This window comes from Pengzhenrongella phosphoraccumulans (assembly GCF_045689905.1).
Taxonomy (GTDB): Bacteria; Actinomycetota; Actinomycetes; order Actinomycetales; family Cellulomonadaceae; genus Pengzhenrongella; species Pengzhenrongella phosphoraccumulans.
Genome location: NZ_CP144210.1, coordinates 2341873 through 2455154, shown reverse-complemented (window position 1 = coordinate 2455154; position 113282 = coordinate 2341873). Strand labels below are relative to the sequence as shown.

Genomic DNA, 113282 nt, shown 5'->3' with positions numbered 1-113282 from the left:
GGATCCCCGGGACGATCAGACCGATCCCGGCGCCCGCACCCGCGGCGGCCGCGAGCGTTGCCGTCGCACCCACCCAGCCGGCGAGCGGCAGGGCCGCGACGGCCGACCCGATCGCCAGCGCGACGGCGCCGGTCACGACGAGCGGAATGCCACCCGTCGTGCGCCCCGCGGCGACCCAGCCGGCGACGGACGCGGCGACGATCACGCCGGCGACGACGCCGGAGACGGACTCGACGAGCCGCTCGCGCCCGTCGCGCCGGGCCAGCTCGTTGACGAACGCGAGCACGATCGCCAGCGCGATCAGCAGCGGCAGGTCCCGCAGGAACGGCTCACCCAGGGTCAGGGCCACGGCCACGACAGAACCGATCCCGCCGACGCCGATCACGATCGACGGGCCCAGTCGCACGGGCAGGTTCAGCAGGGACGGCCAGCCGACGGAGAACGCCACGATGAGCACCAGGGCGAGCGCGATCAGCGGCAGCTCACCGAGGTAGGCAGTGACCGCCAGGAGGGTGGCGACGGCGGCCGTCGAGACCGCGCGGGTCGAGACGTCCATCAGCAGTCCACCGTCCGGATCCGGATGCGGTGAACCCGGGGCAGGGGAAAGGGGAGGGTGCCGAGCACACCGGAGAGTGTCGCAGATTCCACGGCGCGGCCGTGTCGGGGCGCCGCTCGCGCTAAACTGAGCCGCTTAGCACTCCGAGGGGGACCCCTGGTGGCAGATCTGCTGCTTCTCACGGCCACGGCGGGCGGGTCAGCGCAGGTGCTTCCAGCCCTGGGTCTGCTGTCCCACCGCATCCGCGTACTGCCCATCGAGCCGTCGGCGCTCGTGGACGCACCCGATTCCGACATCGTGCTCCTCGACGCGCGCCGCGACCTCGTCGCCGCGCGCACGACCTGCCGTCTGCTGCGCGCCACGGGCCTGGACGTCCCGCTCGTGCTGGTGCTCACCGAGGGTGGGCTGACGGTCGTCAAGGCTGACTGGGGCGTCGATGATCTCCTGCTCGAGACGGCGTCCCCGGCCGAGGTCGAGGCCCGGTTCCGGCTCGCCATGGAGCGCTCCGCCAGCGCCGGGTTCGAGAGCGGTCCCCAGGAGATCTCCGCCGGCGAGCTCACGATCGACGCGGGCGGCTACAGCGCACGCGTGCGCGGCCGGCCGCTGGACCTGACCTACAAAGAGTTCGAGCTCATCAAGTACCTCGTGCAGCACCCGGGGCGCGTGTTCACGCGCGCCCAGCTGCTGCAGGAGGTCTGGGGCTACGACTACTACGGCGGCACCCGGACCGTCGACGTCCACGTCCGGCGCCTGCGCGCCAAGCTCGGTTCCGAGCACGACCAGCTCATCGGCACCGTGCGCAACGTGGGCTACCGGTTCGACCCGCCGAAAGAGCGCCACGAGCCGACGCTCGAGTCCGTCTCGGGCGGCGCCGGCCTCGGCGCGGTCTCCTGATATTCGGGGGCGGGGCCCTCCACCCGGTAGGTTCGCCCGCGTGAACGTCGACTCGAGCGCCGTGCTGCTGGCTGGGCCCTGGCGTCACCAGTTCGTGCCCGCCAACGCCGCGCGCTTCCATGTGGCGATGGCGGGGCCGGACGACCGCGAGGCCCCGCTGGTCGTGCTGCTGCATGGTTTCCCCCAGTTCTGGTGGGCCTGGCGCCACCAGATCGAGGCCCTGGCCGACGCCGGCTACCGGGTCGCGGCGATGGACATGCGCGGCTCGGGCGCGTCCGACAAGCCTCCGCAGGGTTACGACGTGCCGACCCTGACCCGCGACGTCGCCGGGCTGATCCGGTCCCTCGGGGCCGACCGTGCGATCGTCGTCGGGCACGGGATCGGCGGTGCGGTCGCGTGGTCGATGCCGGCCCTGCAGCCGGGCGTGACCCAGGCGATCGCTGCCCTGTCCATGCCGCACCCGTTGCACGTGCACGCCCGTTTCGGCGGCAGCCTGCGCCCGGCGACCGCGCGCCACCTTGCGTTCTTCCAGCTGCCCTACCTGCCGGAAAGAGCGCTGACGCGGTCCGACCTGGTCGCGCGCGTCCTGCGCGAGTGGGGCGCGCCGGGATGGCTCGATGCCGAGACCCTCGGCACCTACCGCGCCGCGGCCCGCGTCCCGTTCGCGGCGCACAGCGCGATGGAGCAGATGCGGTGGCTCGTGCGTTCGACGCCGCGCCTGGACGGACGCCGGTACCTGGCGGCGATGCGGGCTCCGACGGACATCCCCACCCTGCAGCTGCACGGCGAGGAGGACCGCTGCCTGTCGGCCGGTCGCGTCGCGCTGCGGGCGGGCGAGTCGAACCTCGTCGGTTCCCAGCACCGGTTCCAGCTGGTGGCCGGGGCGGGACACTTCTTGCCCGAGGAGGCCCCGGTGCGGGTGACGGCGATCCTGCGCTCCTGGCTCGCCGAGGTCGCGCCGGTCACCTCGAGCCTGTGACCCCGGGGTCGGTCACGACTCCTTGATCATCGCCGCAGCTCGCACGGGATCACTCTCGCCGATGCCGGCGGACGGGCAGTCCCGGGCGATCGGGCACGCCCCGCACGCCGGGTTGCGCGCGAAGCAGGTGCGCCGGCCGTGGAAGATCAGCCGGTGCGACAGCAGGGTCCACTCCCGGCGCTCGATGAGGTCGGCCAGGTCGCGCTCGACCTTGATCGGGTCGTCGTCGGCCGTGAGCTCGAGCCGGCGCGCGAGGCGACCGACGTGGGTGTCCACGGTGATGCCGGGGATGCCGAACGCGTTGCCGAGGACCACGTTGGCCGTCTTGCGCCCGACCCCCGGAAGAGTCACGAGGTCGGCGAGCCTGCGGGGCACCTCACCGTCGAACCGCTCGGTCAGCGCGCGCCCGATCCCGAGCAGCGACTCGGACTTCGCCCGGAAGAATCCTGTCGAACGGATGAGGTCCTCGAGCTCGGCGCGGTCGGCGCCGGCGTAGCTGATCGCGTCGGGGTAGCGGGCGAAAAGTTCGGGCGTCACGAGGTTGACGCGCTTGTCAGTGCACTGCGCGGACAGCACCGTGGCGACGAGCAGCTCGAGCGGTGAGGTGAAGTCCAGCTCGCAGTGGGCATCGGGATAACGCAGTCCGAGCTCGCGATTGATGCGGCGCGCGCGCCGAACCAGGGCAAGGTGGGATTCGGGGTCTTTGCCGGTTCGTGCCACGCCGGGCAGCCTACGTCCCGCTGCTCCCCTTGGGTGACCATCGGGTGATCGCGCAGGCCATGACTCAAGTCGATGCACGTCAGGACCGAATAACCGGTAGTAGCGACAGCTCGTGCGCTGTCGCCCATCGCGGCATTTCTCTGACGGAGGACCCAGTGCGCCGATTCACCCAGACTGCGGCTTCGGCCCGGTCTGATGTGCGCTCATCTCGCTGGGCTCTCCGCCTCGAGCGGACCCGGATCCAGCACTGGCGACGACTGGTGCGCGCGCGCATCGACCTCGCGGTCGCGTCCGCGGTGCTGCCCGATCCCCTCGGCCAGGACGCCGCCGGGGTGCTGCCGATCGACATCGAACGCGACCTGCCCGACGACGTCGAGCTCGCGAACGCCGTGCTCGATGGCCTCCCCGAGCGCGAGCTGGACCGGCTCGGAGAGCTGCGCGCCCTGGACCGCCGGCTCGCGAGCTACGAGTCGACGGTCAGCGAGGCGCTCGTCGGCGCGACCGCCGAGTACATTCGCCAGCTCGTCGTCGACCCTGCCGCGTGCCTGGAGGGCCACCGCGAAAACTGGTGACGGTCGCGATGGGGCAGACTGTCAGCCGGATGTGACGGCAGGCGACGGTGAGGACAGACGTGGACGACGACATTGTGCTCTCGGCCCCTCTGTTTGCCGACATGGATCGAGACCAGACGCGGGTGCTGCAGGCGTCGTTGACGCCGCTCGACGCCGCCCGCGGCGAGGTCCTCTTCCACGAAGGTGAGCGCGGGGATCGGCTCTATGTGATCGAGCGCGGGAAGATCAAGCTCGGGCGACGATCGAACGACGGACGCGAGAACCTGCTCGCGGTGCTCGGCCCCGGCGAGATGTTCGGCGAGCTCTCGCTGTTCGACCCGGGCCCGCGGACCGCGACCGCCACCGTGGTGGCGGACGCTCGGGTGCAGGAGCTCGGCCACCAGGACCTGGTCGCGTGGCTGCAGACGAACCCCACCGTCGCCAAGCACCTGCTCCAGGCGCTCGCCCGACGGCTCCGACGCACCAACGAGGCGCTGGCCGACCTGGTGTTCTCCGACGTGCCCGGGCGCGTGGCCAAGGCGCTGCTCGACCTGTCGACGCGATTCGGTGAGCCGGTCGACGACGGCCTGCGCGTCGCGCACGACCTGACCCAGGAGGAGCTCGCACAGCTCGTCGGCGCGAGCCGCGAGACGGTCAACAAGGCCCTGGCCGACTTCGCCGCCCGCGGCTGGGTCCGCCGAGAAGGCCGCGCGGTAGTCCTGCTAGACGTAGACCGCCTGGAACGCCGAGCCAGGTAACCCGCCCCCCTCCCCTCCCCTCCCCCACCCCCGAGAACGCCCCGCGAACTCGGAGGTTTGCGCCGAACTCGTACACCCAGGTGTCCTAGTTCGAGGTAAACCTCCGAGTTCGCGGGGCGTTTGTTCGCCCGACCCCAGGGGAGGGATCGGGGGTGGTTGTCCACAGGGGGCTGCGGGCGGTGGGTGGCGGGGCGCCGGCGGGCCAGGGTCGGGAGGCATGGGGACCTCCGCATCGCTTCCTGACCGGTTGTCCGGCGACTCTCCCGTGCCGGAGCCTCCGCCTCCCCTCGCGTCGGCGGGCGACCTCGCGCGGCTGGTGCTCGCCCGGGACGTCGAGCCCGCCGCCCTGCGCGACGACGTCCTGGCCGGCCGGCTCCGGCGCACTCGTCGCGGCGCCTACCACCCGGTCGAGCCGAGCGCGGGGGCGGCGATCGACCGCCAGCGGGAGGCCCGACGGCGGATCGCCGCGCTCGCCGCCCAGCTCACGACGCCGATGTGGTTCAGCCACGAGTCAGCGGCGCTGATCTGGGACCTCGCCGTCGTGCGACTGTCCGGCCGGACCGATCTCACGCAGCTGTACCCGCAGAACGGTCGGACCGACCGCGACGTCCGGCGGCACTGCGCCGCACTGCCGACGGCCGACCGGACCCGACGTGGCGGCCTGCCCGTCACCAGCCTCGAGCGGACGGTGCTCGACTGCGCGATGGCGCTGCCCCTCGATCGCGGGCTCGTGATCGCCGACTCGGCGCTGCACGGCGGGCTCGACCTGGACCGGCTGGTCGACCGGCTCGGGCCGCTCACCGGGCACCGCGGCGTGCGCCGGGCCCGGACCGTCCTCGCGCTCACCGACGCGCGTGCCGAGTCGCCGGGCGAGACTCTCGTGCGCTTCGTCGTCGTGCAGGCGGGACTGCCGCGACCCGAGCTGCAGATCGAGGTCCCGACGGCGACCGGGACGTACCGGATCGACCTCGGCTGGACCGAGCGAAAGCTGGGGATCGAGTTCGACGGCTTCGTGAAGTACTCGAGCCGAGACGGCGGGACGGCCGCCGAGACGGTCTTCGCGGAGAAGCGGCGGCAGGACGCGCTGGAGGAGGCGGGCTGGAAGATCCTGCGGATCACCTGGTCCGACCTGACAGACCCGGAACACCTCACGGCAAGAATCCGCCGCCACCTCACCTCCCGCCACCACACAGCCCGCGAACTCGGAGGTTTCCTCTGAACTAGGACACCCGGGTGTCCTAGTTCGAGGCAAACCTCCGAGTTCGCGGGCCAGGGGTGGGTAAGGGGTCAGTGGAGTTCTACGAGGAGCTCTATCTCTACCGGGGAGTTCAACGGGAGGACGGCCACGCCTACCGCGCTGCGGGCGTGGATGCCGGCGGGGCCGAAGATCTCGCCCAGAAGGTCGCTCGCGCCGTTGACCACCTTGGGCTGGCCGGTGAATGTCGGGTCGCTCGCGACGTAGCCGGTGACCTTGACGATGCGCGAGATCTTGTCGAGATCGCCGATGAGGTCGCCGATGGCGGCCAGCGCGTTCAGCGTCGCGGTCCGGGCGTAGCCGGCAGCGGCTGCGGGCGCAACGAGCCCGTCGCCGTCGCCCACCTTGCCCGCCTCGGCCAGCGCCCCGTCGACGAAGGGCAGCTGGCCCGAGGTGTACACGTACTTCCCCGACTGCACGGCCGGGACGTAGGTCGCCACCGGTGCCGCGACGGCAGGAAGGGTCAGCCCGAGCTCAGCGAGCCGGGCTGCCACCACGCCCATCAGGCGTTCTTCGCGCGCTTGAGGTAGGCGACCAGGCCGGAGTCCGGTCCCTGGATCACCTGGACGAGCTCCCAGCCGTCGGCGCCCCACTGATCGAGGATCGCCTTGGTCGCGTGAATGATGAGCGGAACGGTTGCGTACTCCCATGTGGCTGCCATGGGCAGCAGCCTAAGTCCCGCCGACTGCCTGACGGGAGCTTCGACTACTTCACGGGATCCGCCGGCTCTCCCGCCACGATCAGCAGGTCGTACCACGACTCGATCTCCGGACGACGTCGCAGCAGCGCTCGCCGTTCCCGTTCCGTCATACCGCCCCACACGCCGAACTCGACGCGGTTGTCCAGCGCGTCCGACAGACACTCGAGCCGGACCTTGCACCCCATGCAGACTGCCCGTGCGGAACGCTGCGCAGCCCCCTGCACGAACAACTCGTCTGGCGCGAGATTCAGGCACGCACCGCTAGCTGTCCAATTTTTGTCCTGCAACATTGCACGCACATTGGCCCCCTATGCCCCGTGAACACCTTAGGATGCGCCACGATCGGCCCTGGACGCTAGTCCTACTCATATATTGGTACGCCGATTGGGCGACACGTCCGGTTTGCCCGGGGCGAACGGCGCCATCAACCGCCGGTCGGTGAGCCGAGGTCCTCCCGTACTCTAAGGACCATGGCTTACCCTGCCCGTGCCCGTGGCCGCCAGGTCAATCTGGTCCAAGCGCTCGCTCTCCTCCTCGCCTTCCTCCTCATCGCCGGACTCGGCGGTGTGCTTACGGCCGGCCTGATGATGCCCGCCGTGGCGGGGGCGAGCGTGCTCGCGGAGGCGACCACCAACGTCTTCACCGACCTGCCCACGGAGCTCGCGGAGCAGCCGCTGTCGGAGAAGTCCACGGTGCTGGCCAACGACGGCACCACGGTGCTGGCGACGTTCTACGCCGAGAACCGGATCGTGGTCCCGCTCGACAAGATCGCGCCCATCATGCAGACCGCGGTCATCGCGATCGAGGACAAGCGCTTCTACGAGCACGGCGGCGTCGACCCGACCGGGATCGTGCGCGCCGCGGCCAAGTCCGCGTTCACGAACGCGAACGAGGGCGCGTCCACGCTGACGCAGCAGTACGTGAAGAACGTCCTCATCGAGGCCGCCGCGCGCGAAACCGACCCCGTGGCCAAGGCCGCGGGGATCGCCGCCGCCCGCGTCGCGACGGGCAACGCGGGTCTCAACCGCAAGCTCCGTGAGGCGAAGCTCGCCATCGCGATCGAGACGAAGTACACCAAGGACGAGATCCTCGGCCGCTACCTCAACATCGCGCAGTTCGGTGTCTCGGTGTACGGCGTCGAAGCCGCGGCGCAGTACTACTTCAGCAAGCCCGCCTCGGACCTGAACTACCTCGAGGCTGCCACGCTCGCCGGCGTCACGCAGAGCCCCACCAAGTGGGACCCGGTCCAGAACCCGGCGGACTCCACGACCCGACGCAACACCGTGCTGTACGTCATGAAGCAGCAGAAGAAGATCAGCCAGGCCGAGTACGACGCCGGGATCGCCACCCCGCTCACCAGCGTGGCCGACGGCGGCTATCTCAACGTCCAGGCCACCGGCCGCGGGTGCATGGCGGCCAACCCGATCGCCGGCTCCGGGTACTTCTGCGACTACGTCACCAAGGTGATCCTCCAGAACCCCGCCTTCGGCGACGACGCGACGAAGCGCGAACAGCGGCTCTTGCGCGGTGGCCTGACGATCACCACGACGCTCGACCCGCGCATGCAGCAGATCGCCGACGACCAGGTCAAGGCGGGCATCCCCGTGGACGACCCGTCCGGGGTCGCCTCGGCGATCTCCGTGGTCGAACCGGGCACCGGCAAGATCGTGTCGATGGCCCAGAACCGGACCTACAACCCCACCACGACCGGTGGCCCGCGCGAGACCTCGGTCAACTACAACACCGACAGCGCCTACGGATCCTCGGGCGGTTTCGCGCCCGGCTCGACGTTCAAGCCGTTCACGCTCGTCGAGTGGCTCAAGGAGGGGCACAGCCTCAACGAGGTCATCGACGCGAAGCTGCGCCCGTACAAGTTGACCGAGTTCAACGCCCCGTGCACCAATCTCGGGAACGAGCTCTACAAGTTCGGAAACGCTGAGGGATCTGGCGGCACCATGAGCGTGCTCGACGCGACGAAGAACTCGGTCAACTCCGGGTACATCAAGATGGCCAGCGAGGTGAACCTCTGCTCGGTCTTCGACGGCGCCAAGTCGCTCGGCATCCACATGCCGAACGGCAAGGACTACCCCGTCCGCGCCGCCAACGTCATCGGGAGCGACCCGGTCGCGCCACTCAGCATGGCCGCCGCGTTCGCCGCTTTCGCCGCGAACGGGATGTACTGCGAGCCGATCGCGATCACCAAGGTCGTCGACACGACCGGCGTCGAGATCCCCGTGCCGTCGAGCAACTGCCGCCAGGCGCTCGAGCCTCGGATCGCCGCGGCGATGAACTTCGCCCTGAGCCACGTGTTCGAGGGCACCGGCAAGGACGTGGGCGCGCTCGACCGGCCCGCAGCAGGCAAGACCGGGACGACGTCGCGGAACGAATACACCTGGTTCGTCGGCTACACCCCGCAGCTCGCGACCGCCGTGTGGGTCGGCTACTCCGAGGGGTTCACCCCGGTGCAGTTCACAACGATCAACGGCAAGTACTACAAGTACGTCTACGGCTCCTCTGTCGCCGGCCCGACCTGGAAGCGGTTCATGAATGCGGCGAGCGAGGGCATGCCTATCGTGCCGTTCGGTGCGGCCGGCACGAACGAGATCGACGGTGTCAAGGTCGGCGTGCCGAACGTCGTCGGCAAGTCCGAGGCAGACGCCCGAGCGATCCTGAAGAACGCGGGCTTCAACGTGTCGACCGCGCCGGATCAGGTCCCCTCGACCGCTCCGGCCGGCAGCGTGGCCACGACCTCCCCCGCGTCGGGGGCACGGGTGGCCAAGGGTTCGTTCGTGGCGCTCACGCTCTCGAACGGTCAGCCGCCCGCTCCGGCCGCGCCCGTGGTCGACCCCGCGGCGCCGGGTGGCGGCGGTAACAACAACGGCGGGGGCAACAACGGCGGCGGCAACAACGGCGGCGGCAAGGGCAAGGGCTGACCGCCCCGATGCCGCCCCGTCTCCTGACCGCCGCCGGCACCCTCGCCGCGGCCGGTGCCGCCGCGCTCGCGTGGGCGAGCCTCGTCGAGGTGCGCTGGTACGCCCTGCGGGAGGTCACCGTCCCGGTGCTGCCGCCAGGGCAGGACCCGCTGCGGGTGCTGCACGTGTCCGACCTGCATCTCGTACCGTCCCAGCACCGCAAGATCGACTGGATCCGCGACCTCGCCAGCTGGCGCCCTGACCTCGTCATCGACACCGGCGACAACATGGCCCACCCCGACGCGCTCGGGCCGCTCCTGCACGCCCTGGAGCCCCTCCTGGACACGCCCGGGGCGTTCGTCATGGGCTCGAACGACTACTACGCGCCCTCGGGCAAGAACCCGGCTCGGTATCTCCTGCCCGACGCGCGCAGCGACCGCCTCCCGGCCGGCAAGCTCCCGGCGAGCGAGCTGGCCGTCGAGCTGACCGCCGCCGGCTGGCGGGACCTCGACAACCGCCGCGACACCCTGACCGCGGGCGGACGCCGGCTCGCCCTGGTGGGCGTCGACGACCCGCACCTCGATCGCGACGTCTTCCCTGAGCCCGATGGCGACCTGCCCGACGGCGATTCGCCGTCGGGCATCGATCTGCGCCTGGGCGTGACGCACGCGCCCTACCGGCGCATCCTCGACGAGATGCAGTCCGACGGCGCCGACCTGATCCTCGCCGGGCACACGCACGGCGGACAGCTCGCGGTGCCGTTCTACGGCGCGCTGGTCACGAACTGCGACCTGGACACCGGCCGGGCCAAGGGCCTGCACGGCTGGCCGGGCGCGCGTCCGGACGCTCCCGACGGCGCCCGATCGACCTGGCTGCACGTGTCCGCGGGCCTCGGAACCTCGCCGTACGCACCGGTCCGGTTCGCGTGTCGACCCGAGGCGACGCTCCTCACGCTCGTCGCGCGCTGAGCCAAAACCAGCGCGCGTTTCCTAGCATCCCCTCCAGTCGGCTATCCTTACGGCGCTTCATCGGGGTGTGGCGCAGCTTGGTAGCGCGCCTCGTTCGGGACGAGGAGGTCGTGGGTTCGAATCCCGCCACCCCGACGAGCGGAAAGGCCTCTGGCCAGCGGAAACGCTGAGCCAGAGGCCTTTTCTCATTGTCGGGGCCCGTCACGCGCCCCGTGTTCTGCGCCAGTGGGTTACACGATGCCCTGCGCGAGCATCGTGTCGGCGACCCGCTGGAACCCCGCGATGTTGGCGCCGAGGACGTAATTCGCCGGATCGCCGTACTCGGCGGCCGTGGCCGCGCACCGGTCGTGGATGGACACCATGATCGTGGCCAGCCGCGCCTCGGTGTACTCGAAGGTCCACGAGTCGCGCGAGGCGTTCTGCTGCATCTCCAGGGCCGAGGTCGCCACGCCGCCCGCGTTGGCGGCCTTGCCCGGGGCGAAGAGCACCCCGGACTCCTGCAGGAGCGCGACGGCGTCCGGGGTGGTGGGCATGTTCGCGCCCTCGACGACAGCGACCACCCCGCCGTGCAGGAGGGACTTGGCGTCCTCCTCGGTGAGCTCGTTCTGCGTGGCGCACGGCAGCGCGACGTCGACCGGCACGTCCCAGATGCGGCCGTCCGTGACCAGCTCCGCGCGCGGCCGCCGGTCGACGTAGTCGGCCACCCGGCCCCGCCGGACCTCCTTGATGTCCTTGAGGAGGTCGAGATCCACCCCGTCCTCGTCGACCACGTAGCCGGAGGAGTCCGAGAAGGTCACGACCCGGGCGCCGAGCGCCTGCGCCTTCTCGATCGCGTAGATCGCCACGTTCCCCGCGCCGGACACCGCGACCCGCCGCCCGTCGAGCGACTCGCCCCGGGTCTTGAGCATCTCCTGGGCGAAGAGCACGGCGCCGTAGCCGGTGGCCTCGGTCCGCACCAGCGACCCGCCCCAGGTGAGGCCCTTGCCGGTCAGGACGGCGGACTCGTACCGGTTGGTGATCCGCTTGTACTGGCCGAAGAGGTAGCCGATCTCCCGGCCGCCGACCCCGATGTCGCCGGCGGGGACGTCGGTGTACTCCCCGATGTGGCGGTACAGCTCGGTCATGAACGCCTGGCAGAAGCGCATCACCTCGCCGTCGGAGCGACCGTGCGGGTCGAAGTCGGATCCGCCCTTGCCGCCACCGATCGGCATGCCGGTGAGGGCGTTCTTGAAGACCTGCTCGAAGCCGAGGAACTTGATGATCCCGAGGTTCACCGACGAGTGGAACCGCAGCCCGCCCTTGAACGGTCCAAGCGCGGAGTTGTACTCGACGCGGAAGCCGCGGTTGATCCGGACCTGCCCGGCGTCGTCCACCCAGGGCACCCGGAAGATGATCTGCCGCTCGGGCTCGCAGAGCCGCTCCAGCACGGCGGCGTCCGCATAGCGGGGGTTCTTGCGCAGCACCGGGCCGAGGCTGTCGAACACTTCACGGACCGCCTGGTGAAACTCCACCTCGCCGGGGTTGCGGCGAAGGACCTGCGCGAAGGTCCCTTCCAGCGCGGTGTCCATGGGTGCTCCTTGGTCGCCATTCGGGTCTCCGCCGCGGATCGCGCGGTGCGGTGCCCTGCACGACGGCCGGAGGCGGCCAGTGTGCCACCGGCCGTGCGGGGCCCCTGGCCGTTGCCCGCAGGGGCGCACGTACGCTCGGACGTATGCCGACCCCCGACTTCGTCCTTCAGCTGCGCACCCTCGTCGGCACCGAGCTGCTGTGGATGCCGGGGGTCAGCGCCGTCGTCGTGCACGAGGACGGCCGCCTGCTGCTGGGGCGCCGCTCCGACAACGGGCTGTGGGCCGTGGTCAGCGGGATCCTCGAGCCCGGTGAGCAGCCCGCGCGCGCCGCGGTGCGCGAGGTGCTCGAGGAGACCGGGGTCGTCGCCGTCGTCGAGGGCCTGGCGTCCGTCTCGTCGGACACCGAGACGGTGCTGTACGAGAACGGCGACCGCGCGCAGTACCTCGACCTCACGTTCCTGTGCCGCGCGGTGGGTGGCGACCCGTGGGTGGGCGACGACGAGTCGACCGCCGTCGGCTGGTTCGCTCCCGACGCCCTGCCCGCCCCGCTGGCGCCGTCGTCCCGCACGCGCATCGACCAGGCGCTGGCCTACCGGGAGAACCCCGAGAAGGGCGCCTGGTTCGCTCGCTGAGGGCGGGCGGGCGCTGAACCGGGCTAGGGGCGGCTCATCGCCGGGATCAGGAGCTCGGCGATCTGGACCGCGTTGAGCGCGGCGCCCTTGCGGAGGTTGTCGTTCGTCACGAACAGGGCGAGGCCGCGCCCGTCGGGCACCCCGGGGTCCTGCCGCAGCCGACCGACGAAGCTCGGGTCCGCACCGGCGGCCTGCTGCGGGGTGGGCACGTCCGACAGCTCGACGCCCGGCGCCCCGGCCAGCAGCTCGAGCGCCCGTTCGACGGACAGCGGCCGGGCGAACTCCGCGTTGATCGACAGCGAGTGCCCGGTGAACACCGGCACGCGCACGCAGGTGCCCGAGACCAGCAGCCCCGGCAGGTCGAGGATCTTGCGGCTCTCGTCGCGGAGCTTCTTCTCCTCGTCGGTCTCGAACAGCCCGTCGTCGACCAGGTTGCCGGCCAGCGGCACCACGTTGAACGCGATCGGCGCGACGTACTTGACGGGCGCCGGGAAGGTGAGCGCTCCGCCGTCGTGCACGAGGGCCTCGAGGGGGACGCCGCCGGCGACCACCGCGCGCACCTGGTCGGCGAGCTCCGCGGCGCCCGCGAGCCCGCTGCCCGACACGGCCTGGTAGGTGCTGACGATGAGCCGGGTCAGCCCGGCCTCGTCGTGCAGCACCTTGAGGACCGGCATCGCGGCCATCGTGGTGCAGTTCGGGTTGGCGATGATGCCCTTGCGCGGCGCGCGGGCCGCGTCGGGGTTGACCTCGGCGACGACGAGCGGGACGTCGGGGTCCATGCGCCACGCGGAGGAGTTGTCGATCACGACGACGCCCGCGGCCGCGAACCGCGGTGCCTGCACCTTCGACGTCGCGCCGCCGGCGGAGAACAGCGCGATGTCCAGCCCGGTCGGGTCCGCGAGCGCGGCGTCCTCGACGACGACGTCCGTCCCCTTCCAGGGCAGCGTCGTGCCCGCCGAACGGGCCGAGGCGAAGAACCGGATGGACTCGACGGGGAAGTCGCGCTCGGCGAGCAGAGCGCGCATGACGGCGCCGACCTGCCCGGTCGCGCCGACGACGCCGATCCGCAGGCCGCTCATCGTCCGGTCCCGCCGTACACGACGGCCTCGGTCTGGGAGTCGTCCAGGTCGAACGCTTGGTGCACCGCTCGCACCGCGTGGTCGAGGTGGTCGGCCCGGGTGACCACGGAGATCCGGATCTCGGAGGTCGAGATCATCTCGATGTTGACGCCCGCCGCGCTCAGCGCCGAGAACAGCTTGGCGGAGACGCCGGGGTGCGAGCGCATGCCCGCGCCGATCAGCGAGATCTTGCCGATGGTGTCGTCGTACTGCAGCGAGTCGTAGCCGATCTCGGCCTGCGCGGCCTTGAGCGCGCCGATGGCGAGCTTGCCGTCGGTGGCGGGCAGCGTGAAGGAGATGTCCGTCAGCCCCGTGGCGGCGGCCGAGACGTTCTGCACGATCATGTCGATGTTGACCTCGGCGCCGGCGACGACCTCGAAGATCCGGGCGGCCTTGCCGGGGACGTCGGGCACGCCGACGACCGTGATCTTGGCCTCGCTACGGTCGTGCGCGACACCCGAGATGATCGGCTCTTCCATGGGTACGTCTCCCTCGATCTCGTCCGTGACCAGTGTTCCCTCGAGCCCGGAGAACGAGGAGCGCACGCGCACCGGCACCCCGTAGCGCCGCGCGTACTCGACGCACCGCAGGCCGAGCACCTTGGCGCCGCTCGCGGCCATCTCCATCATCTCGTCGTAGCTGATCCGCTCGATCCGCCGCGCGTTCGGCACGATGCGCGGATCTGCCGTGAAGACGCCGTCGACGTCGGTGTAGATCTCGCAGATGTTCGCCTTCAGGGCGGCCGCGAGCGCGACGGCGGTCGTGTCCGAGCCCCCTCGCCCCAGCGTCGTGACGTCGTTGGTGTACTGCGTGACGCCCTGGAACCCGGCGACGATCGCGACCGCGCCGGCGTCGAGCGTCGCGCGGATGCGGCTCGGCGTGACGTCGATGATGCGCGCCTTGCCGTGGGTCGTGTCGGTGATGACGCCCGCCTGCTGGCCCGTGAACGACTGCGCCTCGACGCCGAGGTTGGCGATCGCCATCGCGAGCAGCGACATCGAGATGCGCTCCCCCGCGGTGAGCAGGATGTCCATCTCGCGCGACGGCGGCAGCGGCGTCACCATCTTGGCGAGCTCGATCAGCTCGTCCGTGGTGTCCCCCATCGCCGAGACGACGACGACGACGTCGTTGCCCGCGCGTTTGGCCTCCGCGATCCGCTTGGCGACGCGTTTGATCGCGGACGCGTCGGCGACGGACGAACCGCCGTACTTCTGCACGATCAGGGCCACGGGACGAGCTCCAGGTTCATCGGTCGGACGGGCTCGACGATTCTAGGACCGTCCACCCTTCGGACGTCGGTCCGCTCATATCGCGGACGGCGGACGGGGACGGGGTCGGGGTCAGGGTCAGGGTCGGGGCGGCCTCAGGCGAACAGGCTCCACCCGAGCCGGACGATCAGCGCGCCGACCACCACCACGAAGATGACCCGGACGAACCCGCTGCCGCGCGCGACCGCCATCCGGGCCCCGAGGTACGCCCCGGCGATGTTCGCCACGCCGACCACCAACCCGAGCTTCCAGACCGTGGCGCCCTGCAGGCTGAAGACGATCAGCGCACCGAGGTTGGTCGCGGTGTTGACGATCTTCGCGTTCGCCGACGCCTCGAGGAACGCGTAGCCGAGCACCGCCACGAGCGCGATCACGAGGAAGGTCCCGGTGCCCGGGCCCAGCAGGCCGTCGTAGAACCCGATCGCGGTGCCGAGCGCGAGCGCGGCGACCAGGTGCCGCCGGCCCGTCCAGCGCAGGTCGGTGGCGCGCCCGACGCTCGGCCGGGCGACCGTGTAGACCGCGACCAGGATCAGCGCGACGAGGATCACCGGCCGGAACACCCCGGGCGGCAGCGCGCTGGCCAGGCCCGCGCCGCCCGCTGCGCCACCGAGCGCGGCGAGCGCCATCGGCCCCGCGGTCCGCAGGTCGGGCTGCACCCGCCGGTAGTACGTCACCGCGCTCACCGAGGTGCCCATGATCCCGGCGAGCTTGTTGGTCGCGAGCGCTGCGACCGGGCTCATCCCCGGCACGAGCAGCAGCGCGGGGAGCTGGATCAGCCCGCCCCCGCCGACGACGGCGTCGACCCAGCCCGCGAGGAAGCCCGCGAGCACGAGCAGCAGGACCGTGCCCGTGGCGAGCTCCAGGCCGCCGGCCGTCACGCGGCGGTCGGGGTCGCGGGGCGTGGGGGCACGGCGCTGGTCTACCACGCGGGGGCCCCCGGACGGGCGAGGCGGTTAACGGTCGGGACCTGCGCACCCCTAGGTTCGGGGCATGTCGATCACCGGCGACGACGCCGCCCCCGCTTCGCGCGATCTCGACGCCCCGCCGGCCATCTCGACCGTCCCCGGCCTGTCCGCGCAAGGGGTGCACCGCGCGTTCGGTGCGGTCCGCGCGCTCGACGGCGTCGACCTCGAGGCCCGCGCCGGTGCCGTCACGGCGCTCGTGGGCCCGAACGGCTCAGGCAAGACGACGCTGCTGCTCATCCTCGCGGGGCTGCTCGTGCCCGACGCCGGCCAGGTGCGCGTGGGCGGCTTCGACCCCGTGACCCAGGGCCAGGCCGCGCGGGCCCGCACGGGCTGGATGCCGGACGCGTTCGGCACGTGGGACTCGCTGACCGCGCGCGAGGTCCTGCTCACGTTCGCTGCCGCCTACCTGCTGCCGCGGGAGCGCGCCGCCGCCCGCGCGACCGAGCTGCTCGAGACCGTGCACCTCACCGAGTTCGCCGACCGGCCCGCCAGCGTGCTCTCGCGCGGGCAGAAGCAGCGCCTCGGGCTGGCCCGCGCCCTGGTGCACGACCCCGACGTGCTGCTGCTCGACGAGCCCGCCAGCGGCCTGGACCCGCGCTCGCGCGTCGACCTGCGGATCCTGCTGCGGCTGCTCGCCTCGCAGGGCAAGGCCGTGCTCGTCTCCAGCCACGTGCTCACCGAGCTCGACGAGATGGCCGACGACGCGGTCTTCCTCTCGCGCGGCCGGACCGTCTCGGCCGGGAAGGTCGCCACCGCACAGGCGGCGCTGCGCACCTGGCGGCTGCGCTCGCTCTCGCTCCCCACCCTGCTCACATGGCTCGGCGCCGTCGGCGCGACCTGGCTGCCCGACGACGACGCCGTCGTGCGCGGACCTGGGCTGACGAGCGCCGGACCGCCCGGCGGCCCGACCCCAGGCGGTGACGGCACCGACGTCGACCGGCCCGGCGGCGTGCTGCTCCAGGTGGACGGCGAGGTCGGTGCGGCCTCGCTGCTGCGTGACGCGATCGCCGCGGGCGTGCCCGTGACCTCGCTCGCGCCCGCCGGCGGCGCGCTCGAGCAGGCGTACCTGGCGCTCGAGGAGGAACGACGATGAGCACCGACGTGACCCTGGACCCGGCCGCCGCAACCCCGGCACCCGACCCGACACCGTCGCGCCCGGGCGGCCAGCGCGGGACGTGGGCACTGTCGTGGCACGGCGTGCGGACCGTCGCCGTGCTCGACCTGCGCCAGCGGGTCCGGTCGACCCGGTGGATCGTCGCGCTCGCGGTGTGGTTCGTCGTCGTGGGCGCGATCACCTGGCTGACGTGGGTGGCGGCGAACCGTGCGTTCGGCCTGAGCCCCACGGTGTCCAGCGCCGCGGTGTCCGGCACCGCCGAGCTGCAGTCGGATCCGGTCGTGGCCGCGGCCGCGTCGGCGGGGCCGACGATCTTCGGCCTCATCGTGTTCTTCGTGCTCTTCCTCGGGCTGCTGGTCTCCCCCACGCTCAGCGCGACGTCGATCAACGGCGACCGCGCGGCCGGGACGCTCGCGACGCTCCAGGTCACGCTGCTGACGCCGGCCGAGATCGCCGTGGGCAAGCTGCTCGCGGCCTGGACCGCCGCCCTGGCGTTCCTCGGCACGAGCGTGCCGTTTCTCGTGCTGGCGCTCTTTGCCGGCGGGACCCCGGTCCTCTCGGTGGTCGTGTGCCTGCTGGTGCTCGCGATCCTGCTGGCCGTCGTGTGCGCGATCGGGCTCGGGTTCTCCGCGCTCATCGCCCGTCCGTCCGGCTCGGCGGTGCTCACCTACCTGTCGGTCGCGTCGCTGACCGTGCTGAGCCCGATCGTCTTCGGATTGACCTTCCCCGCGATCTCGTCCAACGACCAGGTGCGCGTGTGGAGCGTGCCGGCGGACTTCAACTGGGAGGCCGGCGTCGCACCCACGTGCGAGTGGACCACCGAGACCCAGCAGCAGTGGCACACCGAACGCACCTGGTGGCTGCTGGCCATCAACCCGTTCGTCATCGTGGCCGACGCCGCCCCGGAGGCCCGCGGTGACGCGGCCACCTACAGCTTCGACCCGCTCGGCGGGATTCGTATGGCCGTCCGCGAGGCGCGGACCGGGCCGTCCGGCGAGGTGGACTACTGCAGCGGGAACTACCCCGGCGTGGACGGCTGGGAAGCTTCGCCGTTGTCCCCGGTGGCGGAGCGCCAGCCCGACCGGAGCGTCGTGTGGCCGTGGGGCCTGGCGGCGAACCTGCTCCTCGGCGGGGCCGGACTGGCGATCGCCGTTCGCCGCCTCACGATCCCGCAGCGCACCCTGCCGCGCGGCACCCGCGTGGCGTGACGACAGCCTGAGGTCGGCGCGACGCGGGCTTCATCTCGGCCACTCCGTCCCCCTTGCATGCAGCGGTGGAGAGGCTCAACGTAGGGCTCTAGTGGCAATCAATGAACCACCCCCAGGTCGTCCCCGCGAATGCGAATCCACAGATTTCGGTGTGCTTTTCTTTGTCCACACCTCCTGCCCGACGACGCGGCGGGGAATGTCAGTGCCCCCGGTTAGTGTGGGTTGCATCGGAAATGGTGAGAGTTCACCGGTTCTGAGGCAGCAGGAGTATTCCCGACGAGCGGCGACGGGGGGTGTGAGATGACCTTTGAAGAGGACGAGCGCGCGCCGTCGCAGCCACCCACGCCCACGCCCACGCGGCCAGCCTCGTTGTCGTTGGCGGATCGAGCGGCGGTGATCCGCGCGCAGGTGGACGCGTTAGCCGAGGTGGAACCGCGGGATCTGGACGGGGCGGGCGCGTTGGAGTTGTTCGACGTGGTGTTTGAGCTGTCGGACCGGATGCAGGCCATCGCCACCCGCGCGCTGCCCGTGGTCGAGTGCGAGGTGCCGTGGAACGCCAGCGGTGCGCGCACGTTCCCGACCTGGTTGGCGCGGCGTGCGCACCTGACCTATGCGAAGGCCAAGCGGATGACTCGCCTGGCTCACGCGTTGCGCGATGAGCTGCCGTTGACTGCCGCGGCGGTGGTCACCGGGGGTGAGGGGCGAGTGAGCGTGGAGCAGGCCGAGATCCTGACCACCGCCGCCGCGACCAGCGAGGTGCGCCGTCAGGTATTGGCGGACCCGGACGCGCCGGTGGGGGAACGGTTCCTGCTGGACCAGGCCGCGCAGGTCAGCGCCGACACGCTGCGCATGCTCGCCCGCCGGTGGGCCGCGGCCGCGGACCCGGAAGCGGACGAGCGCGGGTACACCGGCGCCACCGAGCGGGAGTTCTTCGACGTGTCCGCCACCACCGGGGGGTGCCACCTGTCCGGGTTCCTCACCACCGAGCACGGCCAAGGGCTCCTGGTCGCGTTGCAAGCCGTGCAAGGCGTCCCGGCCGCCGGGGATGACCGCACCGCGTCGCAGCGGCGCGCGGGTGCCCTGTCGGACCTGGCCCGACTCACGTTGGACCAGGGCCTGACCGGCAAAGGCTCCTCGGTACGACCGCACATCAGCGTGCTGGTGGACTACCCGACCCTGATCGCCATGACCACCCGCGCCGGAGTGACCCACCTGCTCGACCCGTCCCTGCACCCCACCGACTGCGACCAGGTGGACCCGGCCCTGCTGTTCCCGCCACCCGCACCAGGCGGACTGCTCGACCAAGGACTACTGAACCCCGCGGTGCTCAACCCCGCGGCGCATGACCCGGCAGCGGGCAGCGGCTCACCCCTGGTCCCGCAGGTACTGCGCCCGGCAGTGTTCGAGGACGGGCAGCTGGTCCCGCGCGTCGTGCTGGACCGACTGTTGTGTGATGCGGAGATCAGCCGGTTCATGTTCAGCCCGGACTCACAGCTCATCAATATCGGCCGCGCCAAACGCACCTTCACCGGCCAATTACGCCGCGCGATCATCGCCCGGGACAAACATTGTCAATACCCCGGTTGCACCGCGCCGCCGCGCATGTGTGAATGCCACCACTCCATCCAATGGTTCCGTGACCACGGTGACACCGATGCCACCACGGGTGTGTTGTTGTGCTGGCACCACCACGACCACACCCACGACCACGGCATCGAGATCACCTGGACACCGGCCGGCTGGCAATTCACCGACCGCCACGGCACCGTCATCCGCCGCTGACCCGACGCGCCACGGGGCTGCGCAGTTGACCTGACACACTGCGGACCTCACAACTTCGTGAAGCCCCAACCACGAGCGGCTGTCGTTCGCCGGACTGCCGCGCGCCAGGCTGAATAGGGTCCCCCCATGACTGCCACCGCGTCGTCCACGCCCCCGTCGTCCACGCCCCCGTTGTCCGACGAACAGGTCATCGCCAAGTTCACGCGAATCACTTTCGCGTTCTGCGGCTCGCTCGGGTTGATCCTGATTCTCGGGGTGACAGTCCTCAGCCCCCACAGCTCCATCGGTATGCCGGGCGTGCTGGTCGGAGTCGCACTCGGCCTCGGTTCCTGGTTCGGTTCTCGATGGATCACGAGCTTCGGGATCTCCAGGATTGCGCGCACCAACCCCACTGATCTGGCAGGAGCCGTCGGTACGGCCGCGTTCATGGGCATAGGCATGGCCGACGCCCCGGCACTCATCGGACTTGTCCTCGCGACCGGCGACGGTGCGGACGTCGGCCCGATCGTGATCGGGATACCGATCGCGATCCTGGCGGTGATCGTCAACGCCTCTGGCCCGGGCGCCGTGCGTCGGCACCTGCACCGGCTGCGGGCGTGAGCGACGGCTCAGTCGGCCCGCGGGCCGGCGCGGGACCGAGCGCAGGCTCGGCCGGCTAGGCCTGGAGCGCGTCGTACTCCGCTTCGGCGGCGACGTCATCGTCCACATCGAGGCGTAGGTGACCGAGCAGCACCTGCAGCACGCGCAGGACGCTCGAGGCGCGCTCGCCCCAGCCGGACAGGTAGGAGAACTGCCACCACCACAGCGACTCCAGGACCTGGCCCTCTTCGTAGTGCTGCAGCCCCTGCGCGACAGCGCCCACAATCGAGACCAGGTCGCCGGACAGCGCGCACGTCTCCACCTCGTCGCCCAGCAGCGGGTCGACGACATTGGCGTACTCGTCCAGGCCGTCGAGCACGTTCGCGAGCGCGATCCGCAGCGCATCGACGTCGGGCTCAGGACCGATGTCCGGCTCGAAACGCTCGGGCGGGACGACGTCGAGCATCGCGCCCAGGCGCGCGCCGGCCGCCAGAAGGTCGGACACGGCCAGGAGGAGGAGCGGGATCCCGGCGTCAGGGTTCGCGCCGGAGGCCACCTCGGTGATCGTGGACAGGAAGCCGCGGCTCTCCTCGGCCATGGCCCGGGCGACGGAGAGCAGGTCGGCGGCCTCGGCGGCCACCGCCGGATCAACTGCGCCCGGCGTGCCGGGCTCGCTGGTGCTGGTGGATGTTGCGCCGCTCGCGTGCGCCGGGACGTCAGGCATTGATCCGTCGCCTCCCTTCGAAGGCGCGGCCGAGGGTGACCTCGTCCGCATATTCCAGGTCCCCGCCGACCGGCAGGCCCGAGGCGAGACGGCTGACCGTCAGGCCGAGCGGCACGAGCATGCGTGCCAGGTAGGTCGAGGTTGCTTCACCCTCGACGTTCGGGTCGGTCGCGAGGATGACCTCGGTGACCTCGCCGTTAGCGAGCCGCGTGAGCAGCTCCTTGATCCGCAGATCGTCCGGGCCGACGCCCGCGATCGGGTTGATGGCGCCGCCGAGCACGTGGTACCGGCCGCGGAACTCGCGTGTGCGCTCGACCGCGACGACGTCCTTGGGCTCCTCGACGACGCAGATCACGTTGGCGGAGCGGCGCGGGTCGCGGCAGATGCGGCAGGTCTCCTCCTGCGTGACGTTGCCGCAGATGTCGCAGAACCGCACCCGGGCCTTGACCTCGGTCAGCGCGTCGACCAGCCGGCGTACGTCCGTGGGGTCGGCCGAGAGCAGGTGGAACGCGATGCGTTGCGCACTCTTGGGACCGACGCCGGGCAACCGCCCGAGCTCGTCGATCAAGTCCTGAACCGCTCCCTCGTACACCCCATCAGCCTACGGGACCGGACCCACGCGCCCAGCCCCCGACGCCTCGAAAGACTCTGCGGATCAGGCGCGTCGGGTCCGCCGCGTTCAGGTCAGAAGCCGTCGCCGACCTGCTCGTCGATCACCGTGCCGCCGAGCATCTGCGCGACCAGACGCGGGCCGGTGAGGTGCGAGGTCGAGATGTCCTCGTCGTCGGGCTGCGGGGAGTCCTCGACGGCGGCCGGCGCCGCCGCGGCCGCGCGGATCGCCTCCGCGTGCGCGTGTGCCCCGGCCTCGCGCGCACTGCTGGCCCGGTGCTCGTCGCGCGGGGGCTCGACATGCTCGAGATCCTCGGGCGGTTCGACGTCCGACCACGACGCCTCCGCGCGAGCGCGGTCGGCCACTTGCGCAGCATCCGTGCGCCTCCCGGGCGTCGGGTCGACCGTCGCCGGGCCTGCCGACGACGTCGATCCCGCGGGCGAACCGGCAGCGGTCTCGGCGAGCACGCCCTCGACGCGGACGTCGAAGCCGAGCGTCTCGCGCACCGCGCGCTGCACCATCTCGGCGTGCACGCCGGACCGGAAGGCGGTCGCCAGCCCGGGCACCGTGAACGTGAGCTTGAGGGTCGTCGACGTCAGCTCGCCCACCTGCGCGTTCTGGCTCACGAGCGCCCAGGTCGCCTTGCGCAGCCGGTTGAGCGTGGCCAGGACCTCGGCCCACCGCCGCCGCAGCACCTCGGTCTCCATCCCGCCGACAGCCGGCGACGCGGGGGTGGCCGCCCGAACGGCGCGTGCAGGCTCGGGTGCGCGCGACACGGGCTCGTTCGTGTGCACCGCCGGCCCGTTGACGTCCGCGACCGGTGCGGGCGTGGTGGTGCGAGCGGGCTCGTGGACCTGCTCGTGACTAGGCGCCGCGACGTGAGGCGGCGTTGGCGTCATGGTCTGCGTCGGCGCGGTGGTCTGCGTCGGCGCGGTGGTCTGCGTCGGCGCGGTGGCCCGCGTCGGGACCGGGTCGGACGCCGGCGCCACCTGGACCGATTCCCGCACTGGCGGGGCGACCACCGGCGCGGGGGCGGACACAGAAGCGGACACAGAAGCAGCGGGAGCAGTGCGCTCGGCGCGCTCGAGGCGGTCGAGGCGGGCGGCGTAGCCGGCGGCGGCGTCGTCGGCCGCGGGCAGGAGCAGTCGGGCGATCAGCAGCTCAAGGTGCAGCCGGGGCGAGGTCGCGCCGGTCATCTCGCTGAGCGCCGCGTTGACGAGGTCGGCCGCCCGCGACAGCTCGGCGGCGCCGAGGTGGTCCGCCTGCGCGCGCATGAGCGCGAACTGGTCGGCCGGCACGTCCCGCAGCGCGGCCCGGGCCGCGTCCCCGGACGCGGCGATGACGATGAGGTCCCGCAGCCGTTCGAGCAGGTCCTCGACGAACCGGCGGGGCTCGTGCCCGGTCGAGATCACGCGATCGACCACCCGGAACGCGCTGCCGCCGTCGTGCGCGGAGATCGCGCCGACGACGTCGTCGAGCAGGGCCGCGTGGGTGTACCCGAGCAGGGCCACCGCGCGCTCGTAGTCGATCCCGGCCTCGTCCGCGCCGGCGACCAGCTGGTCGAGTACCGACAGCGAGTCGCGCACCGACCCGGCGCCCGCGCGCACGACCAGGGGCAGGACCCCGGCGCCGACGTGCGCGCCCTCGGCGGTGCACAGCTGCTCGAGGTAGCCGGTGAGGATGTCCGGCGGCACGAGCCGGAACGGGTAGTGGTGCGTGCGCGAGCGGATGGTCCCGATCACCTTGTCGGGTTCCGTCGTGGCGAAGATGAACATCACGTGCTCGGGCGGCTCCTCGACGATCTTGAGCAGCGCGTTGAACCCCTGCGGCGTGACCATGTGGGCCTCGTCGAGGATGAAGATCTTGAACCGGTCACGCGCCGGCGCGAAGGTCGCCCGCTCGCGCAGGTCGCGGGCGTCGTCGACGCCGCCGTGGCTCGCCGCGTCGATCTCGACGACGTCGAGCGACCCCGGGCCGCCGCGCGCGAGCTCGCGGCACGACGCGCACACGCCACACGGCACGTCCGTCGGGCCCTCGGCGCAGTTCAGGCAGCGCGCCAGGATCCGGGCCGACGTCGTCTTGCCGCAGCCCCGCGGGCCGCTGAACAGATACGCGTGGTTGATGCGGCCCGTGCGCAGCGCCTGCATGAGCGGCTCAGTGACGTGCTCCTGCCCGATCACCTCCGCGAAGTTCTCGGGCCGGTAGCGGCGGTACAGAGCAGTAGTCACGTGACGGATTCTAGGCGTCGACCCCGACACCGCAGGTGCTCCGGGTCAGCCTGCGCGAACCACCGTCTCGGCCAGCACCTCACGCAGCAACGGGCGCGACGTCTCGGTCGCTGCGAAGACCAGGGCCGCCCCGCCCACCAGGCACCCGACGAGCAGCAGCAGGCCGCCCGGTGACTGCAGCACCGCCGCGCCGAGCAGCGGGAAGAATATCAGGACGGCGGCGACCGCGGATCCCACCGACACCACGAGCATCGGCCCGATCACCTCGCGCCGCCGCACCGCGTCGAAGAGCTCGACGGGCACCCCCGCGAGGTGGGCCAGCGCGTACTCGCGCCGTCGGTCGAGCACCGAGGCCGCCTGCGCGATCCCGGCCGACGCCGCGGCCACCACGAAGGTGATCACCAGGGTCAGCACCGCGCCGCGGGACAGGTCGGCGACCAGCAGCACGATGTCGGGGTCGCCCTGCGGATCGGACGCCGCGAACGTCGGGATGATCGAGAGCGAGCCGGCCACGAACCCCGCGAGCCCGAGCCCGCCGACGACCCGCCACGCCGCGCGGGGATCGTCGATCAGCCGACGCGCCGCCAGCATCCGCGCGGGCGTCGACGCCCCGCGCAGCGCGAGGCGGCCGAGCAGCCCGAGCACCCACGGCCCGACCACGTTCATCGCGGCGAAGGCGACCGCGAAGCACCCCAGGAAGAAGGCGATCGCCGCCGGACCGAAGGCGGACAGGAACGTGCTGACGACCATGAACACACCGAGCGCCACCAGGGCGACGACCAGTCGGACGGCCTTGAGCCGACCCGGCGTGGCCCGGTTCGCGACCCCGAGCGGGGAGACGACGACGCGCCGCAGCGACACCGCACCGCTCACCGCGGCGAGGAGCGGGACGGCGACCAGCGAAGCCAGCAGGATCGGCCAGCCGACCCAGAGCTCGCCGACGGTGAACGGGTCCGCCTGGAACGTGATGCGGGTCCACACCGGCAGCAGCGCCACGTACCCGAGCGCGCCCGCTACGGCTCCGAGCAGCCCCTGCCAGGACGTCTCGAGCACGGTGAGCACGACGACCTCCCGCGGGGTGACCCCGAGCAGCCGCAGCGTGGCCAGCCGGGCGTCGCGCCGCGCGACCCCCAGCCGGGCGGCCCCGCCGCCGAGGGTCACGAGCGGCACGACCAGCAGGATCAGGGCGGCCCACGCGAAGATCACGTAGTCCGGGCCCATGGTGCGTAGGTACGCCGTCGTCGGGTGCTCGGCGCGGCCCAGGAAGCCGAGCAGCCCGCCGATGACGCTGAGGGTGAGCGCGGTCGACACGGCGAAGGCCGTCACGGCGAGGGCGGTCGTGAGCCGTTGGTCGCGGCCGCCGGCCCGGCGCAACCACGGGGCCAGGGCGCGCACGGCGATCATCGGGAGCCCGCGCCCACGATGAAGCCGTCCCGGACCTCGACCCGGCGGTCGCACCAGGCGGCGACCTCGGCGTCATGCGTGACGACGACGAGCGAGGCACCCGCCATCCGTGTGGTCTCCGTCAGGATGCGCATCACGTCGTGGCCGGTGGCCTGGTCGAGCGAACCGGTCGGCTCGTCCGCGAACACCACGTCCGGCCCGGTGATGAGGGCACGCGCGACGGCGACCCGCTGCGCCTGGCCGCCGGACATCTCACCGGGTCGCCGCTCCTCCATGCCTTCGAGGCCGAGCGAGGCGAGCCACCGACGGGCCAGCGCAGTCGCCTCGCGCCGGGAGGCGCCGAGCAGCATCACGGGCAGGGCGACGTTCTCGACCGCCGGGAGCTCGGCGAGCAGTTGACCGAACTGGAACACGAACCCGAAGTGCTCGCGGCGCAGCAGCGACCGTTCGCGCTCGCTGAGCGAGGTCACGTCACGTCCGCGGAGCGTCACGCTGCCGGCATCGGGCGGCAGGATGCCGGCCAGGCAGTGCAGCAGCGTCGACTTGCCGGACCCCGAGGGCCCCATCACGGCGATCGACTCACCGTCGGCGAGGTCGACATCCACGCCCGCGAGCGCCGTCGTCGGCCCGAAGTGCTTGACGAGGCCGCGCGCGCACAGGCGCGGCACGGTCGTGGGGTTCAACGGGCGGTCAGCGGACGAGGTGCGCGGGATCATGCCTCCAGCGTCGGCCAGGTCAGTGTGCCGGCACATCGGGCCCCGGGCCCGGGGGCTCCCCGCACCACCGGGCCCCTGGGGGGAGAGCCCACCAGCCCAGGGGGTGACGGCGCCCGGCGCTACCCGACCGCGAGCATGCCCGCGAGGAGCGCGACCAGTCCGAACCCGAGCAGCCCGAGCGCCCGTTGCACGCCCGCACCCGCACCTACCCCCCGGCGCGCGCCGGCACGCGCCCATCTGCCGAGCAGCCCCCCCGCCCCGGCGAGCGCGAGCTGCCAGGTCAGGGACGCGAGCCCGACGCCGACGACGAAGGCGACGGCACCGGTCGCCGTCGGCCACCGGGACGCGAGGCCGGCCGCGAGCGCGACGAAGGCGAGCGCCGTCAGCGGGTTGACCGCGGTGAGGGCGACGAAGCGGACGAACGTCGCCGCGGGCCGCGCCGCCCCGAGCGCCTCCCCCGGCCCGACGCCGACCGGCGCCGCGCGCAGCGTGCGGACGATCCCCGCGACTGCCACCGCTCCGAGCACCGCGGCACCGACCGCACGCACCACCACCTCGTGGCCCCCGAGCGCGCTCGAGACCCCGGCCCCGCCGAGCACCGCGAGCGTCGCGTAGGCGGTGTCGATCACCGCGACCCCGGCCGCCCCGGCGGCGGCGGACCGCCCGCCGCGCGTCATCCCCTCGTGCAGCAGCAGCACCCCGATCGCCCCGAGCGGCATCGCGACGGCGAGGCCCGCCGCCAGCCCGCTGAGCAGCGCAGCGCCCGGCACGAGCTCAGGCTCGAACACGAGCACGAGCACGAGCGAGCGGGGTTCGGAAGGTGGGCACCCGGTCACTGTCGCGGTCCCGGGCATCCCGCGGGGGCAACTCCCGCGTGAACCACCGCCATCGGTGCGATGATCGCGGCGTGGACCCGATCGACAGCGAGATCCTCCGTGAGCTGACCGCAGATGCGCGGTTGCCGTTCCGCGAGCTCGGCGCGCGGGTCGGCCTGTCCGCGAACGCGGCCGCCGCGCGGGTACGCCGCCTGCAGGAGTCCGGCCGGATCCGCGGGTTCACGATCCTCACGGGTCCGGGCGGCGACCTGGCGGACCCCGGGATCCGCCCTGGTCTCGAGGTGTTCATCGACGTGCGACTGCAGCCCGAGGTCACCTACGAGCACTTCGCCGCGTCCCGCGCCTCGGGTGCCTTCCCCGAGATCCTCGACGCGGTGCACCTGACCGGCGCGTACGACTACCTGGTGCACGCCGTCGTGCCCGACGCCGCCGCGCTCGACCGGTTGGTGCGCCGGCTCAAGCGCGAGGCCGGGGTGGCGCAGTCGCTCACGCGCCTCGCGATGCGCACGCCGCCACCGCCGACCAGCTAGCGCGATCCGCCATGAACCCGGCCGGGGGCAAGAACGAGGGCAAGAAAAGGACCCCCCGCACACCCGTCAGAGCTCACATACCCTTGCTGCCTTCCGGCCCTGGGGGAGTTCAGCGAGATGACGCCGCACGAGGGGTCCCCCCAACCCTAACGCAGCCACCGGGGGCACCGGACGCGCTCGCGGCATGCAAAGCCGACGCACAGGAAACAGCCAGGGTCACCCCAGGCACCGCCGCCAGAGTTACTGCCATGGCCCCCACGAAGACACTCAACCGCCCGGTCGCAGCCGTAGGCAGAGCCCGGATCACCCGCTTGCGGGCACCGGTGCGACGACGCTGGTGGGCCGACGGCGTCGGCGCATTCGTCTGGGCGACCACCTTGGTGGTCGTCGCTCTGTGGATCTCCAACGGAGCCGTCCAGGATCTCCTGGGCGGCTTCGGCTCCGCCATGACGTCCTTCGGTCGCCTGCTCGGGCTGGTCAGCTCGAACATGCTGCTGCTCCAGGTGCTCGCGATGGCCCGCATCCCGTGGGCCGAACGGTCCCTGGGCCAGGACAAGATCACCCGCTGGCACCGGCTGCTCGGGTTCACGTCCGTGAACCTCATGCTCGCGCACCTCGTCGCGACCACGATCGGCTACGCGTCCCTGGCTCGCACCGGCTTCCTCGCCCAGCTGTGGTCGCTCGTGACGACCGCGCCCGGCATGCTGCTCGCCACCGCGGGCACCGCACTCTTCGTGCTCATCGCCGCCACGTCCATCAAGGCCGCCCGACGCCGCGTGAAGTACGAGTCCTGGCACCTGTTGCACCTGTACGCCTACCTCGGCGCCGGGCTCGCCCTGCCGCACCAGCTGTGGACGGGCAAGGACTTCCTCGCCTCCCCCATGGCCACGGCGTACTGGTGGGGCCTGTACGGCGTCGCGCTCGCCGCCGTCCTGATCTTCCGCGTCGCGGCCCCGCTGCGCACCACGCTGGCGCAGCAGCTCAAGGTCAGCCACATCGTGACCGAGGCCCCCGGCGTCATCTCCCTCTATGTCACCGGCCCGCGCCTGGCCCGGATGGCCGTGTCCGCCGGCCAGTTCTTCGTGTGGCGGTTCCGCACCGGGGCCGGCTGGACCCGCGGCCACCCGCTGTCGCTCTCGGCGGCCCCGAACTCCGGCTCGCTGCGGATCACCCTGTCGGTCCGCGGGGACGACGGCGCCCGGCTCGCGGCCATCAAACCCGGCACCAAGGTCATGGTCGAGGGCCCCTACGGCCGGCTCACCCCCGACATGGCCACCAAGCGCGGCCTGGTCGTCATCGGCTCCGGCCTGGGCATCACCCCGCTGATCGCCCTCCTGCAGGACGCCGTCTCGAGCGGCAAGACGAAGTACCGGCCGGCCACATTCGTCCGCCGGGCGAGCAGCGCCGACAACCAGCCGCTCCAGGCCGACATCGACCGCCTGGTCGCCAGCGGCGGGGTCAAGCTCCTCGACCTCGTCGGGCCGCGATCCCGGGTCGGAACGTCCTGGCTCCCCCAGCACCTGGGCCACGTGCCCGGCCCGAAGGCCATCAAGCTGCTCGTCCCCGACCTGGCCGACTGCGACGTGTACCTGTGCGGCACCGGGCCGTGGATGGATGCCGTCACCGCTGATCTGCGCGCCGCCGGAGTTCCGGACGACTCGCTCCACATCGAACGATTTGATTGGTAGGCCGCGACCCATGCGCCGCATCCTCATCGCCATCGGCACCACCCTGACGGGTCTGGTGCTCCTGTTCTCCTTCCCCACGAGCCTCAACCGGATCGCGTCCGCCAACGCCATCGGCGCGGCGGCCGGTACGTCGGCGGCCGCCTCGAGCGGGACCGCCACGGCGGACGCGGCAGCCGCCAAGGCCTCCGCCGACGCCGCAGCAGCCACGGCAGCATCGGACGCCGCCGCCGCCAAGGCCTCAGCTGACGCCGGCGCGGCCACCGCCGCTGCCGATGCCGCAGCCGCCAAGGCCGCTGCCGATGCCGCAGCGGCCGCGACCGCAGCGGCCAACGCGGCGGCCGCGGCAGCGGCAGCGGCTCCGGTCACCTACGACGGCGCCGTCGCCTCGACCCGCTACGGCAACGTCCAGGTGCGCATCACCGTCAGCGGCGGCGCGGTCTCGGCCGTCCAGGCGATCGCGTTCCCGAGCAACGACGGCCAGAGCCGCCAGATCAGCAACTACGCCGTGCCGGTCCTCAACCAGTCGGCGACCGCCGCGAAGTCCGCGAAGATCGCGATGGTCTCCGGGGCGACGTACACGAGCACCGGCTATCTCCAGTCGCTGCAGAGCGCGCTCGACCAGGCGAAGCTGTGACCGCCGTGACGGCGTCCGGCGGCGCGGGAGTCATCGAGCCCGCCGGGGCCGACCACGACCGCCATCGGGCCTGGGTCGAGCAGATCATGGGCATGCCGATCAGCGTGCACGTGCGTGGCGCCGGGGCCCGGGGATCGGAGGCCGCCGAGGCCGCCGCGAAGCTCTTTGCCGACCTGCGCGAGGTGGACCGGATCTTCAGCACCTACAAGGACGACTCCGAGATCAGCCGGCTGGGCCGCGGCGAGCTCACCCTCGAGCAGTGCGACCCGGCCGTGCGCGAGGTGCACCGCCTGTGCGAGGTCGCCCGCGAGCGCACCGACGGCTATGTCGACGCGTGGGCCGTGCCCGGCCACCCCGGCCGGTTCGACCCGACGGTGCTGGTCAAGAGCTGGGCCGTGGCCCGCGCCGCGCGGCACTTCGAGCAGGTGCCCGCGCTCGCGCTGGCCGTGGGCGCCGGCGGCGACATCCTCGTGACACCCGGCGACGAGCCGGACCCGTGGATCATCGGCATCCAGGACCCGAACGACCGCGGCGCCGCCATCGCCACCGTTCCCGTGCACGACGGCGGCATCGCCACCTCGGGCCTGGCCGCGCGGGGCGCGCACATCTTCGACCCGCACACCGGCGCCGCCGTGACCGAGGTGGTCTCCGCGACCGTCATCGGACCGTCGCTGATGTGGGCGGACGTGTGGGCCACGGCCGTGGTTGCGCGCGGCGCGGGCGCCATCGACTGGCTGCCCACGCTGCACGGCACGACGGGCCTGCTCGTGCTCGCCGACGGGACCGTGCACCGCTGGCAGAACGCGGAGTAGCCCCGGGCTGGGTTGCGGTCGTACGGCAGACTTCGCCTCCATGAGGATGGATCTGGCCCAGGCGATCGCGCGCGGACCCGTGCCGATCGACGGCGGGCTGTCGAACGAGCTCGAGCGGGCCGGTGCCGACCTGTCGGGCGCCCTGTGGTCCGCGCGGCTGCTGCGCGACGACCCCGAGGCGATCGTCGGCGCGCACGCCGCGTACTTCGAGGCCGGCGCGCGCGTGGCGATCACCGCGAGCTACCAGACCTCGTTCGAGGGCTTCGCCGCGCACGGCATCGGCCCGGACGAGGCCGCGGCACTGATGCGCCGGTCGGTCGAGCTGGCCCGGACGGCGGCGCAGCGCTGCGGGCTCGCCGACGAGGCATGGGTCGCCGCGTCGGTCGGGCCCTACGGCGCCGTGCTCGCGGGCGGCCAGGAGTACACCGGGGCGTACGCGGCCCCCGGCTGGTCCGGCCGGCCGCAGGGCGGGCTCACCGTCGCGGAGCTGCGCGCCTTCCACCGCCCCCGGATCGAGGCGCTGCTCGCGGCCTCCCCCGACCTGCTGGCCCTCGAGACGATCCCCGCCGCGGCCGAGGCGGAGGCGCTCCTGCTCGAGGTGGCCGACGTCGGCGTGCCCGCGTGGCTCTCCCTGACCACCGTCACCGCCCCGGACGGCTCGGTACGGACCCGCCTCGGCGAGGACGCCGCGGACGTCTTCGCCATGGCCGCCGACGTCGACGCGGTGATCGCGGTCGGCCTGAACTGCACGGACCCGGCCGGCGCCGCGGCCGCGGTCCGGGTCGCCGCACAGGCCTCGGGCAAGCCCGTGGTCGTGTACCCGAACTCGGGCGGCACGTGGCTCGCCGCGGAGCGCCGCTGGGTCGGCTCGCCACGGTTCTCCCCCGACGTCGTCGAGTCGTGGGTGGACCTCGGGGCTCGGCTGATCGGCGGCTGCTGCCAGGTCGGGCGCGAGGAGATCGCCCAGATCGCCATCGTGCTCGATCAGATGGGCTTTCGGCACGGCGTGCGGGTGCTGGAGTGCGCTCCCGGGAAGCCGCTGGCGAGCAGGGGTGATTGCGAGCAGCTGATCGGCGACGCGTTCGGGGCGCGCGCCGAGCTGGTCGTGATCGGGGTGGATCGCCTCGACCCGCGGTTCTTCGACCTCAGCACCGGGGTGGCCGGAGAGGTCCTGCAGACGCTGGTCAACTACCGGCTGCGGGTCGTCGTCGTCGGCCAGGTGCCCGGGCGGGCGAGCGCCGCGCTGCAGGACTTCATCCGGGAGTCCAACCGCGGACGCCAGGTGTGGTTCGTGGCGGACCTCGCCGCGCTCGACGCGCGGCTCGCGGCCGAGGCGACCTCCTAGCTCGCGGGTCGCCAGCCCGGTCCGCGGTGCGCGAGCCACCACTGGCCGACGTGGTGGAACTGCCGCACATGGGTGGCTACCCCGAACCCGTACCACGACGTTCCTGCGCGGAGCGTGATCGGTCGGCCCTGGGCGGGGACGAGCTGGATCACCCAGGCGCCGCCGAACCGCTGCGTGCTCACGACCCCCTGCAGGTCGGACCACGCGATGGTCTGCCGACGGAAGCTGCGCACGATCGCGGCCTCAGGCGTCAGATCGACGCCGAACGTGCTCAGCAGGGCCGCCTCGGCGGTGAGCAGGCCGCCGAGCACGAGCTGGAAGACGGGCAGCCCGGCCACCGGGCCAACAGGTTCGAGGAAGATTCCGGACCAGGCGGCCAGCGCAAGCCAGAGGACACCCGCGAGAAGAAGCGGCAGCCAGTCCCGGCGCGGGGTCCGGAGGCGGACGGTGGCCGGCCCCGTCTGAGTCGTGGTCATCGCGGGCGGGTCCTCTCGACGAGGTCGCGGCTCGCGTGCCGCGACACACCGGCCATCGTGGCGCACCCTGGGCCGCGCGGTGGGCGTTCCCACGCGCGAATCCCCTGCGTCGCGCGAAGCCACCAGGGGTGTGGGGGACTTTGTGCTCCTGAGACCTGGCTCCGCGGCCGCCTAGCGTGGGAGGTGAGGTCCAAACCGGGGAGGTCCAGATGACAGCAACTGCACCCACGCGCCCGACCATTGCCGCCCGTCGTCTGGGCTACACCGTGTCGGTCGGGATCAACGCGGTGCTGCTCTATGCGGCCGATGTGTGGCCGGGCTGGGATGCGCTGCCGTTCCTCACGAGCGACACCGAGCTGGTGATCGGGCTGGTCAACGCCTCGATCATCGTCAACCTCGCCGCGAACGTGGTGTACATCCTGCGGGATCCGCCCTGGTTGCGTGCGCTCGGCGACGTCCTCACGCTCTCGGTCGGTCTGGTGGCGATGGCGCAGATCTGGCTGGTGTTCCCGTTCGACTTCGGCGGGAGCACGTTCGACTGGACCCTCGTCGCGCGCATCCTGCTGGGCGTCGGGATCGTCGGCAGCGTGATCGGCATCCTGGCCGCGATGGTCTCGTTCGTGAAGGCCCTGTCCGCGCGCTCGGCCTGACGGATCAGCGCACCGCGTCGCCGGACTGCCAGCCAGGCCCGGCCAGGCGCCGCGCGACCAGGACGACGTCGTGCACGGTGTGGTCGTCGCCGTCGGCAGTGGCGACCGTGCGGCCACGGGACTCGTCGGCCACCACGTCCCACAGCGAGGGGTCCAGCACGTCCGCCACCTGCGCGGCGGTGAATCCCAGGTCGGAGTCCGACCACCTCCCGACGCCCGCGTGGGCGTCGCTCGGGTGGTGGCCGACGACGAGCAGGGTCCCGCCCGGCGCCACCGCCGCGGCCAGCCGTGCGTGCAGGGCCACGCGCTGCGCGGAGGGCAGGTGCATGAACTGCGCCGTCACGAGGTCGTAGGAGCCGAGGTCCGGCGCCGATCCCCCGACCAGGTCCGCCTGGAGCCACGTGATCCGGCCCGCCACGTCCGGGCCCGCCTGAGCCGCGTGATCCTGGGCGCGACCCAACGCGGTCATCGAGATGTCGACCGCGGTGACCCGCCAGCCGCGCTGCGCGAGCCAGACGGCGTCGGCCCCCTCACCGCAGCCCACCTCCAGCGCGCTGCCCGGCACGAGGTCGGCCGCCTCGGTGACCAGCTGCGGGTTCGGCCGGCCGCTCCACGCCGCGGTCCTCGAGCGGTACATGGCGTCCCAGAACTCGGCGTCCACGACGGTCTCGCCCGAGTGCGCGGCGCGCGCGCCGCGGTCCCAGTCGTCCTCACCGTGGGCGTTCGCGTGGTTCGCGTGGTCCCCTTTTTGGTCGTGCTGCCCGCCGAGCGGGTCCGTCGTGTGCTCCGCAGCCGTCACGGTGACCACCTCCGACAGAACTGTGCGGTATCGACCGGGCCCGCGGCAACTCCTGTTGCCGATTCAGCAAAAGGACGGGCCTGGCGCGAGCTGACCAGCCCCTCGTGACCGCGATGCTCGGCTGCTCGCGCTGGGCGGTGTGCAAAGTCCCGCCGCGAGCCTGTACCCTCGACCGGCCGGGAGGATTCGCCTAGTGGCCTATGGCGCACGCTTGGAAAGCGTGTTGGGTGAAAGCCCTCGGGGGTTCGAATCCCCCATCCTCCGCGTTGATAAGGGCCCGTGACCTGCTGCGATGCAGGTGACGGGCCCTTCGTCATGTCCGGGTTGGGGCGCGCGGACGGGCGTGGTTGCGGTTCCTTTGTCGCGAAGTGCCGGGTCATCCGCGACCTGAGTGGCGCTCAGGGGTGAAGCGCCTGCCGCCGCTCCCACTGCTCCTTGGTGATCTCGTACCGGTAGCCGCCGAGCTCAGCTCCCTCGACCGCCATCATGTCCTCGGGCGTCGCCAGTTCCTGCGTGACCGCCATCCCGACCTTCTCCATCACGTGCTGCGACGCGAGGTTCAGCGCCATCGTCGCGCCCCACACCACGCGCACGTCGAGGTCGGTGAACGCCATCGTGAGCAAGGCCGCGGACACCTCCGTGGCGTAGCCGCGGCCCCATGCAGCCTGCCGCAGCCGGTACCCGAGCTCGACCTCGTCCAGCGGCCCCTCCCGCTCGGGACGCAGGCAGAACCATCCAACGAACGCGCCGCCCGCGTTTTCGTACGCCGCGAAGAGCCCGCGGGTGCCCGCCCACCGGTCGTAGCCGGCGAGGATGCTCGGCAGGACGAGTTCTCGGACGAACTCCGGCGCGGTCGGCTCGCCACCGGACAGGTAGCGCATGACCGCGGGATCGCTGTCGAGCTCGGTCAACAGGTCGGCGTCGTCGATGCGGAAGCGGCGCAGCGTCACACGTTCGGTCTGCAGGTACGTGTCCATGGCGGGCAGCCTGCCAGCGCAGAGGCTCGGCGGTCGCCCTTATTGCAAGTGCGGTTCTCAGGGGTGCAGGTCGCCCAACCCCGCCTTACGTGGCACAGGCCGACGGCGACGCCGGAACCGTTTGAAGCACGCTCGCGAGGAACGCCCTGGTCCGGTTGTTCAGCCCGGCAACGTGTTGCTCCATGACGAGGTGCGGATCGGGGCGAAGCGGCGTACGAGCCGGAACGACACGGGCGTGATCCGAGCAAGTCAGATCGGCGCAGATATACGTACCCACCGTGTTCATCTCACGGCCAGCGTGGCCTGCCCGCCGTGCGGTGAACAGAGTCACCTCATCGCTGGGGCGCGGCACCCTGCACAACTGGCACATTGCACTCTTGCGCCGTGAGGATGCGGTCTCCGCGGCCCGCAGAATGATGCCGACCAACTCATCGTCGAGGAGGTAGACGATGTACCCGCGAAGGGGCGCCTTGGTATCACGCCAACCAAGAAATTCGAGACCCTCCCAGTCCAGGGCTTCGAGGTCGGCGGGCACGACCATGTCACTCACTTCACGGCGCGAACCATTAACGATCGACCTGCGAATTTCTGACGCGGTCACATTCTTCATGCGGAAACTGCACCCACTCGATCGGTCTTCTGCAGAAGCTGGCTCTGCGTGCGACCCCGAGAGACCCTCAGCACGGTGAGACGCTTCCTCCGGGCAAGTCCGTGTCGAGACGCCACAGATGCAACCAGATGCAACCAGCAACACGAAAACTCATTGCACGGCACCGCACTGTCCCCCGTCAACTTCATTGATTCCCACGCACGTCCCCCACGATCACAAATTGCCTCCGAAACCCCGCCGGAGCGGTGCCAGACTGGCCAGGTGTCGATGCCCGAGCACCTCCCGCGACTTGAGAGCGGACCTGTTGTGCTGCGTGACTTCACAGTCCGCGATCTGGCAATGATTCAGGAAGCGTCGACAGACGCACTGATTCCGCTGATCACGTCGGTGCCCACGACGCCGGACACCGAGGCGGCCCAGGCGTTCGTCGATCGCCAGCATGCCCGCGTGCCCGACGGCGACGGCTACTCCTTCGCGGTCGCGGACGCGACCACCGACGAGGCGCTGGGGCAGATCGGACTGTGGCTCTCCGCGATCGAGAGCGGACGGGTGAGCATCGGCTACTGGGTCGCCGCTCGCCACCGTGGCCGCGGAGTTGCACGGCACGCCTTGCAGGCGATCTCCCACTGGGGTTTCACCTTGCCGGGCGTGCACCGCCTCGAGCTGTACGTCGAGCCGTGGAACGAGGCGTCTTGGCGCACGGCCGAGAGCGTCGGGTACCAGCGCGAAGGACTGCTGCGCAGCTGGCAAACCGTGGGTGACCGGCGCCGCGACATGTACATGTACGCACTGGTCCCGAACGCCGGCCGACGGCCCGAACCACCGCCGCGCGAATCCGCCCCATGACGGCAGGAACGGTCGGGTCGGGCCGCGTACAGTGCATGGATGGGACGAAGCGCTGGCCTCCAGGGGTGGAGATCTACGCGCCTTCTTCTTGCCGCCGGGGCCGTCGCTACGGCAACGGGAGCCTTCGGGTTTGAACAAGGCCCGTCCACCAACTTCGCCTGGCTCCTGATCGCGGTAGGGATCGCCCTGGTCGTGGTAACGACCAGCAGGCTCGCGGGTGAAGCCGCCACCGCACAGAGTTGGTCAGCGTTAAGCGTCCGCGTGCGGCCGTCGGCCTCCCCGATTGCGTGCCTGCCGTTCACACCGCGCACGCCGCGTGGCGTCTCCCCTCCGCAGGCCTAGGTCCCTGCGGACGCGGGTGAAGTGAGCCCCGCTCCGTCGTGAATTCCGACGGGCGCGCCACCGACGCGGTGGCTGCCTTTGCAGAACGTGCCGCCGCCCCCCTGAACGACCACGCCGGCCCCACCGGCGGCGTCGAGCAGCGATGACCTGGTCCATGAGGTCACGGCGAACGTCCGGGCTGATGAACATCGCCCACCCCCACACACGCGAGCATTCGCGGGCGCCTGTGCCGCCTGCCTGACCAGAGGGACCGTCACGATGGACTTGTTCAAGATTCTTTACCCGATCGAATGGGTAGTCGCCTGGATCATGTATCTGGCCCACACGGGGCTGACCTGGGTCGGGCTCAACCCCGCCTCCGGCCTGGCCTGGGGCCTGTCGATCCTGGTGCTCGTGATCGTCATCCGCGTCCTGCTGATCCCGCTGTTCTTCAAGCAGATCCGGGCGTCGCGCGGCATGCAGATGCTGGCACCCGAGATGCAGGCGATCCAGAAGAAGTACAAGGGTAAGAGCGACCCGGCTTCTCGCGAGGCGATGAGCCGCGAAACGATGGACCTGTACAAGAAGCACGGGACCAACCCGTTCTCCTCCTGCCTGCCGTTGCTCGCGCAGTCGCCGATCTTCTTCGCGCTGTTCCGGGTGCTCAGCTCACTCGACAACATCGCCGCCGGCACCCAGGCGCCCATCGGCCCGCTCACCCCGCTCGTTGCGGCTCAGGCCGAGCAGTCGACGATCTTCGGGGCCCCGCTCTCCTCGACCTTCATGACCGCGGCGTCCTACGGCGACCCGACAGCCATCCGCATCGTGACGATCGCGCTCATCGTGGCGATGTCGGCGACCACGTTCTTGACCCAGCGTCAGCTCACCATGAAGAACATGCCGGCGTCCGCGCTCCAGGGCCCGGCAGCCCAGCAGCAGAAGGTGCTGCTGTACGTCCTGCCACTCGTGTTTGCCTTCTCTGGCATCCAGTTCCCGATCGGCGTCCTGCTGTACTGGACCACGACGAACGTCTGGGCGATGGGTCAACAGTTCTACGCCATCCGCCGGATGCCGACGCCCGGCTCGCAAGCCGAACGGCAGCTGCACGAGCGCCGGGCACGCAAGGGCCTCATGGACGACCCGGGTACGGGATCCAGCGACACGACCGTGATCGAGGACCCCGCGTAGCAACCGATCCGGCCGCTCCTCGCGGGACGGTCACTCGCACACGGCGGTCGTGTCGGCGCCCGTGAACGGCTCCCGGCCGGCGGTCTTGGTTGACGTCGGCGCCGGCGTGGAGGCGGGTCCGGCGGTGGTGGGTCCGGCGGTGGTGGGTCCGGTGGTGCTCGGGGTGGCCGGGACGGCGGGCACGTCCGGGGTGACGATCGGCAGGTCCTGCACCATGTTCGACCAGATCCCGTCGGACGAGGCTGCCCAAACGACTCGGTTCTTATCGGCGGGGTCGGGACCGTTCGGGATTGTCATGAAGGTGATGTCGCCGCTGCGGACGTTGCGGGTGTTGAAGGCGAGCGAGGCCATCGTCTGGAGCGTGAGACCGGCGTCGGTCGTCATCGAGCTCGTCGCCGCGGACAGGAACGAGATGAGTTCGGGGACGTTGCCCACGTCGTTCTTGGCGAGCGCAGCAGTCATCACTGCGGAGAGCAGGCGTTGCTGGTTGCCGATCCGGGTGAGGTCCGAACCATCGGTTCCCACGACGTGCCGAGCCCTGGCGAACTGCAGCGCCCGGACTCCGTCGAAGTGCTGATACCCCGCAGCGACATCCAGCCCGGTCATCGTGTCGACCATGGGGGTCGCGATACACAGGTCGACGCCACCGATCGCGTCGACCATGTGCTGGAACCCGACCATGTCGACGATCGCGACGTGGTCGAGCGTCAGGCCGGTGTTGGCTTGAACGGTGCTCATGGTGCAGGCGGCGGCGGAGGCCATGTCGCCGCCGAGATCCCACCCGACCGAGAAAGCCGAGTTGAACATGGCCTTCGACCGGGGCTTCGACGTCGACCCGTTCGTCGCGGTGCACGACGGGATGCGCACCATGGAATCGCGAGGAATCGAGACCAGCTCGACGCGACTGCGGTCCGCGGAGATGTGCGCCACGATCGCGGTGTCCGAAGCGAGGCTGGAGTTCGCACCGCCGATGGACGCATTGGCGCCATCTCGCTGGTCGGAGCCGAGCAGGAGAAGGTTCACCGGTGCGCCGAGGTTGGGGTCTGTCGGGTCCGGTTCGCGCGTCACACTCGGCGATGCTTGGGCCACAAGGTCGGTGATGTCGACCCGGTCGACGTTGCCGTCCAAGCGGAGCGCGAGGAACCCCGACGCGCTGAGCCCGAAGGCGAGCACAGCCGTCAGCCCGAGCGCCAGGCCTCGCCGGACCGTGTGCTCGCCGTGAGTGCGCGCGTGCCGCGCCACAGGCGCGCCGGGCGACCGGAACCGGCGAATGAGCACTGCCCCAACCTAGGTGATCGAAGTCAGCTGACGTGGCGAAATGCCGGCGTGAGCGGCCGGAGCGACCACCGGACTGCGGCGCCCGTCACTAGGCTCGCTCGATGGCGACCGCGTTCACCACCGTTGACGACTTTCTTGAGGCGCAGAGCGCCGAGTCGCGCGCGGCGGTCGATGCGCTGCGCGCGATCGTGCTCGCTTCGCATCCGAACGTGACCGAGCACCTCAAGTGGAACTCCCCGAGCTTCGTGGTCGACGGCGTCGATCGCGCCACCATCAACATCGGTCGCGCCGGCGCGATTCGGCTCGTGCTGCACCAGGACACGACGACGGCCGAGCACGCGGGCGCGGCGACCGCATTCACGGGTGACCCCCTGGGCATCCTGACCTGGCACTCGGACATCCGGGCGAGCCTCCTCGTCGGGGGGACCACCGAGATCGCTGCGCGTCGAGAGGAGCTCTCCGCCGTCATCCGCGAGTGGCTGGCCTTCGCGCCGTAGGTCGCGGTGCAGTGGCGATCAGCCCGTCACGGTCCAGCTCGGCGGCGGGGGTCGCCCCGCGGAGAAGCGGTTGGCACGGTCCGCGAGGAGCACGAGATCGGTGTCCTGCACGTGGGTGAACCTGACGCGGACGGGTTCACGGACGCCCTCAAGCGCGACGTAGCCGACGCCGGGGAGGTTCTCGGGGATCTGCTCGCAGCGGACCCCACGATCGTGGGCGCCGGGCCCGAAGACCAGCGCGACCTGCGCTGCATCGGTCATCCGCAGGCCGACGCGGGTGGTGAACAGGTCCCGCAGGTCCGCGATCTCCCGAGGGTCTTGCACCGAACCGATCACCGAGACGCCGGCGGCGCGCCCCTGGGAGAGCAGCAGCGCCAGTGCGGCCGCGATCCGCCGCTTGGCGTCCTTGTCGACGAGGTACGAGGTCAGGCTCGCGAGCTCGTCGATCACCACGACGATCAGGGGCTCGGCGCTGGTGGGGGTGTGCAGGCGGGCGACCCCGCGAAGGACCCGCTGCCGGCGGCGCATGACCTCGACCTGCTCCTCCAGGACCTGGGCGAACTCGGCTTCGTACGCATACCCCGAGCCGGGGTCGCCGTAGACGAAACGCGAGAGCAGCTGCCGCCCGAGCGCGAGCTCCACCCCGCCCTTGGGGTCGAGCGCGACCACCCGCACGAGCCCGGAGCCGATGGCCGGAGCGAGCGCAGCCAGGATCGACCAGATCACCGAGCCCTTGCCAGAGCCGGTCGCACCGACGATGAGCACATGGCCACCCAGCAGCCGGAGCCGGGAGATCGAGCCGTCCTCACCAAGGGCGACCGGGAGCGCGCTCAGGTCGCCGTCGTCGGACAGGTCGAACGGGACCACCTCCTCGACCAAGGGGTCGCGGACCAGCATCCACAGGATCAGGTCGTGCGGGCGCCCCGGCACGGTGCGCACCCGGCAGCCGACGACGCCGAACGTCTGGGCCAAGCCGTCAGACGCCGCGGTCCAGAGCTCGGCTGTCTGCCCGGGCAGCATGCGCACGTTCACCAGGTCGACGTCACCGGCGACGCGGACCCGATCCAGCCGGGGCAGGTAGTGCGCCCCGTCGTGCTGGACCGAGAGCCGACCGGCGAGCATCGCGTCCGACCAGCGGCTGCGATAGATCCGGGCAGCCCGCCAGGCCCCGTGAGCCCGCTGGGGCACTCCTCGAGCGAAGGCCTCCGGCCACCGGACGCGCCAGACCACCAACGCTGCGGCGCCCACGAGCGCGAGAACCCCGACCACGACCCGGACCGACGGGATCCGCCACATCACGACGACGAGAAGCACGAGCCCAGTCAGGGCCCGGTGCCGAATCACGTAGCCCACCCCGGCGGCGACCCGCCCCATCAGCCACACCCCGATGAAGGTCGACATCGACACCTTCGGAGCATTCAGTCGGAGCGGGGAGCCCTTGCCGAGCCGGACCCCGGCCCGGCGGCTCACGCCACCACAGCGCTCGGCGACGGCCGATCGCCGGTCGACCACCGCGCCTGGTGGTGGGTGGTCACAGCGACGTGACCTGCGTCCACACCCAATCCCCGACGTTCGTGAGGGTCGTGTTGAGCAGGGGGCCCGCAGGCGTCGCGCCCAGCACGAGCCCGAAGACCACGCACACCAACGCCACACCGAGCTGCACCTTGTTCGAGTTGATCAACAGCAGCACCGCCACGCCGAGGAAGACTGCCACCACGGCGACGCTCATCGCTCGACCCCCGATCGGGACGGCGGCGCGACGCAGGCCGCGGACCCGCTCGTCAGCCGAACTCGCGTGCCACGGTCAGGCAGAACCTTGATCGCCATGCCAGCCACCTCTTGGTGTCGAAAGACCACGTCCACAGACCCGCCGCGATGCCATGTGGCACGTGCGGGATGGGGCAGAGACTACCGATCCAAGACAGGTGCGTCGGACCTGTCCGCTGGGACGGAGGTCCAAGGGCCCTACCCGGTTGCCTCCGCCCTCGGCGAGGGTCAGAGAGGGGACGGCTTGGGCGGATCGGCGATCTGTTGAGGAGATGAGGGCCATGTCGGCGGAATCGAACGCTCTTTACCCCCGATACCTCGGGGCCGCATTCATCTTTCAGTTCGTCACCAGCCTCACTGCCGGGCTGCTCTCCCGGCCGATCCTGAGCGGGAGCATCTTCGAGGTGATGGACAACATCTCGAACAATCTCACCCAGACGCGGGCCAGCATTCTGCTGTTCCTGCTCACGAGCATCGGCATCATCGCGATGACGTCGCTCCTCTACGTCGTCCTGCGAGATCAGAACCGGGCCGTCGCGCTCGTCGCGTTCGGGATGTGGATGGCCGAGGCTGTGATGCTCTCGGTCAAGACCCTCGGCCTGTACGCCTTGCTCACGCTCAGCGGGGACGTGCAGGCGGGTGACCCCGCCTCGACCTTCGGACCGGTGGGCGCGCTTTCCCTGGGATTCAGCCAGCACGCCGGCGACATCGACATGTTGTTCTTCTGCGTCGGCGCCGTCTTGTGGTACTCGATGCTGTTCCGATCGCAGCTCGTCCCGCGGCCGCTCTCCCTATGGGGCCTGGTGGCGGTCGTCCCGGTCCTGCTCGCCACCGTGCTGCTCGTCTGGAACCGCGACCTCGAGCCCAGCTTGGCGCTGTACGCGCTCTACGTACCCTTCGAGCTCGCCATCGGCCTGTGGCTCCTGCTCAAGGGGGCGAACGTCCCGGCGCCCCACGTCACCTACTCCTCCTCAACGCGCTGACCAGCGCACTCAGCCAGCCGAGGTCGGCGACGCGAGGTTCGACCGAGTCGATCCACGGGTGCACCTGGCAGACGAGCGCCTTGTACGGAGGGCACCGACACGTCACATGGACGTCGCCTGCACCAGGAGCATCACGGGCAGGAACGCGAGCTCGACGTAGCCCAGGACCAGACCCACCGCCGCCATGCCAGAGCCGTCCGCACCCGAGGTCTTGATCTGCGAGTTGGCCATGTGGCCGAAGATCACAGCAAGGGGGGCTGCTCCGATCAGCGCCGTGATCAACGAGGCGATCGCGAGACCGTTCGTCGTGCGGGCAGCCTGACCCACGGAGGCCGCCCACCGGTTCACCGGGGCCGGAGCGCTCTGCAGGCCCGGTTCCACGCCGGAGTTCCCGATCTCTCGCACGCGCTCCTCGAGCGCCTCGACCCGTCTGAGGTCTGCGAGCTCCGGGTACCGCTGCCCCGCGATCGACAGCTTGGCGGCGGCGAGCGCGGTGGCTGCCGCACCCCCGGTGATGCGCGCGGTCCACCGGTGCCCGTCCGACCACCTCGTGACACCCTCGGGGTCGTCGTCACGGCGTTGCCACCCTGCCTCCACAAAAGCCATGTCGCACTACCTCTCGTCACGAACCGGTCACCATGCGCGCCGACGGGAAGCCGCCGTCAGGAGAATGCAATTATCGGCCCGCGCGGACGGTTTTACGGCGAGAATTTGGCGGGCTCACAATCTCCCACTACCCGGAATGTGTGAGAATAGGACGCATGCGCCTTATTCTCGTCCGCCACGGCCAGACCGCCCCCAACATTGACGGGCGGCTCGATACCGATGAGCCCGGGGCCGGGCTGACCGACCTGGGCCGCGTGCAGGCCGCCGCATTGCCCGCCACGCTCGAGGCCGAGCTCATCGACGTGCTCTACGCCTCGACGCTGGTGCGCACGCAGCAGACCGCCGCACCGCTCGCGGCGTCCCGTGGGCTGGAGGTCCGTGTCCGCGGCGCGCTGCGCGAGGTGCGGGCCGGCACGATCGAGATGCGCGGGGACGCGGCCTCCGTCCGGCAGTTCCGTGACGCGGCGTACGCCTGGAGCGCGGGCGACGTCGAGGTCCGCCTCCCCGGTGCCGAGTCGGGCGCCGAGGTCTTCGCCCGGTACGACGGCGTGATCGGGGAGATCGCCGGCTCGGGCGCGGGGACCGCCGTCGTCGTCAGCCATGGCACGGTCATCCGGACCTGGGTGGCGGCGCGGGCGCGCAACGTCACGCCGGACTTCGCGGCCACCAACTCCCTGGCCAACACGGGCGTCGTCGTCCTCGAAGGGAGCCCGCAAGACGGCTGGTCCGCCCTGGCGTGGAACGGACGCGCGCTCGCGGGATCTGCCCGCGACGCGACCGAGACCCGGGACCTCGCACGCTCAGGGCACGTCGCCCCGTAGCAGCGCCCCGCCGCGGGACACCGTCACCAGGTCGAGTCGCCCCGGATCACCACGTCGCTCCCGCCGTCGATGAAGATCACCTGACCGCACAGGTGCGTGTTCTCCTCGCTGACCAACCAGGCCAGGAGGTAGGCGATCACGATGGGATCCTCGAAGCCGTTGAGCGGCATCGGGACGACCCCGCGCATCTGCTCGCGAGCCTCCTCGGTCTCGAGCATCGGCGCGGTCATCGGGGTGAGGACGATTCCCGGCGCGACAGCGTTCAGCGGGATCCCCGCGCCGGCCCACGCGGGCGAGGGTGCGGTGCGACGAATCCACTGCGAGAACGCCTTCTTCGTCGAGCCGTAGATGAGCCCCCCGGTCTCCGGGGACTCGGCCAGGATCGCGGCGCGCGCCAGGGCGCCGGGCTCGTCGTTGCCCGCCATTGCCGCCACCAGTGCGTCGTCGGACGGCATCAGGCTCGCCATCGAGGAGATCCCGACGGCCCGCGGGGCGGGCGCCTTCGCGAGCAGGGGTCGCAGCCCCTCGAGGGTGGAGACCATGCCGAAGAAGTTGACGCCGACCGTGGCTGGGATCGGGGCCGCCAGACCGGCGCACGCGACGACGCCGTCAATTCGCCCATCGCCGCGATCCGCTACGTCGTCGACCAATGCCGCGCGCCCGACGGCGGTCGTGAGGTCGGCTGTGATGTCCGCCTCCCTGAGATCGACGCCGATGACCCGATGACCACGACTGGTCAACAATTCGACAGTTGTTTTTCCAATACCTGAGGCGGATCCGGTCACGACATAGGTGCGCATTGCCGATACCCCCTTGTATTTGACCTGGCAGATCGAGCGTAGGTCGACCCCTCACCGGCAGCAACCGGCGACCTGCGACATTCTGGGCGGCGCCGGATTCAGGATGTGCAACTCGGGGGTTGCGGTCGTCGACCGGTTGTGCGACTCTGTCGTTGTGCAACTCTGTGGTTGCACTAACCGACCGAGAGGAAGAGACCCATGACCATGACTGGACCCCGACCCGCCGTCGTCGACAGCCGCGAGCTCACCGTCACCCGCACGATCACCATCGCGGCACCCCTCGAGAAGGTCTGGTCCGCGATCACCGAGGCCGAACACATCGCCGCGTGGTTCGGCCAGACGGCGGTGCTCGACGAGGTGGCCGTCGGCGCTCGCGGCGTCTTCTCCTTCGAGGGCTACGGCGACTTCCCGGTGCTGATCGAGGAGCTCGACACGCTCCGGACGATCGCCTACCGGTGGAGCAACGACAACGCCCGCGCGGTCGACTCGGAGCAGGTCGACCCGGATCACTCCACCGTATTCCGCTTCACCCTCGAACCGATCGACGGCGGCACCCAGCTCACCGTGGTCGAGTCGGGCTTCGGCACCCTGGCCGACCCGGCCGCCAGCATGGAGAGCAACCGCACCGGCTGGGATGCGGAGCTCGACGAGCTGGTCGCCTACCTCGAGGGTGGCTCGTGACCGCGAGCACTCTCGTTCCGGTGTTCGCCGCACTCGGCGACGAGACCCGGTGGGGCATCCTGGCGGCCCTCGGCGAGGGCGACGCGTCGGCGTCGGCCCTCGCCGGGCGGCTGCCGGTCACCCGCCAGGCCATCGCCAAGCACCTCGCGGTGCTGCAGGAGGTCGGGCTCGTCGAGTCCGTGCGGGTCGGCCGCGAGCTGCGCTTCCGGGTGCTCGGCTCTCAGCTCAGTGCCACGGCACGCAGCCTTGAGCGCATCGGCGCCCAGTGGGAGCAACGCCTGGAGACGATCAAGCGGATCGCGGAGAACCTGTAGGCGCGGCACGCGGTCGACATCGACAACCGACCAGCCAAGCACTGCCGGAACTCCCCTGGCTGAGCAATGATCGGCGCATGCCGACGAGCCCGCTCGACCATCTCGCCCTGCTCATCGACGCCCAGGACGAGTTCCTGGCGACGATCAACGAGGTCGACCCCGCTACGCCCGTGCCGTGGTGCGGGACCTGGCAGGTGGACGACCTCGTCGTGCACCTCGCGAAGATCCACCACTGGGCCGCGGCGCAGGCTCGGAGCACCGACGCGACGCGTCTCGGACGGGGCCCCTTCGTGCAGACGGACCTCTACCGCGAGTGCGCCCGCGAGCTCCGGGACACGCTGACCGAGCTGGGCCCGGACACGGTCGGGTCGACGCTGGTCGGCCAGGGTCCGGCATCGTTCTGGCGGCGCCGGCAGCTGCACGAGACGCTCGTGCACCTCTGGGATCTGCGCACCGCCGGGGGCCGCGGGCTCGAGGTGCCTGCCGCGGTGTGGGCGGACGTCGTCGACGAGGTCGTGACCGTGATGCAGCCGCGTCAGGTGCGGCTGGGCCGGATGCTGCCGCTGCCATCGACCATCGAGCTCACCGCGTCCGACGTCGGGCGCACCTGGCTGCTCGATGCCGCCGTCGCCGGTCCGGCCGTCGCGCAGCTGCGGGCTCCGGCGGAGGTCCTCGCCCTCATCCTGTGGGGCCGCGCGTCGCTGGACCGGTCGGACGTCGAGGTCTCCGGAGACGTGGACCTGCTGCGCACGGCGCTGTCGGAGCCGCTCACTCCCTGACGAAGAACCCGGGGAAGACGCCCGCTCCGACCGTGCCGGTGCGGGCGTCCTCGGCTCGGCTAGCTCACTTCACCTCGCGCGGGAAGGTGAACCAGATGTTGAAGAGCGCCAGGAGCACGCCGAACGCGCCCATCGCGACGGCCCAGACGGCCGCCCAGAGCGGCGCAGCCCCGCCCGTGACGACCTGCGGGAAGCTGCCGGAGAAGTAGACCGCCAGGACCATCGAGATCCCGTTGAAGAACGGCAGGGATCCCTCCTGCAGCACCGGGAACCACTTCATCGAGTAGACGACGGCGGACATCCCGACGAAGAGCGCGAGCATGACGGCGAGGTCGCCGTCGGTCACGAGGCTCGGCAGGAAGTCGAGGTACGGGATCGCGGCCAGGATCAACCCGGTGACGAGGGCGGAGTAGGTGAAGCTCGGCATGATGATCTTGATCGCCGACGGCTTCGCGCCGAGCGTGAAGTACTCCGCCCAGACGATGAACGAGACCCAGACCGCGAAGTTCCACGTGCCGAACCAGAGGGAGAACGGCACGGAGACCAGGACGGTGGTGCCGATCGCCAGCCAGAGCGGGATCGTCTCCTTGAACTGCTTTGTCGCGGGTTCGACGGTGGTAGCGGACATGACTGAGGCCTCTCTGAAGGATCACGGGGTCTTTCGTCCAGCGCGCGGACGCGCGCGGGTATTGCGCCGTCGCGACGTTGCGGCGGACGGGCCAGGACGCGCGGGGCTAGGCCGTGGGGCCAGGCATCGCCCGCCCCGCGCGTCGGGAGGTTCTCTGACCGCGGTGAGGGGTGGTCAGAGGGTGAGCGCCTTGAAGCGGGCGGCCTGGGCCTTGATCGCCAGCTCGGTGGGCAGCCGCTCCATCGACGAGGCGCCGTAGAAGCCGACGATCCCCTCGGTGTGGTCGAGGATGTACTGCGCGTCTTCGGGCTGCGCGATGGGTCCGCCGTGGCAGAGCACGAGGATGTCCGGGTTCACGCGCTTGGCCGCGTCGTGCAGCTCCTGCACCTTGATGGCCGCCTCTTCCAGCGTGATCGCCGTCTGCGCGCCGATGGTGCCGCTCGTCGTCAGGCCCATGTGCGGGACCAGCACGTCGGCGCCGGCCTTGGCCATGGCCGTGGCCTGGTCCGTGTCGAAGGCGTACGGCGTCGTGAGCAGGTCACGCTCGTGGGCGGCGGCGATCATGTCGATCTCAAGGCCGAAGCTCATGCCGGTCTCCTCGAGGTTGGCCCGGAACACCCCGTCGATGAGGCCGACGGTCGGGAAGTTCTGCACCCCGGCGAAGCCCGCACGCTTGAGGTCGTCGAGGAACGGCCCCATGAGGCGGAACGGGTCCGTGCCGTTGACGCCCGCGATGACCGGCGTGTCCTTGACGACGGGGAGAACCTCGTTGCCCATCTCCATCACGATCGCGTTCGCGTCGCCGTAGGCCAGGAGCCCGGCGAGCGAGCCGCGGCCCGCCATCCGGTATCGGCCGGAGTTGTAGATGATGAGCAGGTCGATCCCGCCCGCCTCGGCCGACTTTGCGGAGAGCCCGGTTCCCGCGCCTCCGCCAACGATCGGCCGTCCTGCTGCAACGGTCGCGCGCAGTCGGGCGAGTGCTGTGGTCCTGTCCATGGTCATTCCTTCTCTGTCGTGGTCGTGCCGGTGATGAGTGCGTGCAGGGCGTCCGCCGCGGCGAGGCCGAAGCCGGGGTCGTTGATCCGGCAGTCGAGGTCGATGACCGGGATGCCGGTGCCGTCGAGGCCCTCATGGATCGTCGTGAACAGGGTCGCGTCGGCCACCGCGTCCTCGAAAGGCCCGCCGGCGACGTCGATGCCCGAGACACCCTGGAGCGGGAGGAACACGGCGACCGGTCCGGTCGCGGCGGCGAGCTTGGTAGCGATGGACTTCCCGAGCGTGGCCATCTCCGCTTCGGTCGTCCGCATGAGGGTGACGGTGGGGTTGTGCACCAGGAAGCGTCGCCCGTCGAAGCTCGCGGGGATCGACTCCTTCGGCCCGAAGTTCACCATGTCGAGCGCGCCGACGCTGACGACCTGCGGAAGGCCCATCCGGCCCGCGGCCTCGAGCCGGTGCGGTCCGGCGGTGAGGACGCCGCCGACGAGGTCGTCCGCCAGCTCGGTGGTGGTCAGGTCGAGGATCCCCTTGAGGAAGCCCGCCTCGGCGAGGGCCTCCATCGCCTTGCCGCCCGCGCCCGTGGCGTGGAAGACGAGGACCTCGTAGCCGAGCTCGGTCAGGCGCGCCCGCGCCTCATCCACCGCGGGGGTGGTCAGGCCGAACATCGACGCTCCGATGAGGGGCTTCTCCTCGGCGGCCGGTTCCGCCGCCGCTGCCTCGTACGCCTTGGCCATCGCGGCGATCGCGGCGACGGCGTTGCCGAACACGCGGCGGGAGATCGAGTTGATGCCGGCGACGTCGACGACGGAGTACATGAGGGTCACGTCCGTGACCCCGACGTAGGGCCGCACGTCGCCGGAGGCCATCGTCGAGACGAGAACCTTCGGGGCGCCGACCGGCATGGCCTGCATCGCCTGCGCCGCGACCGAGGACCCTCCCGAGCCGCCGATGGCGAGAAACCCGTGGACACGGCCCTCGTCGATCAGCCGCTTCACCAGGACCGCGCTGCCGCGGGCCATCACGCCCATGCTCGCGCCACGGTCCTTCGCGGCACGCAGCTCCTCGAGATCCTCGCCCGCGGCGGCGGCGACCGCTTCGGGGAGCACATCGGCGATGCCGTGACCGTCAGAGAACACGCCGGCGTCGATCAGGAGCGTCTCGCAGCCCTGCTCGCGGAGCCGGTCCCGCAGCCAGGTGTACTCCTCGCCCTTGGTGTCGAAGGTTCCCAACAGCACCACTGTCGCCATCGAAATCAGCCTCTCTTCTCGGAGCGCGGTCCCCAATGACCGCTGCGTCCTGGCACCAGGATGGGCGTGGCTGCGAACCGCTGCCTATGCCAGTTCGGCGAAAGTGGATCGCGCTCCTGCCGAGGGGCGCCACCTAGCATTGAGGCAGCCCCACCGCCCACGCACTGGAGTAGACCGTGTCCACCCGAGCTGTCGATACAAGCGTCGAGGTCGCGATGCTGTGCCGACTGCTCGGCGACTGGTCGGACACCGCCCGCACGCTCCCCGACGCCCTGGCGATGGCGATCGGCGAGCTCATCAACGCGAGCGCGCTGCGCGACGGGGCGATCCTGCCCTCGCAGCGGGCGCTGGCCGAAGCCCTCGGGGTGTCCCGGGTCACCGTCGCGGAGGCCTACGACCTGCTCGGCGCCGAGGACCTCGTGGCGACCCGGCACGGATCGGGCTCCCGCGTGCGCAGCCGACCCGGAACGGGACTGCTGGGATCGAGCAACACGACCGAGGGGCGCCTGGCCTCGCACGCCGGTCACCAGAACCTCTCCATCGACCTCACCAGCGGCGCGCTCCCCGGGCTCGCCATGGTCGCCGAGACGCTCGCCTCCCTGCGGGCGGAGGACCTCGGCGAGCTCGTCGCCGGGGACGGCTACTACCCGGCGGGGCTCCCCGTGCTGCGCGAGGCGATCGCCGCTCGGTACACCCGGGATGGCTGGCCGACCGATCCCGGCGAGGTCCTCGTGACCGGCGGTGCGCAGCAGGCCGTCTGGCTCATCGCCCACACCTTCGTCTCCTCGGGTGACGAGGTCGTGGTCGAGGATCCGACGTATCGCGGGGCGCTCGAGGCCTTCCGGGCCTGCGGTGCCCAGCTCCTGCCCGTTCCGATGGCGCCGACGGGGCTCGACGTCGCGCACCTTGCCCGGTTGCTGGAGAGCAGGCGCCCGCGACTGCTGTACGTACAGCCCTCTGCGCACAACCCGACCGGGGTCAGCATGCCGCGCGCCGACCGGCTCCGGCTGGCTGAGCTGGTACGGCACCACAACCTGCTGACCGTCGAGGACTCGTGCACGGCGGACGTGCTGCTCGATCGGAGCACCTCGAGGCCGCTCTGGGGCTCCCTGCTTCCCGGCGGCCCCGTGCTCACCGTCGGGACGGCCTCGAAGCTGCTCTGGGGCGGGCTGCGGGTCGGCTGGATCCGCGGGTCGCGCAGCGCCATCGCCCGGCTCACCGAGGCCCGCAAGGCTGTCGACATCGCCGGCCCGGTGCTGGACCAGCTCGTCACGGCCCGGCTGCTGGCCCGCGACGACGAGGCGCTCGACCTGCGTCACGCCCAGCTCACCGCTGCCCTCGACCGGGCCAGCGGCGTCCTTGCGGAAGTGAAGCCACACTGGACCTGGACCCCGCCGAGCGGCGGGACGGGCCTGTGGGTCGACACCGGGACCGACGCCGTCGCCCTCGCCGAGCGCGGACGCCGACAGGGCGTGCGGGTCGTGCCCGGTCCGACGTCGTCCGTGTTCGGCGGCTTCGGCACGCACTTGCGGCTTCCGTACTGGCATCCCGCCGACCAGTTCCGCGAGGGGCTCCTCCGCCTGAAGTGAGTCCCACGGATCGCAGGACCCGTTGCCGTCCGCGGCCCTGCGGCGGCACTATCGCAGCATGACGAAGTTCCTGATCTCGTTCCCGAGCGATGCCATGGTGCTCACGGCTGAGGAGTTCCCGATCGTGGTCGCCGAATCCCACGCCGTGATCGAGGAGGCCAAGGCCGCCGGCGTCTATGTGTTTGGCGGCGGGATCGAGGAGAACGTCGACCCCGTTCTCGTCTCTGCCGACGGGTCGGTGGCCACGGAGATCTATCCAGGTTCCGAGCTCACGGGCGGGTTCACCGTGCTGGAGCTGCCGACGCGCGAGGACGCGATCGCCTGGGCGAGGAAGATCGCGGACGCCTGCCGTTGCTCGCAGGAGCTCCGCGAGTTCGGGTACGACCCAGCGAGCTAGCGCGGAATTCTGTTTGCGTTGGTCCGGCTTGAGATAGACGCTTCGCGCATGCACCTGCGAACGGCCGTGGCCGAAGACTCCGAGCTGCTGGCGAGCCTGGTGGTCGAGGCCGTCAATTGGACCGGGGAGATCCGCATGACCCGCGAGCAGGTCATGGCAGAGCCCGAGCTCAACCACTACGTGACCGGCTGGAAGCGCAAGACGGACTTCGGCTTGGTGGCACTTGCCGACGACGGCGCGCCGCTCGGGGCGATCTGGTGGCGTCTTTTTCCCGACGACGAGCCCGGCTACGGCTTCATCGCCCGCGACGTCCCGGAGCTCAGCATGGCGGTGCTCCCCGGCCGGACGGGAAACGGCGTGGGCACGGCGCTGCTCCGCGAATGCATCGACCGCGCGCGGACGGCCGGCCACTCGGCGTTGTCCCTGAGCGTGGACGACGGCAATGACGTCGCGCGCGCCCTCTACGAGCGACATTACTTCCGGGTCGTCGGCCGAGTCGGGGGATCAGTCACGATGCACCTCGTCCTAGGACAAGAATCGGCCTGAGCCGGCTGCCCGCAAGCCGTCCAGGCGATGAGACCGTATGCCTCCTGGTCAACTTCCACGGCACGCGAGCGGCCTTTGCCAGGGAAATGAATCGCCCCCTCGCAGTCGCTATTCTGCGGTTGAACTCGGCCTGTAGGGCGCGGCAGTCGCCCAGACCAACCGTGGCTTCCAGGGCATCGACAGCACTATTCCTAATGGCCCCTCGTGCGTGTCCTCGCGAACGACGCCGTCCGGCGTCCGCACGCGGTAGGTCGTGGTGCCACGCCCCGTGCCCAGTTCAACGCGGCCGACCGCCGCCGCATCCGCGATCGCTCGCAGAACCTCCACGCTTTCCGCGGTCCGCGGCAGTTCCCATCCAGGTGCATCGCCAAGACCGACAATGATGTCCTCCGCCGAGTGCATCCACCACACACGTACGGCGCCATCGGCTACCGGCACGATATCCGCGCCCTCGACGACGCCCGTGTCCTCGGTGCGCTCGTGCCCGACAGTCGCGACGCCCGCAAGTCGTGCGCTAAGAACGCTGCCGAGGCGACGCAGTTCGGTGGTGATCTCGTCCAAGGGAAGCGGGCGATCCTCCGGTCTCTTCATGGCCCACATCGTGCCGCACACCACTCCACGACCTAGGGCGATCGCCGCTTGTGCGCGTACGAACATATGTGTCCGAATCGATCGAGCGGGAGCCAGGGTCTGGATACGCTCAGGCGGTGCGGATGGTCCAGCCCCGGCAGCCGTGGCAGATCCCCATCCCCGCCGACGCCCTGGTGTGCAGCGCTCTGGCGCACAGTCGTCAGGCGAACCTCGACGCCCCGGGGCCTGCTCTCCGATCGGCCCTCGTCGATCGGATCGTGGCACTTGACGTGGACGGCGACGCCACAGAACGCGCTGGGCGCCTTGACTCCCTGCCGCATGATGCGGGCTGGTCGCGCTGGCAGACGGTCGTCTTCGCCGGAAGGGCCTGGGACGACGACCGAGCGATCGATCTGGCGTTCGCCCTCTGGGATGTCATCGGCGAGGCGACCTACCGCGAGGTGATCCGCGACCAGCACCGTCGCCTCACAGCCGCCGAGCGGTACGCCTGGCCGGGCGTGAGGCGCACGCCCGCGAGCGATGACCCGGACAGCCGGCACGCGCACGTCCGGCCCGTGGCCGTGGGTCGGTGGGCCATCCGCGATCTTCCACGAGCCCTCTTCGCCGATCTGGACACCGGCTCGATGGGTGCGCGGGCGCGGCTGATGGGAGCGGCGCTGATGCTCCTCGGCATTGGTGCGGGAGTCGGAGCGGGAATCGCCGCGCTCCTCGGCCGGTCTGTCGAGACCGGCGTCGTGGTCGGTGTGATCGTCGGAGTCGTCGTGGTCGTCCTCTACCTGTTGTTCGTGCTCAGCCTCATCGCGGGTGCGGGCCTGATGTCGCTGTCCCGGGCCCACATGAAGATCGACCTCGACGAGCAGACCCGGGCACGAGGGAGCGTGACCGTCGCCAGGCTCTGGGTCGGTGCTGCGTTCGCCGGCATCGTCACGGCTTTGGCGGCCGGCACTCTGGCCATGATGTGGTTCCAGGAACGGCCCTACCAAGGCGCCATGGAGCAGACCACCGGAACGGTCTTGTCCTGGGATGACGGCCACCGCTATCGCCTTTTCCAGCTGGAGTACGAAGCGATGGGCACGGTCCGGACTGGCCAGGCGAGCGCCGACCAGCTTGACCTCAGGATCGACACGAAGGTTGGCGACGCCGTCGCACTGGAGTACCCCGTCGGCAACCCGGACCGCATCCGCGGAGCTAGCCGCGCCGCCGAGGGGCGCCAGACGAACACGGTCTTCGCTTGGATCAGCGCCGTCGGCGCGGGCGTCGCGGTCGGCTGCGCGGCGACGGCCATCGTTTTCGACCTCCGCCGATTGCCGGGCTATCGGTGGGTGTCGCCTCCCCCGCCAACGAAGAACTAGCCCACGCATGCAGCAGTCGCCTGCCTCGAGTCCTATCGATCAGCTGCTCGGGACGCAGAATCCGCGGCCGCGCTCATGCCTCGAGTCTTGTCACGGAGCGACCCCTCCTTCAGGGTCCAAACACCCCAGCGTCAGGCTGCGCGGCTCGTCGCCCCAACCGGTCTCGCTGCACAGCCTGTGAGACCAGGTTGCCGAGACTGTGGGTGATCGGCAGGGTCTCAATAGCGGTCCGCAACCACGTGAGGAGCCCCCATGTCCGTGCGCGTCGATCTGAACATCTCGCTCGACGGTTTCGCGACCACGACCGACCAGACCCCCGAGAATCCGATGAGCGAGGACTGGATGCGCCTGGTCGCCGCCTATGCCGCGACCCGCACCGTCCGAGCCCGCGTGTTGCACGACACGACCGGAGAGGGCACGACCGGTGTCGATGACAGGTTCGCGGAGGCGTACTTCGCCCAGGTCGGCGCAGAGATCATGGGTGCCGGCATGTTCGGTCTGCATGCCCACGCGGACGACCCGGACTGGCGCGGCTGGTGGGGCGAAGAGCCGCCGTTCCAGGTCCCGGTGTTCGTGCTCACCCACACTCCCCGTCCGTCGATCGAGATGGCGGGCGGCACGACGTTCCATTTCCTCAGCGCAACCCCCGTCGAGGCGCTCGATCGCGCGCTCGAGGTGGCAGGCGGCCTGGACGTGCGCGTTGGCGGCGGCCCGACCGTCGTGCGCGAGTTCCTCCAGGCCGGGCTCGTGGACCAGTTGCACGTCGCCATCACGCCCATCCTTCTCGGCCGCGGCATCCGGCTCTGGGACGACCTGCGCGGCCTCGAGTCGGGCTACGAGGTGACGGCCGAGGCCGCGCCGAGCGGGACGACGCACCTGACCTTCCGGAGGTGACCGTCGCACGCCCGACGCCTTTGGCAGTCGATGCACGCTGCATCGGAAGTTCGACGCGCGGGTGCGCGGACTAACACTTTGCGGTCGGGGCTGCTCAGTATCGCTGTCGAGTCGTGACGGGAAGTCGGTGTGCCAAGCGCTGCTCAATACTTCAAGAGATTGCCCAGATTTCTTCGGACTCGATCTCGCCAGAACTCGGCGAAAACCATACCCAAGAGGCCGATACGACTCAATCGGAACGAATCGCGCCTGGCTCGTGCTATCAGACACCGGCTTGCTGGAAGGAAACCACGCACCCTCTGCGTTTGGAGTTGTTTGAGGGACAAGACGCTCGCAAATACACGATCCATCGCATTTGCGCCCTTTTGTCTACCGCTTTCGGGCGAGTGAATTCCGGCGCCTGATGATCGGGAAACCAGTACGATATTCCTGATTGCGCCCATCGCGACGAACGAACATCTAGACGGAGGATCCATGTCCGACACCCAAGTGGTGCAGCCCGCGCCTACCCCACAGCCAGCCCCCGCGAAGGCCAGCAACGGGCTTGCTACTGCTGGCTTTGTTCTCGGGCTGCTTGGCTTGCTCGGCTCCTTCATTCCGGTGATTAATGTCGGCGGCATCGTGCTGGGGTCGTCGGCGCGATCCTCGCTGCCGTCGGCCTGACCAAGGCCAAGAAGTCTGGCGCAGGCAAGGGACTCGCCATAGCGGGCATCATTCTCGGCGTGCTTGCGCTGATCATCGGCATCATTGTCAACGTCGCCTTCGCGAACGCAGTCAATGACGCAACGGACACTAGTGTCGAGGCCCCGGCGAAATCGGCCGAAGACACTGCAACGGACACTGCAACGGAAGCTGCAACGGAAGCTGCAACGGTTGACGATGCGGTCGGCACGTCGCGCGACAACCCGGCGCTGCTCGGCTCGGCGATCATTGGCGGCGACTGGACCGTGACGACCAACTCGGTCACAACTGCCGACGCGGACTCGATTGGTCAGGCACCCCAGGCCGGCTCGACGCTGCTAGTGATCAACATCACCGCCACCTACAACGGCACCGACTCGCAGGGAGCAACCGCTTGGGCGAACGTTGACTTCGTCACCGCCGAGGGCACCACAATCGATGGTCTTGGCGGATCTACGTTCTTCATGCCCGACGCCCAGTTCGACTCGCTCACCACCCTCTACGAGGGCGCCTCCGTGACGGGCAACAAGATGATCGAGGTGCCGGCGGACGGCTGGCAGAACGGCGTCCTGGTCGTCTCCCCCGATCTCCTGTCGGATAAGACCTTCGTCGCGGTGCAGTAAGGCCCGCAACCCGACGAGTAATGACCGGCAGCGGCCCTGCGTTCCCTCTGGGAATGCGGGGCCGCATTCCGTTCCGTAGCCACTGGCCGACATGGTGCGGCAAGCGACTCGTGGGCGGCTATCTCGCGATCCATCTACGCTCGGCAGATGGATCGCGAGAACGCTCAGGACTGGCTCAACCGCTACGTCGACGCGTGGCTGTCCTACGACGCGGACGACATCGCGGCACTGTTCAGCGACGATGTCCTCTACCGGTACCACCCGTCCGACGAACCGATCGTCGGCAGGGACGCCGTCGTCGCATCGTGGCGGGGAGAGGGCGACAGTTCCACCCGCGATGCACCGGGCACCTACGGGGCCGAGTACGCCCCCGTCGCAGTCGACGGTGACACCGTCGTGGCGACCGGCACGTCCCGGTACCGCGAACAGCCCGACGGGCCGATCGCGCGCACGTACGACAACTGCTTCGTCCTGCGGTTTGACCGCGACGGCCGCTGCTGCGCGTTCACCGAGTACTACGTGCGGCGCCCCTGACGGCCACACCCGGCACGGCGGCAGCCTTGCGCAGCAGGTGGTGTGTCGCGGTCTCGCCAGCTGCCGAAAAGCCCTCGGACAGGTAGAGCCGACGCGCGTCCTCATTGAGCCGATGGACCTGCAGTAGCGTGGCGACACCGTGCTCGCTGGCCCGTGTGACGGCCCAGCGCAGCGCGATTCTGCCGTAGCCGCGACGTTGGAGCTCGGGCAGGACCTCGAGAAGCTCGAGCCACAATTGACCGTCACGGTCACCGAGGTAGACCGCGCCGACCCTCCGATCGCTGTCCCTGTCGCTGAGAATGAATACGTCATGGTCGTCTACCAGGTGGCCGAAGAAGCCTCGCTGCTGTTCGACTTCCCAGGGGCCGTAGGCCCGCTCCACAAGCTCGCGGTGTGCCTGCTCGTGCAGGTCACACAGCCAGTCGCGGTCGTCGGTTGTGGCAGGACGCACCTGAACGGATTCGGCTGACATGACCTTCATTCTGTTCGGGTTTCTGCCCAGTCGGCGAGAGCCGCGTCGGTGGTGATGTGGTCGACGCCCACCGCCGCGGCGCCCAGGAGCGCACCGTCGTCGCGAAACGCGGCGTCGAGGATCGGCGGCGGCTGACTCCGCCGAAACGTCATCAAGCCGAGGGTGTAGGCGGCGTCGAACTCGTCCGGCGCAGCGGCGCGCAGCGGCACGGCGAGCCCGCCAAGGGTGATGACATCGGGGTCGTGGGCGTTGGTCAGGCCCGCGATCCCCGCGGCGAGCGCGGTCACGACCGAGACGACCGCCCGGCCAGCTCGCGGGTCGAGGCGGGTGCGGCGAAGGATCTCGTGGGCGTAGGCACGCGGGTCGGCGGGCGAGGGCTCGTGGAGGTGACGGGCCAGGGCCCGGCCGTCGACCTCGAGGTCCCAGCACCCTCTCGCCCCGCAGGGGCACTGCAGGGTCCGGTCCCCGAAGGGGACGTGGCCGTACTCACCTCCGGCGCCGCTGCCGCCGGTGAGGGGACGTCCGTCGAGAATCAGTGCACCCCCGATGCCGACCTCGACCGTGAGGTGCAGGGCGGTCCGCGCTCCGGTGGCGGCCCCCGAACGGGTTTCGGCCACCCCGGCGAGCGTGGCGTCATTGCCCAGCAGGAATGTCAGGTCCGTGCCGGCGGTGAGCCCGCTGAGGTCGACAGCGCCCCAGCCGAGGGTGGAGGCCTGCACGAGACGGTCGTCGCGGACGGTTCCGGCCACGGCAAGTGACACCGCCCGCAACCGCCCGGGATGGCGGCGGTTGGCGTCGTCGATCGCTCCCCGAAGGCTGGTGAGCACGTCCTCGGGTTCGCGGCTGTCGTGACGACCGGATCGGAGCTCCTGCAGACTCCCGTCGAGCGTCGCCACGGCGCAGCGCCAGTCCTCGTGTCGCAGCTCGACCGCCAGCACCAGGGGGCCGGCCGGGTCGGGATGCAGGACTGTGCTCGGACGACCGCGTCCCTGCACCGGTGCGGCGATCTCGGCCAGCAGGCGCAGGTTTCGCAGCCGGGTGGTGACGTCGGTGGCTGATCCGCTGCTCAGGTTCAGTCGACGGGCTGCGGCGGCTCGCGTGATCCCGGGCTCGCGGCGCACCAGCTCCAGCATGTCGGCCGCGGTGCTCCAGCGGGCGTTCCGTGCTCGTTCCGGTCGACGACGTGCCATCCTCGAGATCATCCTCCTTATACTCGTGTGACGAGGATACTACCGAGGAGTGGTCGTGGAGCTGAGAGACGTGCGTGCGGTGCTGCTGGACATGGACGGCACCCTGGTGGACTCCGACGCCGCGGTGGACCGCGCCTGGATCACCTGGGCGGGCGAGTACGGGGTCGAACCGGCCGCTGCCCTCGCGATCGCCCCGGGCTGCACCTCGGACCGCACGGTGCGGCGGCTCCTGCCGAACCTGGACGACTCGGCCGTCGCTGTCGCGGCGGCCCGCCAGCTCGAGCTGCAGTACGACGACCTATCCGACGTCACCCCCGCAGCGGGGGCCCACGAGCTGCTGGTCGTCCTCGGGCAGCTCGGCCTGCCCTGGGCTGTCGTCACCAGCGCCGACCTCCGCCTGGCCAACGCGCGCCTCGGCGCCGCGGGCATCACGGCTCCGCTGCTGGTCACGGCCGAGGACATCACGGAGAGCAAACCCGATCCGGAGGGCTACCTGCGGGCGGCCGCACTCCTCGGGATCACGCCGGGATCCTGCCTGGTGGTGGAGGACGCCGAGTCCGGCCTGGCTGCCGGCCGCGCCGCCGGCGCGATGACCGCCGCCCTCAAGCACCTCACCGGAGACCTGTGCCTGGACGACCTGGGTCAGCTGACGGAGCTTTTGATCGGGGCCGTTTCCAGGACCTCGTGAGCCGATGCCAGAGCGCCTTCAATCCGAACCGGCCGGAAACGGCGCGAGCGCCAGCCGCTCAGAGCCCGAGCTCGACCCGGTTCCGGCCCGCACGCTTGGCCCGGTAGAGGGCCGCGTCCGCTCGGGCGAGCAGGGCGTCCACGCCGTCGCCGTCGTCATGGAGCGTCAGCCCGATGCTGATCGTGATCACGCCGCCGGGGATGAGATCGTCCCACCCGCACGACGCGACGGCGGCCCGGATGCGCTCGCACGCCTCCATGCCCGTGGCGGCGTCGACCCCGTCGAGCAGCACGGCGAACTCCTCGCCCCCGTAGCGCGCGGTGAAGTCGCTCGTGCGCACCACCTCGTCCAGCACCGAGGCGAGCCGGGTCAGCACCCGGTCGCCCGCCTGGTGCGACCACCGGTCGTTCACCCGCTTGAAGTGGTCGATGTCGATGAGCGCGCACCCGAAGCGGCGGGGGTGCGCGGCGGACCAGGCCGCGAGGGCGGTGTCGAGGGATCGACGGTTGGCGATCCCGGTCAGGGCGTCGTGGGTGGACTCGTGCTCGAGGCGCGAGATGTTCCGCTCGAGGGCGGCAGCCCGCAGGATCGCAGCCTCCGCGGCGTGCTGGGCCCGTTCGAGGTCCATCCGTGAGCTGAGCAGGATGGCGCGTCGCTCGGCGAGGGCCTCGCCGCGGGAGACGGTGAAGTCGAATACCTCGTGCAACGTGCACAGCGCGGCCGAGGTCTCGCCGCGGCCCTCGTGCGCCTCGACCAGCAGGCGCAGCAGCTCGATCCGCTCGCCCGGCCGGGTCAGCCCGTCGCAGAGGTCGAGGCCGTCGCACAGCTCGAGGACGGCGGCGTCGAACTGGCTCGTGTTGACCAGCCATCGGCTGCGCACGACCCGGTACGCGAGCTCCTGGCGCACCATCGGGAAGCGGTCCAGCATCGACCGCGTCGAGTCGAGGGCCTGGCGGGTGGCCTCCCGGTCGGTCCCGACCATGAGGGCGCCGACGACGACGAGCCGCGCGTCGATGCACGTCCGCCCCAGCCCCACCGCGTCGGCCTCCGCCACGGCCTGCCGGGCGATGACCAGCGCGTGCCGTCCCGCCGCGAGCGCCCCACGCGGGTTCGTCTCCTCCAGCCGACCGCTCGTCACCACGTACATCTTCGCGAGGTTCGTCAGGGCCATCGACGCCAGGTCGGGCTCGCCGGTGGCGACCCAGATGCGGCGCGCCTCGGCGAGCACCTGGGCGGCCTGCGGGGCGAACTGCACCATGTCCGTGTAGACCGCGCCCAGGCTGTTGAGGACCGAGGCGGTGCCGGCGCCGTCGTCCGCCTCGCGGCACAGTGCGAGGGCGCGGCCGAGCAGGTCGACCGCGTCCTCGAGGTCGCCGATGTCGTAGTGGACCAGCGCGCCGCACACCAGCGCGCGCGACTGCCAGGCGTGGTCGCCGCGGGCGCGGGCGATCTCCTCCGCGCGCATCGCAGCGCTCAGCGCGGCCGCGTCCTCGGCCAGCAGGTGATGGGCGAGGGCGGCGAAGTAGGAGAGCTGCATCTCGACGTCGGGGTCGGCGGGCGCCCCCGCCAGGGCGAGCGCGGCCCGGTCGGCGCACGCGCGCGCATCGGAGTCGAGCAGCTGCTCGAGCTCATCGATGATCCGATGCCAGTCGGGGAGGTTGGGCGCAGCCGCGCTCGGCATCGCGTCCACAATGACGGTCATACGACCTCTCCCCCGGGGCCCGCGCTCGAGGCGCAGGTACGTGTCAGTCAGCACATCGGCTCGCTCACCTCGCGCATGAGCCAAACCCCCGCGCGGTCGTCGGACGCCCCTCGTGCGTCGGGGAGGGCGCGCTCAGCTCACCGCAGAGCGTCCGCCTGGCCGACGACGAAGGCGGCGACCCAGTACAGCGGGGCGTTCCAGTTGATCGTGATCTCGTTGGTCGACCACGAACCGATGTCGTCGACGTAGCAGAGCTGCGCGGCACACCCGGCCAGGTCCGCCGCGAGGGGATCTCCCGTGGCGGCGGCGCCCGAGTTCGGGCCACCCGCGATCGTGCCCGACGGCGGATGCGGCGAGGTCGGGTCGATCTGGTGGGCGTACATCCGGCTGTGCTGGTTCTGGCTGAACACCTCGCCGTAACCGGTCACGTAGGAGCGGTTGAGGGCGTTGCGCCCGAACAGGTAGTCCAGACCGCGCAGCACGCCGTCCCGGAACCGCGCCGCGCCGGACAGGTCGTACGCGGTGCCCAGCACCTGCAGGTTGTTGAGGATCGCGCCGTTGGAGCCCCACGCGTACACGCCGCGGTCGGGCGCGTACGCGTGACCGAAGGGCTGCGTGGCCTGTGCGGCGAGGTAGCGGTCGGCCGCCTCCAGGACGGAGCGCCGGACCGCTGCCCCGTCGGGCAGGTCGTTGGCCACGGCGGCGAGGTAGCGGTCGGCCGCCTCCAGGACGGAGCGCCGGACCGCTGCCCCGTCGGGCAGGTCGTTGGCCACGGCGGCGAGGTCGAGCCGGCCCAGCGCGCCCACCTCGGCCCAGTTGAACCCGCCGGCCGGGAACACATCGGCGGTGTGCACGGCGGAGGCAAGGACGTCGTCGCGGAAGGCCGGCTCCCCCGTGGTGAGGAACAGCTCGGCGGCCGCCCAGTAGAACTCGTCGGAGACGTCCGCGTCGTCGTACGGCCCGCTGCCCGCGTTCGGGTCCAGCGCCGCGTCCGCGGGCGGCGCGTACACCTCGGGGTTCGACCTCGCCGCGGCGTACGCGATCCGGGACGCGGCCAGCAGGCGGGCCGCGAAGTCGTCGTCGGCCCCGGCGAACACCCGCGCGCCCTGGGCGGCGACCGCGGCCAGGTTGAGGGTCGCGGCGGTCGAGGGGCGGTAGAGCACCCGGCGCTGGGGGTCGTCGGCCGGGGCGAGCGGGATGCCGGTCCAGTCGACGTCGGCGACCTTGTGGAACGCCATGCCCGCCATCGGCCGGCCGGGCCGGACCTGCATCTTGAGCATCCACTCGAGCTCCCAACGCACGTCGCCGAGCACGTCCGGGTGCGAGTCGCCGGTGCCCGACGGCGCCGTCGTCGTGCGCTCGTAGGCCTGCATCAGCTGGGCGACGGCGATGCCGCCGTTGACCACGTACTTGCCGTGGTCGCCCGCGTCGTACCAACCGCCGCTGACGTCGGTCACGCCTTCGCACGTCCACGGCTCGTCGTACAGCAGCTGCGAGTCGTCGTCGAGGTCCTGGCAGGGCACAGCGGTGTCGCCCTGGTTCGGCGCGACGCCCAGGTGCCCGGCCGCGCGCCCGTACCCCGGGGCGACGTCGTCGGAGATCACCGCGCCGCTGCGCTGCGTGTAGAAGAACGTCAACGCGTCCGCGGGCAGGGACCCGTAGGCCGAGGCGTCGATGTCGAACGGGTAGCTGGTCTCGCCGTCGGCCACGATCGTCAGCCCCGTGCCCGACGCCGGGTACGACCCGAAGTCGATCGTCTGGACGGTCAGGCCACTGCTCGTGTCCGCGCCGTGCGGGGCGGTGCGACCCGAGGCGAGGACCGTCCCGTCGGGAGCGATCAGCTGCCACGGGATCGGGTCGCTCGCCGCGGTGACGAGGGTGGCGACCTTGGGACCCCGCGGGAGGTAGCCCACCTGGTTGACCCGCACCCGCGATCCGGCGTCCGGCGAAACGATCTCTGGCACAACGGCTCCGGTGGGGGTGGGGGTGGGGGTGGACCGCTCGGTGGTCGCCGTACAGCCCAGCAGGAGCGTCACCCCGGCGACCAGGGCGAACGCGCGGACGACCCGGGGTCGGGGCGTGCGCGGCGTCATCAGGCTGACTCTTCCACCTCGGGCGCGTTCGCCGGGTCGGGGAGCCATCGCCAGGTCGTCAGGACCGCGTCGAGCGCCTCGACCGACCGCGTGTGCCACGAACTCGAGAGCACCCCGACGATGAACGCCCAGCCCTGCTGGTCGAAGTGCGTGTCGGTCAGGCACTTGCCGGTGCCGAACCGGCTGGTCGTGCGCCACCCGAGGCCCGCCGCCGTCGGCACCCGGTCGACCGGGCCGAGCGCGACATGGGGCGCCCTGTGGGCGGCCCGCGCCAGCTCGACCCGCTCGGCGGCGGGCCGTAGCTCGATGCCGTCCCGGACGGCGCCGACGCGGCCGAGGCAGACGACGAGCAGGTGGACCCCAGCGCTGAGCGTGACGATCGCGTCCTGGCGCGAACCATCCGGACCGAACTCGCCGGTGGCCTTCGACGGGCCGGCGGTCCAGAACGACTCGCCAGGTCGGCCGTCGCCGACGGGCGGGACGACGACGTGGTGGGTGCGCGCGTACGGGTCCGGGGGTCCCCGGGGCGCGCGCAGCAGCGGGGCGCGGCGACCGGCCTTGAGCAGCCGCGCGGCCTGGTCCGGGAACTGGCGCCCCACCCGCCGCAGGATCACCTCCCGAAAGACCACCCGGCCGACCACGATCAGGGCCAGGAAGATGGCCGCGCCGATCCCGAGCTCGACGAGCATGCGGGCAAAGGCGAGGGCGATGTCGGGGAGCGGGACGAAGGTGATCGAGCCGAGCGGAGAGAGGTCCACCCGTGGGCCATCGACAGCGCACGGCCCCAGCATGAGCCGGGCCCGGACCTCCGTCGGATCGGTCGCAGGAGGTACGCGTGTCCGTCCCCGGCCTGATGACCTGGGACGACGCGCTCGCTAGCGTCGCTGGAGTGAACTCGAACACGGTGGTGGCCACGGGCCTGACGAAGCTGTTCGGGAGCCGCGAGGTCGTCTCGGAGCTGTCCTTCCACGCCTCCACCGGTCGAGCCTTCGGGCTGCTCGGCCCCAACGGGGCGGGCAAGACCACGACGGTGCGCCTGCTGACGGGACTGCTGACGCCGAGCCGCGGCGAGGTGACGCTGTTCGGCGAGACCCTGACCCGGTCCAACGCCGATGCGCTGCGGGCCAGGATCGGGGTGCAGACCGACACGAGCCTGTACGAGTCGCTGAGCGTGCGCGACAACCTGCGGTTCTGGGGCGAACTGCACGGCCTCCCCTCCCCCACCATCGAGCGGCGGATCGGCGAGGTGCTCAAGGTCCTGGGCCTGTCGGACCGGATCGACTCGCTCGTCGGCGAGCTGAGCAAGGGGATGCGGCAGAAGCTCTCGGTCGGGCGCGCCGTGCTCCACGAGCCCGAGCTGCTCTTCCTCGACGAGCCGACCGCCGGCCTCGACCCGGAGGCCGCCGCCGACCTGATCGACTACCTCAAGGAGATGATCCGGACCCTGCACACCACCGTGATCATCTGCACCCACCAGCTCCAGGGGCTCGAGGCGCTCTGCGACGACATCGGCATCCTCCAGAACGGCTCCCTCGCCGTCGTCGGCGAGGTCCGGCAGCTGCTGCACCGGCGCTGGCCCGAGCACCGCTACCTCCTCGCGGTGGACGGGGATCTGACCGCCGCCCGCGCGATCGTCGCCGCGCTGGTCGACGGGCCGGTGGACATCGCCGCGGCCGACGCCAGCCTCACGTTCTGCGTGGCACAGGAGGAGGCCATCTCGGCGGTGGTGGCCTCGCTGGTCGCCAACGGGCTGCGCATCCGCGCCGTCATCCCCCAGCAGCCGACGATCCAGGACCTGTACTTCGACACGATCGACAACGGGGTGCGCTGATGATCAACCGCGTGATCGACCGCCTGATCAACCGTCAGCGGGTCTGGGCCGTGATGCGCAAGGACTGGCGCGAGCTCGCGCGCAACAAGCAGGCGGTGACCCCGTTGGCCGTGATCCCGTTGCTGTTCGCCGTGATCATCCCGGCGGCCGTCCTCCTCCTGGGGAACAACGCGGTGCTCACGTCGTCGATCAACGGCCTGCAGGGATTCCTGGACCACCTCCCGGCCCAGGTCGTGCCGGCGGGCTACTCCGCGTCCCAGACCGTGGTCTACGCCGTGATCGTCTACTTCATGGCGCCGTTCTTCCTGATCATCCCGGTGATGGTCGCGAGCATCACGGCAAGCTCCAGCTTCGTGGGCGAGAAGGAACGCCGCACCATCGAGGGCCTGCTCTACACCCCGATCACCGACCGCGAGCTCGTGCTGGCCAAGGTGCTCGTGTCGGTGATCCCGTCCGTGCTGCTCAGCTGGGCCTCGTTCGTGGTCTACACGGTCCTCGTCAACGCGCTCGGGGCGCCGCTCATGGGCGGTCTGTTCTTCCCGACGTGGACGTGGGCGATCCTCATCCTCGCGATCGTCCCGCTCGTGGCCTTCCTGGCGACGTGCCTCATCGTGGCCGTGTCCGGGCGGTCCACGACGGTGCAGGACGCGCAGGGTGCGGCCGTGCTGATCGTGCTCCCCGTCATCGCCCTCGTCGTCGGGCAGGCGACCGGGCTGCTGCTCTTCGACGTCACCATCGCCCTGCTCGCGTCGGCCGTGCTCCTGGTGGTCGACGTCGGGGTGTTTGTCGCGACGTCCGGTCGCTTCCAGCGCGAACGCATCATCACGCGCTTGTAGCGACCAGGCTCCGGGCCCACTTGCGCGAGACCAGTCGCTGGTGGCCGACGACGAGGCGCACGACCTCCTCGACGGACAGCAGCAGGTAGACCCACCAGATGGGCAGGCCGAACGTGAACGCGGCGACGAACGCGGTGGGCACCCCGACCACCCAGGTCGCCAGCGACTCCATGACCAGCACGAACCTGCTGTCACCGCCGGCGTTGAGCACCGCGCCCGCGAGGATCATGTTGGCGACCTTGACCCACAGGAACCCGCAGAAGACCAGGATGCAGACGCGCCCGAGGTGCTGGACCTCCGGGGAGGTCTTGTACAGGCTCACGAAGAAGGCCGACCCCGCCGCGACCACCGCACCGACGACGACCGCGAGCCCCACGCCCAGCCGGATGATCTTGGCGGCGTAGTCCGCGGCGCCGTCGTAGTCCCCGCGGCCCAGCCGGTGGCCGACGAGCACCGAGGCGGCGCCCGCCAGCCCGCTCAGCAGGCCGATGCCCAGGCCCTGCAGCGGGAACGTCATGCTCATCGCGGCCATCTGGTCGGTGCCCATCCGGCCGTAGACCACGGCGTAGGCGCTCTCCCCCAGGATCCAGAGCAGCTCGTTCGCGGCGAGCGGCAGCGACACGACGAGGAACCGCCGCGCCAGGCCGCCGTCGTGCCCGCGCAGGTCCACCAGCCGCGTGACCGCCGCGACGTGCCGCGTCGCGTAGGTGCCGCCCACGATGAGCGCGAACTCGACGAACCGGGCGATCGTGGTGCCGACCGCGGCCCCGACCAGGCCGAGCTGCGGCAGACCCAGGTGGCCGAAGATGAGCCCGTAGTCGAGCACCACGTTGAGCACGACGGCGACCGTGCTGGCGTACATCGGGAGCGTGACCTGGCCGGTGCTGCGCAGCACGGCGGAGTAGAGCATCGTGGCCATGCTCGGCACGAAGCCGATCGCCAGGATGCGCAGGTACGCACCGCCGTCGGCCAGGACCTGGGGGTCGGTCGTGAACGGCGCGAACACCTGCGACGGGAAGCCGACGACGAGCGCCGTCATGCCGCCGGAGAAGACCAGGCCGAGCCCGAGGCCGAGGCCGAAGACCTGCCGGATCCGGGCGGTGTCGGCGCTGCCCCAGTACTGGGCGCAGAAGATGGTGGTGCCCGTCGCCAGGCCGGCCAGGACCACGGTGACGATGGCCGTGATCTTCGCGCTGAGGCCCACCGAGGCGACCGCGGTCTCGCCGAGCTGGCCCACCATGAGCTGATCGGTCAGCAGCAGCAGCGACATGATCATGGCCTGCGCGGTGATCGGCAGCGCGATCCGACGCACGTCGGTCAGGAAGGCCCGGTCGGTGAACATGGCGTCACTGTACCGGTACAGAAGCCTGTGGCGATCCCGAACGTGGCCCCGAACGTGGCGGTCCGCTCAGCTCAGCCGGTGCCGCGCAACCAGGCGAGGACCGCCAGCACGCGCCGGTGGTCCTCCTCGGCGGGCGGCAGGTCGAGCTTCATCAGCACGCTGCGGATGTGCTTCTCGACCGCGCCGTCGCTCACGACCAGCTGGTGCGCGATCCCGGCGTTCGACCGGCCCTCCGCCATCAGGGCGAGCACCTCGCGCTCGCGCGGGGTCAGCGCGGCGATCGGGTCGTCGGCGCGGCGCCGGGCGAAGAGCTGGGCGACCACCTCCGGGTCGATGACCGAGCCGCCGTTCGCCACCCGGTCGAGGGCGTCCTCGAGCGCGTCCAGGTCCTGGATCCGGTCCTTGAGCAGGTACCCGACCCCACCCCGGCCGTCGGCGAGCAGGTCGCGCGCGTAGGACTCCTCGACGTACTGCGAGAGCACCAGGACGCTCAGGTCGGGCTGCACGCGCCGGGCCTCGACCGCGGCGCGGAGCCCGTCGTCGGTGAACGTCGGCGGCATGCGCACGTCCACCACCGCGACGTCGGGCCGGTGGGTCAGGACCGCAGGGACGAGCGCGAGGGCGTCGTCGACCGCGGCGACCACGGTGTGGCCCGCCTCCTCGAAGAGGCGGACCAGGCCCTCACGCAGCAGCACGGAGTCCTCGGCCAGCACGATCCGCAGCGGTCGGCTCACCGGCGCAGCGTCCGGTGCAGCGTCCGGTGCAGCGTCCGGTGCAGCGTCCGGCTCAGCGTCCGGCTCAGCACGGGAGCTCCGCGACGAGCCGTGTCGGTCCGCCCGCGGGGCTGTCGACCGACAACGAGCCGTCCAGGCCGATGACCCGGTCGGCCAGGCCCGCCAGCCCGTGGCCCTTGGCGAGGTCCGCGCCGCCGACGCCGTCGTCCTCGACCTCCACGTGCAGCACCCGGCCACCGCCCGGGCCTGTCGTGGCCCGCAGGCGGATCGCGATCGACGACGCCGCCGCGTGCTTGGCGGTGTTCGTCAGGGCCTCGCAGACCACGAAGTACGCGGCGTTCTCGATCGCCGCCGTCGGCCGCACACCCTCGCCGAGGTCGACGTCCAGCGTGGTCGGCGCTGCGGAGCGGGCCGCGATCGCCGCCAACGCCGCCTCGAGCCCGCGGTCGGCCAGGATCGGCGGGGCGATCCCGCGTGACAGCGCCCGCAGCTCGGCGAGGGCCTCGGAGACCTGGGTGCGCGCCTGGCCGAGCAGCTCGCGGGCCGTCGCCGGGTCGTCGTCGTCCAGGCGACGCTCGGCGACGGACAGGTCCATGCCCAGCCGGACCAGGCGCTGCTGGGGACCGTCGTGCAGGTCCCGCTCGAACCGGCGCAGCGACTGCGCCTCGGCCGACGCCGCCGCGACGCGACGGACGGTGAGTTCGTCGACGCGCTCGGCGAGCGCACGGCGCGAGTTCCCGGACAGCAGGGTCCGGGCCCAGGCCGCATGCAGGTTGGCGCAGCCGTGCACGACCGGGACGAGCGTCACGGCAAAGACGAGCCCGACCACCAGGTTGAAGGTCGACTCCGAGATCGGCAGGTTCAGGAGGTCGACGGTGCTCCCCGTGTTGGCCGAGGCGGGCAGCAGCGGCGCCCAGGCCCAGTAGGTCAGGCCGACGATCGTCCCGGTCCACCACGTCACGGCGACGGTCCAGGTGGCGACCGCCAGCGGGAGGACGGTGATGCCGTGCACGGTCTCGGCCCACCGGTCGCGGTCGGCGAGCTGAGCGATCATCCCGCGGAGCCCCGGTTCGGTGGCCATCGGGACGGGTGGGCGTGCGTGGGTCAGGGGCGTGCCCCGGACCTCGAGCCGACGCCGTTCCCGGTGGGCGAAGTCCCCCGCGACCCAGAGCGTGGTCACAGCGACCGGGATGCCGATCACGACGATGAGCAGGGACACGGCGAGGGACAGCCCCGTGACCAGAGCGGTGAAGGTGACGACGGCCCAGGGCAGCGCGGTCAGCACGTAGGCCGAGTCCCGCAGGAGCCGGGCGAGAACCGAGGACGCCCAGCGGGTGGACGCTCGCGCCGGGTCGGCCGGGGTCACGTACACCCCGCCCCCGGCGGACTCGACCGGCGGGGTGGGCATCGTCAGGTTCTCGTTCATGCCCACCATCGTCTCGTCGGCGTCATCGCCGATCTATCCCACGACCGGGCCACTCGAGGGTAGTGCCAGCCCCCGCACCGGAGCCGGCACTACGGGCCGCTCACCGACGAGACCACGATGAGGAGGATGAAGAGCGTCCACACGGCGGTGACCAGGCCCCCGATGATCGCCCCGGCGACGGCGATCCCGTGACCGCCCTTGACCCCCGTCTTCGTCTCCTTGAACGCCATCAGCGAGAGGGCGAGGCTGACGAACGGGATCGCCAGGAGCGCGGTGATGAGGCCACCGAGCGCCAGCGCGGACGTCGGCCGGCTCAACGGCGGCTGCCGCCTGGAAGCGGAGGAGGAGCTCATGCCGCGATCCTCCCACCGCAGTGGCCGGGTCGCCCAGATGCCAGCGCCGGGCTAGTCCCTTTTGTCTGAGAGCGCTCTATAGTCGGTCGAGGAGAGGACACCATCCATGAGCGCAGGAGCACCGAGCAGGCTTCCGACCCTGGAGACCGTGGCCGCCGAGGCCGGCGTGTCTCGCGCGACGGTCTCGCGCGTCGTCAATCACATGGCGAACGTGTCCCCGGCGGTTCGCGAGCAGGTGGAAGCCGCCGTCGCCCGCCTGGCGTACGTGCCCAACCGCGCCGCCCGGAGCCTCGTGACCCGCCGGACCGGGTCGGTGGCGGTCGTGCTCCGCGAGCCCGTCGACTTCGGCGTCGGGGACCCGTACCTGGCCAGCCTCGTCGTTGCGGCCGGCCACGCCCTGCTCGGCACCGGGACCCACATGGTCGTCCTGATGGCTCCTGCCGACGACCAGGACGCGTGGTTCGGCAACTTCCTGCGCTCGGGGGTGGCCGACGGCGTCCTGCTGCTCTCGACCCACGACGGGGACCCCCTACCCCAGGAGCTGGTCCGCGCGCGCATCCCGCTGGTGGTTGCCGGGCGACTCCCCCGGCGCATGGCCGGCACGACAGTGGTGGACGTCGACAACGTCGCGGGCGGGCGCGCCGCCGCGGATCGCCTGCTCTCCACCGGGCGCACGCGGGTGGGCGCCATCGCCGGCCCACCCGACATGCCGGCCGCGACCGACCGGCTCTCCGGGTTCCGCGACGCCCTGGCCGCAGCCAGCCGTCCGACCGACATCCTGGCGTACGGAGACTGGACCCGAGCGTCCGGGGAGCGCGCCGCCGCCGAGCTGCTCGCGCGCGAACCCGAGCTCGACGGCCTGTTCGTCGCCAACGACACCATGGCAATCGGAGCCATCCGGGCCCTGCACCGCGCCGGGCGGCGCATCCCGGACGACGTCGGTGTGATCGGCTTCGACGACATCGACATCGCGGCCGACACCGACCCGCCTCTGACCACCATCCGGCAGCCGGCCGCGGAGATGGCGCGCACGATGATCGACCTGCTGCTGCGCCGGATCACAGGCGAGGACGTGCCCGACGTCGTCACGCTCGCGACCGAGCTCATCGTCCGCAGCTCGGGCTGACCGCTCCGGGGGGCCGATCTCCCGAGCTGCCTTCCGAACGCGTGAGAACGCTTCCACCCCACCCCTTGCTTTATGCTGCGCCGCGGGCCTCTGGTCTGAGAGCGCTCTCACGGCCGCCAACGACGGTCGGCCCCAGAGCGCGGATGCCGTGCCGCACCGACGCAGCGCGGACTCAACAGGGCCGCCGCAGCGCCGACCGGTCAGCGACTTCTCTCGGCAGACCTCCGGCCCTCGCCGCAACCCAACGGTTGCCCACGACGAGCCTCGCGCCGAACCACGCGAGGCTCCAGCCCGGCCCGAGGAATCGAATGTTCTCCCACAGCGCCTCGTACCCCCACAGCCGTGACCGGCCCCGGCCTCACGCCTCCTCATCAGCGGAGTCAGGGCACCGGACACCGCCGCAAGATCTCTACTCCCGCTGTTCGAGGTAGGTCTCAGCGACGTCGGCGGGCGCGTGGACCAACCACGCCTCCTCGAGCGCCTCGCGCAGGTCTGCCTCGTCGGCGGTCTCCAGGTGCCGCAGGACGGCGGGGTAGTTGTCCAAGTGCGGGATCGTGAACAGGTGTTGGGGGTGTGCCTGCAGAAGGGCTTCCTTGTCCTCGAGCCCGTCCGTAACGAGCGCGAGGACCGGCCCCTGGGGCACGGGGTCCCCCGCGAACCGCCTGATGTCGGCCTTGGTGAACGGCCGCTCCCACGCAAAGACCTTGCCTGCGACGGCCCAGGCCGTGTGGCCGTACCGTTCGCCTTCAGTGACGCCCGGGAGCGCTGCCGCGAGCCGTTGGACATCCTCGAGAACCGACATCCCAGGAGGCTAGCCACTGCCGCTGGCGAAGGTAAGACCCGGGTCGGCTCGAAGCGGTCGACGACGTCGCCCTCGACCACCGCATCCTTGGCCTGCCTCGGGGCTGATCAGGACCGCCGCGGGACGGCCGTTGCGCACCGGTGGCTTACGTCTCGCTCGACTGCGGGTCGTCGCCAGTCGGGGGCACTTGCGATCGGGAGGTGGGCTAAGAGAGGCTCGACGACGGCGGGCTCGCGCCGTCATCGCCCGAACCTGGAGGAACAGATGAACCCGGCATCGTCTCCCGCCCCCGACCCGTACCTGCTGGTCACGACCCGCAGCCGGTTGCACGGCATCGCCGAGGGACTGCTGGCCGGGCCCCAACGGCGCGCCGGCGGCGGGCTCGCGCTGCGCATCACCCCGGGCGGCTTCGCCACGACCGGTGAGCCTGCCCTCCGACTCGAGGGCACCGACCTGGTGGTCGGCGAGCGCCGACGGGTCGCGGTCGCCGGGACGTTCGAGGTCCTGGCCGACTCGATCGGCGTCGAGTTCGGCGCCCCGGCGGGCGAGTATCCCGATGGCAGCAACGAGAGCCCGGCCGACGACGCCGCGCTCGACCCGGCGTCGGCCCGGCTGATCGAGGACTGGTTCCTCCTCGCGGACGCGGCCCTGCGGGTGATGGCGAGCGAGGTCACGCCGATCCTGTGGCCCGAGCACTTCGACGTGGCGATCCTGCTGGACGACACGTCCTACGGCGCCTCGCCCGGGGACGCGCTCCACGCCACGCCGTACGCGTATGTGAGCATTGCCGAGCACGGCGACTCGGAGTTCTGGAACGCGCCGTTCGGCGCGGTCCGGGACCACACCGAGCTGGCCACCATCGACGACCTGGTGACGTTCTGGCGGACCGGTCAGGCCCTGCTCACCGCCGGAGGCTAGTCCTCGTCGGTGACAGTCAGCGTGACCTCGATGTTTCCCCGGGTCGCGTTCGAGTACGGGCAGACCTGGTGCGCCTGCTCGGTCAGGGCGAGCGCCTCGGCGCGGGGCAGGTGCGGCAGCGAGACCTCGAGCGTGACTGCCAGCTCGAACCCACCGGTCGCGTTCGGGCCGATCGCGACCCTCGCCCCGACGGCGGAGTCGGCGACGTTCGCGCCGGCTGCGCGTGCCACGAGCTGGAGCGCGGAGTGGAAGCACGCGGCGTAGCCGGCCGCGAAAAGCTGCTCCGGGTTCGCGCCGTCGCCGCTGCCGCCCATCTCCTTCGGGACGGCCAGGTCGAGGTCGACACGGCCGTCGGTCGAGCGGGTGTGGCCGTTGCGGCCTTCGCCGGTGGCGAGGGCTTCGGCGGTGTACAGGATCTTCACGAGAGGGTCTCTTCACTGTGGTGGGGGTCGTGCAAGGTGTCACGCACTCGCGTCAGGGTGACGCGCAGCTGCTCGAGCTCGGGACCGGACAGTCCGGTCGCGAGCGCGAGCCGGGCGGGGATGTCGCAGGACCGTTCACGCAGGGCAGCCCCGGCGGGGGTCAGGTGGACCTGCACGCGACGCTCATCGGTACTCAGCCGGCGCCGCTCGATCAGACCGAGCGCCTCGAGACGCTTGAGCAGCGGGGACAGCGTGCCGGTGTCGAGCTCGAGGACCGCACCGAGCTCGCGGACCCCGCGGCCGTCGCGCTCCCAGAGCACCATCAGGGCGAGGTACTGCGGGTACGTCACGCCGAGGTCGGCGAGCAGCGGCCGGTACGCGGCGGTGATCGCCCGCGACGCGGAGTACAGCGCGAAGCAGACCTGTCGGTCCAGCGTGTTGTCGTCGTCGGGCATGACCAAACAGTAGCCCACAACTAAGTTGTGCACAACCGATCTAGCTCGTCAGGGCCGCTGCCCGCACGCGAGGACCGCCGACGTCGGGAGATGCAGCAGCCCGTCGGTCGCGGCCAGACGCTGACGGCGACCCACCCGCCCAGGCACGCGACCCGGGCCAGCTCCGCGGCGCCGGCGGCCGGGTCCCCGACGTTGTTGAGGACGAAGTTCGCGACGACGTCGTCGTAGGTGGTGATGGTGATCCCCCGCGCCCTTCCCGTCCCCGTTGCGCAGAATCCACGCCGGACCCTGACTGCTTGGTCGGGGCGGCGGGGGGCGCGGGCGGTCCGGACGGGAAACAATGCGGGGGTGCTCCACCTTCGGATCTCCGTCCCCGCCGCCCTCAGCGACCCGGTCGTCGCGGTGCTGACCGAGAGTCCCGCGGTAAGCAGCCTTTCCCTGATTCGCGGCGCCTCGGTCCGGCCCGCCGGTGACCTCATCCAGGCGGACGTGGCTCGGGAGGCCGCCGACGGCGTGATCGAGCAGCTCCGGGCCTTCGGCGTCCACCACGAGGGGACCCTGCAGGTCGTGCCGGTGCACACCTGGGTCTCGCAGGCGGGCTACGACGCCGAGCGGCTGGCGCCGGGCAGCAGCTCCGACTCGGTGGTGTGGGCGGAAGTCACCCAACAGGCGTACGGCGACTCGGAGCTGACCTGGACCTACCTCTCCTTCATGTGCCTGGCCACCTTGATCGCCGCGATCGCGATCGTCCTGGACTCGCAGATCCTGGTGATCGGGGCGATGGTGCTCGGCCCCGAGTTCGGGGCGGTGGCCGCGCTCGGGATCGCGCTCGTCCGCCGTCGGCGACGCCTCTTCCAGCTGGCGACCCGGACGCTGCTGACCGGGTTCGCGCTGGCCATCGGCTTCACGTGCGCCGCCTCGCTGCTGGCGCGCGCGCTCGGCTGGGTGACGATCAGCGACCTGACCGGGCCGCGGCCGGGGACGTCGTTCATCTACACGCCCGACAAGTGGTCGTTCATCGTCGCGCTCATCGCGGCCGCCGCCGGGGTCCTGTCCCTGACCTCGGCACGGATCGGCGGCCTGTCCGGCGTGTTCATCTCCGTGACCACCGTCCCGGCTGCGGGCAACGTCGCGCTCGGGCTCGCCTTCGGGCTGCGGGAGGAGATCTGGGGCAGCTCGCTCCAGCTCCTACTCAACCTCACGGGGATGGCTCTCGCCGGCTGGGCGACGCTGCTCGTCCAGCAGGCCGTCTGGTCAAGGGTCTCGGCAGGCCGGTCTCGATGGGGGGCCCGCGTCCGGCGGAGGTGACCGGCCCGGACCCACCACGCGGTGCGGCGGTAACCTGGGTCTGCGGGAGGCTCGGCCGTCTCCGTCGAGAACGGAAGCGGGAGCGGACCACATGGGCGAGGCAGACACGCACGACACCGGGACGCCGCACGGCACGGCGCCGCGGACCCGCACGACGACCGGCGAGCGCAAGCGCGAGCAGATCCTTGACGCGTCCGTGCAGGTGTTCGGCACCGGCGGCGCGTCCGCCGTCACCCACCGCGCGGTCGCGAAGGTGGCGCACGTGCCCCTGGGGTCGACGACGTACTACTTCACCGACCGCGACGACCTGCTGCTGCAGACCATGGCGCACGCGCGCTCGGCCGAGGCGATCCGGCTCGCGGCGATCGTCGACGCGCTGGACGGGGTGCTCTCGGTCGAGCGCTCCGTCGAGGTCCTCACCGAGATGTTCTTCGACAAGACCGTCGCGGACCCGCTGTACGACCTCGCCCTGTTCGAGATGTTCATGGAGGCGACCCGGAACATCACCGTGCGCAACGAGGCGCGCGAGTGGTCGACCATGATCGGCGTCCTCGTCGATCGGGTGCTGCCCCCGAGCGACCCTGCGGTGCCCCGCGCGATCGTCGTCCAGATCGTCGCGTGCCTGGTCGACGGCCTCATGCTCGAGGCCGTCTCCAACGGAGAGCTGACCGTCGCCGATCTCGCGGAGCGGTTGCTCGTCGTCGTCGAACGGCTCTGCCTGCCGCAGTAGCGCGAGCGCGAACCGCACCCGCGGCCCCAGCCCCCTGCCCGACGCCGGGTGAATTTCCCCCGGCTGAACTCGGTCCACCAGGCGTGGCGCTGCCCGCCAGCAGGCCTGATCTGCGGCCCCGAACCGGCGGGTTCGCGCCCGTCGACCGGCTCGGGACGTTGGTCCTGAGGCACCCCCTCCCACAGATGTACTTTTGTACAACATCGAAGGTTGTACGTTTGTACAAGTCCGGGAGATCCGGCCTCTGCGCGGCGCTCGACCACCTCGAACCAGCGGTATGCCAAGCAAAGGAGCAGCAATGACCGTGCAGACCGACAGGCCTCCGACGCCAGACCGGACGAGCGGTCGTCCGACCTTCCGGATGTTCGACATGGTGCTGTTCTCGGTGGCCGCGATGCTGCTCCTGTCGCAGCTGACCGTGACGGCCGCCGTCGGGCCGACGGCGATCTTCTGGACCGTCGTGATCATCATCGCGTTCTTCGTCCCCTACGGCCTCGTCACGAGCGAGCTCGGCTCGGCCTACCCCGACGCGGGCGGCATCTACGCCTGGGTCGTGCGCGCGTTCGGCAACCGCTGGGGCAGCCGCGTGTCCTGGTGGTACTGGCTGAACGTGGGCCTGTGGGTCCCCAGCGTCTACCTGATGTTCTCGGGCGCGATCTCGTCGATGTTCTTCGGCGGCGAGCTGAACTTCTGGATCCAGGTGGCCATCACGGTCACGTTGATCTGGATCAACTACTGGGTCAACGTCCGCAGCCTGAAGACCGGCACCTGGGTCTCCAACCTCGGGGCCGGCATCACGATCGCCGTCATCATCGCCCTCGCCATCGCCGGCGGGATCTACACCGCGGCGCACGGTTCGGCGACCACCTGGTCCATGAGCACCGTCATCCCGACCGACGCGCTGCCGGCGTTCATCGCCGCCCTGCCGATCGTCATCTACAACTTCCTCGGCTTCGAGCTGATGAGCTCGGCCTCGACCCAGATGGCCAACCCGCAGCGCGACGTGCCCAAGACGATCGCCATCGCCGGTGTCCTCATCGGCGGGTTCTACCTTTTGGGCACCATCGGCATGCAGCTCATCTTCCCGGCCGACGAGATCTCCCAGACCACCGGCCTGGTCGACGCCCTGCGCCGCGGCTTCGGCGACTCGGGCGTGGCCAGCACCGTCGTGACGATCCTCGGCATCGGCGCGCTGTTCTGCTTCTTCGCGAGCCTCGTGCCGTGGACCATCGGCGCGAACATCGCCGCCGCCGAGGCCGCCCAGCAGGGCGACCTGCCCAAGGTCTTCGCCAAGGTCCACCCCACGCGCGGCACCCCGGTGGGCGCGGCGATGCTCTGCTCGATCGTCGGGACCGTCTTCACCGTCGGGTACGCCGGCCTGTTCTCGCTGACCGGCGGCGCGATCGACGACCTGTTCTGGAACCTGTTCGCGTTCTCCTCGGTCATCTTCCTGCTGCCGTACATCGTGATGATGCTCGCGTTCGGCAAGCTGCGGCGCATCGATGCCAACCGACCGCGGCCGTACCGCGTCCCGGGCGGCGCCGCGATGACGTGGCTCATCACCTGGATCCCGGCCGCCCTGCTGGCCGCCTCCGCGGTGTTTTTCGTCTGGAACCCGTACGACTACTCCCTCGCGGTGACCGGGTCGATCGTCATCGGCCTCGTCGTGACGGTCGGCTTCCAGGAGTACTTCTGCGCCCGGTCGCCCGAGTGGACCCGCCTACGGGCCCTCGAGCGCGGCGAGGACCCCGAGACCACCAGCCAGTTCGCCGACGCCCACCTCTGACCGATCCGAAAGGTTGTCTCATGTCCCACACCCTCGATTCCACCCCCGCGGCCGACGGCTACCGGATGCCGGCGGAATGGGCGCACCACACCGGCTGCTGGCTCATCTGGCCCGAGCGCCCGGACAACTGGCGCCTGGGCGGCAAGCCGGCGCAGGCCGTTTTCGCCGCCGTCGCGACGGCGATCGCGCAGACCGAGCCCGTGACGGTCGCCGTCTCAGCCCGGCAGTTCGACAACGCCCGCAGCGAGCTCGGCGACGACGTCCGGGTCGTCGAGATGTCCAACGACGACTCCTGGATCCGCGACTGCGGCCCGACGTTCGTCGTGAACGACGCCGGCGACGTGCGCGGGGTCGACTGGGACTTCAACGCCTGGGGCGGCCTCGTCGACGGGCTGTACTTCCCGTGGGCGGCCGACGACGCCGTGGCCCGCAAGGTCCTCGAGATCGAGGGCCTGGACCGGTACAAGGCGCCGTTCGTGCTCGAGGGCGGCTCGATCGACGTCGACGGCGAGGGGACCCTGCTGGTGACGGAGGAGTGCCTGCTGTCCGCGGGGCGCAACCCGGACCTGACGAAGCAGGACCTCGAGCAGCTGCTGCGCGACCACCTCGGCGTCACGGTGATCATCTGGCTGCCGTTCGGCGTCTACCTCGACGAGACGAACGGCCACGTCGACAACTTCTGCCGGTTCACCGAGCCCGGCAAGGTCATGCTGACCTGGACCGACGACGTGACCGACCCGCAGTACGAGCGCTCCGCGGCCGCCCTGAAGGTCCTCGAGAACACGGTGGACGCCCGCGGGCGCACGCTCGAGGTCGTCAAGCTCCACCAGCCCGGACCGATCTTCATCACCGACGACGAGTCCCGCGGCGTCGACTCCATCGCTGGCACGCTGCCGCGCGAGGCAGGCGACCGCCTCGCCGGGTCGTACGTGAACTCCTACATCGGCAACGACGTCGTCGTGCTCCCGCTCTTCGACGACCCGCACGACGACGCGGCGATCGCGGCCTACGCGGACCTGTTCGCGCCGCGCCGGATCGTCACCGTCCCGGGCCGGGAGATCCTGCTCGGCGGCGGCAACGTGCACTGCATCACGCAGCAGCAGCCCTCCGGCCGCTAACCCACCCCACACATCCGGTCGGGTCGCCGCATCGGCGACCCGGCCCGGCCCCGCCATGCCCGGGGGCCGACCGCATCGACCTCTCGAAGGAGACGATCATGACCGCACGCAACTTCATCGACACCCAGGACCTCACCAAGCCGGAGATCCTCGACATCGTCCACCTCGGGCTCACGCTCAAGAAGTGCGTCGAGGTCGGGTACTTCCCGCCGCTGCTGCACGGCCGCACGCTCGGGATGATCTTCGAGCAGTCCTCGACCCGCACGCGGGTCTCGTTCGAGACCGCCATGTCCCAGCTCGGCGGGCACGCGCAGTACCTGGCCCCCGGGCAGATCCAGCTCGGCGGGCACGAGTCCATCGAGGACACCGCGCGGGTGCTGTCGCGCCTGGTCGACGTCGTCATGGCGCGGGTCGCGCGGCACGCCACAGTCGTCGACCTGGCCGAGTTCGCCACGATCCCGGTGCTCAACGGCATGTCGGACTACAACCACCCGACGCAGGAGATCGGCGACCTCATCACGATGGTCGAGCACCTGCCGGTCGGCAAGAAGCTCGAGGACTGCAAGGTCGTCTTCGTCGGGGACGCCACCCAGGTGTGCGCCTCGCTGATGATGATCACCACCAAGATGGGCATGGAGTTCGTCCAGTTCGGCCCGGAAGCCTTCCAGCTCCGCGAGCAGATGCAGGACATCGGGCGCGCGAACTGCGTCGTGTCGGGCGGCAGCATGTTCGTCACCGACGACGCGCACAAGGCCCTGGAGGGCGCCGACTTCGTCTACACCGACGTCTGGTACGGGGACTACGAGGCCGAGCTCGGCGAAGAGGCGCGCCTGGCCGCGTTCATGCCGAAGTACCAGGTGAACACCGCCCTCATGGCCCTGGCCAACCCGGGCGCGAAGTTCATGCACTGCCTGCCCGCCACGCGCGGCGAGGAGGTCACTGACGAGGTCCTCGACGCGGACTTCTCGGTCGCGCTCGACGAGGCCGGCAACCGGCTCACCGCGCAGCGCGCGCTGCTCGTGTACTTCCTGCGCCCCGAGGTCGCCAACCCGATCAAGGTCGACGCGGTCAAGGCGGAGCTCGGGAACCTGCTCGCCGGAATCCTGTGAGGGCCGGAACCCGGTAAGGAAGGAAGCGGATGTCACGCATCGTCATCGCCCTCGGCGGCAACGCCCTGGGCACCACCGCGGCGGAGCAGCGCGCCTGCATCGACGCGGCCACCCCGTCGCTCGTCGGGCTGATCGCCCTGGGGCACGAGATCATCGTGTCCCACGGCAACGGCCCGCAGGTCGGCGCGATCAGCCTCGCGTTCGAGATCGCGTCCCAGCACACGGATCGGGTCGCGGCCCTGGACCTGCCCGAGTGCACGGCCATGAGCCAGGGGTACATCGGCTACCACCTGCAGCAGGGCATCGCCAAGGAGCTGCGACGGGTCGGCATGCCCTGGCACGTCGCCTCCGTCGTGACCCAGGTGGAGGTGGCGGCCGACGACCCGGCGTTCGCGCACCCGACCAAGCCGATCGGCAGCTTCTACGACGAGCCGACCGCGCGTGAGCTCATGGCGAGCCGGCCGGGCGTCGTCATGGTCGAGGACTCCGGGCGCGGGTGGCGGACGGTCGTTGCGTCGCCCCGCCCGGTCGACATCGTCGAGCGGGCCTCGATCCTCAACCTGCTCGACCACGAGTTCATCGTGGTCGCGTGCGGCGGGGGTGGGATCCCCGTGGTCCGGGACGACGCCGGCGAGCTCCACGGGGTGGCCGCGGTCATCGACAAGGACTTCGCGTCGGCGAAGCTCGCCGAGGTGGTCGGGGCGGACGTGCTGTTCATCCTCACCGCAGTCGACCGGGTGGCGATCGACTTCGGCACCCCGCAGCAGCGGGACCTGGAACGGCTCGACCTCGCCACCGCGCAGGGCTACATCGACGACGACCAGTTCGGTGCCGGGTCGATGCTGCCCAAGATCCAGGCCGCGATGGAGTTCGTCGCGAGTGGCCCCGGACGCACGGCTGTGATCTGCTCGTTGGAGAAGGCCCCGCTCGCGATGAGCGGTCAGAGCGGGACCGTCATCCACGGCTAGCTCTCGACGCGGGCCGTTGATCCCCTGGTCAACGGCCCGCCGAGCGTCTCGGTACCAGCGAGCGGCTCAGCGTCAGCGGGCAAACCGGGTCAGCGCGCCTCGCGCCCGAGCCAGGCCAGCGCCCCGCGCGCCGCGACCACCCCGGTGCTGAACGACGCCTGCAGCAGGTAGCCGCCGGTCGGCGCCTCCCAGTCGAGCATCTCCCCGGCGACGAACGTGCCGGGCAGCGCGCCCAGCATCAGCGACTCGTCGACCTGGGACCACGCGATGCCACCCGCTGTCGAGATCGCCCGCGCGATCGGCATCGTCGCGGTCACCACCACCGGCACGGCCTTGACCAGCTCGGCCGTCTCGGCCGCGTCGCTCGGCAGGGCGCCGCCGAACGCCTCGCGCACCAGCGCGATCGCGACGGGGTCGAGCCCGATCGCGCGGCGCAGCCAGTTCGAGCCGGAGTCCTTCGGCCGGCGGTGCCGCAACCGGTCGGCAAGCGTGTCGACGGTGAGGTCGGGGCGCAGGTCGACCTCGAGGACGCACGGCTGGTCGCCGTCGAGGGCGTCGCGGATCGCGGCGCCGATCGCGTACACGGGCCCACCCTCCAGCCCGGTCCGGGTGACCATGACGTCGCCGCGCACCGGGACCCGATGGCCGCGGACCGTCAGGCCCACGTTCTTCAGCGGCGTCCCGGCGAACCGGTCCGCGAACAGGTCGGTCCACCCGACCCGCACCCCGACGTTCGCGGGCCGCAAGGGCGTCACCGCCACCCCGGCGTCGCGGAACGGGTCCACCCAACTGGCGTCGGACCCGAGCCGCGGCCACGACGCGCCGCCGAGCGCGAAGACCACTACATCGCTGGTGACCTCGGTCACCGCGCCGTCGGCACCCGTGAAGAGCAGCCCGCCGTCCGGATCCGCCCAGCCAGTCCACCGGCGCCGCGTCTCGATCTGCACGCCGAGCTCGGCGAGGCGTGCCAACCACGCGCGGAGCAACGGGGTCGCCCGGAACGCGCGCGGGAACACCCGACCGCTCGACCCGACGAACGTCGGCTCGCCCAGCCCCGCGCACCAGTCGCGCAGGTCCTGCGGGCCGAACACCGCGAGCATCGGCGCGAGCCGGTCGGCGGACTCGCCGAACCGAGCGAGCATGCGGTCGCGGTCCTCGGAATGGGTGATGTTCAGCCCGCCGTGACCTGCCAGGAGGAACTTGCGGCCCACGGCGGGCATGTGCTCGTGCACCGTGACCGCCACGCCGGCGCGGGCCAGCACCTCGGCGGCGATCAGCCCGGCGGGGCCACCGCCGATCACGCTCGCCGTGCGCATCAGTCGTTCCGAACGAAAGGAGCGCTTCGGATCGGCATCAACCGAACGTAACCCACGCGGGACGCCGCACCCAACCACGCCGGGTGCCGTGGTTCCGCCGCGAGCGCTAGCCCCCGCTCTCCCCTACCGTTCACCCATGCTGACGCAGCGCGACCTGGTCCTGGCCGACGGCCGCACCGTGCGGTGCTACGACACCGGCGACGGCACTGACGGCGACGGCGCGGCGCCCGGTGGCCTCACCGTGCTCTGGCACCACGGCTCCCCGCAGACCGGCGCCCCGCTCGCCCCGCTCCTGTCGGCCGCCGCGGCGCGGGGCATCCGGCTGGTGTCCTACGCCCGGCCGAGCTACGGCGGGTCGAGTCCGAGGCCGGGCCGCGACGTCGCCTCGGCGGCCACCGACGTCGAGTGCATCGTCGACGCCCTGGGGGTCGACCGGTTCGCGGTGATGGGCGCGTCCGGCGGCGGGCCGCACGCGCTCGCGTGCGGGGCGCTGCTCCCCGGGCGCGTCACCGGGGTCGTCTGCCTGGCCGGGCTCGCGCCGCTCACCGCGGACTTCGACTGGTGGGCAGGCATGGCCGACGACGGCGGCCTGCGCGCGGCCCTCGACGGCCGCGCGGCCCGCGAGCGCCACGAGGCGACCGCCGAGTTCGACGAGGCCATCTTCATCCCGGCCGACTGGTCCGCCCTGCGGGGCGCCTGGGCCTCGCTGGACGCCGACGTCGCGCGGGCGAACGCCGTCGGCCCCGACGGGTTGATCGACGACGACGTCGCGTTCGTCACCCCGTGGGGGTTCGAGCTGACCGCGCTGGTCGCCCCGGTCCTGCTCGTGCAGGGCGGTCAGGACCGGATCGTCCCGGCCGCCCACGCCGACTGGCTGCTGCACCACTGCCCGGGCGCCGAGCTCTGGTTGCGGCCCGCCGACGGCCACCTCTCCGTGCTCGACGCCTGCCCGGCTGCCCTGGACTGGCTCACTCGATAGTCCGACTGGCTCACACCGCCGTGAGCACCAGCACGAGGGCCTGGCCGGGGAGCAGCACGGGCATCGTCAGCCCGGCGCGCGTGAGCACCGCGCCCGTCGTCACGAAGCCAGCGGCGCGCGCGAGGGCCATCCAGCCCGGCTCGGCGGCCTGCAGCATCCGCGGCGCGGGGATCCCCGCGGGTAGCACCACCCGGTAGCGCCGGGCCGGGTCGAGCCCGGGCAGCGGGCGGATCCCGGGGCGGGTCGAGCTCCCGGTCGTGAGCTGCACGAAGGCGAACACCGCCGCGGCGCCGTCGGCGGCCACCACCCCGTGCAGCCGCTCCCCCGGTTCGTCGACGTCGGCCCGCACCACGTCGCCGCTGTGCAGCAGCGGCCGCAGCGACTTGTGCAGCGCGATCCAGGCGCGCAGCTGGTCGAGCTCCGTTCGGTCGCACGTCGTGATGTCCCACTCGAGACCGGCGTGCCCGAACAGCGCTGTGGCGCACCGCATCGCCAGGTCGACGTGCCGGTGCGTGGTGTGCGCGACCGGCGGGCCGACGTGCGTGCCCATGAGCTCCGGGGGCAGCAGCAGCGTCGTCCAGAGCTGGATGTCGGTGCGTTCGAGCGCGTCGTTGCAGTCCGAGGTCCACACCCGGTGGGTGCGGGCGAGGATGCCGAGGTCCACCCGGGCGCCACCGCTCGCGCAGCTCTCGATCTCCAGGCCGGGGTGCCGGGCCAGCAGCTCGTCCAGCAGCGCGTACACGGCCGCCGTCTGCCGGTGGATCGCGGGGCGCCCGTCGCTGACCGCCTCGTGCAGGTCGCGGTTGTGGTCCCACTTGAGGAAGTCGATGCCGTTCTCGGTCACCAGGGCGTCCAGGCGCGCGAGCAGGTGCGCCCATGCGTCGGGGTTCGTCAGGTCGAGCGAGAGCTGGCGCCGCCAGGGCCGGACGTCGAGCGGACCCAGGACCCAGTCGGGGTGCGCCCGCACCAGGTCGGAGTCGGGGTTCACCATCTCCGGCTCCACCCACAGGCCGACCTGCATGCCGAGCCCGCGCACGGTGTCGAACAGCGGCGCGAGCCCGTCGGGCCACTGCTCGTCGCTCACGGTCCAGTCCCCCAGGCCGCGGGTGTCGTCGCGCCGGCCACCGAACCACCCGTCGTCGAGCACGAAGCGCTCGACGCCGATCGACGCCGCGGTCCGGGCCAGGGCGCTCAGGCGGTCGAGGTCGTGGTCGAAGTAGACGGCCTCCCAGGTGTTCAGCACCACCGGGCGCGGCGCGCTCGGGTACGCCGGGCGGGCCCGCTGGTACCGGTGCAGGCGGCCCGACAGGCCGTCCAGCCCGTCCGCCGAGTAGACGAAGAACACGAGCGGGGCGGTGTGGGCCTCGCCCGGCGCCAGCCGCACCTCGGCCGGCCCGAGCAGCTCGCCGCCGCCCAGCACGCTGCCGTGCCGACCGGCTCCCTCGGGCAGCCGCTCGACGAGGTGGACGTGGTTGCCGCTCCACGCCACGTGGGTGGCCCACACCTCGCCGCGGCGAAACCCGAAGCCGGCCGTGCCCGCAGTCAGCAGCAGCGTCGCGTCGTGCCCGGTGCGGCCACGCCGGCTCGCGCGCAGGTGCGTGCCGTGCTGGACGTCGAAGCGCTGCGGCGAACGCTCCCGGATCCAGCGACCGGTGAGGTCCAGGCCCGCCACGGCGCGCTCGGGCAGCGGGAACAGCTGGTGCAACGCGAGGAGGTCCAGCTCGTCGGCGCCGGTGTTGACGACGCTGACCTGCTGGGTGAGCACCCCGAACACGTCGAGGTCCAACCGCAGGCGCACCTGCACGCCCGCCGCCGCATCATCGGCGAGCACGCTGAGCCCGTTGCCGTCCACGGTCACCGGCTCGACCAGCCGCAGCCGCAGCGGACCGCCCCGGCCGGCGCGGGCGACCTCCAGCCCCGGTGTCCCCGCCCAGCCGTCGCCCTCCGCGGGCAGCAGCGTCAGCGGACCGGCCTCGTCGAGCGCGCTGTGCGTCACGGCCGGGTCCGTCGCCAGGTCGAGGGAATCGACGTCGGGCCCGAGATCGGTGCCCCAGTGCAGGACGCGCGGCAGCAGCGGGCCCGCGACGTCCAGGACGAGCGCCACGCCCGCCGCTCGGAGGGTGACGACGACGGGGGTGGCACGGAGCACGACGGGAAGCCTCCAGGGCGCAGGGGTGGGACAGGTAAGGATCCCAGCCCGGGGCCGGACAGGTGACGCGCACCGCCGGGGGTAGGTTGACCGCGCGTCGGCGACCACTCGTCGGTGCCGACGAAGGGAACCGAACCGTGCGTCCCGCAGGCCGTGTCGCCGCGCTCGCCGCGCTCGCCAGGGTCGTCACCGGCGTCGTCGCCGGGCTCACCGCGCTGCTCGCGCTCGTGCTCGCCGCGCCGATGCTCCTCCAGGGCGTCCCGATCCCGCTGGGCGTGCTGCTCGTGGCCCTCGGCGCGACGCCGGGAGCGCTCCTGCTCTCGGCCGCCCCGGAGCGTCGCCGCCCGGTCGGCCTCGTGCTCGTCGTCGCCGGGCTGATGCTCGCCCTCGGGGGCCTGGCCGCCGGGTCCCGGTGGGGCTTTCTCCCGCTCCCGGTGGCCATGCTCACGTGGCGCCTGCTCGCCACCGCGGCGCAGAGCCTCGCACCGCTCGGGCTGGTCGCCACCGGGGCGGCGCTCGCGCTTGCCGGCGCAGGGCTGCTGGCCCGACGGCGGGGCGTCGTGATCGTGGCGGTCCTGCTGGCGTTCGGCACGACCGGGTACTTCGCGGGCAGCACGCTCGCGCTGTCCAACGTGCTCGGCCTGGCCGCCGCCGGCTGGCGGGATGCGCAGGCCCTGGCCGTCTCGATCGTCCTTGCGGTCGTGGCCGTGCTGCTCGCGGTCGCCCTGGTCCGGCTCGTCGCGCCGCGCCGGTCGCCGGGCTGGCCGTCCCTCGTGCGGGTCGCGCGGGTCCGCGAGCGCGGGGGGCACCGGCGCGTGCGGGTCGTGGCCGGCGCGGGCCTCGCGCTCGGGGCGGCGGCCGGGGTCGCGTTCGCCGCCTGGTCCACGTGGGCGCCGGGAACTGTCCTCAGCGACGTCATCACGGACCCGGCCCTCGCCGCGTGCGTGGCCGAGGCGATGGACGAGCCGGGGCCCGAGGCGACGGTGTCGAGCATCAGCTTCGAGCGGGTGCTGAGCCTGTCGTGCAACGGCGACCTGGCGCCCGGCATGGCCCGCATCCGCAGCCTCAACGGTGTCGCCAAGCTCACCCACCTGGCGACCCTCGACCTGTCGAGCAACGAGGTCAGCGACCTGACCCCGCTGACCGGCATGCCGAAGCTCGGGAGCCTCAAGCTCACCCACAACCTCGTCACCGACCTCACCCCGCTGGCGGGGCTCCCCGTGCTGACCGACCTGGGGCTCACGGACAACGCCGTCAGCGACGTCGGCCCGCTCGCGCAGGTGCCGACGCTGCGCTATCTGGGGCTGGCCCGGAACCAGATCGGCGACCTCGGCCCCCTGGCCGGCCTGACCGGGCTGGTCGAGCTCGACGTGAGCGAGAACCAGGTCGCCGACGTCGAGGCCCTGGCCGCCCTCACCCAGCTCGACCGCCTCACGCTCAGCGGGAACACGATCGTCGACCCGTCCGTGCTGGGGGCGCTGCCCTACCTCACCATGCTCGACATCGCCCGGAACCGGATCGCCGACGCGGGCACGTTCGTCGGCTTCGGGTCGCTCACCGAGCTGTGGGTGGGTGGCAACGTCTTCACCGACGTGTCGCCGCTCGCGCAGCTGCCTGCACTCATGGGGGTGGACGTCGAGGACACGGACTCCGCGACGAGGACCGGCGTCGACGTGCTCGAGGCGCACGGCATCTACGTCGGCGGCCGGGCGTAGGTCGCGGGGGGTAGCGTCGGCAGCGGCTTGGTCCATGGGGGGCGAGGCGGCTGGATCGAGACCAGGAGAACACGTGACGAGCGAGCGCACACCCGACACTGCCCACCAGGACGACGACCACCAGAACAGCGACCACCAGCAGCGCGGCGGCCCGTCGCGGCGCACCGTGATGACCGGCGCGATGGTCGGCATCCTCGCCGGCGCCGGTTTCACCGCCACTCCCGCGGCGGCGGAGACCGGCCACGGAGGCAAGCCCGGCCCGTCGACGTCCCGACTGACGGTGATGGGCACCACCGACCTGCACGGCAGCGCCCTGAACTGGGACTACTTCAAGGACGCCGAGTACGACGACGCCAAGCACAACGACATCGGGCTGGCGAAGGTCGCCACCCTCGTGGCAGCGGTCCGGCACGAGCGCGGTCGCCGTCGGACCCTGATGATCGATGCCGGCGACACCCTGCAGGGCACGCCGCTCGCGTACTACTTCGCCAAGATCGAGCCGGTCGGTAGGCACACGCGGCACCCGATGGCCGCGGCCATGAACCAGATCGGCTACGACGCGGCGGCGCTGGGCAACCACGAGTTCAACTACGGCCTGGACGTGCTGAACGCCTTCGCCAAGCAGCTGGACTTCCCGCTGCTCGGCGCCAACGCGATCGACGACGCGACCGGCCGGCCGGCCTTCAAGCCGTACATCCTCAAGAAGGTGGACCTCGGCCAGCATCGCCCCGTCGTCGTCGGCATCCTCGGCCTGACCAACCCGGGCATCGCGATCTGGGACCGGGCGAACGTCGAGGGCAAGCTGAGCTTCCCCGGGCTGGTCGAGCAGGCCGCGATCTGGGTGCCGAAGATGCGCGCGGCGGGAGCGGACGTCGTCGTCATCGCGGCCCACTCGGGGGCCGACACGTCCTCGTCGTACGGGGACGCGCTGCCGTGGCCGGAGAACGCCTCGACGCTCGTGGCCCAGCAGGTGCCCGGCATCGACGCGATCCTCGTGGGGCACGCGCACGCGGAGATCGCCGAGCGCTGGGTGACCAACACGGCGACCGGGCAGCAGGTCCTGCTCACCGAGCCGCTCAAGTGGGGCATGCGGCTGAGCCTGATCGAGCTCGACCTCGCCTGGGCCCGCGGCCGCTGGAGCGTGGCGACCGCGCACGCGCAGGTCCTCAACGCGAACACCGTGCCGGAGGACGCCGTCGTAGCCGGCATCCTGCGGGCCGACCACGAGAAGGTCCGCACCTACGTCAACGGCGTCATCGGCTCGTGCACCGCGGCCATGTCGGCGTCGACGGCGCGGTTCGAGGACGCCGCGGCGCTCGACTTCATCAACCTCGTCCAGGCGCAAACCGTCAAGGCCGCGCTCGTCGGCACGCCCGACGCCGCCCTGCCCGTGCTGTCGATCGCGGCGCCCTTCAACCCCGACGCGGCGATCCCCGCCGGTCAGGTGTCGGTGCGCGACGTGGCCGGGCTGTACATCTACGACAACACGCTGCTCGGCGTCACGATGACCGGCGCGGGCGTCAAGGAGTACCTCGAGAAGTCCGCGGAGTACTTCAAGCCCCAGACGACCACGGGTCCGTTCGCGGCGGCCGACGTGTGCAACGCGGTGACCCCGACCGCCCCGAACGGCACCCCGGACTACAACTACGACGTGATGGCCGGGCTCGACGCGCGCCTCGGCTACGACATCGACCTCGCGAACCCGACCGGGTCGCGGATCGTGGGGCTGTCCTACGCCGGCGCGCCGATCGATCCGGCGGCCACGTTCGTCGTGGCGATCAACAACTACCGCCAGGGCGGGGGCGGGAACTTCCCGCACACCAAGGACGCGCCCGTGGTCTACAACCGGCAGGTCGAGATCCGCCAGCTGCTCATCGACTGGGTGACCGCGCAGGGGGTCGTCGACCCGACGACGTTCTTCACCGTCGACTGGCAGCTCGTGGCCGGCGGCGCGCCGATCGTCGTCACCGGCGGGGTCAGCCCCGGGCGGCACTGACCGCTCGCGGGGGCGTGCGGCAGAATTGTCCGGTGCAGCCCCGAGACGATTCCTCCACCGCCCCCGCGACCGACTTCCCCGAGATCGCCGCCACGGCGCTCCCGCCCGGCTGGGCCGCGCTCACCCCGCTGCCCGACGGCGCGGCGGAGCTGCATGCGTTGCTGCAGCGCCACGAGGTGGTCGCGCACGGAAAGGCCTCGACGCCGCTCGCAGCCGTCGAGGCCGAGCTCAGCGAGGTGGGCCTGCGCAACCGTCGGCACCTGCTGCTCCGCGATGCGCCGGGGACCGCGCGCGCCTGGGCCTCGATCTACGACCGGGCCGCCGGTCGCGTGCTCGTCTCCGTCACCGTGGACCCGAGCGTGGACCCGGGCACGGCCGACCAGGTCGCGGGCGCGCTGTTCGACTGGGCCCTGCGCGCCGCGCGGGACCTCGCGTTCGACCGCGGGCTCGAGGTCACCCAGATCGACAGCGGCGCCTACGACGACGACGCGCGGCAGCAGCGCTGGCTCGCGGACACCGGCTTCCTGCAGGTGCGGACGTGGCTGCAGATGAGCCGCCCGGTCACCCCGGCGGACGCGGACCTGGCGGCCCAGCTCGCGCTCGACCCGAGCGTCGTCGTGCGTCGGGTCCGCCAGGAGAGCGACGGCCAGCCCGACCACCTCGACGTCGTCACGGTCCACGACGTGCTCGAGGAGGCGTTCACCGACCACTTCAACTACCACCCGGAGACGTTCGACGAGTTCAGCCTGCGGCTGCGCGAGGACCCCGGGCACCGCTGGGACCACTGGTGGATCGCCGAGCTCGTCGACGACCCCGCCGCGGCCCCGCGCACCGCCGGCGTGCTCGTCGGGACCGCCTCCCCGGGCGGGGACGGCGCGGCCGAGGGCAGCTACGTCGCGTACCTCGGGGTGCTACGGTCCGCGCGCGGGCGCGGTGTCGCGCGGTCGCTGCTCACGGCCGTCATCGTCGACGCCGCCGAGCGCGGCCGCGATCGCGTGGGGCTCGAGGTCGACGCCGACTCCCCCACCGGCGCCGTCGACCTGTACACCTCGACGGGCTTCCGCACGTCGTACATCACCCAGTCCTGGCACCGCGACCTGCCGGTCGGCGCCCCTGGTGGCGAGATCGGCCGGGTGGCGGCGCCCGGGGACGAGGACCAACCGCCGCGCTGAGCGATCGCTCCGATGCTCGGGCAGCCGGGGTGACACGGTGCACAGAATCCCTGCGGGGCTCGCCCCGCTGTGGCTTACTGGAGCAAGTCGGGCACGACACACGCCCGGTCTGCCCGGCACCGCATCTCACTGAGGAGACGGTCATGCACGACAAGCGTTGGGACGAGATCAGCCCGGACGAGTGCACGAGTCTCCTGCGCCAGAGCCGGCTCGGCCGGCTCGCCCTCGTCGACGGCGACCTGCCGGTGATCCTGCCCGTCAACTTCGACGTGCACGACGGCGAGGTCGTCTTCCGCACGAACGCCGGCAGCAAGCTGGACGCTGCCATCCGGCACGCGCCGGCCGCCTTCGAGGTCGACGGGGTCAACCTGCGCGACCAGACCGGGTGGAGCGTGCTGATCCGCGGACACCTGCACGAGGTGACGGACCCGGAGGAGATCCTCGAGCTCGAGGAGCTCGCCGTGGAGCCGTGGGCGCCCGGGAGCAGGCCGCACTACGTCCGCGTGGTGCCCGCCGAGATGACCGGCCGCCGCATCGTCGTGCCGGCGCTGCCGTCCGAGTACTGGGGCTGACCGACCCGTAGCACCACGCAGAGCCGCCGTTGCGCTACGATTTTCGTAGACCGTGGGAGCGCTCCTACGGTCGTGCCAGACCCTAGGTTTGACCCACATACCCTGTCGATCGCACCGGGCGCCGCACAGTCGCGGACCGCCCCGCGGGACTCGGGGAGCAGCAGAGAGACCCGAGAGGTTCAGTCATGCGATACGGCCACTTCGATGACGACGCGCGCGAGTACGTCATCACGACGCCCCACACCCCGTACCCCTGGATCAACTACCTGGGCTCCGAGCAGTTCTTCTCGCTGCTGTCCCACCAGTCCGGCGGCTACTCGTTCTACCGCGACGCCAAGATGCGGCGGCTGACGCGCTACCGGTACAACAACATCCCGGCCGACGCCGGCGGGCGGTACTTCTACATCAACGACGGCGGGGACGTGTGGACGCCGTCGTGGATGCCGGTCAAGGCCGAGCTCGACCACTTCGAGTGCCGGCACGGCCTGGGCTACTCGCGGATCACCGGCGAGCGCGGCGGCCTGAGCGTCGAGACGCTGTTCTTCGTGCCGCTGGGCGAGAACGCCGAGATCCAGAAGGTCACGCTGACCAACACCTCCGACGCGGTCAAGTCCGTCACCATGTTCTCGTTCGTCGAGTTCTGCCTGTGGAACGCCCAGGACGACCAGACGAACTACCAGCGCAACCTCTCGATCGGCGAGGTCGAGGTCGAGCCGTTCAACGGCACCAGCAGCGCGATCTACCACAAGACCGAGTACCGCGAGCGCCGCGACCACTACGCCGTCTACGCCGTCAACGCCCAGGCGGCCGGCTTCGACACCGACCGCGACACGTTCGTCGGGGCGTACAACTCACTCGGCGAGGCGGCCGTCCCGTTCGCCGGGAAGTCGGCCGACTCGGTGGCCAGCGGCTGGTACCCGATCGGCTCGCACAGCCTCGAGATCACCCTCGAGCCCGGCGCGTCCACGAGCTACACCTTCGTGCTCGGGTACATCGAGAACCCGGTCGAGGAGAAGTGGGCCCCGGCCGACGAGGCCGCCGGCATCAAGCCCCTGCAGGTCATCAACAAGACCCGCGCGCACGAGCTGCTCGCCCGGTTCGCCACCACGGAGCAGACCGACGCCGCGTTCGACGCGCTGGTCGCGCACTGGACCGAGCTGCTCTCGGGCTACTCCGTGGACAGCGGCGACGACAAGCTCGACCGGATGGTCAACATCTGGAACCAGTACCAGTGCATGGTCACGTTCAACATGTCCCGGTCGGCGTCGTACTTCGAGACCGGCATCGGGCGCGGGATGGGCTTCCGCGACTCCAACCAGGACCTGCTCGGCTTCGTGCACCTCATCCCCGAGCGCGCCCGCGAGCGCATCCTCGACATCGCCGCCACGCAGTTCCCCGACGGGTCGGCGTACCACCAGTACCAGCCGCTGACCAAGCGCGGCAACGACGACATCGGCTCGGGCTTCAACGACGACCCGCTGTGGCTCATCCTCGGCGTCGCGGCCTACCTCAAGGAGACCGGCGACTTCGGGATCCTTGACGAGCTCGTGCCGTTCGACAACGACGAGTCCCTCGCCGCCCCGCTCTTCGAGCACCTGACCCGCTCGTTCACGTTCACGGTGAACAACCTCGGCCCGCACGGTCTGCCCCTGATCGGCCGCGCGGACTGGAACGACTGCCTGAACCTCAACTGCTTCTCGACGACGCCTGGCGAGTCGTTCCAGACCACCGAGAACCAGTCCGGCGGGGTGGCCGAGTCGGTCTTCATCGCCGCGATGTTCGTGCACATCGGCCCGGAGTACGCCGAGCTCGCCGAGCGGCGCGGCATGCCCGACGTCGCCGAGGCGGCCCGGGCGGCCATCGCGCAGGTGCGCGCGGCGACGCTCACGCACGGGTGGGACGGCGAGTGGTTCCTGCGCGCTTACGACTTCTACGGTAACAAGATCGGCACCGACGACAAGCCCGAGGGCAAGATCTGGATCGAGCCGCAGGGCTTCGCGGTCATGGCCGGCATCGGCACCGAGGTCCCGGCCGACGGCGGCCCGAGCGTCGCCGAGCGCGCGCTGGAGTCCGTCAGCACGATGCTCGGCACCGACCATGGCCTGGTGCTGCAGTACCCCGCCTACCAGAGCTACCAGATCGAGCTCGGCGAGGTCTCGACCTACCCGCCCGGCTACAAGGAGAACGGTGGCATCTTCTGCCACAACAACCCCTGGGTGATCATCGGCGAGACCGTGGTGGGCAACGGCGCGCGCGCGTTCGACTACTACAAGCGCATCGCCCCGGCGTACCGCGAGGACATCAGCGAGGTGCACAAGCTCGAGCCGTACGTGTACGCGCAGATGATCGCGGGCAAGGAGGCCAGCCGGCACGGCGAGGCGAAGAACTCCTGGCTCACCGGCACGGCGGCGTGGAACTTCGTCGCGATCAGCCAGCACCTGCTGGGCGTGCGTGCGGACTACGACGGCCTGGTCGTCGACCCGTGCATCGGACCGGACGTGCCGGAGTTCACGGTGCGCCGCCGGGCGCGCGGCGCGATGTACGTCATCACCGTCCACAACGGCGGTGGGAAGGGCGCGACGCTCACCGTCGACGGCGTCGTGATCGAGGGGAACACCATCCCCTACGCGCCCGCCGGATCGACCGTGACGGTCGAGGTCACCGTCGCGGCCTGAGCCGCCCGCACCCGACGAAGGGGCCCGTGCACCGGAGGAATCCGGGGCACGGGCCCCTCATGCGTCGACCCACCGCGCCGACAATCCGGCCCTGGGAGACCTTGCCCGCGAACAAGACCCAGCAATACGGTAAAAGCCGGGCATCCGCGCGATGCCCCGACAGCCCCCGTGCTTCTTCACAACGGCGTGAAAGGCTCCCCATGGCCGGGCCCGTCCGTACGTATGCCGACGCCGTTGCCGCGGTGCTCGGCGGCCCCGGGAACCCCGACGTCGCCGCCCTGCTCGCGGCCGCCGACGGCCTCGATGCGGCCCTGGCCGCACCGGCCACCCTCGACCAGGCGGTCGCCGCGTGGCGGGCGGCCGCCGACGCGTTGCGCGACCGGCTCGTCGCATTCCTCCTCGCGCAGGTGCCCGTCCCCGGCCTGCCCGAGCTCGGCGCCGGCCAGGGGTGGACCGGCCCGGAGGGCGTGCGGCTCGACGTCGCGTTCGGACCGCTCGGCCTGCACGTCGCCTCCCCCACCCTGCGCGTACCCGACCCGCGCGCCCCCGTGGCGCCGCAGATCGTCATCGGCCCGCTGCCCCCGAACTCCCTGAGCGCCCACCTGGACGCCGGCCCCGTGGTCGGCGACGGCTCCCTCGAGGTGCTGCCCGACGGCGTCCACGGCGCGCTCGCGCTGCACCTGGGAGCGATCGAGGTCGCCGCGCTGGCCAGCCTGCGCCGGGTCGGGTCCGACCCGTCGTTCGCGGCCGTGTTCGCGGCGGGGTTCACCCCCGGGATCCAGCTGGGCTTCGGCTTCCAGCTGTCCCGGATCGGCGGCGTGGTCGGCATCAACCGGTCGGTGGACGTGCCCGCGCTCGCCGCGAAGCTCCGCGACGGCAGCGCCGGCGAGGCGCTGTTCCCGCTCGACGCGGGCGACAGCGCGCGCCGGGCGCTCGCGACGCTGGAGACGATCCTCGTGCCGCACGCCGGCACCTCGGTCGCCGGCCCGACCCTGCGGCTGTCCTGGCTGGAGATCGCCGGACAGGGCTTCGCCTCGCTCGACCTCGCGGTCCTGATCGAGCTACCGGGTCCGCAGCGGATCGTCATCGTCGGGATCGCGCGCGCCGGGATCCCGCCGGTGCTCAAGCTGCGGGTCGACGTCGTCGGCGTCATCGACTTCGTCCAGGAGCTGCTGAGCGTCGACGCGAGCCTGGTCGACAGCGGGCTGCTCGACATCTTCACGATCTACGGCGACCTCGCGTTCCGGCAGAGCTGGGGATCGGCCGCGTACACCGTGCTGTCGGTCGGCGGCTTCTACCCCGGCTTCCGGCCCGAGCCCGCGAACATCCCCCCGCTGCGCCGGCTCGGCTTCCACCTCGACCTGCCCGTGCCGGGCATCGACGTGCGCGCCGAGGGGTACCTCGCGGTCACGTCGAACACCGTCCAGCTCGGCGGCTATTTCGAGGCGGGGATCGACGCCGCCGGGTGCGGGGCGCACGGGTTCCTCGGGGTGGACGCGATCGTCCAGTTCACGCCGTTCCACGTGCACGCGGAGGTCACGGCCGGGTTCGAGGTCGAGGTGTTCGGCCTGACGTTCGGCGGCATCCGGCTCGACGGGACCCTCGACGGCCCCGGGCCGGTGACGATCTCCGGCCGGCTCACCGTGGAGACGTTCCTGCACGACTTCCACTTCCACGAGACGTTCACCTTCGGTGCCAGCTCCGGTCCCCCGGCCCTGCCGCCGACCCGCGCCGCAGAGGTGCTGGCCCGCGAGGAGGTGCGGCCCGAGACGCTGACCGCCGTCGGCGGCCCCGATCGGGACGTGGTGCTCGCCCCGCTCCCGGTGCCACCCCGGCTCGCCCTCGTCCTGCCGCGCGGCGGGGTGCAGTGGCGGCAGCTGCGGGTCCCGCTCACCATCCCGATCGACCGGCTCGACGGCGCCCCGCTCGGCGGCGCGCAGCAGGTCACCGCCTCCGTGCCGCAGCAGACGTCCGAGCCGTCCGACCTGTTCGCACCCGGATCGTTCATCACCCTCAGCCAGGCGGAGGCGCTCAACCGCCCGGCGTTCGAGCAGCTCCCCGCGGGCGTCGTGTCCGCGGGCGGCCCGGACCTGACCGGGACCGCGCGCCCGCAATCGGCGAAGCCCCAGGTGTTCCGCAAGGTGCGCGGCGAGGGCTGGCTCGCGCTCGGGCTGGGCGGCATCGCCCTGGAGCTGCCGGGCATCCTGCTCGCGATGGTCGCCGCGCGCGACGCCACGCCGGTCCTCGCCACGACCGCGCCGCTGGTCACGGTCGCCGCCGAGACCTGGGTCGCCACGTCCGACGGCGCGACGTTCGCCAGCGCGACCGGCGCCCACCAGGCCGCTCGGGTCAGCGCCGACCCGGCCGCGTTCGCGCTCAGCGCGGCCGACCTCGCCACGCCGATCGTTCTCGTGGGGGTCTGATGAACAACTTCGTCGCCTGGCAGCGGCCCGCGGTCTACGCCCTGACCACCCAGCCCCCGGCCACGGCCCGCCTCGCCGCGGACCTGCCCATCACCCTGCACGACGGCGGTCCGGACGTGTCCGCCTCGGCGTCATTCCTGCTCGCCGGGCCGGGGGACGTCGCGAACCTCGCCGCGGGGCAGATCATCGGGCGTCGCCCGCACCCGGGCACCGTCGACGCCGAGGCGACGATGATGGCGCACGTCGAGCTCGCGGCGCCCGACCTGCCCTGGCGCTACTCGCCGCAGCCGCACGCCGCCGGGCTGGTCGCGGTGCGGCCGTGGCTGATCCTCGTGGTCGGCACACCGGCCGAGGTCATCCCGCTCCCGGACGGCCGGGTCCAGCTCACCGGGGCCGCGCTGTTCGCGGCCCACCCGCTGGCCGCGGCGCACCGGTGGGCGCACGTGCACACCGTCGCGGGCCGGTCGTTCGCCCGGATCATCTGCCCGCGCGCGCTCACGACCGGACAGGAGTACGTCGCCGCGCTCGTGCCCGGCTGGCAGGCGAACCTGGCGGCCGACGGCTCGAGCACGCTCGCGGACTCCTGGGCGGACGGCACCGCGCGCGTCGCGCTCCCCTGCTTCGACCGGTGGACCTTCCGCACCACCGTGGACCCGGGCGACTTCGCGACCCTCGCGCAGCGGCTCGAGCCGCTCACCGGAGCCGACCGGCAGCTGCTGGCCGAGCGCCAGTTCGGGCGCGCCCAGGTCGCCGTCGGCCCCGTGCCAGGCACGACCCTCGCGACCGGCGCCGCCCTGACCGTCGTGCCCGAGCCGGGCGACCCGCCCGTGACCGACCCGCTGCCCCCGGCGGTCGGCGACGCCATCGCGGGACTGGCGGGCGAGATCGCCGTCGGGCAGCGGTGGGTGCTGACCGTGCCGCGATACGACGTGCCGTGGCACCCCGGCCCGGTGGACGGCGCGGACTGGCAGTGGCCCCCACCCGGGGACGACGTCGTGCCGGACGGCTGGCGCCGCCAGCTGCGGGCCGATCCGCGGCACCGCGGCGAGGCCGGGCTCGGGGCGTGGATCGCGATCGCCTGGCAGGACCGGATCGCCGCGGGGGCGACGCGGCAGGCGGCGGCCGTCGCCGCGGCCGCCCAGCGGATCCGGCACCTCACCCTCGGCCTGCGCGCGAGCGGGACGCTGTGGGACCGGCGGCTGCCGGGCGACCCGGTCGCCCGGCTCGCCACACTCTCCCCGCTGCTCGGCCGGATGCCGGTCGACATCGGCGGCAGCGCGCTGGGCGCGATCGCCGGCCGCACCCCGGCGCTGGCCCCCGCGCTGTTCAGCAGCGCGGCGCGGCGCACGCTGCGTCGCCGCGGGCCGCTCGCGCGGGTCGCCGCGCCCGGCGCCACGTCGCTGCCGGGCCTGATCGCCGCGGCGAACACCTGCCCCGCGCCGCAGCGGGTGCCGGACGGCCAGTCCCGGATCGCCGAGGCGGTCGCTGACCCGGCCCAGGCGGAAGCGATCAACGCCGACGTGCGCCGCGGCGCGTTCGCGGTCCTCGCGGACCTGGACGGCAACCAGGACCAGGCCGAGCGGCTCGCGGGCTCGCTCGCCGCGGACCCCGCCGTCGTGGACGACCTCCTCGATGCGGTGCGCGAGCGCCGGCCGCGCGTGCCGTGCTCGCCGCTGCCGGACCTGCCGGGGTTCGCCGGCTCGATCGCCGCGGGGGTCGACCCCACCGGGCCTCGACCGGTCGCCGTCGAGCGGGTGCTCGGCACGATCACCGGTCTGCGCCCGCCGCTGCTCGCCGAGCCCGACGTGGCCCCCGAGATCGACCTGCCCTTGTGGCGGTTCCTCGCCGACAACGCCCCCGACTGGCTGCTGCCGGGCGCCGGGGACATCCCGGCCGACCGCGTGCTCGCCGTCCAGACCAACCCGCCGTTCGTGGACGCGGTCCTGGTCGGCGCGAACGTGCAGACGCTCGGTGAGCTGCGCTGGCGCAACCTGCCGATCACGACCCGCTGGACGCCGCTGCGCCGCTTCTGGCAACGCATCTCGATCGCCGACGACGCCGTCGCCACGGACATCCGGCCGATCGTCGCCCTCGCCGACGACACCGACCTCTGGCCGGACGCCTCGGAGCTGGGCGACCTCACACACCTGGCCGACCCGACGCACGGCGCGAACCTCGTCGTGGTGCTGCACACCGAGCTGTTCCGGCGCTACCCGGCCACGCAGGTCTACCTGGTGGCGAACCCGGGTGGCGCCGGGACCTGGGGGGCCGTGCCCGAGGTCGACAACCCCGCGCTGCATCGCGACTACCCCTCCTTCAGCGGCACGCTCACCCCGGACCTGGTGTTCTTCGGGTTCGGGGTCCCGCCTGCGGCGGGTGCGGACCACTGGTTGGTGCTCGAGGAGCCGCCGCCGGGCTACCGGTTCCGGTTCCCGGCCGCGGACGCGTCGCCCGAGGGGGCGAGCTTCGCGGAGCACACCTTCGCCGAGCCGGTGCGCGTGTTCCTGGGGAACCTGCTGTGACGGCGCGAGCGTCTCATGACCGGGAAGCTGCGATGACACGGGGGCTGCGATGACCAGGTGGCGCGACGAGCGGCAGACCGCGCGCGACGCCCGCGCGGCCGGACTCGCCCGGGCGGCCGCCGTCGGCGCCGAGCTGGCCACGCTGCCCGGCTGGCTGCTGGTCGGCGACCCGGACCGGCTGGCCGACACCGGGCTGAGGGCGCAGGCCCACCGCGGCACCGACCTGCGCGCGGAGCTGGCCGAGATCCACCGCGGCGTGGCCGCGCTCGACGCTGAGCTGGACGCGCTGGACGGCGAGCGGACCCAGGAGATCTTCCTGTTCCTCGAGTGGTGCCGGTGGCTCGAGGGCCTGACCGACGCCCAGGACGTGCTGGACCAGCTCGTCCCGGACCCCCGGCGCCTGTTCCTCGGCGCCCAGCCGCGCCTGACCCTGGCCACGGCCCAGCGCATGCTCGACGTCATCGCCGCCAACGGCGGACGCGTCGGTGACGGTCAGACGTTCGTCGAGGCGGCCGCGCTCGCCGACGACGACGTCTTCGACCTCGACCAGACCGGCCGCGTGCGCCTCGACCCGCTCGCGGCGGACCACCTGGTCGGCGTGCTGCTGCCGATGCGGCTCGAGACCCGCTACCGCCGGCCCGAGGCGGCGGGCGACCCGTGGCGGCTGCGCGTCCGCGTGCACCCCGACCCCGTCGCCCTGGCCCGGCCCCCGCTGCCCGCGTCCCGGCAGGAGGCCGAGCGCGTGGCGGACTGCTGGACGTACGCCGCCGGCGACCTCACCTCCGACGCCGGCGCCGCGGCCTTCACCTCGCTCGCCGGAGCCGTCGGCGGCGCCCGCGCGGCGTACCTGCTGCGCAGCGTCCCGGTCGTGGCCACGGACGCGGGCTTCGCGCCGGCCGCGGCGGCCGACGACGACCAGGGAGGGCGGGCCGCCCCCTACCGGGCCGCGCTGCCGGACGTCCTGACGTTGTGGGGCGATGCGGGCGCGGGGCTGCGCCGGCTCGGCGAGGTGCACCCGGATCTCGTCGAGATCGCTGCGCAGGCCGATCTCGGCACCGCCCTGGCCGACCTGCGCCCGGACGAGCTGCCCGAGCTGTGGTGGACCTCGTACGCGGCGGCGGTCCGGGTCGGTCTGGCCGTCGAGGTCGAGCTGCCGGACGGCCCGCACCTCGACGTGCTGCTCGTGACCGGCCTCGCGGAACTCGATGCTCGCACCGTCTTCGAGGCGCACGCCGAGCTCGGCAGCCTCGGCCTCGTCGCCCCCATGACCCCGACGAACACCGTCGCGGGGCAGCCCACCGCCGACGTCGGCCGGGATCCGGCCCGGTGGCTCGCGATCGCGCGGGCGGCCGGCAGCGGCACGGCCGGCGGGCTCGCGGGGGTGCTGACGACCGACCCGCTGCTCGACGGCGTCGGGGACGTCGACACCGCGCTGCTCGACGTCGTCCCGCACCTGGTCACCGCGCTGTGGCCGGTGCTCTGGCAGCGATGGCTCAAGGACGTGGAGAACGCCGCCGAGATCTACCAGATGGGCGACTGGGCGGCCCGGGTGCTCGCCCCGCTCGGCACGTGGCCCGCCCTACGGGTCGGCGACGTGCCGTACGGGGTGCTCCCCGCCGTCGACCTCGCCGCGTGGCGGCCCGCGCTGCACGACGCCGTCTGGGAGGAGGGGGTCACCGTCCTGCTCGGGCAGGTGGCGCCGGACTGGTCCACGGCGGCTGCCCGCGGCGGGACCGCGGTGGGCGCCGACGCCGACGCCCTGCTCGACGTCATCGGCCGCGTGCCCACCAGCCGGGAGGTCGGCTCCCGCGCCCTCCTGCCGCTCGAGGTCGTGGCCGTGCTGGACGCGATCATCAACGGGGTCCCGGCACCGGACACGCTCGCCGCGTGGGAGGCGATGGCCGCGGCCGCCCTCGCGGTCGAACCCGCACCGGCGCGCCGCTACCAGGGGTTCGGCTACGCGCAGCCGGCGGTGCGCGGCGGCGAGAACCTGCGCGAGCTCCTCGAGACGTACCTGCGCACGTCCTGGGAGGAGCTCGCCTTCAACGGACGGGAGGAGGAGGATCGGCCGCCCCTGCTCGCGCGGCTGCTCCGGCACTCCCTGCTCCTCACCCAGGCGGAGGTGTCGCGCCTCGGCGAGAGCTGGGCGAGCTGGACCCACCAGTACCTTCCCCCGCTCGACGACGCCCGTCGGCTCGCCGACGACGCCGCCCAGGGCCGCCGGGTGTCGGACCTGCCGCAGTACGCCCTGGACCGGCTCGCCGAGCAGTTCCCCCCGGACCCGAACGCGGCGGCGATCGCGCGCCAGTTCCTTGACGTGCGCGACGCCGTCCGTGAGCTCGCCGCCCGCGACGCGGCCCTGCTCGACGGCGGCCCGCTCGCGCCCGCGGTCGCCGCCGTGATCGACACCTCCAGCCACCGGATCGACCCGTGGGTGACGGCGGTCGGCACGCGGCGGCTGCGCCGGCTGATCGCCCGGGACGTGCCGCGCCGGATCGGCGCCTACGGCTGGGTGGACGACCTCGATCCCGCCGTCGACCCCACGCCGCCCACCTCCGCCGGGCTGCTGCACGCCCCCGGCAACGCCCAGGCCCTGACCGCAGCCGTCCTGCGCGACCACGTCCACGACGACGACCCCCGCTGGCAGCTCACCATCCGCTCCGACCTGGCCCGGCTCGCGGCCCGGCTCGGCGGCGACGTCCGGCTCGGGATCCACCTCAGCGAGGCGCTGGGCCGCGAGATCGAGCGGCGGGCCGGCGACCCCGGCGCCGTGCTCGACCTGCGCCGCCGGTTCCCGGCCCGCCCGGAGTGGGCCGGGCGCCGTGTGTGCGACGGCCAGCAGGTGCTCGACGCCGTCCCCGCGACCCTGCCCGCGAGCGTCGGCGACCTCACCGACCTGCGCCAGGTCCTGGACACCTACGGCGACCTGCTGGTGGCCGACGCCGTCCACGACGTCGTGTCGGGCCGCGCGGCCGCCGCGGCCGAGTCGATGGAGGCTGCGGCCGGGCTCGGTGCCCCGCCGGAGCTGCGGGTGCTGCGCACGCAGCGGCAGGGGTTCTCCGTCCGCACGACCGTCCTGGTCGCGCTGCCGATCGGCGCCGCGGACCCGGCGTCACCGGTCACGGTCGCGGACCCCGCCCTGAGCGCGCTGCTGGTAGCCGAGACCGGGCCGGCGTCGGCCTGGACGTGGACGCGGGCTGCGCCCGATGTTGGTCTGCCCGACGGCGGCCCCGCCGCGGTGAGCCTGGTCGATCTCGGCCTGGACGTGCCCGACGTCGTGCTGCTGCCGCAGGCCCGCCTGGACGCCCTGGCCGCGACCGCGCTCGGCGGCCCGGCCGACGGTGGGACGGCGGGCGGCCGCCGCGTGGCCCTGGACCGGTTGTGCTCGCTGCTCGACCTCCAGCGCGGGCTGCCCGACGTGGTCGGCGACCCCGCCGCCGGCGAGACCGAGCTGCGGGACCGGCTCGCGACCCTGCGGCTCGCCGCCGCCGACGTGCTGGCGGGGCTCACCGCGGACCCGCCCATCGCGGCACCTGCCCGCCGGTGGGGCCTGGTCGACGACGACGCCGCCGTCGTGCTGGCCGCCCGGCTCGCGGCCGCGGGCAGCGCCGACTCCGACGCCACGGCCGACGCCGCGACGCTGGGCGAGCGGCTGCGCGCGCTGCTCGCGCCGACGTCGGGCCTGCCGCTGGTGTGCACCGGGACCCTCCCCGCCGTGCTGCCCGGGCCGGACCTGGACCGGGACTGGCTCGAGGTGGTCGCGGCGGTGCGACCCGCCGTCGCGCGGCTGGAGGCGCACCAGCTGCTCGCGCCCTGGGCGGCGGCCGCGACCGACCCGGCCCGGCTGTGGACGGTCCCGGGGCCGTCGCAGCGGGACGTCGTCGTGTACGGCCCGGCCGCAGCGCTCGCAGGGGCCGCAGCGCCGGTCGGGATCGCGCTGCTCGACGACTGGGCGGAGACCGTCCCGAGCCCCAAGCACACGACCCATGCGGCGTTCGGGTTCGACGCCCCCCGGGCACGCGCGCCGCAAGCCGTGCTGCTCGCGCTCCCCCCGGACGAGCGCACGCCGCTCACCGCCGACGCGCTGCCGTCCCTGGTGCTGTCCACCCGTGACCTGGCTCGGGCGCGGATGGCGCAGCCGGACCAGCTGGGCGCGTGGGCCCTGGCCGTCCCGACGTCGATGGTGCTCGCCAGCGGCCCGGCGGGCACCGACCTGAGGGAGCGGTCATGACCTGGGAGCACTTCCGCCGGCTCGAGCCGGTGCCGCCGTACACCGACCTGCAGCGGGGCTTTGCCGCGGAGGTTGCCGACCCCCTGTGGCTGCTCGGGCGGCAGTGGCAGGTCGGCGAGCATGCCGGCGAGGACGCGTCGTCGCCGGTGCTGGTCGAGATGCAGGTCGCGCACACCCCGCTGGAGCCGGTGGCCGGGCTGGACCCGACCGTCGTGCCCGCGGAGGCGCTGCTCGAGGGGTCCGCGGACGACTGGTGGACGATCGGGCGCCGGGTCCGCGTGGGCCGGGCGGTCGCCGCCGGGCTGACGGGCGAGCAGCGCGCGGCAGCCGCGTTCGGCCCGCTTCCCGACCCGTACGGCGACACGCTGGTCGGCCTCGTCGACGGGCTGGCGGCCCACCGGCTGGGCCTCGTGCCGGTCGGGGACCCCGCGGTCGCCGGGCTCACGCAGCGGCCGGACTTCTGGCAGGCCGAGACGCTGACGTACGAGGCCGAGGTGCCCGTCGGCGGCACGGCCCTGACCATCGCCGGGCACGACGGCGGCGACGTGGACTGGTACACCGCCGACGCCGCCGGCCCGCTGCCCGCCCCCGCGTTCGCGGTGCGGCAGGTGATCCCGTCCCGGCTGCAGTACCCCGGCGCACCCGCGCCCCGGTGGTGGCAGCTGGAGGACTCGGCCGTAGACATCGGCGGGTTCCCGCCCGATCGGGCCCACCTCGCCACGGCGCTGCTGATCGAGCTGATCGCCGACCACGCCAACGACTGGTTCACCGTGCCCGTGCCGTCCCCCGCCCCCGCGCAAGGGGACGGAGCCGTCCCGCCGAGCTCGGGCGTCGTCGTCAGCCTGGCCGGGCTGCGCGTGAAGGACGGGTTCGACGACTGGTGGGACCTGTCGATCCCGCCCGGCGACGAGGATCCCCCGGCCGGCCCCGACGAGGCGAACGGCCCGTGGTCCCTGTTCCGGACCCGGGGCCTGGACCGGTCCTCGCTCGTGGTGTGGCCGGCGGCGACCACGCCCCTGTCGGGGCCAGCGATCGACGACGTGCTGCTCGGCGTGGACGAGGACGCCAACGTGCTGTGGGCCGTCGAGCTGCGCGCCGACGGGCTCGACCTCGCGTTCTCGGCCGACGCGACGGCGGCCCTGCTCGAGACCCGCCGCACCGGCACCCGGCAGTTCACCTATCAGCCGTCGACCACGCTGCCCGAGCACTGGCACCCGTACCGGATCGAGACCCGCGCGGCGCCGGCGCGACGGGTGTTTGTCCAGGGTCTGGTCGCCGACCTTGGCCAGAGCCCACCGGTCCCGCGGGCGGGGGCCCGCTCGGAGCTGATCGGGGCAGGTCAGGGGCACGAGCTGGCCGCGAGCGCGGTGCCGAACCAGGGGCTGCGGCTCGAGCGCCGGTTCGCGCTCGCGCGGGGCACCGACGGTCGCGGCGTCCTGTGGCGCCAACGACGCCGGGTCCCGCTGCTGTCCGGACCGGTGTCCCACCTGCGGTTCGATCTGCTGCGGGAGTCTGAGCCGGACTGAGACCGCGCCGGACTGAGACCGCGCCACGGTCCGCCGGGTCAGCCGCCCGATCGCCAGCCGGCCGAGACCGCCAGATCGCCCTGGAAGGTCGTGAGGTCGGACGTGCCGGTGGTGAATGCCCTGGTGGCGGCCTCGATCGCGGTGAGCACCGTGATCGACGCCGCGGCACCATGGGCGAGCGACGGCACGATCGACAGGTGCCCGAACGCCGTCATCGAGGCCTGCTGGTACGCGCTGAAGTCGTCGGGGTTCGCGTCGATCCGGGCGGGGATGGAGCCCTTCGCGCGGTTGAACGCCGTCTGCCCCTCGAGCGAGCTGACGGTCTCGAGCCACGCCTTCGCGCCGTCCGGGTGCGGGGCGCCGACGGGCAAGGTGAAGGAGTCGGCGATGAAGCCGAACTGGTCCGCCGACCCGGGCACCGGGAAGTAGGTGTAGTCCACGCCCGCGACCTTGTCCTGCTCCCCGAACGCGGCCACCGCCCAGTCGCCCATCACGGTGAACGCCGCGGCGCCGTCGATCACCGCTTGCGTCGAATCGGTCCAGTCGAGCGTGTCGCGGTCGGCGTTGGTGTAGCTCATGAGCCGGCCGAAGTCCGCCAGCGCGTGGGTGACGTCCGCCCCGGTCCAGGCGGTGGTGCCGTCCCAGAGCCCGAGATACGCCTGCGCACCGAGATCGGACATCAGGACGGTCTCGAGCAGGTTGACCTGGGTCCAGGTCGTCGCGATCGCGAGCGGCGTCGCGCCAGTGGCCTGGACGGCGTCGAGCGCCGGGAACCACTCGTCGAGGCTGCCGTAAGTCGCGGCCGGGTCGACGCCCGCGGCGCGCAGCACGCTCGGGTTCGCCCAGACCATGTTGGACCGATGGATGTTGGACGGGATCGAGTAGATCTTGCCGTGGTCCTGGAGCAGCCGAAGCAGGTCGGTCGGGAACTTCTTGCGCAGGTCGAACTCGTCGTACAGGGCACTGATGTCCTCGAGCCGGCCCGCCTGGATGTAGTCGGTGAGCTCCTTGCCGGCGTGGGCCTGGAAGGTGTCCGGCGGGTCGTCGGCCCGGAGCCGGGACTCCAGCCGGTCCTTCGCCGCAGACCCGGCACCGCCCGCGACGGCGCCGTTGACGAACGTGGCGTCGGGGTGCTGGGCCTCGAAGACGCCCACGAGGGCGTCGAGGCCGGCCTTCTCGGACCCGGCGGCCCACCACGTGAAGACCTCGACCTCGCCGCCCGCTGCCTCGCCAGGCGCCGTCGTGCCGCTGCCGCACCCGGCAAGTCCCAGTGCGAGGACGGCGAGGGCTGCGACAGCCGCCGTGCGACGCATCATGTCTCCCTCGACATCGTTGACCGGGTTCCCGCGGCGACCTCGCCACCGGGCCGTGCCCGGACTCGTCGCGTCCCACCGACGCTGAATCGTAACGAAAGTACGACCATTCGGCTGCGCGCCGCTCCGATCACCCCGGTTCGCTCCGGCTGATGGCTCACAGCGAGCGAAAAAGTGCCGATGGAGGATCGTGACCGATCGCCCAGGCCGTCGTGCGGGCTCCCGCCTGCTGGCGATCTACGCCGTCGCGAGCCTGGTTCCGGTCGCCCTGCTCGGGGCCATCCTGGTCCAGGACTACCGCGACGCGGGGGTCGAGCGCGGCCGCGACCAGGGTCGCGCCCAGGCGGCCGTCATCGCCGAGATGGCCATCGCCCCGGCGCTCATCGGCCTGGATCTCTCCGAGGGGCTGACTGACGACGAGCGGGCCCGTCTGCGCCGAGCCACCGACCTCTCCGTGTTCAGCGGCTCCGTCTCGCACCTGCGGCTGCGCACCTTCGCCGGTGCGGTCTCGTTCTCGGAGAACGACGGCGGCCTGGGCGTCGTCCCCGCGACGTCCCCGGCCTTCGAGACCGCGGTGGCCGGCGGCACCGATGTCCGCATCGTCGACGACGGCCCTGCGCGGGCCATCCGCGTCCTGCAGCCCGTCCTGTCGGCCTCGACCGGCCGAGCGATCGGCGTGCTCGAGCTCTACCTGCCCTACGACGCGCTCGCGGCCAAGGTGCAGGTCGAGACCAACCGGGCGATCACGCGCCTCGGCCTCGGCCTGGTCGGTCTGTACGGCGTGCTGGCCCTGATCAGCTGGTGGACCACCCGCGCCCTGCGCCGCCACGCCGCCGCGCACGAGCACCAGGCGCTGCACGACCCGCTGACCGGCCTCCCCAACCGCGAGCTGTTCCGGCGCACGGTCGAAGACGCGCTCGCGCGCAGCCGACGCGGCGAGCGGGGTGCTCTGGCCCTGGTGGACCTCGACCACTTCAAGGAGGTCAACGACACGCTCGGCCACCCGGCCGGCGACGAGCTGCTCCGAGTCGTGGGCCGCCGGCTCGTCGAGGCGCTGCGCACGGACGACACCGTCGCGCGCCTGGGCGGTGACGAGTTCGGTCTCGTGCTGCCCCGCAGCGGAGACCGGGCCGAGGCGGTCGCGCTGCTGGCCCGGGTGCGGGCGGAGCTGGCGGCACCGGTGCTGCTGAGCGGCGTCACCCTGGAGATCCAGGCGAGCTTCGGGGTCTGCTTCTACCCCGACGACGCCGTCGCGCTCGAGGGGCTGCTGCAGCACGCGGACGCCGCGATGTACCGGGGAAAGCATGGCCCGATCGGCGTCGTCGCCTACGAGTCCGCACCCGGGGTGCACGTGATCTGAGCGCCCTTAGGCTGTGCGCTCACCGATCGAGGGAGTGCACATGCCCAGCATCGTCAGGGGAGTCATCGCGCGGGCCAAGGGGGCGCCCGTCGAGATCGTCGACGTCGTCGTGCCGGACCCCGGTCCGGGCGAGGCCGTCGTGGTGATCGAGGCGTGCGGGGTCTGCCACACCGACCTGCACTACCGCGAGGGCGGCATCGGCGACGGGTTCCCGTACCTGCTCGGCCACGAGGCCGCCGGCGTGGTCGAGGCGGTCGGCCCCGGCGTCACGTCGGTCGCGCCCGGCGACTTCGTCGTCCTCAACTGGCGCGCGGTGTGCGGCGAGTGCCGGGCGTGCGCCAAGGGCAAGCCGCAGTACTGCTTCAACACGCACAACGCCACCCAGAAGATGACCCTGACGGACGGCACCGAGCTGTCGCCGGCGCTCGGGATCGGGGCGTTCATCGCCAAGACCCTGGTCGCGGCGGGGCAGTGCACCAAGGTCGACCCCGAGGCCGATGCGACCGCCGTCGGGCTCCTCGGCTGCGGCGTGATGGCCGGGTTCGGTGCGGCGGTGAACACCGGCGGCGTCGGGCGCGGCGACTCGGTGGCCGTGATCGGGTGCGGCGGGGTCGGCAACGCCGCGATCGCCGGCGCCGTGCTGGCCGGGGCGACGACGATCGTCGCCGTGGACGTGGACGACCGCAAGCTCGAGTGGGCCACGAAGCTCGGCGCGACCCACACGGTCAACTCCCGGACCACCGACCCGGTCGAGGCGATCCGCGGGCTCACCGGCGGTCACGGCGCCGACGTCGTGATCGACGCCGTCGGGCGTCCGGAGACCTACCGGCAGGCGTTCTTCGCGCGGGACCTCGCCGGCACCGTCGTGCTGGTCGGCGTGCCCGCCCCCGAGGCGGAGGTGACGCTGCCGATGGGCGAGATCTTCGGCCGCGGCGGTGCGCTGAAGTCCTCCTGGTACGGCGACTGCCTGCCCAGCCGGGACTTCCCCCTGCTCGTCGACCTCTACCGCCAGGGCCGGTTCGACCTCGGCGCGTTCGTCTCGGAGACGATCACGCTCGGGGACATCGAGGCAGCGTTCGACAAGATGCGCCGCGGCGAGGTCCTGCGCTCGGTCGTCGTGCTGTGAGCGCGGCGACGCCCGCGGCCGGCCCGACGGCGGTCCGTGTCGACCGGGTGGTCACGTCCGGGACGTTCAGCCTGGACGGCGGCACCTGGGCCGTCGACAACAACGTCTGGGTCGTCGGGGACGACGACGAGTGCCTCATCATCGATGCCGCGCACGACGGTTCCGCGATCCTCGCCGCGGTCGCCGGACGCCGGGTCGTCGCCATCCTGCTCACCCACGGGCACGACGACCACCTCGGCGCCGTGGGCGAGCTCGCGGACGCGACCGGCGCCCCGGCGTACCTGCACCCGGCGGACCGCGTGCTGTGGGACATGGTCCGGTCGGGGGTCCCGGACGGCGAGCTCGCCGACGGGGACGTGTTCACCGCCGGCGGGGTGGACGTCCGCGTGCTGCACACGCCCGGGCACTCCCCCGGCGCGTGCTGCTTCCTCGTGCCCGCGCTCGGGGCGGTCTTCACCGGCGACACGCTGTTCGCCGGGGGGCCGGGCGCCACCGGTCGGTCGTACTCGGACTTCCCGACGATCATCGACTCGATCACCGCGCGCCTGCTCGTGCTCCCGCCCGAGACGGTCGTCCACACCGGGCACGGCGACGACACGACGATCGGGGCCGAGGCCCCGCACCTGGCGGAGTGGATCGCTCGCGGGCACTGACGACGGCCCGATGCGGACCCCGAGGGGAGCTGCGGCTGGCACACTCCTGCCATGAACTCCGTGCGTGACCTGTCGATCCTCGTCGCCGGCGCCTCCGGTGGTCTCGGTGCGCCGATCAGCCGCCTCCTCGCCGCGGACGGCGCCCGGCTCACCCTGCTCGGCCGCGACCGCGGGCGCCTCGAGGCGCTCGGGCTCGAGGCGGCCCTCGTGACGGGCGACCTGCGCGCGGCCGAGACCGCCGTGCACGCCGTCGCCGCAGCCCTCGAGGCGCACGGCCGGCTCGACGCGTTGATCGTCGCCTCCGGCGTGGTCGCGTTCGGACCGGTCGGCGAGCTCACCGACGAGGTGCTCGTCGACCTGTTCGCGGTCAACACGCTCGCGCCGATCCGGCTCCTGCGGGCCGCGCTGCCCGCGCTGACCGCGTCCGCGGCCGCCGGCCGTGCGCCGTTCGTGCTGCACCTCAGCGCGATCGTCGCCGAGCACCCGGCCGCCGGCATGGCCGCCTACTCGGCCTCCAAGGGGGCACTCACCGCGTTCGACGCCGCGGCCGGTCGCGAGCTGCGCCGCGCAGGGATCCGCCTGATCGACGCGCGACCGCCGCACACAGAGACGGGCCTCGCGGACCGACCGATCGCCGGCACGGCGCCCCGGCTCGCGCAGGGACTCGACCCCGACGCCGTCGCGGCGCGCGTGCTGGCCGCCGTCGTCGGCGACGAGCGGGACCTGCCGAGCGCCGCGTTCGCCTGAGGGGACCCCAACGGGCGATCAGCGCTCCGCGCGGGCCGCCCCGGTCGGAGGCTCGGCGGGGAACGCGCCTGCGGGAAGGGCATCTGCCGGGAGCGCCTCAGCCCGCGCGTGCAGCTGGGCGCGGATCTCGTCCGGGGTGTACGCGCGGCGACGGCGTTCCGACCTCGCCACCAGCACCCCGGTCGCTGCGACGCCCGCGAACCCGGCCACGCCCAAGAGCTTCCACCAGCGCATGGTGCCTAGGCTACAGGCGTGCCCGAGACCCGGATCGACCTCGACAGGGCCGTCACCGAGGCCCGGACCGGTGACGTCTGGCTCTTCCGTGGGCGCGCGATCGCCGACCGGGCCATCCAGCTGACCACGAACAGCCCGGTCAACCACGTCGGGATGGCGGTGGTCCTCGACGACCTGCCGCCGCTGATGTGGCACGCCGAGCTCGGCCAGTCGCTGCCCGACCTGTGGTCAGGCACCCACCACCGGGGCGCGCAGCTGCACAACCTGCGCGACGCCGTCGTGGTGTGGGGCAACCGGTACGGGCAGCGCGCCTGGTGGCGCCAGCTCGAGCCCGCGATCGAACGCGGGCAGGAGGACCTCGTGCTGCGCACCGTCGCCCGGCTGGACGGCACCCCGTTCCCCTCCACGGCCCGCCTCGCGACCCGCTGGCTCGGCGGCCGGGCGCCGCGGTTCCTGGGCGCCGGCCCGAGCGAGCTGGAGACCGCCTACTGCGCGGAGATCGTCGCGGTCACGTACGAGGCGATGGGCCTGCTCCCGGCCGGGCGCCGGCCGAACTTCTACGACCCGGGCCGGTTCTGGAGCGGCGACGACCTCGAGCTGGCCGGCGCGCGGCTGGGTCGCGAGATCGCCGTCGAGATCCCGCCGCGGCCGGTCCGGGGCCCCGCCACCACGCGCGGCTGACTGCCCCCTCGTCCCCCGGGCCCGCTGCCGAGCGGGTGAAGTTTGTCCGAATCCTCCCATGACGCGCCTGAACGCCGCCTGATTGCACCTTTTCACCCCTGCTAGGCAGATCGTTCCCCCTCGCAAAGGGACGCCCACCCGCAAACTGCGCGAACCCGAAGATTCGGGCAATGGCAGTGCTCCAGGGGGACCCGGATCACGGACGCCTCCCCCTGCGGGGAGGCATCTCATTCGAGAGGGCAACACATGAAGAACAGATTCGGCTGGTTACTCGCCACTCTGGCGACGTTCGGCTTCGTCTTCGGACAGGCGACCACCGCCGCGAGCGCCACGATCGCCGCGACCGGGTCGGCGGCCACCGGACAACAGGCCGCCGCGCTGCTTGCCGGCACCGCACAGCTCAACGCGCCGGTCAGCCCGACCGACGAGACCAAGGTGCCGCACTACTTCGGCCCCTACCCCAACTGGGCGAACAGCCCTCAGGTCCTCTCGGACGCCGTCGTCACGCTCACCGGCGGAGGCGGCGCCGATGCGGCCGCGACCGCGACCGTCGACCCGAAGCTGGGGGGCATCAGCGGGATCACCGTGACCAGCCCCGGCACCGGCTACACGTCGGCCCCGCAGGTCGAGATCACCGCCCCCGGCGTCACGCCGACGGCGCTCGCGGCCGCGACGGCCACGATCTCCCCCGGAGTCGTCACGAGCGTTGCGGTCGCCGAGGCCGGCTTCGGCTTCACGACCCCCACCGCCACGATCACCGGCGGCGGCACGCCCAGCGCCGCGGCCTCGGTCGAGGTAAGCGGCGGCGTCGATGACCTCACCCTCACCTCGGGCGGCAAGGGCTACCTGATCGAGCCCCTCGTCAAGTTCGGGAAGCCGAATGCCGCGTACTGCTCGTCCGTCCCCGCCCCCGCCACCCCGTGCGCACCCGCCACGGGGACGGCCACCATGACCGCCGACGGCGTCGTCAACGGCGTCTCGGTCGTCAACCCCGGCTCGGGATACACCACCGCTCCCTCGGTACAGATCTGGGACGGACCTGGCGAGGTCCTGGTCGACGCCGCCACCGCCGTCGCCACGATCGGCGTCGGCCAGATCGACGTCGTCTCCGGCGGCGCCGGGTACGACTCCGTGCCCGTCGTCACGATCGAGGACAGCGTCGCGCCGCTCGACAAGGGCGCCACCGCCGTCGCGACGGTCGCGGCCATGGGTGCCGTCACCTCCATCAAGGTCGACACCGCCGGCGCCGGGTACCTCACGCCCGGGCTGAAGAAGTTCGTCGACACGCTCGCGGGCCTCGGGCCCGAGAACAAGAACAACCTCGGCGAGTACATCCCCGTCGCCGTCCCCGACACGACCACGTACCCCGGCACCGACTACTACGAGATCGCGGTCGTGCAGTACCGCCAGAAGTTCGCCTCGAGCCTGCCGGCGACGCTGCTGCGCGGCTACGTCCAGCTGTCCACGGACGTCGTCCCCGGGGCGCACGCCCAGCTGACGAACGCCAACCTCGACCCGGCCATCACCGCGACCCCGATCGTGGGTCGGTACGGCGTGGACACCCCGCACTACCTCGGCCCGACCATCGTGGCCACGAAGAACAAGCCGGTCCGGATCCTGTTCCGCAACCTGCTCCCCACCGGCGTCGACGGCGACCTGTTCCTGCCGGTCGACAGCTCGATGATGGGCTCGGGTGCGGGCCCCGACATGATGTCGCTCGACCCGACGACCAAGGTCCCGATGGACATGGCACCGGACGAGGGCACCGTGACCGACGGGGTCCGCAACCCGATGTGCGGTGAGACGCCGAAGCCGACCACGTGCTACTCGGAGAACCGCTCGACCCTGCACCTGCACGGTGGCATCACCCCGTGGATCAGCGACGGCACGCCCCACCAGTGGGTCACCCCCGCCGGCGAGAACACGGCCTACCCCGCGGGCGTCAGCGTGAGCAACGTGCCCGACATGCCCGACCCGGGCCCGGGCGCCGAGACGTTCTTCTACACCAACCAGCAGAGCGCGCGCCTGATGTTCTACCACGACCACTCGTGGGGCATCACGCGCCTGAACGTGTACGCCGGCGAGGCCGCTCCGTACCTGATCACCGATGACACCGAGAAGGCCCTCATCGCGCCGACCGGCGCGCTCGCCAGCGTCGGCAGCGGCACCCCGCTCGTCATCCAGGACAAGACCTTCGTGCCCGACGCCACGGCGCTGGCCCAGCAGGATCCGACCTGGAACGCCGCCAAGTGGGGCGGCAAGGGCAACCTCTGGACCCCGCACGTGTACATGCCGGCCCAGAACCCGGGCGACCCGTCGGGCATGAGCTCGTTCGGCCGCTGGATGTACGGCCCGTGGTTCTGGCCCCCGGCAAAGGACGCGAAGTACCCGCCGATCGCCAACCCGTACTACGACGCGACCTGCGACCCGAACGTTCAGCCGTTCTGCGAGCCGGCCCAGATCCCCGCGACGCCGAACGTCTCGGTCGGCATGGAGGCGTTCAACGACACCCCGATCGTCAACGGCACGGCCTACCCGACGACCACGGTCGACCCGAAGGCGTACCGCTACAAGATCCTCAACGCCGCCAACGACCGGTTCTGGAACCTGTCCTGGTACGTCGCGGACCCGACGACCGGCACCCTGAGCGAGGTCGCCCTCAAGCCCGCCGAGGTGGCGGCCGCGCAGACGGACATCAACGTCGTCCCGACGCCCGACACCACGCTGAGCCCCGCCGGCCCGTCCTGGGTGCAGATCGGTTCTGAGGGCGGCTTCCTGCCCGCACCCGTCGTCGTCCCGGCCCAGCCGACCACCTGGATCACGGACCCGACCCGGTTCGACGTCGGCAACGTGGACAAGCACTCGCTGCTCCTCGCGCCGGCCGAGCGGGCCGACGTGATCGTCGACTTCTCGGCGTACCGGGGCAAGACCCTGATCCTGTACAACGACGCCCCGGCCGCCTTCCCGGCCCGCGTCGCCGGTTACGACTACTTCACCGGCGGCCCGGACCTGTCCCCCGCCGGCGCGCCGACCACCCTGCCCGGGTACGGCCCGAACACCCGCACGGTCATGCAGGTCAAGGTCTCGTCGGCCGCACCCGCGGTCGCGTTCGACCGGCCGAACACCACGGCCGACCGGATGGGCGCGCTGAACACGGCGTTCGCCCACAAGGCCGACGGTTCCGGCGTCTTCGAGTCCGGCCAGAACCCGATCATCGTCGGCCAGGCGGCGTACAACTCCACCTACGGGACCGCGTTCACCGGTTCCGGCTACTGCAACAGCGTCACGACGCCGTCCGCCAAGTGCGACGGTCTCGCCCGGATCTCCGAGCAGGGTGGCGACATGTTCAAGTTCGACACCCTCGGGGCGAACAAGGACGGCAAGGGCGCGCAGCTCTCGGTGAAGATCGAGGGCAAGGGCATCCACGACGAGATGAACTCGGCGAGCTTCGACGAGTGGGGGCGGATGACCGCCAACATGGGCCTCGAGGCCCCTGGCGCGACGCCGCTGCTGCAGAACATCATCTTGTACCCGTTCACGAACCCCGCCACGGAAGTCCTGGATGCCACCGCGGAACCGAGCAGCCTGAACGTCACCCCGATCTCGTCGGCCGCCGACGGGACCCAGATCTGGAAGATCACCCACAACGGGGTCGACACGCACCCGATCCACTTCCACCTCTACGACGTCCAAGTCATCAACAGGGTGACCTGGGACAACATCATCATCCCGCCCGAAGCCACCGAGCTCGGCTGGAAGGACACCGTCCGCGTCAGCCCGCTCGAGGACACGATCGTGGCGGTCCGACCGATCGTGCCCACCCTGCCGTTCGGCATCCCGGACAGCGTCCGACCGCTGAACCCGATGATGCCGCTGGGCGCCAAGGGCTCAGCGAACGGGGTCCTCGGGACCGAGGCCGGCTTCAACAACACCGACGCGGCGGGCAACCCGATCGCGC

At 71.9% G+C, this 113282-nt stretch carries 105 protein-coding genes, 2 tRNA genes and 1 other RNA gene (2 of these 108 only partly in view); 63 read left to right on the top strand and 45 right to left on the bottom strand.

The window, feature by feature from the left end:
- Positions 1–556, bottom strand: the 5' portion of a protein-coding gene (locus VTA80_RS11330; RefSeq protein WP_407345610.1) for a hypothetical protein. Its footprint begins 179 nt before the window's first position; the window shows 556 of its 735 coding nt (coding positions 1–556); it begins with the start codon at positions 554–556; its stop codon lies off the left edge, out of view.
- 159 nt (positions 557–715) lie between these two features.
- Between VTA80_RS11330 and VTA80_RS11325 the strand changes: the two genes are divergently transcribed.
- Both VTA80_RS11325 and VTA80_RS11320 read left to right on the top strand, forming a co-directional pair.
- On the top strand, positions 716–1450 hold the full coding sequence (locus tag VTA80_RS11325) for a winged helix-turn-helix domain-containing protein (RefSeq protein ID WP_407345609.1): 735 nt from the start codon (positions 716–718) through the stop codon (positions 1448–1450).
- 40 nt (positions 1451–1490) lie between these two features.
- Positions 1491–2429, top strand: a complete 939-nt coding sequence (locus tag VTA80_RS11320) for an alpha/beta fold hydrolase (RefSeq protein ID WP_407345608.1) — start codon at positions 1491–1493, stop codon at positions 2427–2429.
- A 12-nt stretch (positions 2430–2441) separates the two neighbouring features.
- Here VTA80_RS11320 and nth read toward each other — a convergent pair whose 3' ends face one another.
- Complete coding sequence (gene nth / locus VTA80_RS11315) at positions 2442–3158, bottom strand: endonuclease III (RefSeq protein ID WP_407345752.1); 717 nt, start codon at positions 3156–3158, stop codon at positions 2442–2444.
- A gap of 251 nt (positions 3159–3409) precedes the next feature.
- Between nth and VTA80_RS11310 the strand changes: the two genes are divergently transcribed.
- From VTA80_RS11310 to VTA80_RS11300, 3 genes are all read left to right on the top strand, one after another.
- On the top strand, positions 3410–3721 hold the full coding sequence (locus VTA80_RS11310; RefSeq protein WP_407345606.1) for a hypothetical protein: 312 nt from the start codon (positions 3410–3412) through the stop codon (positions 3719–3721).
- Between the two features lie 59 nt (positions 3722–3780).
- A complete protein-coding gene (locus VTA80_RS11305; protein ID WP_407345605.1) occupies positions 3781–4458 on the top strand; it encodes a Crp/Fnr family transcriptional regulator in 678 nt (225 codons plus the stop codon).
- Positions 4459–4723: 265 nt separating this feature from the next.
- A complete protein-coding gene (locus VTA80_RS11300) occupies positions 4724–5677 on the top strand; it encodes a hypothetical protein (RefSeq protein ID WP_407345604.1) in 954 nt (317 codons plus the stop codon).
- 68 nt (positions 5678–5745) lie between these two features.
- Here the strand turns inward: VTA80_RS11300 and VTA80_RS11295 are convergent, their stop codons facing one another.
- The 3 genes from VTA80_RS11295 to VTA80_RS11285 are packed head-to-tail and all read right to left on the bottom strand — an operon-like array spanning position 5746 to position 6703.
- On the bottom strand, positions 5746–6216 hold the full coding sequence (locus tag VTA80_RS11295; RefSeq protein ID WP_407345602.1) for a RidA family protein: 471 nt from the start codon (positions 6214–6216) through the stop codon (positions 5746–5748).
- Positions 6216–6374, bottom strand: a complete 159-nt coding sequence (locus VTA80_RS11290) for a hypothetical protein (protein WP_407345601.1) — start codon at positions 6372–6374, stop codon at positions 6216–6218. Before VTA80_RS11290 ends, VTA80_RS11295 begins: the two co-directional genes overlap by 1 nt.
- 44 nt (positions 6375–6418) lie before the next feature.
- Positions 6419–6703, bottom strand: a complete 285-nt coding sequence (locus VTA80_RS11285) for a WhiB family transcriptional regulator (RefSeq protein ID WP_407345600.1) — start codon at positions 6701–6703, stop codon at positions 6419–6421.
- Positions 6704–6883: 180 nt separating this feature from the next.
- On the opposite strand from VTA80_RS11285, the gene VTA80_RS11280 reads away from it, so the two are divergent.
- From VTA80_RS11280 to VTA80_RS11270, 3 genes are all read left to right on the top strand, one after another.
- Positions 6884–9346 carry a penicillin-binding protein gene (locus tag VTA80_RS11280; protein ID WP_407345598.1) on the top strand — a complete coding sequence of 821 codons (2463 nt, stop codon included), beginning with the start codon at positions 6884–6886 and terminating at the stop codon, positions 9344–9346.
- Between the two features lie 8 nt (positions 9347–9354).
- Positions 9355–10293, top strand: coding sequence for a metallophosphoesterase (locus VTA80_RS11275; RefSeq protein ID WP_407345597.1), 939 nt, complete (start codon positions 9355–9357; stop codon positions 10291–10293).
- A 61-nt stretch (positions 10294–10354) separates the two neighbouring features.
- Positions 10355–10428: transfer RNA gene (locus VTA80_RS11270), tRNA-Pro, on the top strand.
- A 95-nt stretch (positions 10429–10523) separates the two neighbouring features.
- Here VTA80_RS11270 and gdhA read toward each other — a convergent pair.
- Positions 10524–11861, bottom strand: coding sequence for an NADP-specific glutamate dehydrogenase (gene gdhA, locus VTA80_RS11265; RefSeq protein WP_407345595.1), 1338 nt, complete (start codon positions 11859–11861; stop codon positions 10524–10526).
- A gap of 143 nt (positions 11862–12004) precedes the next feature.
- On the opposite strand from gdhA, the gene VTA80_RS11260 reads away from it, so the two are divergent.
- Positions 12005–12493 (top strand): NUDIX hydrolase, encoded by a 489-nt coding sequence (locus VTA80_RS11260; RefSeq protein ID WP_407345593.1) that lies wholly within the window; start codon positions 12005–12007, stop codon positions 12491–12493.
- Between the two features lie 23 nt (positions 12494–12516).
- Here the strand turns inward: VTA80_RS11260 and VTA80_RS11255 are convergent, their stop codons facing one another.
- The 3 genes from VTA80_RS11255 to VTA80_RS11245 form a co-directional block, all read right to left on the bottom strand.
- Positions 12517–13572: an aspartate-semialdehyde dehydrogenase gene (locus VTA80_RS11255; RefSeq protein ID WP_407345591.1), complete on the bottom strand. Its 1056-nt coding sequence runs from the start codon at positions 13570–13572 to the stop codon at positions 12517–12519.
- Positions 13569–14840, bottom strand: a complete 1272-nt coding sequence (locus VTA80_RS11250; protein WP_407345589.1) for an aspartate kinase — start codon at positions 14838–14840, stop codon at positions 13569–13571. The genes VTA80_RS11255 and VTA80_RS11250 overlap by 4 nt, the downstream gene beginning before the upstream one ends.
- A 134-nt stretch (positions 14841–14974) precedes the next feature.
- On the bottom strand, positions 14975–15757 hold the full coding sequence (locus VTA80_RS11245) for a TSUP family transporter (RefSeq protein WP_407345751.1): 783 nt from the start codon (positions 15755–15757) through the stop codon (positions 14975–14977).
- A 112-nt stretch (positions 15758–15869) separates the two neighbouring features.
- Here VTA80_RS11245 and VTA80_RS11240 point away from each other — a divergent pair, with 112 nt between their 5' ends.
- The 4 genes from VTA80_RS11240 to VTA80_RS11225 all read left to right on the top strand — a co-directional run bounded on the left by VTA80_RS11240 (position 15870) and on the right by VTA80_RS11225 (position 20548).
- On the top strand, positions 15870–16937 hold the full coding sequence (locus VTA80_RS11240) for an ABC transporter ATP-binding protein (protein ID WP_407345588.1): 1068 nt from the start codon (positions 15870–15872) through the stop codon (positions 16935–16937).
- A complete protein-coding gene (locus VTA80_RS11235) occupies positions 16934–18166 on the top strand; it encodes an ABC transporter permease (RefSeq protein WP_407345587.1) in 1233 nt (410 codons plus the stop codon). The genes VTA80_RS11240 and VTA80_RS11235 overlap by 4 nt, the downstream gene beginning before the upstream one ends.
- A 300-nt stretch (positions 18167–18466) precedes the next feature.
- Positions 18467–19948 carry a DUF222 domain-containing protein gene (locus VTA80_RS11230; protein ID WP_407345585.1) on the top strand — a complete coding sequence of 494 codons (1482 nt, stop codon included), beginning with the start codon at positions 18467–18469 and terminating at the stop codon, positions 19946–19948.
- Between the two features lie 126 nt (positions 19949–20074).
- A complete protein-coding gene (locus VTA80_RS11225) occupies positions 20075–20548 on the top strand; it encodes a hypothetical protein (protein ID WP_407345584.1) in 474 nt (157 codons plus the stop codon).
- 55 nt (positions 20549–20603) lie between these two features.
- Here the strand turns inward: VTA80_RS11225 and VTA80_RS11220 are convergent, their stop codons facing one another.
- The 6 genes from VTA80_RS11220 to VTA80_RS11195 form a co-directional block, all read right to left on the bottom strand.
- Positions 20604–21251, bottom strand: coding sequence for a DUF5063 domain-containing protein (locus VTA80_RS11220; RefSeq protein ID WP_407345583.1), 648 nt, complete (start codon positions 21249–21251; stop codon positions 20604–20606).
- Complete coding sequence (recR, locus tag VTA80_RS11215) at positions 21244–21843, bottom strand: recombination mediator RecR (RefSeq protein WP_407345582.1); 600 nt, start codon at positions 21841–21843, stop codon at positions 21244–21246. Before recR ends, VTA80_RS11220 begins: the two co-directional genes overlap by 8 nt.
- Before the next feature lie 92 nt (positions 21844–21935).
- Positions 21936–24089 (bottom strand): DNA polymerase III subunit gamma and tau, encoded by a 2154-nt coding sequence (locus tag VTA80_RS11210; RefSeq protein ID WP_407345581.1) that lies wholly within the window; start codon positions 24087–24089, stop codon positions 21936–21938.
- A 45-nt stretch (positions 24090–24134) separates the two neighbouring features.
- Positions 24135–25493, bottom strand: a complete 1359-nt coding sequence (locus VTA80_RS11205; protein WP_407345580.1) for an FtsX-like permease family protein — start codon at positions 25491–25493, stop codon at positions 24135–24137.
- Complete coding sequence (locus VTA80_RS11200) at positions 25490–26209, bottom strand: ABC transporter ATP-binding protein (protein WP_407345579.1); 720 nt, start codon at positions 26207–26209, stop codon at positions 25490–25492. Before VTA80_RS11200 ends, VTA80_RS11205 begins: the two co-directional genes overlap by 4 nt.
- 119 nt (positions 26210–26328) lie before the next feature.
- Positions 26329–27063, bottom strand: a complete 735-nt coding sequence (locus VTA80_RS11195; protein ID WP_407345578.1) for a LysE family transporter — start codon at positions 27061–27063, stop codon at positions 26329–26331.
- Between the two features lie 53 nt (positions 27064–27116).
- Between VTA80_RS11195 and VTA80_RS11190 the strand changes: the two genes are divergently transcribed.
- On the top strand, positions 27117–27575 hold the full coding sequence (locus tag VTA80_RS11190) for an Lrp/AsnC family transcriptional regulator (RefSeq protein ID WP_407345577.1): 459 nt from the start codon (positions 27117–27119) through the stop codon (positions 27573–27575).
- A gap of 43 nt (positions 27576–27618) precedes the next feature.
- Here VTA80_RS11190 and ffs read toward each other — a convergent pair.
- An RNA gene (ffs, locus tag VTA80_RS11185) (signal recognition particle sRNA small type) lies at positions 27619–27715 on the bottom strand.
- A gap of 108 nt (positions 27716–27823) precedes the next feature.
- Here ffs and VTA80_RS11180 point away from each other — a divergent pair.
- From VTA80_RS11180 to mmuM, 4 genes are read left to right on the top strand one after another with little or no spacing between them, the layout of a single operon-like run.
- Complete coding sequence (locus tag VTA80_RS11180; RefSeq protein WP_407345576.1) at positions 27824–29263, top strand: ferric reductase-like transmembrane domain-containing protein; 1440 nt, start codon at positions 27824–27826, stop codon at positions 29261–29263.
- Between the two features lie 10 nt (positions 29264–29273).
- Complete coding sequence (locus VTA80_RS11175) at positions 29274–29897, top strand: FMN-binding protein (RefSeq protein WP_407345575.1); 624 nt, start codon at positions 29274–29276, stop codon at positions 29895–29897.
- On the top strand, positions 29894–30709 hold the full coding sequence (locus VTA80_RS11170) for an FAD:protein FMN transferase (RefSeq protein WP_407345574.1): 816 nt from the start codon (positions 29894–29896) through the stop codon (positions 30707–30709). Before VTA80_RS11175 ends, VTA80_RS11170 begins: the two co-directional genes overlap by 4 nt.
- Positions 30710–30749: 40 nt before the next feature.
- A complete protein-coding gene (mmuM, locus tag VTA80_RS11165; RefSeq protein WP_407345573.1) occupies positions 30750–32054 on the top strand; it encodes a homocysteine S-methyltransferase in 1305 nt (434 codons plus the stop codon).
- Here mmuM and VTA80_RS11160 read toward each other — a convergent pair.
- Positions 32051–32530: a hypothetical protein gene (locus tag VTA80_RS11160; RefSeq protein ID WP_407345572.1), complete on the bottom strand. Its 480-nt coding sequence runs from the start codon at positions 32528–32530 to the stop codon at positions 32051–32053. The genes mmuM and VTA80_RS11160 overlap by 4 nt on opposite strands.
- A gap of 209 nt (positions 32531–32739) precedes the next feature.
- On the opposite strand from VTA80_RS11160, the gene VTA80_RS11155 reads away from it, so the two are divergent.
- A complete protein-coding gene (locus VTA80_RS11155; RefSeq protein ID WP_407345571.1) occupies positions 32740–33180 on the top strand; it encodes a hypothetical protein in 441 nt (146 codons plus the stop codon).
- Positions 33181–33184: 4 nt separating this feature from the next.
- Here VTA80_RS11155 and VTA80_RS11150 read toward each other — a convergent pair whose 3' ends face one another.
- The gene (locus VTA80_RS11150; RefSeq protein ID WP_407345570.1) at positions 33185–33979 is read right to left on the bottom strand and encodes a class I SAM-dependent methyltransferase; all 795 of its coding nucleotides are present in this window, start codon (positions 33977–33979) and stop codon (positions 33185–33187) included.
- A 179-nt stretch (positions 33980–34158) separates the two neighbouring features.
- Here VTA80_RS11150 and VTA80_RS11145 point away from each other — a divergent pair.
- Positions 34159–34243 (top strand) — tRNA-Ser (locus tag VTA80_RS11145).
- Between the two features lie 134 nt (positions 34244–34377).
- Here VTA80_RS11145 and VTA80_RS11140 read toward each other — a convergent pair.
- Positions 34378–34956 (bottom strand): GNAT family N-acetyltransferase, encoded by a 579-nt coding sequence (locus VTA80_RS11140; RefSeq protein ID WP_407345569.1) that lies wholly within the window; start codon positions 34954–34956, stop codon positions 34378–34380.
- An 85-nt stretch (positions 34957–35041) separates the two neighbouring features.
- On the bottom strand, positions 35042–35566 hold the full coding sequence (locus tag VTA80_RS11135) for an FBP domain-containing protein (protein WP_407345568.1): 525 nt from the start codon (positions 35564–35566) through the stop codon (positions 35042–35044).
- Positions 35567–35833: 267 nt separating this feature from the next.
- Here VTA80_RS11135 and VTA80_RS11130 point away from each other — a divergent pair, with 267 nt between their 5' ends.
- On the top strand, positions 35834–36412 hold the full coding sequence (locus VTA80_RS11130) for a GNAT family N-acetyltransferase (RefSeq protein ID WP_407345750.1): 579 nt from the start codon (positions 35834–35836) through the stop codon (positions 36410–36412).
- A 600-nt stretch (positions 36413–37012) separates the two neighbouring features.
- Positions 37013–37921 (top strand): membrane protein insertase YidC, encoded by a 909-nt coding sequence (gene yidC / locus VTA80_RS11125; RefSeq protein ID WP_407345567.1) that lies wholly within the window; start codon positions 37013–37015, stop codon positions 37919–37921.
- Between the two features lie 30 nt (positions 37922–37951).
- Here yidC and VTA80_RS11120 read toward each other — a convergent pair whose 3' ends face one another.
- Complete coding sequence (locus tag VTA80_RS11120) at positions 37952–39199, bottom strand: LCP family protein (protein ID WP_407345566.1); 1248 nt, start codon at positions 39197–39199, stop codon at positions 37952–37954.
- Positions 39200–39300: 101 nt separating this feature from the next.
- Here VTA80_RS11120 and VTA80_RS11115 point away from each other — a divergent pair, with 101 nt between their 5' ends.
- Positions 39301–39696, top strand: a complete 396-nt coding sequence (locus tag VTA80_RS11115; protein ID WP_407345565.1) for a DUF1801 domain-containing protein — start codon at positions 39301–39303, stop codon at positions 39694–39696.
- Positions 39697–39714: 18 nt separating this feature from the next.
- Here VTA80_RS11115 and VTA80_RS11110 read toward each other — a convergent pair whose 3' ends face one another.
- Complete coding sequence (locus tag VTA80_RS11110; RefSeq protein WP_407345564.1) at positions 39715–41166, bottom strand: FtsK/SpoIIIE domain-containing protein; 1452 nt, start codon at positions 41164–41166, stop codon at positions 39715–39717.
- 61 nt (positions 41167–41227) lie between these two features.
- Positions 41228–41425, bottom strand: coding sequence for a hypothetical protein (locus VTA80_RS11105; protein WP_407345563.1), 198 nt, complete (start codon positions 41423–41425; stop codon positions 41228–41230).
- Between the two features lie 319 nt (positions 41426–41744).
- On the opposite strand from VTA80_RS11105, the gene VTA80_RS11100 reads away from it, so the two are divergent.
- Positions 41745–42446, top strand: a complete 702-nt coding sequence (locus VTA80_RS11100; protein ID WP_407345562.1) for a DUF4386 domain-containing protein — start codon at positions 41745–41747, stop codon at positions 42444–42446.
- A 102-nt stretch (positions 42447–42548) separates the two neighbouring features.
- Here the strand turns inward: VTA80_RS11100 and VTA80_RS11095 are convergent, their stop codons facing one another.
- The gene (locus VTA80_RS11095) at positions 42549–43052 is read right to left on the bottom strand and encodes a DUF4190 domain-containing protein (protein WP_407345561.1); all 504 of its coding nucleotides are present in this window, start codon (positions 43050–43052) and stop codon (positions 42549–42551) included.
- Positions 43053–43207: 155 nt separating this feature from the next.
- Here VTA80_RS11095 and VTA80_RS11090 point away from each other — a divergent pair, with 155 nt between their 5' ends.
- Positions 43208–43873 (top strand): histidine phosphatase family protein, encoded by a 666-nt coding sequence (locus VTA80_RS11090; RefSeq protein WP_407345560.1) that lies wholly within the window; start codon positions 43208–43210, stop codon positions 43871–43873.
- A gap of 23 nt (positions 43874–43896) precedes the next feature.
- Here the strand turns inward: VTA80_RS11090 and VTA80_RS11085 are convergent, their stop codons facing one another.
- Positions 43897–44673 carry an SDR family oxidoreductase gene (locus VTA80_RS11085; RefSeq protein WP_407345559.1) on the bottom strand — a complete coding sequence of 259 codons (777 nt, stop codon included), beginning with the start codon at positions 44671–44673 and terminating at the stop codon, positions 43897–43899.
- A 198-nt stretch (positions 44674–44871) separates the two neighbouring features.
- On the opposite strand from VTA80_RS11085, the gene VTA80_RS11080 reads away from it, so the two are divergent.
- The 3 genes from VTA80_RS11080 (at position 44872) to VTA80_RS11070 (ending at position 46447) form a co-directional block, all read left to right on the top strand.
- On the top strand, positions 44872–45354 hold the full coding sequence (locus VTA80_RS11080; protein ID WP_407345558.1) for an SRPBCC family protein: 483 nt from the start codon (positions 44872–44874) through the stop codon (positions 45352–45354).
- Positions 45351–45668, top strand: coding sequence for an ArsR/SmtB family transcription factor (locus VTA80_RS11075; protein WP_407345557.1), 318 nt, complete (start codon positions 45351–45353; stop codon positions 45666–45668). Before VTA80_RS11080 ends, VTA80_RS11075 begins: the two co-directional genes overlap by 4 nt.
- Positions 45669–45745: 77 nt before the next feature.
- The gene (locus VTA80_RS11070) at positions 45746–46447 is read left to right on the top strand and encodes a maleylpyruvate isomerase family mycothiol-dependent enzyme (RefSeq protein ID WP_407345556.1); all 702 of its coding nucleotides are present in this window, start codon (positions 45746–45748) and stop codon (positions 46445–46447) included.
- A gap of 64 nt (positions 46448–46511) precedes the next feature.
- Here VTA80_RS11070 and VTA80_RS11065 read toward each other — a convergent pair whose 3' ends face one another.
- From VTA80_RS11065 to VTA80_RS11055, 3 genes are all read right to left on the bottom strand, one after another.
- Positions 46512–47075: a hypothetical protein gene (locus tag VTA80_RS11065; RefSeq protein ID WP_407345555.1), complete on the bottom strand. Its 564-nt coding sequence runs from the start codon at positions 47073–47075 to the stop codon at positions 46512–46514.
- Between the two features lie 174 nt (positions 47076–47249).
- On the bottom strand, positions 47250–48071 hold the full coding sequence (locus VTA80_RS11060; RefSeq protein WP_407345554.1) for a phosphoenolpyruvate hydrolase family protein: 822 nt from the start codon (positions 48069–48071) through the stop codon (positions 47250–47252).
- Positions 48072–48073: 2 nt separating this feature from the next.
- On the bottom strand, positions 48074–49318 hold the full coding sequence (locus VTA80_RS11055) for a Tm-1-like ATP-binding domain-containing protein (protein WP_407345553.1): 1245 nt from the start codon (positions 49316–49318) through the stop codon (positions 48074–48076).
- Positions 49319–49494: 176 nt separating this feature from the next.
- Between VTA80_RS11055 and VTA80_RS11050 the strand changes: the two genes are divergently transcribed.
- Genes VTA80_RS11050 through VTA80_RS11040 form a run of 3 tightly spaced genes read left to right on the top strand, consistent with a single transcriptional unit; the run spans position 49495 to position 51850 of the window.
- A complete protein-coding gene (locus VTA80_RS11050) occupies positions 49495–50907 on the top strand; it encodes a PLP-dependent aminotransferase family protein (RefSeq protein ID WP_407345552.1) in 1413 nt (470 codons plus the stop codon).
- Positions 50908–50965: 58 nt separating this feature from the next.
- Positions 50966–51304, top strand: a complete 339-nt coding sequence (locus tag VTA80_RS11045) for a YciI family protein (protein WP_407345551.1) — start codon at positions 50966–50968, stop codon at positions 51302–51304.
- Positions 51305–51352: 48 nt separating this feature from the next.
- Positions 51353–51850: a GNAT family N-acetyltransferase gene (locus VTA80_RS11040; RefSeq protein WP_407345550.1), complete on the top strand. Its 498-nt coding sequence runs from the start codon at positions 51353–51355 to the stop codon at positions 51848–51850.
- A gap of 108 nt (positions 51851–51958) precedes the next feature.
- Here the strand turns inward: VTA80_RS11040 and VTA80_RS11035 are convergent, their stop codons facing one another.
- On the bottom strand, positions 51959–52411 hold the full coding sequence (locus VTA80_RS11035) for a hypothetical protein (protein WP_407345549.1): 453 nt from the start codon (positions 52409–52411) through the stop codon (positions 51959–51961).
- A gap of 146 nt (positions 52412–52557) precedes the next feature.
- Between VTA80_RS11035 and VTA80_RS11030 the strand changes: the two genes are divergently transcribed.
- The 5 genes from VTA80_RS11030 (at position 52558) to VTA80_RS11010 (ending at position 56525) form a co-directional block, all read left to right on the top strand.
- On the top strand, positions 52558–53793 hold the full coding sequence (locus VTA80_RS11030; RefSeq protein WP_407345548.1) for a hypothetical protein: 1236 nt from the start codon (positions 52558–52560) through the stop codon (positions 53791–53793).
- A gap of 252 nt (positions 53794–54045) precedes the next feature.
- Positions 54046–54687: a dihydrofolate reductase family protein gene (locus VTA80_RS11025; protein WP_407345547.1), complete on the top strand. Its 642-nt coding sequence runs from the start codon at positions 54046–54048 to the stop codon at positions 54685–54687.
- A gap of 474 nt (positions 54688–55161) precedes the next feature.
- Complete coding sequence (locus VTA80_RS11020; protein ID WP_407345546.1) at positions 55162–55350, top strand: hypothetical protein; 189 nt, start codon at positions 55162–55164, stop codon at positions 55348–55350.
- A 59-nt stretch (positions 55351–55409) separates the two neighbouring features.
- Positions 55410–55991, top strand: a complete 582-nt coding sequence (locus tag VTA80_RS11015; RefSeq protein WP_407345545.1) for a hypothetical protein — start codon at positions 55410–55412, stop codon at positions 55989–55991.
- Between the two features lie 147 nt (positions 55992–56138).
- Positions 56139–56525 carry a nuclear transport factor 2 family protein gene (locus VTA80_RS11010; protein WP_407345544.1) on the top strand — a complete coding sequence of 129 codons (387 nt, stop codon included), beginning with the start codon at positions 56139–56141 and terminating at the stop codon, positions 56523–56525.
- Here VTA80_RS11010 and VTA80_RS11005 read toward each other — a convergent pair.
- Together VTA80_RS11005 and VTA80_RS11000 are read right to left on the bottom strand one after the other, a co-directional pair.
- Positions 56497–56997 (bottom strand): GNAT family N-acetyltransferase, encoded by a 501-nt coding sequence (locus VTA80_RS11005; RefSeq protein WP_407345543.1) that lies wholly within the window; start codon positions 56995–56997, stop codon positions 56497–56499. The genes VTA80_RS11010 and VTA80_RS11005 overlap by 29 nt on opposite strands.
- A gap of 5 nt (positions 56998–57002) precedes the next feature.
- Positions 57003–58187: an ROK family protein gene (locus tag VTA80_RS11000; protein WP_407345542.1), complete on the bottom strand. Its 1185-nt coding sequence runs from the start codon at positions 58185–58187 to the stop codon at positions 57003–57005.
- Between the two features lie 55 nt (positions 58188–58242).
- Between VTA80_RS11000 and VTA80_RS10995 the strand changes: the two genes are divergently transcribed.
- Entirely contained in the window at positions 58243–58875 is a 633-nt protein-coding gene (locus VTA80_RS10995) for an HAD-IA family hydrolase (RefSeq protein WP_407345541.1), read from the top strand.
- Between the two features lie 58 nt (positions 58876–58933).
- On the opposite strand, the gene VTA80_RS10990 is transcribed toward VTA80_RS10995, so the two are convergent.
- The 3 genes from VTA80_RS10990 to VTA80_RS10980 all read right to left on the bottom strand — a co-directional run bounded on the left by VTA80_RS10990 (position 58934) and on the right by VTA80_RS10980 (position 63428).
- The gene (locus VTA80_RS10990) at positions 58934–60577 is read right to left on the bottom strand and encodes a GGDEF domain-containing protein (RefSeq protein WP_407345540.1); all 1644 of its coding nucleotides are present in this window, start codon (positions 60575–60577) and stop codon (positions 58934–58936) included.
- 137 nt (positions 60578–60714) lie between these two features.
- Positions 60715–62670 carry a glycoside hydrolase family 9 protein gene (locus tag VTA80_RS10985; RefSeq protein WP_407345539.1) on the bottom strand — a complete coding sequence of 652 codons (1956 nt, stop codon included), beginning with the start codon at positions 62668–62670 and terminating at the stop codon, positions 60715–60717.
- The gene (locus VTA80_RS10980; RefSeq protein ID WP_407345538.1) at positions 62670–63428 is read right to left on the bottom strand and encodes a hypothetical protein; all 759 of its coding nucleotides are present in this window, start codon (positions 63426–63428) and stop codon (positions 62670–62672) included. The genes VTA80_RS10985 and VTA80_RS10980 overlap by 1 nt, the downstream gene beginning before the upstream one ends.
- Before the next feature lie 77 nt (positions 63429–63505).
- Here VTA80_RS10980 and VTA80_RS10975 point away from each other — a divergent pair, with 77 nt between their 5' ends.
- Positions 63506–64501, top strand: a complete 996-nt coding sequence (locus tag VTA80_RS10975; RefSeq protein WP_407345537.1) for an ABC transporter ATP-binding protein — start codon at positions 63506–63508, stop codon at positions 64499–64501.
- Positions 64501–65337 carry an ABC transporter permease subunit gene (locus tag VTA80_RS10970; protein WP_407345536.1) on the top strand — a complete coding sequence of 279 codons (837 nt, stop codon included), beginning with the start codon at positions 64501–64503 and terminating at the stop codon, positions 65335–65337. The genes VTA80_RS10975 and VTA80_RS10970 overlap by 1 nt, the downstream gene beginning before the upstream one ends.
- On the opposite strand, the gene VTA80_RS10965 is transcribed toward VTA80_RS10970, so the two are convergent.
- From VTA80_RS10965 to VTA80_RS10950, 4 genes are all read right to left on the bottom strand, one after another.
- Positions 65324–66679 carry an MATE family efflux transporter gene (locus VTA80_RS10965; RefSeq protein WP_407345535.1) on the bottom strand — a complete coding sequence of 452 codons (1356 nt, stop codon included), beginning with the start codon at positions 66677–66679 and terminating at the stop codon, positions 65324–65326. The two genes, VTA80_RS10970 and VTA80_RS10965, sit on opposite strands and share 14 nt — an antisense overlap.
- 71 nt (positions 66680–66750) lie before the next feature.
- The gene (locus VTA80_RS10960) at positions 66751–67413 is read right to left on the bottom strand and encodes a response regulator (RefSeq protein WP_407345534.1); all 663 of its coding nucleotides are present in this window, start codon (positions 67411–67413) and stop codon (positions 66751–66753) included.
- A 64-nt stretch (positions 67414–67477) separates the two neighbouring features.
- Positions 67478–68839: a sensor histidine kinase gene (locus tag VTA80_RS10955; RefSeq protein ID WP_407345533.1), complete on the bottom strand. Its 1362-nt coding sequence runs from the start codon at positions 68837–68839 to the stop codon at positions 67478–67480.
- An 89-nt stretch (positions 68840–68928) separates the two neighbouring features.
- Positions 68929–69192 carry a hypothetical protein gene (locus tag VTA80_RS10950; protein WP_407345532.1) on the bottom strand — a complete coding sequence of 88 codons (264 nt, stop codon included), beginning with the start codon at positions 69190–69192 and terminating at the stop codon, positions 68929–68931.
- A 106-nt stretch (positions 69193–69298) separates the two neighbouring features.
- Here VTA80_RS10950 and VTA80_RS10945 point away from each other — a divergent pair, with 106 nt between their 5' ends.
- Positions 69299–70318: a LacI family DNA-binding transcriptional regulator gene (locus VTA80_RS10945; RefSeq protein ID WP_407345531.1), complete on the top strand. Its 1020-nt coding sequence runs from the start codon at positions 69299–69301 to the stop codon at positions 70316–70318.
- Positions 70319–70727: 409 nt separating this feature from the next.
- Here VTA80_RS10945 and VTA80_RS10940 read toward each other — a convergent pair whose 3' ends face one another.
- The gene (locus VTA80_RS10940) at positions 70728–71120 is read right to left on the bottom strand and encodes an MmcQ/YjbR family DNA-binding protein (protein ID WP_407345530.1); all 393 of its coding nucleotides are present in this window, start codon (positions 71118–71120) and stop codon (positions 70728–70730) included.
- A 264-nt stretch (positions 71121–71384) separates the two neighbouring features.
- Between VTA80_RS10940 and VTA80_RS10935 the strand changes: the two genes are divergently transcribed.
- Complete coding sequence (locus VTA80_RS10935) at positions 71385–72038, top strand: hypothetical protein (RefSeq protein WP_407345529.1); 654 nt, start codon at positions 71385–71387, stop codon at positions 72036–72038.
- On the opposite strand, the gene VTA80_RS10930 is transcribed toward VTA80_RS10935, so the two are convergent.
- Positions 72035–72460, bottom strand: a complete 426-nt coding sequence (locus tag VTA80_RS10930; protein ID WP_407345528.1) for an organic hydroperoxide resistance protein — start codon at positions 72458–72460, stop codon at positions 72035–72037. The two genes, VTA80_RS10935 and VTA80_RS10930, sit on opposite strands and share 4 nt — an antisense overlap.
- Positions 72457–72915, bottom strand: coding sequence for a MarR family winged helix-turn-helix transcriptional regulator (locus VTA80_RS10925; RefSeq protein WP_407345527.1), 459 nt, complete (start codon positions 72913–72915; stop codon positions 72457–72459). Before VTA80_RS10925 ends, VTA80_RS10930 begins: the two co-directional genes overlap by 4 nt.
- A gap of 348 nt (positions 72916–73263) precedes the next feature.
- Between VTA80_RS10925 and VTA80_RS10920 the strand changes: the two genes are divergently transcribed.
- The 6 genes from VTA80_RS10920 (at position 73264) to arcC (ending at position 79934) form a co-directional block, all read left to right on the top strand.
- Entirely contained in the window at positions 73264–74223 is a 960-nt protein-coding gene (locus VTA80_RS10920; RefSeq protein ID WP_407345526.1) for a DUF389 domain-containing protein, read from the top strand.
- A 91-nt stretch (positions 74224–74314) separates the two neighbouring features.
- Positions 74315–74953: a TetR/AcrR family transcriptional regulator gene (locus VTA80_RS10915; RefSeq protein WP_407345525.1), complete on the top strand. Its 639-nt coding sequence runs from the start codon at positions 74315–74317 to the stop codon at positions 74951–74953.
- 298 nt (positions 74954–75251) lie between these two features.
- Entirely contained in the window at positions 75252–76739 is a 1488-nt protein-coding gene (locus VTA80_RS10910; RefSeq protein WP_407345524.1) for an APC family permease, read from the top strand.
- Positions 76740–76759: 20 nt separating this feature from the next.
- Entirely contained in the window at positions 76760–77857 is a 1098-nt protein-coding gene (aguA, locus tag VTA80_RS10905) for an agmatine deiminase (protein ID WP_407345523.1), read from the top strand.
- A 98-nt stretch (positions 77858–77955) separates the two neighbouring features.
- Positions 77956–78966, top strand: a complete 1011-nt coding sequence (gene ptcA, locus VTA80_RS10900) for a putrescine carbamoyltransferase (protein ID WP_407345522.1) — start codon at positions 77956–77958, stop codon at positions 78964–78966.
- A gap of 29 nt (positions 78967–78995) precedes the next feature.
- Positions 78996–79934, top strand: a complete 939-nt coding sequence (arcC, locus tag VTA80_RS10895; protein WP_407345521.1) for a carbamate kinase — start codon at positions 78996–78998, stop codon at positions 79932–79934.
- Positions 79935–80023: 89 nt separating this feature from the next.
- Here the strand turns inward: arcC and VTA80_RS10890 are convergent, their stop codons facing one another.
- Complete coding sequence (locus VTA80_RS10890; protein ID WP_407345520.1) at positions 80024–81250, bottom strand: NAD(P)/FAD-dependent oxidoreductase; 1227 nt, start codon at positions 81248–81250, stop codon at positions 80024–80026.
- Between the two features lie 136 nt (positions 81251–81386).
- Here VTA80_RS10890 and VTA80_RS10885 point away from each other — a divergent pair, with 136 nt between their 5' ends.
- On the top strand, positions 81387–82229 hold the full coding sequence (locus tag VTA80_RS10885) for an alpha/beta fold hydrolase (RefSeq protein ID WP_407345519.1): 843 nt from the start codon (positions 81387–81389) through the stop codon (positions 82227–82229).
- Between the two features lie 10 nt (positions 82230–82239).
- Here the strand turns inward: VTA80_RS10885 and VTA80_RS10880 are convergent, their stop codons facing one another.
- Positions 82240–84378, bottom strand: a complete 2139-nt coding sequence (locus tag VTA80_RS10880; protein ID WP_407345518.1) for an alpha-galactosidase — start codon at positions 84376–84378, stop codon at positions 82240–82242.
- A gap of 137 nt (positions 84379–84515) precedes the next feature.
- On the opposite strand from VTA80_RS10880, the gene VTA80_RS10875 reads away from it, so the two are divergent.
- The 9 genes from VTA80_RS10875 (at position 84516) to VTA80_RS10835 (ending at position 103210) form a co-directional block, all read left to right on the top strand.
- Positions 84516–86093, top strand: coding sequence for a leucine-rich repeat domain-containing protein (locus VTA80_RS10875; RefSeq protein WP_407345517.1), 1578 nt, complete (start codon positions 84516–84518; stop codon positions 86091–86093).
- A 73-nt stretch (positions 86094–86166) separates the two neighbouring features.
- A complete protein-coding gene (locus VTA80_RS10870; RefSeq protein ID WP_407345516.1) occupies positions 86167–88089 on the top strand; it encodes a bifunctional metallophosphatase/5'-nucleotidase in 1923 nt (640 codons plus the stop codon).
- Between the two features lie 32 nt (positions 88090–88121).
- Positions 88122–89261, top strand: a complete 1140-nt coding sequence (locus VTA80_RS10865) for a GNAT family N-acetyltransferase (protein ID WP_407345515.1) — start codon at positions 88122–88124, stop codon at positions 89259–89261.
- Between the two features lie 143 nt (positions 89262–89404).
- Entirely contained in the window at positions 89405–89833 is a 429-nt protein-coding gene (locus VTA80_RS10860; RefSeq protein ID WP_407345514.1) for a pyridoxamine 5'-phosphate oxidase family protein, read from the top strand.
- Between the two features lie 185 nt (positions 89834–90018).
- Positions 90019–92508 carry a GH36-type glycosyl hydrolase domain-containing protein gene (locus VTA80_RS10855; protein ID WP_407345513.1) on the top strand — a complete coding sequence of 830 codons (2490 nt, stop codon included), beginning with the start codon at positions 90019–90021 and terminating at the stop codon, positions 92506–92508.
- Between the two features lie 200 nt (positions 92509–92708).
- Positions 92709–94931: a DUF6603 domain-containing protein gene (locus tag VTA80_RS10850; RefSeq protein ID WP_407345512.1), complete on the top strand. Its 2223-nt coding sequence runs from the start codon at positions 92709–92711 to the stop codon at positions 94929–94931.
- On the top strand, positions 94931–97453 hold the full coding sequence (locus tag VTA80_RS10845) for a hypothetical protein (RefSeq protein WP_407345511.1): 2523 nt from the start codon (positions 94931–94933) through the stop codon (positions 97451–97453). Before VTA80_RS10850 ends, VTA80_RS10845 begins: the two co-directional genes overlap by 1 nt.
- Before the next feature lie 49 nt (positions 97454–97502).
- On the top strand, positions 97503–101684 hold the full coding sequence (locus tag VTA80_RS10840; protein WP_407345510.1) for a hypothetical protein: 4182 nt from the start codon (positions 97503–97505) through the stop codon (positions 101682–101684).
- On the top strand, positions 101681–103210 hold the full coding sequence (locus tag VTA80_RS10835; RefSeq protein WP_407345509.1) for a hypothetical protein: 1530 nt from the start codon (positions 101681–101683) through the stop codon (positions 103208–103210). Before VTA80_RS10840 ends, VTA80_RS10835 begins: the two co-directional genes overlap by 4 nt.
- Positions 103211–103248: 38 nt before the next feature.
- On the opposite strand, the gene VTA80_RS10830 is transcribed toward VTA80_RS10835, so the two are convergent.
- A complete protein-coding gene (locus tag VTA80_RS10830; RefSeq protein WP_407345508.1) occupies positions 103249–104523 on the bottom strand; it encodes an ABC transporter substrate-binding protein in 1275 nt (424 codons plus the stop codon).
- Positions 104524–104713: 190 nt separating this feature from the next.
- Here VTA80_RS10830 and VTA80_RS10825 point away from each other — a divergent pair, with 190 nt between their 5' ends.
- The 4 genes from VTA80_RS10825 to VTA80_RS10810 are packed head-to-tail and all read left to right on the top strand — an operon-like array spanning position 104714 to position 108409.
- The gene (locus VTA80_RS10825; RefSeq protein WP_407345507.1) at positions 104714–105883 is read left to right on the top strand and encodes a diguanylate cyclase domain-containing protein; all 1170 of its coding nucleotides are present in this window, start codon (positions 104714–104716) and stop codon (positions 105881–105883) included.
- A 40-nt stretch (positions 105884–105923) separates the two neighbouring features.
- Positions 105924–107009 (top strand): S-(hydroxymethyl)mycothiol dehydrogenase, encoded by a 1086-nt coding sequence (locus VTA80_RS10820; protein WP_407345506.1) that lies wholly within the window; start codon positions 105924–105926, stop codon positions 107007–107009.
- A complete protein-coding gene (locus VTA80_RS10815; RefSeq protein WP_407345505.1) occupies positions 107006–107662 on the top strand; it encodes an MBL fold metallo-hydrolase in 657 nt (218 codons plus the stop codon). The genes VTA80_RS10820 and VTA80_RS10815 overlap by 4 nt, the downstream gene beginning before the upstream one ends.
- A 51-nt stretch (positions 107663–107713) precedes the next feature.
- Complete coding sequence (locus tag VTA80_RS10810; protein WP_407345504.1) at positions 107714–108409, top strand: SDR family NAD(P)-dependent oxidoreductase; 696 nt, start codon at positions 107714–107716, stop codon at positions 108407–108409.
- Between the two features lie 18 nt (positions 108410–108427).
- On the opposite strand, the gene VTA80_RS10805 is transcribed toward VTA80_RS10810, so the two are convergent.
- A complete protein-coding gene (locus tag VTA80_RS10805) occupies positions 108428–108643 on the bottom strand; it encodes a hypothetical protein (RefSeq protein ID WP_407345503.1) in 216 nt (71 codons plus the stop codon).
- Positions 108644–108661: 18 nt separating this feature from the next.
- Between VTA80_RS10805 and VTA80_RS10800 the strand changes: the two genes are divergently transcribed.
- Positions 108662–109324 carry a hypothetical protein gene (locus tag VTA80_RS10800; RefSeq protein ID WP_407345502.1) on the top strand — a complete coding sequence of 221 codons (663 nt, stop codon included), beginning with the start codon at positions 108662–108664 and terminating at the stop codon, positions 109322–109324.
- A 246-nt stretch (positions 109325–109570) separates the two neighbouring features.
- Positions 109571–113282: the 5' portion of an Ig-like domain repeat protein gene (locus VTA80_RS10795; protein WP_407345501.1), read on the top strand. 2720 nt of this gene lie beyond the right edge of the window; the window shows 3712 of its 6432 coding nt (coding positions 1–3712); it begins with the start codon at positions 109571–109573; its stop codon lies beyond the right edge, outside the window.

Coding starts and splice junctions, on each gene's coding strand:
- aguA (WP_407345523.1), top strand. CDS start 76,760: ATGTCCCACACCCTCGATTCCACCCCCGCGGCCGACGGCTACCGGATG.
- yidC (WP_407345567.1), top strand. CDS start 37,013: ATGGACTTGTTCAAGATTCTTTACCCGATCGAATGGGTAGTCGCCTGG.
- VTA80_RS10840 (WP_407345510.1), top strand. CDS start 97,503: ATGACCAGGTGGCGCGACGAGCGGCAGACCGCGCGCGACGCCCGCGCG.
- arcC (WP_407345521.1), top strand. CDS start 78,996: ATGTCACGCATCGTCATCGCCCTCGGCGGCAACGCCCTGGGCACCACC.
- VTA80_RS11070 (WP_407345556.1), top strand. CDS start 45,746: ATGCCGACGAGCCCGCTCGACCATCTCGCCCTGCTCATCGACGCCCAG.
- VTA80_RS11280 (WP_407345598.1), top strand. CDS start 6,884: ATGGCTTACCCTGCCCGTGCCCGTGGCCGCCAGGTCAATCTGGTCCAA.
- VTA80_RS10945 (WP_407345531.1), top strand. CDS start 69,299: ATGAGCGCAGGAGCACCGAGCAGGCTTCCGACCCTGGAGACCGTGGCC.
- VTA80_RS11065 (WP_407345555.1), bottom strand. CDS start 47,075: ATGTCCGCTACCACCGTCGAACCCGCGACAAAGCAGTTCAAGGAGACG.
- VTA80_RS11095 (WP_407345561.1), bottom strand. CDS start 43,052: ATGGCTTTTGTGGAGGCAGGGTGGCAACGCCGTGACGACGACCCCGAG.
- VTA80_RS10915 (WP_407345525.1), top strand. CDS start 74,315: ATGGGCGAGGCAGACACGCACGACACCGGGACGCCGCACGGCACGGCG.
- VTA80_RS10820 (WP_407345506.1), top strand. CDS start 105,924: ATGCCCAGCATCGTCAGGGGAGTCATCGCGCGGGCCAAGGGGGCGCCC.
- VTA80_RS11135 (WP_407345568.1), bottom strand. CDS start 35,566: ATGAAGAATGTGACCGCGTCAGAAATTCGCAGGTCGATCGTTAATGGT.
- VTA80_RS11005 (WP_407345543.1), bottom strand. CDS start 56,997: ATGTCAGCCGAATCCGTTCAGGTGCGTCCTGCCACAACCGACGACCGC.
- mmuM (WP_407345573.1), top strand. CDS start 30,750: ATGAGGATGGATCTGGCCCAGGCGATCGCGCGCGGACCCGTGCCGATC.
- VTA80_RS11020 (WP_407345546.1), top strand. CDS start 55,162: ATGTCCGACACCCAAGTGGTGCAGCCCGCGCCTACCCCACAGCCAGCC.
- VTA80_RS11025 (WP_407345547.1), top strand. CDS start 54,046: ATGTCCGTGCGCGTCGATCTGAACATCTCGCTCGACGGTTTCGCGACC.
- VTA80_RS11140 (WP_407345569.1), bottom strand. CDS start 34,956: ATGGACACGTACCTGCAGACCGAACGTGTGACGCTGCGCCGCTTCCGC.
- VTA80_RS11010 (WP_407345544.1), top strand. CDS start 56,139: ATGGATCGCGAGAACGCTCAGGACTGGCTCAACCGCTACGTCGACGCG.
- VTA80_RS10965 (WP_407345535.1), bottom strand. CDS start 66,679: ATGTTCACCGACCGGGCCTTCCTGACCGACGTGCGTCGGATCGCGCTG.
- VTA80_RS10940 (WP_407345530.1), bottom strand. CDS start 71,120: ATGTCGGTTCTCGAGGATGTCCAACGGCTCGCGGCAGCGCTCCCGGGC.
- VTA80_RS11255 (WP_407345591.1), bottom strand. CDS start 13,572: ATGAGCGGCCTGCGGATCGGCGTCGTCGGCGCGACCGGGCAGGTCGGC.
- VTA80_RS11295 (WP_407345602.1), bottom strand. CDS start 6,216: ATGGGCGTGGTGGCAGCCCGGCTCGCTGAGCTCGGGCTGACCCTTCCT.
- VTA80_RS10845 (WP_407345511.1), top strand. CDS start 94,931: ATGAACAACTTCGTCGCCTGGCAGCGGCCCGCGGTCTACGCCCTGACC.
- VTA80_RS11285 (WP_407345600.1), bottom strand. CDS start 6,703: ATGTTGCAGGACAAAAATTGGACAGCTAGCGGTGCGTGCCTGAATCTC.
- VTA80_RS10810 (WP_407345504.1), top strand. CDS start 107,714: ATGAACTCCGTGCGTGACCTGTCGATCCTCGTCGCCGGCGCCTCCGGT.
- VTA80_RS11205 (WP_407345580.1), bottom strand. CDS start 25,493: ATGATCGCCGTGCGCGCCCTGGCCCCGTGGTTGCGCCGGGCCGGCGGC.
- VTA80_RS11200 (WP_407345579.1), bottom strand. CDS start 26,209: ATGATCCCGCGCACCTCGTCCGCTGACCGCCCGTTGAACCCCACGACC.
- VTA80_RS11105 (WP_407345563.1), bottom strand. CDS start 41,425: ATGAGCGTCGCCGTGGTGGCAGTCTTCCTCGGCGTGGCGGTGCTGCTG.
- VTA80_RS11290 (WP_407345601.1), bottom strand. CDS start 6,374: ATGGCAGCCACATGGGAGTACGCAACCGTTCCGCTCATCATTCACGCG.
- VTA80_RS11100 (WP_407345562.1), top strand. CDS start 41,745: ATGTCGGCGGAATCGAACGCTCTTTACCCCCGATACCTCGGGGCCGCA.
- VTA80_RS11115 (WP_407345565.1), top strand. CDS start 39,301: ATGGCGACCGCGTTCACCACCGTTGACGACTTTCTTGAGGCGCAGAGC.
- VTA80_RS11230 (WP_407345585.1), top strand. CDS start 18,467: ATGACCTTTGAAGAGGACGAGCGCGCGCCGTCGCAGCCACCCACGCCC.
- VTA80_RS10860 (WP_407345514.1), top strand. CDS start 89,405: ATGCACGACAAGCGTTGGGACGAGATCAGCCCGGACGAGTGCACGAGT.
- VTA80_RS11240 (WP_407345588.1), top strand. CDS start 15,870: ATGTCGATCACCGGCGACGACGCCGCCCCCGCTTCGCGCGATCTCGAC.
- VTA80_RS10855 (WP_407345513.1), top strand. CDS start 90,019: ATGCGATACGGCCACTTCGATGACGACGCGCGCGAGTACGTCATCACG.
- VTA80_RS10830 (WP_407345508.1), bottom strand. CDS start 104,523: ATGCGTCGCACGGCGGCTGTCGCAGCCCTCGCCGTCCTCGCACTGGGA.
- VTA80_RS11055 (WP_407345553.1), bottom strand. CDS start 49,318: ATGGCGACAGTGGTGCTGTTGGGAACCTTCGACACCAAGGGCGAGGAG.
- gdhA (WP_407345595.1), bottom strand. CDS start 11,861: ATGGACACCGCGCTGGAAGGGACCTTCGCGCAGGTCCTTCGCCGCAAC.
- VTA80_RS11220 (WP_407345583.1), bottom strand. CDS start 21,251: ATGCCTGACGTCCCGGCGCACGCGAGCGGCGCAACATCCACCAGCACC.
- VTA80_RS10950 (WP_407345532.1), bottom strand. CDS start 69,192: ATGAGCTCCTCCTCCGCTTCCAGGCGGCAGCCGCCGTTGAGCCGGCCG.
- VTA80_RS10990 (WP_407345540.1), bottom strand. CDS start 60,577: ATGACCGTCATTGTGGACGCGATGCCGAGCGCGGCTGCGCCCAACCTC.
- VTA80_RS10890 (WP_407345520.1), bottom strand. CDS start 81,250: ATGCGCACGGCGAGCGTGATCGGCGGTGGCCCCGCCGGGCTGATCGCC.
- VTA80_RS11195 (WP_407345578.1), bottom strand. CDS start 27,063: ATGCCCGGGACCGCGACAGTGACCGGGTGCCCACCTTCCGAACCCCGC.
- VTA80_RS11000 (WP_407345542.1), bottom strand. CDS start 58,187: ATGGCACGTCGTCGACCGGAACGAGCACGGAACGCCCGCTGGAGCACC.
- VTA80_RS10985 (WP_407345539.1), bottom strand. CDS start 62,670: ATGACGCCGCGCACGCCCCGACCCCGGGTCGTCCGCGCGTTCGCCCTG.
- VTA80_RS10970 (WP_407345536.1), top strand. CDS start 64,501: ATGATCAACCGCGTGATCGACCGCCTGATCAACCGTCAGCGGGTCTGG.
- VTA80_RS11085 (WP_407345559.1), bottom strand. CDS start 44,673: ATGCGCACCTATGTCGTGACCGGATCCGCCTCAGGTATTGGAAAAACA.
- VTA80_RS10910 (WP_407345524.1), top strand. CDS start 75,252: ATGACCGTGCAGACCGACAGGCCTCCGACGCCAGACCGGACGAGCGGT.
- VTA80_RS11040 (WP_407345550.1), top strand. CDS start 51,353: ATGCACCTGCGAACGGCCGTGGCCGAAGACTCCGAGCTGCTGGCGAGC.
- VTA80_RS11275 (WP_407345597.1), top strand. CDS start 9,355: ATGCCGCCCCGTCTCCTGACCGCCGCCGGCACCCTCGCCGCGGCCGGT.
- VTA80_RS10835 (WP_407345509.1), top strand. CDS start 101,681: ATGACCTGGGAGCACTTCCGCCGGCTCGAGCCGGTGCCGCCGTACACC.
- VTA80_RS10925 (WP_407345527.1), bottom strand. CDS start 72,915: ATGCCCGACGACGACAACACGCTGGACCGACAGGTCTGCTTCGCGCTG.
- VTA80_RS11045 (WP_407345551.1), top strand. CDS start 50,966: ATGACGAAGTTCCTGATCTCGTTCCCGAGCGATGCCATGGTGCTCACG.
- VTA80_RS11260 (WP_407345593.1), top strand. CDS start 12,005: ATGCCGACCCCCGACTTCGTCCTTCAGCTGCGCACCCTCGTCGGCACC.
- VTA80_RS10850 (WP_407345512.1), top strand. CDS start 92,709: ATGGCCGGGCCCGTCCGTACGTATGCCGACGCCGTTGCCGCGGTGCTC.
- VTA80_RS11130 (WP_407345750.1), top strand. CDS start 35,834: ATGCCCGAGCACCTCCCGCGACTTGAGAGCGGACCTGTTGTGCTGCGT.
- VTA80_RS10935 (WP_407345529.1), top strand. CDS start 71,385: ATGAACCCGGCATCGTCTCCCGCCCCCGACCCGTACCTGCTGGTCACG.
- VTA80_RS11225 (WP_407345584.1), top strand. CDS start 20,075: ATGACTGCCACCGCGTCGTCCACGCCCCCGTCGTCCACGCCCCCGTTG.
- VTA80_RS11090 (WP_407345560.1), top strand. CDS start 43,208: ATGCGCCTTATTCTCGTCCGCCACGGCCAGACCGCCCCCAACATTGAC.
- VTA80_RS11235 (WP_407345587.1), top strand. CDS start 16,934: ATGAGCACCGACGTGACCCTGGACCCGGCCGCCGCAACCCCGGCACCC.
- VTA80_RS11155 (WP_407345571.1), top strand. CDS start 32,740: ATGACAGCAACTGCACCCACGCGCCCGACCATTGCCGCCCGTCGTCTG.
- VTA80_RS11180 (WP_407345576.1), top strand. CDS start 27,824: ATGGCCCCCACGAAGACACTCAACCGCCCGGTCGCAGCCGTAGGCAGA.
- ptcA (WP_407345522.1), top strand. CDS start 77,956: ATGACCGCACGCAACTTCATCGACACCCAGGACCTCACCAAGCCGGAG.
- VTA80_RS10885 (WP_407345519.1), top strand. CDS start 81,387: ATGCTGACGCAGCGCGACCTGGTCCTGGCCGACGGCCGCACCGTGCGG.
- VTA80_RS11060 (WP_407345554.1), bottom strand. CDS start 48,071: ATGGACAGGACCACAGCACTCGCCCGACTGCGCGCGACCGTTGCAGCA.
- VTA80_RS10805 (WP_407345503.1), bottom strand. CDS start 108,643: ATGCGCTGGTGGAAGCTCTTGGGCGTGGCCGGGTTCGCGGGCGTCGCA.
- VTA80_RS11080 (WP_407345558.1), top strand. CDS start 44,872: ATGACCATGACTGGACCCCGACCCGCCGTCGTCGACAGCCGCGAGCTC.
- VTA80_RS10955 (WP_407345533.1), bottom strand. CDS start 68,839: ATGAACGAGAACCTGACGATGCCCACCCCGCCGGTCGAGTCCGCCGGG.
- VTA80_RS11175 (WP_407345575.1), top strand. CDS start 29,274: ATGCGCCGCATCCTCATCGCCATCGGCACCACCCTGACGGGTCTGGTG.
- VTA80_RS11160 (WP_407345572.1), bottom strand. CDS start 32,530: ATGACCACGACTCAGACGGGGCCGGCCACCGTCCGCCTCCGGACCCCG.